This is a genomic window from Thermobrachium celere DSM 8682, from assembly GCF_000430995.1.
GTDB lineage: Bacteria > Bacillota > Clostridia > Clostridiales > Caloramatoraceae > Thermobrachium > Thermobrachium celere.
Genome location: NZ_HF952039.1, coordinates 1 through 115,343 on the forward strand (window position 1 = coordinate 1; position 115,343 = coordinate 115,343).

At 31.8% G+C, this 115,343-nt stretch carries 100 protein-coding genes, 3 tRNA genes, 1 rRNA gene, 1 other RNA gene, 2 pseudogenes, 1 CRISPR repeat array and 2 riboswitches (1 of these 110 running past the window's edge); of the genes and pseudogenes, 19 read left to right on the plus strand and 88 right to left on the minus strand.

Annotated features, from left to right (window positions below; all coding sequences use genetic code 11):
• The 10 genes and pseudogenes from TCEL_RS11575 to TCEL_RS11620 all read right to left on the minus strand — a co-directional run.
• Positions 1 to 254: ribosomal RNA gene (locus TCEL_RS11575) — 16S ribosomal RNA — on the minus strand; the annotation flags it as partial.
• 495 nt (positions 255 to 749) lie between these two features.
• On the minus strand, positions 750 to 1,694 hold the full coding sequence (locus TCEL_RS11580) for a thiamine pyrophosphate-dependent enzyme (RefSeq protein ID WP_018666305.1): 945 nt from the start codon (positions 1,692 to 1,694) through the stop codon (positions 750 to 752).
• Positions 1,695 to 1,705: 11 nt separating this feature from the next.
• Positions 1,706 to 2,836 (minus strand): pyruvate ferredoxin oxidoreductase, encoded by a 1,131-nt coding sequence (gene porA / locus TCEL_RS11585; protein WP_051150586.1) that lies wholly within the window; start codon positions 2,834 to 2,836, stop codon positions 1,706 to 1,708.
• Positions 2,837 to 2,879: 43 nt separating this feature from the next.
• Positions 2,880 to 3,152 (minus strand): annotated as a pseudogene (gene porA, locus TCEL_RS11590) (pyruvate ferredoxin oxidoreductase); the annotation flags it as partial.
• 19 nt (positions 3,153 to 3,171) lie between these two features.
• Positions 3,172 to 3,477, minus strand: coding sequence for a 4Fe-4S binding protein (locus TCEL_RS11595; protein WP_018666310.1), 306 nt, complete (start codon positions 3,475 to 3,477; stop codon positions 3,172 to 3,174).
• A complete protein-coding gene (locus TCEL_RS11600; protein ID WP_018666313.1) occupies positions 3,470 to 4,048 on the minus strand; it encodes a 2-oxoacid:acceptor oxidoreductase family protein in 579 nt (192 codons plus the stop codon). Before TCEL_RS11600 ends, TCEL_RS11595 begins: the two co-directional genes overlap by 8 nt.
• A 268-nt stretch (positions 4,049 to 4,316) precedes the next feature.
• Entirely contained in the window at positions 4,317 to 4,589 is a 273-nt protein-coding gene (locus TCEL_RS11605; RefSeq protein ID WP_018666315.1) for a pro-sigmaK processing inhibitor BofA family protein, read from the minus strand.
• A gap of 40 nt (positions 4,590 to 4,629) precedes the next feature.
• Positions 4,630 to 5,007 (minus strand): DUF2508 family protein, encoded by a 378-nt coding sequence (locus TCEL_RS11610; protein WP_040684096.1) that lies wholly within the window; start codon positions 5,005 to 5,007, stop codon positions 4,630 to 4,632.
• A gap of 47 nt (positions 5,008 to 5,054) precedes the next feature.
• Positions 5,055 to 7,154 carry an HD domain-containing phosphohydrolase gene (locus tag TCEL_RS12925; protein WP_018666320.1) on the minus strand — a complete coding sequence of 700 codons (2,100 nt, stop codon included), beginning with the start codon at positions 7,152 to 7,154 and terminating at the stop codon, positions 5,055 to 5,057.
• Positions 7,155 to 7,379: 225 nt separating this feature from the next.
• On the minus strand, positions 7,380 to 8,282 hold the full coding sequence (locus TCEL_RS11620; protein WP_018666322.1) for a LysR family transcriptional regulator: 903 nt from the start codon (positions 8,280 to 8,282) through the stop codon (positions 7,380 to 7,382).
• Between the two features lie 144 nt (positions 8,283 to 8,426).
• On the opposite strand from TCEL_RS11620, the gene TCEL_RS11625 reads away from it, so the two are divergent.
• Positions 8,427 to 9,422 carry a YeiH family protein gene (locus TCEL_RS11625; RefSeq protein WP_018666324.1) on the plus strand — a complete coding sequence of 332 codons (996 nt, stop codon included), beginning with the start codon at positions 8,427 to 8,429 and terminating at the stop codon, positions 9,420 to 9,422.
• Positions 9,423 to 9,534: 112 nt separating this feature from the next.
• On the opposite strand, the gene TCEL_RS11630 is transcribed toward TCEL_RS11625, so the two are convergent.
• From TCEL_RS11630 to TCEL_RS11670, 10 genes are all read right to left on the minus strand, one after another.
• A complete protein-coding gene (locus TCEL_RS11630) occupies positions 9,535 to 10,038 on the minus strand; it encodes a GNAT family N-acetyltransferase (protein ID WP_018666326.1) in 504 nt (167 codons plus the stop codon).
• A 30-nt stretch (positions 10,039 to 10,068) separates the two neighbouring features.
• Complete coding sequence (locus TCEL_RS11635) at positions 10,069 to 10,563, minus strand: GRAM domain-containing protein (protein ID WP_018666328.1); 495 nt, start codon at positions 10,561 to 10,563, stop codon at positions 10,069 to 10,071.
• 838 nt (positions 10,564 to 11,401) lie between these two features.
• Positions 11,402 to 11,995 carry a recombination mediator RecR gene (gene recR, locus TCEL_RS11640; protein WP_018666332.1) on the minus strand — a complete coding sequence of 198 codons (594 nt, stop codon included), beginning with the start codon at positions 11,993 to 11,995 and terminating at the stop codon, positions 11,402 to 11,404.
• A gap of 12 nt (positions 11,996 to 12,007) precedes the next feature.
• Positions 12,008 to 12,346: a YbaB/EbfC family nucleoid-associated protein gene (locus TCEL_RS11645; protein ID WP_018666334.1), complete on the minus strand. Its 339-nt coding sequence runs from the start codon at positions 12,344 to 12,346 to the stop codon at positions 12,008 to 12,010.
• An 82-nt stretch (positions 12,347 to 12,428) separates the two neighbouring features.
• Positions 12,429 to 12,851: a type VII toxin-antitoxin system HepT family RNase toxin gene (gene hepT / locus TCEL_RS11650; protein ID WP_018666336.1), complete on the minus strand. Its 423-nt coding sequence runs from the start codon at positions 12,849 to 12,851 to the stop codon at positions 12,429 to 12,431.
• Between the two features lie 12 nt (positions 12,852 to 12,863).
• Positions 12,864 to 13,262 (minus strand): type VII toxin-antitoxin system MntA family adenylyltransferase antitoxin, encoded by a 399-nt coding sequence (gene mntA / locus TCEL_RS11655; RefSeq protein WP_018666337.1) that lies wholly within the window; start codon positions 13,260 to 13,262, stop codon positions 12,864 to 12,866.
• Between the two features lie 8 nt (positions 13,263 to 13,270).
• On the minus strand, positions 13,271 to 14,875 hold the full coding sequence (gene dnaX, locus TCEL_RS11660) for a DNA polymerase III subunit gamma/tau (protein WP_018666339.1): 1,605 nt from the start codon (positions 14,873 to 14,875) through the stop codon (positions 13,271 to 13,273).
• An 83-nt stretch (positions 14,876 to 14,958) separates the two neighbouring features.
• Positions 14,959 to 15,223: signal recognition particle sRNA large type (ffs, locus tag TCEL_RS13275), an RNA gene on the minus strand.
• 3 nt (positions 15,224 to 15,226) lie between these two features.
• Positions 15,227 to 15,320: transfer RNA gene (locus TCEL_RS11665), tRNA-Ser, on the minus strand.
• Positions 15,321 to 15,415: 95 nt separating this feature from the next.
• The gene (locus tag TCEL_RS11670; protein WP_018666341.1) at positions 15,416 to 15,718 is read right to left on the minus strand and encodes an ArsR/SmtB family transcription factor; all 303 of its coding nucleotides are present in this window, start codon (positions 15,716 to 15,718) and stop codon (positions 15,416 to 15,418) included.
• Between the two features lie 167 nt (positions 15,719 to 15,885).
• Between TCEL_RS11670 and TCEL_RS11675 the strand changes: the two genes are divergently transcribed.
• Positions 15,886 to 17,322: an amino acid permease gene (locus tag TCEL_RS11675; protein ID WP_018666343.1), complete on the plus strand. Its 1,437-nt coding sequence runs from the start codon at positions 15,886 to 15,888 to the stop codon at positions 17,320 to 17,322.
• 22 nt (positions 17,323 to 17,344) lie between these two features.
• Here TCEL_RS11675 and TCEL_RS11680 read toward each other — a convergent pair whose 3' ends face one another.
• Complete coding sequence (locus TCEL_RS11680; protein ID WP_018666345.1) at positions 17,345 to 18,055, minus strand: metallophosphoesterase family protein; 711 nt, start codon at positions 18,053 to 18,055, stop codon at positions 17,345 to 17,347.
• Between the two features lie 169 nt (positions 18,056 to 18,224).
• Between TCEL_RS11680 and TCEL_RS11685 the strand changes: the two genes are divergently transcribed.
• The gene (locus TCEL_RS11685; protein WP_018666349.1) at positions 18,225 to 19,406 is read left to right on the plus strand and encodes an MFS transporter; all 1,182 of its coding nucleotides are present in this window, start codon (positions 18,225 to 18,227) and stop codon (positions 19,404 to 19,406) included.
• A gap of 52 nt (positions 19,407 to 19,458) precedes the next feature.
• Here the strand turns inward: TCEL_RS11685 and TCEL_RS11690 are convergent, their stop codons facing one another.
• From TCEL_RS11690 to TCEL_RS11705, 4 genes are read right to left on the minus strand one after another with little or no spacing between them, the layout of a single operon-like run.
• The gene (locus TCEL_RS11690) at positions 19,459 to 20,688 is read right to left on the minus strand and encodes an FAD-dependent oxidoreductase (RefSeq protein WP_018666351.1); all 1,230 of its coding nucleotides are present in this window, start codon (positions 20,686 to 20,688) and stop codon (positions 19,459 to 19,461) included.
• Positions 20,689 to 20,732: 44 nt separating this feature from the next.
• On the minus strand, positions 20,733 to 21,266 hold the full coding sequence (locus TCEL_RS11695) for a YeeE/YedE thiosulfate transporter family protein (protein WP_018666353.1): 534 nt from the start codon (positions 21,264 to 21,266) through the stop codon (positions 20,733 to 20,735).
• Positions 21,267 to 21,300: 34 nt separating this feature from the next.
• A complete protein-coding gene (locus TCEL_RS11700; RefSeq protein ID WP_018666356.1) occupies positions 21,301 to 21,528 on the minus strand; it encodes a sulfurtransferase TusA family protein in 228 nt (75 codons plus the stop codon).
• 15 nt (positions 21,529 to 21,543) lie between these two features.
• Entirely contained in the window at positions 21,544 to 22,215 is a 672-nt protein-coding gene (locus tag TCEL_RS11705) for a YeeE/YedE thiosulfate transporter family protein (protein ID WP_018666359.1), read from the minus strand.
• Positions 22,216 to 22,428: 213 nt separating this feature from the next.
• On the opposite strand from TCEL_RS11705, the gene TCEL_RS11710 reads away from it, so the two are divergent.
• The gene (locus TCEL_RS11710) at positions 22,429 to 23,319 is read left to right on the plus strand and encodes a LysR family transcriptional regulator (RefSeq protein ID WP_018666361.1); all 891 of its coding nucleotides are present in this window, start codon (positions 22,429 to 22,431) and stop codon (positions 23,317 to 23,319) included.
• On the opposite strand, the gene TCEL_RS11715 is transcribed toward TCEL_RS11710, so the two are convergent.
• A complete protein-coding gene (locus TCEL_RS11715; protein WP_018666363.1) occupies positions 23,316 to 23,534 on the minus strand; it encodes a sulfurtransferase TusA family protein in 219 nt (72 codons plus the stop codon). The two genes, TCEL_RS11710 and TCEL_RS11715, sit on opposite strands and share 4 nt — an antisense overlap.
• Before the next feature lie 70 nt (positions 23,535 to 23,604).
• Between TCEL_RS11715 and TCEL_RS11720 the strand changes: the two genes are divergently transcribed.
• Positions 23,605 to 24,171 carry a class I SAM-dependent DNA methyltransferase gene (locus TCEL_RS11720; RefSeq protein WP_018666365.1) on the plus strand — a complete coding sequence of 189 codons (567 nt, stop codon included), beginning with the start codon at positions 23,605 to 23,607 and terminating at the stop codon, positions 24,169 to 24,171.
• Positions 24,172 to 24,221: 50 nt separating this feature from the next.
• On the opposite strand, the gene TCEL_RS11725 is transcribed toward TCEL_RS11720, so the two are convergent.
• The 15 genes from TCEL_RS11725 to TCEL_RS11795 all read right to left on the minus strand — a co-directional run bounded on the left by TCEL_RS11725 (position 24,222) and on the right by TCEL_RS11795 (position 45,880).
• On the minus strand, positions 24,222 to 26,630 hold the full coding sequence (locus tag TCEL_RS11725; RefSeq protein WP_018666367.1) for a glycogen/starch/alpha-glucan phosphorylase: 2,409 nt from the start codon (positions 26,628 to 26,630) through the stop codon (positions 24,222 to 24,224).
• Between the two features lie 11 nt (positions 26,631 to 26,641).
• Entirely contained in the window at positions 26,642 to 28,069 is a 1,428-nt protein-coding gene (glgA, locus tag TCEL_RS11730; RefSeq protein WP_018666369.1) for a glycogen synthase GlgA, read from the minus strand.
• A 14-nt stretch (positions 28,070 to 28,083) separates the two neighbouring features.
• Positions 28,084 to 29,199 (minus strand): glucose-1-phosphate adenylyltransferase subunit GlgD, encoded by a 1,116-nt coding sequence (gene glgD / locus TCEL_RS11735; RefSeq protein WP_018666371.1) that lies wholly within the window; start codon positions 29,197 to 29,199, stop codon positions 28,084 to 28,086.
• Between the two features lie 14 nt (positions 29,200 to 29,213).
• Complete coding sequence (locus TCEL_RS11740; RefSeq protein ID WP_018666374.1) at positions 29,214 to 30,359, minus strand: glucose-1-phosphate adenylyltransferase; 1,146 nt, start codon at positions 30,357 to 30,359, stop codon at positions 29,214 to 29,216.
• A gap of 11 nt (positions 30,360 to 30,370) precedes the next feature.
• Entirely contained in the window at positions 30,371 to 32,272 is a 1,902-nt protein-coding gene (gene glgB, locus TCEL_RS11745) for a 1,4-alpha-glucan branching protein GlgB (protein WP_018666376.1), read from the minus strand.
• A 260-nt stretch (positions 32,273 to 32,532) separates the two neighbouring features.
• Positions 32,533 to 33,879 carry a GH1 family beta-glucosidase gene (locus TCEL_RS11750; RefSeq protein WP_018666378.1) on the minus strand — a complete coding sequence of 449 codons (1,347 nt, stop codon included), beginning with the start codon at positions 33,877 to 33,879 and terminating at the stop codon, positions 32,533 to 32,535.
• A 16-nt stretch (positions 33,880 to 33,895) separates the two neighbouring features.
• Positions 33,896 to 35,233 (minus strand): glycoside hydrolase family 30 protein, encoded by a 1,338-nt coding sequence (locus TCEL_RS11755; protein ID WP_018666380.1) that lies wholly within the window; start codon positions 35,231 to 35,233, stop codon positions 33,896 to 33,898.
• Positions 35,234 to 35,253: 20 nt separating this feature from the next.
• Positions 35,254 to 38,472 (minus strand): hypothetical protein, encoded by a 3,219-nt coding sequence (locus TCEL_RS11760; RefSeq protein WP_018666383.1) that lies wholly within the window; start codon positions 38,470 to 38,472, stop codon positions 35,254 to 35,256.
• A gap of 92 nt (positions 38,473 to 38,564) precedes the next feature.
• Positions 38,565 to 39,416: a carbohydrate ABC transporter permease gene (locus TCEL_RS11765; RefSeq protein ID WP_018666384.1), complete on the minus strand. Its 852-nt coding sequence runs from the start codon at positions 39,414 to 39,416 to the stop codon at positions 38,565 to 38,567.
• Positions 39,417 to 39,428: 12 nt separating this feature from the next.
• The gene (locus TCEL_RS11770; RefSeq protein ID WP_018666387.1) at positions 39,429 to 40,322 is read right to left on the minus strand and encodes a carbohydrate ABC transporter permease; all 894 of its coding nucleotides are present in this window, start codon (positions 40,320 to 40,322) and stop codon (positions 39,429 to 39,431) included.
• A 76-nt stretch (positions 40,323 to 40,398) separates the two neighbouring features.
• The gene (locus TCEL_RS11775) at positions 40,399 to 41,751 is read right to left on the minus strand and encodes an ABC transporter substrate-binding protein (RefSeq protein WP_018666389.1); all 1,353 of its coding nucleotides are present in this window, start codon (positions 41,749 to 41,751) and stop codon (positions 40,399 to 40,401) included.
• 119 nt (positions 41,752 to 41,870) lie between these two features.
• Positions 41,871 to 42,878: a LacI family DNA-binding transcriptional regulator gene (locus TCEL_RS11780; RefSeq protein ID WP_018666390.1), complete on the minus strand. Its 1,008-nt coding sequence runs from the start codon at positions 42,876 to 42,878 to the stop codon at positions 41,871 to 41,873.
• 192 nt (positions 42,879 to 43,070) lie between these two features.
• Positions 43,071 to 43,919: a bifunctional 5,10-methylenetetrahydrofolate dehydrogenase/5,10-methenyltetrahydrofolate cyclohydrolase gene (locus TCEL_RS11785; protein ID WP_018666392.1), complete on the minus strand. Its 849-nt coding sequence runs from the start codon at positions 43,917 to 43,919 to the stop codon at positions 43,071 to 43,073.
• Positions 43,920 to 43,929: 10 nt separating this feature from the next.
• Positions 43,930 to 45,606: a formate--tetrahydrofolate ligase gene (locus TCEL_RS11790; protein WP_040684099.1), complete on the minus strand. Its 1,677-nt coding sequence runs from the start codon at positions 45,604 to 45,606 to the stop codon at positions 43,930 to 43,932.
• Positions 45,607 to 45,790: 184 nt separating this feature from the next.
• Positions 45,791 to 45,880, minus strand: a tRNA-Ser gene (locus tag TCEL_RS11795).
• Positions 45,881 to 46,012: 132 nt separating this feature from the next.
• Here TCEL_RS11795 and TCEL_RS11800 point away from each other — a divergent pair.
• Genes TCEL_RS11800 through TCEL_RS11810 form a run of 3 tightly spaced genes read left to right on the plus strand, consistent with a single transcriptional unit; the run spans position 46,013 to position 47,735 of the window.
• Positions 46,013 to 46,321: a PadR family transcriptional regulator gene (locus TCEL_RS11800; RefSeq protein WP_018666397.1), complete on the plus strand. Its 309-nt coding sequence runs from the start codon at positions 46,013 to 46,015 to the stop codon at positions 46,319 to 46,321.
• A gap of 3 nt (positions 46,322 to 46,324) precedes the next feature.
• Positions 46,325 to 46,942, plus strand: coding sequence for an ABC transporter ATP-binding protein (locus tag TCEL_RS11805; RefSeq protein WP_018666399.1), 618 nt, complete (start codon positions 46,325 to 46,327; stop codon positions 46,940 to 46,942).
• A 4-nt stretch (positions 46,943 to 46,946) separates the two neighbouring features.
• Positions 46,947 to 47,735: an ABC transporter permease gene (locus tag TCEL_RS11810; protein ID WP_018666400.1), complete on the plus strand. Its 789-nt coding sequence runs from the start codon at positions 46,947 to 46,949 to the stop codon at positions 47,733 to 47,735.
• Here TCEL_RS11810 and tadA read toward each other — a convergent pair.
• On the minus strand, positions 47,730 to 48,164 hold the full coding sequence (tadA, locus tag TCEL_RS11815) for a tRNA adenosine(34) deaminase TadA (RefSeq protein ID WP_242823467.1): 435 nt from the start codon (positions 48,162 to 48,164) through the stop codon (positions 47,730 to 47,732). The genes TCEL_RS11810 and tadA overlap by 6 nt on opposite strands.
• Before the next feature lie 137 nt (positions 48,165 to 48,301).
• On the opposite strand from tadA, the gene TCEL_RS11820 reads away from it, so the two are divergent.
• A complete protein-coding gene (locus tag TCEL_RS11820; RefSeq protein ID WP_018666404.1) occupies positions 48,302 to 48,703 on the plus strand; it encodes a hypothetical protein in 402 nt (133 codons plus the stop codon).
• Between the two features lie 8 nt (positions 48,704 to 48,711).
• On the opposite strand, the gene TCEL_RS11825 is transcribed toward TCEL_RS11820, so the two are convergent.
• From TCEL_RS11825 to TCEL_RS13290, 12 genes and pseudogenes are all read right to left on the minus strand, one after another.
• Positions 48,712 to 49,089, minus strand: coding sequence for a DUF948 domain-containing protein (locus TCEL_RS11825; protein WP_018666406.1), 378 nt, complete (start codon positions 49,087 to 49,089; stop codon positions 48,712 to 48,714).
• A gap of 15 nt (positions 49,090 to 49,104) precedes the next feature.
• Positions 49,105 to 49,494 carry a YtxH domain-containing protein gene (locus TCEL_RS13280; protein ID WP_018666408.1) on the minus strand — a complete coding sequence of 130 codons (390 nt, stop codon included), beginning with the start codon at positions 49,492 to 49,494 and terminating at the stop codon, positions 49,105 to 49,107.
• Between the two features lie 104 nt (positions 49,495 to 49,598).
• Positions 49,599 to 50,387, minus strand: a complete 789-nt coding sequence (locus TCEL_RS12930; RefSeq protein WP_018666410.1) for a sugar phosphate nucleotidyltransferase — start codon at positions 50,385 to 50,387, stop codon at positions 49,599 to 49,601.
• Positions 50,388 to 50,566: 179 nt separating this feature from the next.
• Positions 50,567 to 51,775, minus strand: a complete 1,209-nt coding sequence (locus TCEL_RS13285) for a TerB N-terminal domain-containing protein (protein WP_018666412.1) — start codon at positions 51,773 to 51,775, stop codon at positions 50,567 to 50,569.
• Positions 51,776 to 52,080: 305 nt separating this feature from the next.
• A pseudogene (locus TCEL_RS14460) lies at positions 52,081 to 55,121 on the minus strand (DUF1156 domain-containing protein); the annotation flags it as partial.
• Positions 55,122 to 55,266: 145 nt separating this feature from the next.
• Positions 55,267 to 57,987: a phospholipase D-like domain-containing anti-phage protein gene (locus tag TCEL_RS11855; protein WP_018666421.1), complete on the minus strand. Its 2,721-nt coding sequence runs from the start codon at positions 57,985 to 57,987 to the stop codon at positions 55,267 to 55,269.
• Positions 57,988 to 57,999: 12 nt separating this feature from the next.
• Positions 58,000 to 60,210 (minus strand): anti-phage-associated DUF1156 domain-containing protein, encoded by a 2,211-nt coding sequence (locus TCEL_RS14305; protein WP_018666424.1) that lies wholly within the window; start codon positions 60,208 to 60,210, stop codon positions 58,000 to 58,002.
• Positions 60,191 to 61,171, minus strand: a complete 981-nt coding sequence (locus TCEL_RS11865) for a DUF1156 domain-containing protein (RefSeq protein WP_018666425.1) — start codon at positions 61,169 to 61,171, stop codon at positions 60,191 to 60,193. The genes TCEL_RS14305 and TCEL_RS11865 overlap by 20 nt, the downstream gene beginning before the upstream one ends.
• Before the next feature lie 12 nt (positions 61,172 to 61,183).
• The gene (locus TCEL_RS11870; RefSeq protein ID WP_018666426.1) at positions 61,184 to 61,747 is read right to left on the minus strand and encodes a DUF3780 domain-containing protein; all 564 of its coding nucleotides are present in this window, start codon (positions 61,745 to 61,747) and stop codon (positions 61,184 to 61,186) included.
• A complete protein-coding gene (locus tag TCEL_RS11875; RefSeq protein ID WP_018666427.1) occupies positions 61,747 to 64,854 on the minus strand; it encodes a DUF499 domain-containing protein in 3,108 nt (1,035 codons plus the stop codon). Before TCEL_RS11875 ends, TCEL_RS11870 begins: the two co-directional genes overlap by 1 nt.
• A 279-nt stretch (positions 64,855 to 65,133) precedes the next feature.
• Positions 65,134 to 65,210 (minus strand) — tRNA-Arg (locus tag TCEL_RS11880).
• Between the two features lie 66 nt (positions 65,211 to 65,276).
• Positions 65,277 to 65,399 (minus strand): Spo0E family sporulation regulatory protein-aspartic acid phosphatase, encoded by a 123-nt coding sequence (locus TCEL_RS13290; protein ID WP_018666429.1) that lies wholly within the window; start codon positions 65,397 to 65,399, stop codon positions 65,277 to 65,279.
• A gap of 256 nt (positions 65,400 to 65,655) precedes the next feature.
• Between TCEL_RS13290 and TCEL_RS11885 the strand changes: the two genes are divergently transcribed.
• Positions 65,656 to 67,038, plus strand: a complete 1,383-nt coding sequence (locus tag TCEL_RS11885) for an oxaloacetate decarboxylase subunit alpha (protein WP_018666432.1) — start codon at positions 65,656 to 65,658, stop codon at positions 67,036 to 67,038.
• Positions 67,039 to 67,130: 92 nt separating this feature from the next.
• On the opposite strand, the gene TCEL_RS11890 is transcribed toward TCEL_RS11885, so the two are convergent.
• Together TCEL_RS11890 and TCEL_RS11895 are read right to left on the minus strand one after the other, a co-directional pair.
• Positions 67,131 to 67,871: an N-acetylmuramoyl-L-alanine amidase gene (locus tag TCEL_RS11890; RefSeq protein WP_018666435.1), complete on the minus strand. Its 741-nt coding sequence runs from the start codon at positions 67,869 to 67,871 to the stop codon at positions 67,131 to 67,133.
• A gap of 123 nt (positions 67,872 to 67,994) precedes the next feature.
• Positions 67,995 to 68,207, minus strand: coding sequence for an alpha/beta-type small acid-soluble spore protein (locus TCEL_RS11895; RefSeq protein ID WP_018666436.1), 213 nt, complete (start codon positions 68,205 to 68,207; stop codon positions 67,995 to 67,997).
• A 224-nt stretch (positions 68,208 to 68,431) separates the two neighbouring features.
• Here TCEL_RS11895 and TCEL_RS11900 point away from each other — a divergent pair, with 224 nt between their 5' ends.
• Positions 68,432 to 69,523, plus strand: coding sequence for a 6-phosphofructokinase (locus tag TCEL_RS11900; protein ID WP_018666438.1), 1,092 nt, complete (start codon positions 68,432 to 68,434; stop codon positions 69,521 to 69,523).
• A 15-nt stretch (positions 69,524 to 69,538) separates the two neighbouring features.
• Here TCEL_RS11900 and mgtE read toward each other — a convergent pair whose 3' ends face one another.
• From mgtE to TCEL_RS11940, 8 genes are all read right to left on the minus strand, one after another.
• Positions 69,539 to 70,873, minus strand: coding sequence for a magnesium transporter (mgtE, locus tag TCEL_RS11905; protein ID WP_018666440.1), 1,335 nt, complete (start codon positions 70,871 to 70,873; stop codon positions 69,539 to 69,541).
• A gap of 158 nt (positions 70,874 to 71,031) precedes the next feature.
• Positions 71,032 to 71,194: riboswitch (M-box (ykoK) riboswitch) on the minus strand.
• A 114-nt stretch (positions 71,195 to 71,308) separates the two neighbouring features.
• Positions 71,309 to 72,946 (minus strand): Na+/H+ antiporter NhaC family protein, encoded by a 1,638-nt coding sequence (locus TCEL_RS11910; RefSeq protein WP_018666444.1) that lies wholly within the window; start codon positions 72,944 to 72,946, stop codon positions 71,309 to 71,311.
• An 87-nt stretch (positions 72,947 to 73,033) separates the two neighbouring features.
• Positions 73,034 to 73,211: riboswitch (Lysine riboswitch) on the minus strand.
• A gap of 63 nt (positions 73,212 to 73,274) precedes the next feature.
• Complete coding sequence (locus tag TCEL_RS11915) at positions 73,275 to 74,183, minus strand: pseudouridine-5'-phosphate glycosidase (RefSeq protein ID WP_018666445.1); 909 nt, start codon at positions 74,181 to 74,183, stop codon at positions 73,275 to 73,277.
• Positions 74,177 to 75,268, minus strand: coding sequence for a PfkB family carbohydrate kinase (locus TCEL_RS11920; protein WP_018666446.1), 1,092 nt, complete (start codon positions 75,266 to 75,268; stop codon positions 74,177 to 74,179). The genes TCEL_RS11915 and TCEL_RS11920 overlap by 7 nt, the downstream gene beginning before the upstream one ends.
• Positions 75,269 to 75,315: 47 nt before the next feature.
• A complete protein-coding gene (locus tag TCEL_RS11925) occupies positions 75,316 to 77,241 on the minus strand; it encodes a cellulose biosynthesis cyclic di-GMP-binding regulatory protein BcsB (RefSeq protein ID WP_018666448.1) in 1,926 nt (641 codons plus the stop codon).
• 10 nt (positions 77,242 to 77,251) lie between these two features.
• Positions 77,252 to 78,490 (minus strand): glycosyltransferase family 2 protein, encoded by a 1,239-nt coding sequence (locus tag TCEL_RS11930; RefSeq protein WP_018666450.1) that lies wholly within the window; start codon positions 78,488 to 78,490, stop codon positions 77,252 to 77,254.
• A complete protein-coding gene (locus TCEL_RS11935; RefSeq protein ID WP_018666451.1) occupies positions 78,487 to 80,067 on the minus strand; it encodes a polysaccharide deacetylase family protein in 1,581 nt (526 codons plus the stop codon). Before TCEL_RS11935 ends, TCEL_RS11930 begins: the two co-directional genes overlap by 4 nt.
• Positions 80,045 to 81,088: a hypothetical protein gene (locus TCEL_RS11940; RefSeq protein ID WP_018666453.1), complete on the minus strand. Its 1,044-nt coding sequence runs from the start codon at positions 81,086 to 81,088 to the stop codon at positions 80,045 to 80,047. Before TCEL_RS11940 ends, TCEL_RS11935 begins: the two co-directional genes overlap by 23 nt.
• A 239-nt stretch (positions 81,089 to 81,327) precedes the next feature.
• Between TCEL_RS11940 and TCEL_RS11945 the strand changes: the two genes are divergently transcribed.
• The 4 genes from TCEL_RS11945 (at position 81,328) to TCEL_RS11960 (ending at position 85,992) form a co-directional block, all read left to right on the plus strand.
• Complete coding sequence (locus TCEL_RS11945) at positions 81,328 to 81,612, plus strand: hypothetical protein (protein WP_018666455.1); 285 nt, start codon at positions 81,328 to 81,330, stop codon at positions 81,610 to 81,612.
• A 154-nt stretch (positions 81,613 to 81,766) separates the two neighbouring features.
• Entirely contained in the window at positions 81,767 to 83,413 is a 1,647-nt protein-coding gene (locus TCEL_RS11950; protein WP_018666457.1) for a PTS transporter subunit IIBC, read from the plus strand.
• 2 nt (positions 83,414 to 83,415) lie between these two features.
• On the plus strand, positions 83,416 to 84,201 hold the full coding sequence (locus TCEL_RS11955) for an endonuclease/exonuclease/phosphatase family protein (protein ID WP_018666459.1): 786 nt from the start codon (positions 83,416 to 83,418) through the stop codon (positions 84,199 to 84,201).
• Between the two features lie 108 nt (positions 84,202 to 84,309).
• Positions 84,310 to 85,992, plus strand: coding sequence for a glycoside hydrolase family 13 protein (locus tag TCEL_RS11960; RefSeq protein WP_018666461.1), 1,683 nt, complete (start codon positions 84,310 to 84,312; stop codon positions 85,990 to 85,992).
• Between the two features lie 314 nt (positions 85,993 to 86,306).
• On the opposite strand, the gene TCEL_RS14250 is transcribed toward TCEL_RS11960, so the two are convergent.
• From TCEL_RS14250 to TCEL_RS11970, 4 genes are all read right to left on the minus strand, one after another.
• A complete protein-coding gene (locus TCEL_RS14250; protein WP_278199864.1) occupies positions 86,307 to 86,396 on the minus strand; it encodes a group II intron maturase-specific domain-containing protein in 90 nt (29 codons plus the stop codon).
• Positions 86,397 to 86,613: 217 nt separating this feature from the next.
• Positions 86,614 to 86,799, minus strand: a complete 186-nt coding sequence (locus TCEL_RS14135; RefSeq protein ID WP_018666463.1) for a reverse transcriptase/maturase family protein — start codon at positions 86,797 to 86,799, stop codon at positions 86,614 to 86,616.
• A 311-nt stretch (positions 86,800 to 87,110) separates the two neighbouring features.
• Positions 87,111 to 87,338, minus strand: coding sequence for a hypothetical protein (locus tag TCEL_RS14140; protein WP_018666465.1), 228 nt, complete (start codon positions 87,336 to 87,338; stop codon positions 87,111 to 87,113).
• A 454-nt stretch (positions 87,339 to 87,792) separates the two neighbouring features.
• Positions 87,793 to 87,969 carry an H-type small acid-soluble spore protein gene (locus TCEL_RS11970; RefSeq protein WP_018666467.1) on the minus strand — a complete coding sequence of 59 codons (177 nt, stop codon included), beginning with the start codon at positions 87,967 to 87,969 and terminating at the stop codon, positions 87,793 to 87,795.
• 351 nt (positions 87,970 to 88,320) lie between these two features.
• Here TCEL_RS11970 and TCEL_RS11975 point away from each other — a divergent pair, with 351 nt between their 5' ends.
• From TCEL_RS11975 to TCEL_RS11985, 3 genes are read left to right on the plus strand one after another with little or no spacing between them, the layout of a single operon-like run.
• Complete coding sequence (locus tag TCEL_RS11975; protein ID WP_018666470.1) at positions 88,321 to 88,689, plus strand: DUF2089 domain-containing protein; 369 nt, start codon at positions 88,321 to 88,323, stop codon at positions 88,687 to 88,689.
• 11 nt (positions 88,690 to 88,700) lie between these two features.
• Positions 88,701 to 89,066, plus strand: coding sequence for an SHOCT-like domain-containing protein (locus TCEL_RS11980; protein ID WP_018666472.1), 366 nt, complete (start codon positions 88,701 to 88,703; stop codon positions 89,064 to 89,066).
• Between the two features lie 11 nt (positions 89,067 to 89,077).
• Positions 89,078 to 89,338: a hypothetical protein gene (locus tag TCEL_RS11985; RefSeq protein WP_018666473.1), complete on the plus strand. Its 261-nt coding sequence runs from the start codon at positions 89,078 to 89,080 to the stop codon at positions 89,336 to 89,338.
• Positions 89,339 to 89,347: 9 nt separating this feature from the next.
• On the opposite strand, the gene TCEL_RS11990 is transcribed toward TCEL_RS11985, so the two are convergent.
• The 15 genes from TCEL_RS11990 to TCEL_RS12060 all read right to left on the minus strand — a co-directional run bounded on the left by TCEL_RS11990 (position 89,348) and on the right by TCEL_RS12060 (position 108,647).
• Positions 89,348 to 89,833: a hypothetical protein gene (locus TCEL_RS11990; RefSeq protein ID WP_018666474.1), complete on the minus strand. Its 486-nt coding sequence runs from the start codon at positions 89,831 to 89,833 to the stop codon at positions 89,348 to 89,350.
• A 13-nt stretch (positions 89,834 to 89,846) separates the two neighbouring features.
• On the minus strand, positions 89,847 to 90,461 hold the full coding sequence (locus TCEL_RS11995; protein ID WP_040684100.1) for a J domain-containing protein: 615 nt from the start codon (positions 90,459 to 90,461) through the stop codon (positions 89,847 to 89,849).
• On the minus strand, positions 90,391 to 91,380 hold the full coding sequence (locus tag TCEL_RS12000; RefSeq protein WP_341348983.1) for a DUF5685 family protein: 990 nt from the start codon (positions 91,378 to 91,380) through the stop codon (positions 90,391 to 90,393). Before TCEL_RS12000 ends, TCEL_RS11995 begins: the two co-directional genes overlap by 71 nt.
• Positions 91,381 to 91,399: 19 nt before the next feature.
• Entirely contained in the window at positions 91,400 to 91,738 is a 339-nt protein-coding gene (locus TCEL_RS12005) for a hypothetical protein (RefSeq protein ID WP_040684101.1), read from the minus strand.
• A 319-nt stretch (positions 91,739 to 92,057) separates the two neighbouring features.
• Positions 92,058 to 97,320: direct repeats of the CRISPR family, unit length 35 nt; unit sequence GTTTTAATCCCTTTCTAGGGAAATAGAATTCTAAC.
• Between the two features lie 232 nt (positions 97,321 to 97,552).
• Positions 97,553 to 97,840 (minus strand): CRISPR-associated endonuclease Cas2, encoded by a 288-nt coding sequence (gene cas2 / locus TCEL_RS12010; RefSeq protein WP_018666481.1) that lies wholly within the window; start codon positions 97,838 to 97,840, stop codon positions 97,553 to 97,555.
• A gap of 11 nt (positions 97,841 to 97,851) precedes the next feature.
• Positions 97,852 to 98,826 carry a CRISPR-associated endonuclease Cas1 gene (cas1, locus tag TCEL_RS12015; protein ID WP_018666483.1) on the minus strand — a complete coding sequence of 325 codons (975 nt, stop codon included), beginning with the start codon at positions 98,824 to 98,826 and terminating at the stop codon, positions 97,852 to 97,854.
• 1 nt (position 98,827) lies between these two features.
• Positions 98,828 to 99,400, minus strand: a complete 573-nt coding sequence (gene cas4, locus TCEL_RS12020; RefSeq protein ID WP_084739383.1) for a CRISPR-associated protein Cas4 — start codon at positions 99,398 to 99,400, stop codon at positions 98,828 to 98,830.
• The gene (cas6, locus tag TCEL_RS12025; protein WP_018666487.1) at positions 99,397 to 100,182 is read right to left on the minus strand and encodes a CRISPR system precrRNA processing endoribonuclease RAMP protein Cas6; all 786 of its coding nucleotides are present in this window, start codon (positions 100,180 to 100,182) and stop codon (positions 99,397 to 99,399) included. The genes cas4 and cas6 overlap by 4 nt, the downstream gene beginning before the upstream one ends.
• A complete protein-coding gene (cas3, locus tag TCEL_RS12030; protein WP_040684103.1) occupies positions 100,182 to 102,176 on the minus strand; it encodes a type I-D CRISPR-associated helicase Cas3' in 1,995 nt (664 codons plus the stop codon). The genes cas6 and cas3 overlap by 1 nt, the downstream gene beginning before the upstream one ends.
• A complete protein-coding gene (gene cas5d, locus TCEL_RS12035) occupies positions 102,124 to 102,828 on the minus strand; it encodes a type I-D CRISPR-associated protein Cas5/Csc1 (RefSeq protein WP_018666491.1) in 705 nt (234 codons plus the stop codon). Before cas5d ends, cas3 begins: the two co-directional genes overlap by 53 nt.
• Before the next feature lie 5 nt (positions 102,829 to 102,833).
• Positions 102,834 to 103,841 carry a type I-D CRISPR-associated protein Cas7/Csc2 gene (cas7d, locus tag TCEL_RS12040; RefSeq protein WP_018666493.1) on the minus strand — a complete coding sequence of 336 codons (1,008 nt, stop codon included), beginning with the start codon at positions 103,839 to 103,841 and terminating at the stop codon, positions 102,834 to 102,836.
• Positions 103,834 to 106,647, minus strand: coding sequence for a hypothetical protein (locus tag TCEL_RS12045; protein WP_018666495.1), 2,814 nt, complete (start codon positions 106,645 to 106,647; stop codon positions 103,834 to 103,836). Before TCEL_RS12045 ends, cas7d begins: the two co-directional genes overlap by 8 nt.
• Before the next feature lie 103 nt (positions 106,648 to 106,750).
• On the minus strand, positions 106,751 to 107,686 hold the full coding sequence (locus TCEL_RS12050) for a WYL domain-containing protein (RefSeq protein WP_018666497.1): 936 nt from the start codon (positions 107,684 to 107,686) through the stop codon (positions 106,751 to 106,753).
• A 29-nt stretch (positions 107,687 to 107,715) separates the two neighbouring features.
• Positions 107,716 to 108,084, minus strand: a complete 369-nt coding sequence (gene mgsA / locus TCEL_RS12055) for a methylglyoxal synthase (protein WP_018666499.1) — start codon at positions 108,082 to 108,084, stop codon at positions 107,716 to 107,718.
• Positions 108,085 to 108,134: 50 nt separating this feature from the next.
• Complete coding sequence (locus TCEL_RS12060) at positions 108,135 to 108,647, minus strand: L,D-transpeptidase (RefSeq protein WP_018666500.1); 513 nt, start codon at positions 108,645 to 108,647, stop codon at positions 108,135 to 108,137.
• 141 nt (positions 108,648 to 108,788) lie between these two features.
• Between TCEL_RS12060 and TCEL_RS12065 the strand changes: the two genes are divergently transcribed.
• Complete coding sequence (locus tag TCEL_RS12065; protein ID WP_018666502.1) at positions 108,789 to 109,889, plus strand: SLC13 family permease; 1,101 nt, start codon at positions 108,789 to 108,791, stop codon at positions 109,887 to 109,889.
• A gap of 50 nt (positions 109,890 to 109,939) precedes the next feature.
• On the opposite strand, the gene TCEL_RS12070 is transcribed toward TCEL_RS12065, so the two are convergent.
• From TCEL_RS12070 to TCEL_RS12090, 5 genes are all read right to left on the minus strand, one after another.
• Positions 109,940 to 110,863 carry a P1 family peptidase gene (locus TCEL_RS12070; protein ID WP_018666504.1) on the minus strand — a complete coding sequence of 308 codons (924 nt, stop codon included), beginning with the start codon at positions 110,861 to 110,863 and terminating at the stop codon, positions 109,940 to 109,942.
• 62 nt (positions 110,864 to 110,925) lie between these two features.
• Complete coding sequence (locus TCEL_RS12075; protein WP_018666505.1) at positions 110,926 to 111,513, minus strand: ECF transporter S component; 588 nt, start codon at positions 111,511 to 111,513, stop codon at positions 110,926 to 110,928.
• Positions 111,514 to 111,669: 156 nt separating this feature from the next.
• The gene (locus tag TCEL_RS12080; RefSeq protein ID WP_018666507.1) at positions 111,670 to 112,938 is read right to left on the minus strand and encodes a sugar ABC transporter substrate-binding protein; all 1,269 of its coding nucleotides are present in this window, start codon (positions 112,936 to 112,938) and stop codon (positions 111,670 to 111,672) included.
• A gap of 188 nt (positions 112,939 to 113,126) precedes the next feature.
• Positions 113,127 to 113,939 carry an alpha/beta hydrolase gene (locus tag TCEL_RS12085; RefSeq protein ID WP_018666510.1) on the minus strand — a complete coding sequence of 271 codons (813 nt, stop codon included), beginning with the start codon at positions 113,937 to 113,939 and terminating at the stop codon, positions 113,127 to 113,129.
• Between the two features lie 13 nt (positions 113,940 to 113,952).
• A protein-coding gene (locus TCEL_RS12090) for a glycoside hydrolase family 13 protein (RefSeq protein WP_018666511.1) crosses the window boundary here: on the minus strand, positions 113,953 to 115,343 show its 3' portion. Its footprint extends 292 nt past the window's final position; the window shows 1,391 of its 1,683 coding nt (coding positions 293-1,683); the start codon falls outside the window, past its right edge — the gene reads right to left on this strand; the stop codon is at positions 113,953 to 113,955.

Consider the following 115,343-nt stretch of genomic DNA (forward strand, 5'->3'; position numbering starts at 1 on the left):
CTAGCTAATGGGCCGCGGGCCCATCCTTGAGCGGAATTAACCTTTGGCTAAGACGCCATGCGGCATCTTAGCGTTATGCGGTATTAGCAGGCCTTTCGACCTGTTATCCCCCTCTCAAGGGCAGGTTACCCACGTGTTACTCACCCGTCCGCCGCTAAGGTTCAAGGAGCAAGCTCCTATCCCCTCCGCTCGACTTGCATGTGTTAGGCACGCCGCCAGCGTTCGTCCTGAGCCAGGATCAAACTCTCATGTTCTAACCTGAGCTTCAAAGTACGTTCGCTCTCGCTGTTCAGTTTTCAAGGACCGTCGACGCTTATTTATGTTATCACGTCTTTTTCATTTTGTCAACATCTTTTTTTCTTTTGTTTTGTCGTCCTCGCGACGACTCTTATATATTATCAAGTTACATATCTGATAACATAAGCATTAGAAATGATTAAGCTAAATTATATTATGATTTTTAATGTTTTCTCTTTATTACACTAAATTATATATACTGACATTCCCGGTTATGTTGACTGCATTATTATTATTTTCAATTCTTATATTTTATATTCATATTTTTAAAAATTGATTTCATACAAACAACCTTATAATTTAATTAATTTAATTCCTAAATCCATTAAAGGCTTTAACTTAAACCTTAATTTATTCATTTTATCTTAAATCTTTTAAAATTTTAACTTAAGGGGTAATCCCCTATATAAAAAGCTCAGCTTTGGTAAAACCCAAAGCTGAGCTTAGTACAATTACTTTTCTCCACAAAGTTCAAGAAGTCTTTCCCATCTTCTGTCTACTTCTTCTTGGATCTTAGCAATTATATGTTCATTTTCTGGCTTAAATAGATGCTTAAATCTTCCTTGAAGCTTTAACCATTCAGTTATTGGCTTCTTTTCAGCTGGCTTGTAGTTTAGCTTATAAACTCCATTTTCAACTTCATATAATGGCCAGAAGCAAGTTTCTACAGCAGCCTTAATAACATCAAGTTCAGTTGCTGTATCACATCTCCAACCTCTTGGACATGGAGTTAATACATTCATGAACTTAGCACCCTTTATGCTGAATGCCTTTTCTGCCTTATTGTATAGGTCAAACATGTACTTAGTTCCTGGAATTACAGGTACTGACTGAGCAACATATGGAATATTATGTCCTACCATTATTTCAGTTAGGTCTTTTCTAAATTGTTGCTTTCCTGGTATTACCTTACCAGCTGGTGAAGTTGTTGTATCTGCACCATATGGAGTAGCTGATGATCTTTGGATACCTGTGTTCATGTATGCACCGTTATCGTAGCATACATAAAGCATATCATGTCCTCTTTCCATAGCACCTGATAATGATTGAAGACCGATATCATATGTTCCACCGTCTCCACCAAATGCTATGAATTTATATGTATCATTAACCTTTCCTTTTCTTTGGAATGCTCTATAGCAAGCTTCTGCACCACTTACTGTTGCAGCAGCATTTTCAAATGCTGTGTGTATCCATGAATCCTTCCATGCTGTATATGGATATAGACAAGTTGAAACTTCAAGACATCCTGTAGCATTTGAAATAACTGCCTTCTCATCATCCTTAAGTGCCTTAAGTATCCAATTTACTACCATTGGGGCACCGCAACCTGCACACATTCTATGTCCACCAGTTAATCTAACCTTCTTTGCTGAAAGTTCCTTTAAATTTGGCATGATGGCACCTCCTATTCTCTTACACCAATGTAGTTGTAAACTTCATACTTGCCAGTTTCAATAGCATTAAATAGATTGTTGAATACAGTTTCAAAATTGTAAGTTGTAACGTCTCTTCCACCAAGACCATAGATGTAGTTTTGTACTATCTTACCGTCTGCTTTTCCATACATAGCACTTACTACTTCATTAAATAGTGGTCCACCTGCAGCGTTGAATCCGTCAACCTTATCCATTATAGCAACAGCCTTAACATTCTTAAGAGCCTCTACAATTTCTTCTGCTGGGAATGGTCTAAATACTCTAATCTTAATTAAACCAACCTTCTTACCTTGAGCTCTTAAAGCATCAACAACAGTCTTTGCTGTACCTGCTGATGAGTTGATTAGCACTATTGCAGCTTCTGCATCATCCATCTTGTATTCTTCAAAGAATCCATATTTTCTTCCTGTTAACTTTTCATATTCAGCAGCAACTTCAAGAATTACTCTCTTAGCATTTCTCATAGCTTCTGCTTGAAGTCTCTTATGTTCAAAGTAGTGGTTTGGAAGATCAAGTGGTCCCATTGATATTGGATCTTGACCAATTAAAGCAAATGGAGCCTTTCTTTCTTCTCCAACAAACGCCTTAACTTCTGCATCTTCAAGCATTTCAAGATTTTCTACAGCATGGCTTGTTATAAATCCGTCGTAGCAAACCATAACTGGTAGTTGTACATCAGGATGTTCTCCTATTTTTACTGCTTGAATTAAGTTATCATATGCTTCTTGAGCATTTTCACCATATAATTGTATCCAACCTGAATCTCTAGCACCCATTGAGTCTGAGTGGTCGTTATGTATGTTAATTGGTCCTGAAAGCGCTCTGTTTGTAACAGCTAGAACCATTGGTAGTCTCATTGATGCGCCAACATAAAGCATTTCCCACATAAGTGCAAGACCTGCTGATGCTGTAGCAGTCATAACTCTACCACCTGCAGCTGCAGCACCAATACATGCTGACATTGCACTGTGTTCTGATTCTACTGCTACGAATTCTGTATCAACTTCACCATTTGCAACGAATTGTGAGAAATATTGTGGAACTTCTGTTGATGGTGTTATAGGGAAAGCAGCAACAACATCTGGATTAATTTGTTTCATACCAAATGCAACTGCTTCATTACCACTTAAAGATACTCTCTNGCATTTCCCACATAAGTGCAAGACCTGCTGATGCTGTAGCAGTCATAACTCTACCACCTGCAGCTGCAGCACCAATACATGCTGACATTGCACTGTGTTCTGATTCTACTGCTACGAATTCTGTATCAACTTCACCATTTGCAACGAATTGTGAGAAATATTGTGGAACTTCTGTTGATGGTGTTATAGGGAAAGCAGCAACAACATCTGGATTAATTTGTTTCATACCAAATGCAACTGCTTCATTACCACTTAAAGATACTCTCTTTGCCATTGCCTAATTCCTCCCCTCATTATTCTTCTGGTACAAAGTCAAGGGCACCGAACTTACATTGTTTTGTACATACTCCACATCCCTTGCAGTGGTCATAATCAAATCCTGCAAGTTTGCCGTTTTCAACCTTTATTGAGTTGTCTGGACAAACAACCCAGCAAAGTAGGCAATGCTTACATTTATCTTCATACCAAACTGGTCTCATTGCTCTCCAGTCACCAGTCTTGAAGTCTTCTGCATTACCTGCATCTAAAATAACTCCACCTGGTGTAGTTTCTCTCCAAGTTGTTTCATTTGTAATGTTAACCTTTCTTTCTTTATTCATTTCCCTTCACCTCCTCAAGTGCTCTTTTAACAGCTTCCATGTTCTTTGGAACAACGTGAGGCTTGTTAGCAAACTTATGCTTGAATGAAGCTTCTATGCTGTTTAGGAATGTTTCAACTGGAACTACTCCTGTAATCTTTACAACTGCTGCAAGCATAGGAGTATTTGGGAAGTATGCTCCTAATGTTTCTTCTGAAATTTTTCTTGCATCTATTGTATAAACCTTTCCGTCGAAGTTTAATTCCTTCTTGATTTCTTCAGGTGATTTTGCAGTATTTACTATTACTGCACCATCCTTCTTTAATCCTGCTGTAACAGGTACAGACTTAATTAAAGTTTCATCTACAACTACTACATAATCTGGTTCATAAATATTGCTATGTATTGTTATAGGTTCGTCACTTATTCTGTTGTATGCAGTAATTGGAGCACCCATTCTTTCTGGTCCGTATTCTGGGAAACCTTGAATGTACTTTCCAGTATTAAAAGCTACTTCTGCAAGTAAAAGTGAAGCAGTCTTTGCACCTTGGCCTCCACGACCATGCCAACGAATTTCAACTAGCTTTGCCATTAATTTTATCCTCCCTTCACACTCTTTTATATAACAGAAAATTCTGAACAAACCTGTTATAATATAATTACCCTCAATTGTATTATAACAGGATGTACATGCCTTATAACACAAGGCCTGTCATTACAACAGATTTACAATTAAAATTGTAACAGACTAGCAAAAACCTGTCAATAAACTTACCTAAAAAATTAGACTTGTCTAAAAATTTGTTAGTTCTTTAACATTTATTAAGCAAAAATAAAAGAACAAGCTTAAACTTGTCCTTTTAAAATATAGCCCACTTCATCAATGCCAACACCAAAATACCAGGTATTCCAAGCATTCCAACACATGCAGAAGTCCAAATATTAAGTGGGATTGATATGTTAAATTTTTGTCCTATAAAATTTATTAAAAATATTATTACTGCACCAAGCACTGTTTTAAAAATTATCTTTAATAATAACAACCCTCTTTCCTTTAAAGCCATTACAAATATAAACAGAAGAAATATTATCAAAACATATATAACAACATTAAAATCAACATTTAAAGGCATATATTCCTCCCTATAAACTTATTTGTTATATGTATATGCCTTAAAAATTAACTATATTATTAATTCTTCTTGCAACTTTAAACAAATAACACAACCTTGCAAATTCAGCCTTCTCTTTAAATATTGCATAGTCAATTATATCTGGATCAGTTGAATATTTAAATATTTCTTGTGCGTTTTTTATTTCTAAAAGTGTCCTTTCTATTTCGTTTTTTACCTCCATTAGTTCCTTATTTTCTTCAACCTTTGGTGAACTTATAACCTTTATTGCTCTTTCTATTAAGTCTATAGTTGAAACATGTCCATCCATTATAACCCCTCCTCCAAATTCTTTATTTAGATTATTAACATTTTTAGGAGAAGTTATACAAACAAATGAAAAATAACCAATTTTTAAATTGATATAAATTAATCTCAAATAAATTTAACCCCATGCAAAAACTTTTTTGCATGGGGAAAAGGATCTTACTTTTGAATAATGTTTAAAAAAGCTTCAACGACATCTGGATCAAACTGAGTTCCGCTACATCGTTTTATTTCTTCTATTGCCTCTTCATGAGTTTTTACTTTGTTATAACCTCTTGAATTTGTCATTGCATCATATGAATCAGCAACTGCTAAAATTCTGCACTCTATTGGTATTTCATCTCCCTTTAAACCAAGAGGGTACCCCTTACCATCCCATCTTTCATGATGTTTTAAAATCAAATCTGCAATACTTGATAGCTCATTTGAATTTAGTGCAATTCTATATCCCTTCTCAGTATGTGCCTTCATTATTTCCCATTCTTCATCCGTCAATTTACCCTTTTTATTTAATATATCATCAGGTATGGCAACCTTTCCTAAGTCGTGTACATCTGCAAGAAGAAGTAAATTGTTCTTTTTAGCATCAGATAAATTCATTCTGTCTGCAATCTTTTCACAAATTTTCCTTACCCTTTCTGTATGACCATGTGTAATAAAGTCTTTTTCCGCCAACGTTGCCATTAATACATTCATTATTTGATTTTTACTACTTGCCTTATTTAAAAGTTTATCTTTATACATCATATCATCTGCTTCTTTTATGGCATCTTTTATTGTTTTATTCCTCTTTGCTGTTGAATAACCCATCGCTACACTCAATGTCAATATTTTCTCATCAAGAGTTTCATTGAACTTTTCAATCTCACTCTTTATTTTCTTAACAAGGTTTTCAGCATCTTCCTCATTATAATTTGGCATTATAATAACAAATTCGTCTCCACCAATTCTTGCACAAATTTCTCCATTCTTTATACATCTTTTAACTACCACTGCAAACATCTTTAGAAGCTTATCTCCATATTGATGTCCCATTGTATCGTTAATCAATTTTAACCCATTAACATCTGCCAATATTACACTTACAACACTACCCTTTTTGCCTTCAAATGCATCTACAACCTTGTTATAATAATTTAGGTTGTAAAAACCGGTTAAGCTATCATGAAGACTTAAATACCTAAGCTGTTTCTCATAATCCTTTATTTCTGTTATATCAGTGTATATTGCATATCCACCTACTACTTTACCATTTATTCTTATTGATACACTTCTTAATAATACATTTATCGGGTTATTATATTTACCATAACGTACAGTTTCAATATTAACCATGCCTTCTCTAATGGCTATATCTGTACATTCCCTTGCCTCTTTATACCTTTCCTTTGGAACCACCAAAGTGTCTATATCCTTACCTATACACTCTTCCCTTGTATAACTAAACATTTTAAGAAAGGCATCATTAACATTAACAACATACCCTTCTCTATCAAACTCTGCTATTCCATCTTGAGAGTTACAAAAAAGAGCCTGCAAATATTCCCTCTGCTTAGTTTCCCTTTCTTTTTCTTCTACCAATCTCTCTTCTGTTTCTTTTCTCCTTTCTACTTCTCTTTTTAACATCTTATTCAACTTAGAAAGCTTTATTAAATAAACAATAAATAAAAGCATACCCATTAGGGACGTTAAAGTAAAGAGAATCCTCTGCTGTTTTAAGATTATATTCATATTTTTAAATGCACTATTTACATATACCCCTGTTCCAATATATGCATTGATCTCTGGAATTCCTTTAACATATGAAAGTTTTTCTTCATATTCATTAGAATTAGGTAGAAATGCCTGATACTTAACATATGCTCCATCCTTTGATGATTTTGCAGCCCTTGTTAGCTCCTGTATTACATACTTTCCTGTTGGATCTTTGTAATTCCATTGATTTGTGCCTTCTTTTTCTGGCTGAAATGGTTGAACTAGATAAATTCCATTGTATGTGCTCATGAATATATAGTTGTAGGAATATTCATCTTTATAAATCATTCTTCTTACTACATTTGCAACTTCTCTTCTAGCTTCTTCCTCTGTAATTTTCCCCTGCCTTTTTTGTTCTAATATAGGCTCAATTGCGTTGTATGCTATTTCTACCTTCTGCTTCAGCTCTAATCTTCTCTGTTTCTCAACCTCATTTAAAAACCTTTTAGATAGATTATCTGTAAAATAAAGCTGAAGAAAAACTAACACAAAAACTAAAAACATAATCACCTGTCGGTTAATTATACTATTTATAAATGCTTTAATCTTCTGTCGAAACATACCCTCACCAAACCTCTTGATAATTTATGACAATATTATACATTAATGAAAATATAAAATAAACACCAATATATAAAATAAATTGTTACAAGCGATAAAGCAAATAAATCACTTTTAAGCATAATTTAAGGAAGGTATAGTACCTCCCTTTATGGTTTTAATATCAAATTATTTTTTATAATCATTTAGACTTATATTCATTATACAAAAGTCTATAAAATTGCCTATAAATTCATCTTTAGCCTCTTCTAAATATATAAAGTTAAATTCCCTATATATACGAATATCTTTAATTGGAACTTCCTTTAAAGTTCCAATGCTTAATTCCTTTTTTATGGCCTCTTTTGATATTATAGTGTATCCTAAGTTAGCCTCTACCAAGGATATAATTGCATTGATACTTCCTATCTCCATATATGGTTTTATATCATTTATGTTATATCCTATTTCCTCTAATTTTTGCTCAAATATCTTTCTTGTACCTGAACCCTTTTCTCTAAGTATTAAATTCCCTTTTAAAACTTCTTCAATATCAACCTCTTTTTGTGTTGCAAAATAATGTTCAGGTGATACAGCTAAAACCAATTCATCATCTTTAAATTTATTATAACAGAACTTATTTCTATCAAATGGTCCTTCAACAACTGCAAAATCAAGTTCTCTTTTCAGTAGCTTATCTTCAATATCTTCTGTATTATATACTTCAAGTAATATTTTTATATTTTCATTTATCTTTTGAAATTCTGCTATAATCTTTGGTAAAACATATCCACCAATAGTCATACTTGCACCAACATTATATGTTTTTTGTATACCAGTCTTGTTTTTTATTTCATCAAAGGCTTTTCTATATAATATTTCTATATTCTGTGCATATTTAAATAAAATTTTTCCTTCATCTGTAAGTTCAATATTTCTGCCCTTTTTTCTAAAAAGTTTAACCCCATAATAATCCTCAAGGGATTTAATATGTTGAGATACAGCGGGTTGTGTTAAATTAAGATACTCTGCTGCATTTGTATAATTTTTAAATTTTGCAAGTGCTATAAATGAAGTTAATTTAGCATCCATCAAATCTATCATCCCCAGAATAAATATAAAATGCAATTCTAATTATAACATATTGTTATAATCTTATCATAAATTCTTTATTGTTCATTTAAATGCTTATATTTATATTATTAGTATAAAATTACTTATAAAGGAGTTGACATTATGAAGTGGATAAAGGAAAACTTAAGTGGTATAACTTTATGTTTTATTTTAGCTACTATATCATATAAACTTGGGAAAGTGTTCCCTATAGTAGGTGGACCTGTATTTGGCATTATTTTAGGTATAATAATTAACAATACAATAGGAAAACCTAAAAACACTCAAGAAGGAATAAAATTTACTTCTAAAAAAATTCTTCAATGGGCAATCATTGTTTTAGGTGCAGGTTTAAATATAAAACAGATTTATCAAACAGGATTAGAATCTTTATCTGTTACTATTGTTACACTTATTGTAGCGTTTGCTACAGCATTTATTTTCGGAAAACTTCTTAACATCCCATATAAATTAAAATCCCTCATAGGAGTTGGAACTGCAATTTGTGGTGGCTCTGCGATTGCTGCAATATCTCCAATAATAGAGGCAGATGAAATGGAGGTGGCCTACTCAATATCTACAATATTTTTATTCAATGTAATTGCTGTACTTATATTCCCACCACTTGGTCATATACTTGGCTTTGATGATAAGGCCTTTGGACTTTGGGCTGGAACTGCAATAAACGATACGTCATCTGTTGTTGCTGCAGGATATATATACAGCAATACTGCTGGTGCCTATGCTACAATTGTTAAATTAACTAGAACTACTATGATTATTCCTATCTCACTTATCTTTGCAATAATTACATCATTACAAAAGAAAAAAGACTCAAAACAAAATAACTCTGTAAATTACAGCTTCAATAAAATATTCCCTTGGTTTATCATTTGGTTTTTAGTCGCTTCTATTTTAAATACAATAGGTTTATTCCCTAAGGAAACTATTTCATATATAAATTCAGTAGGTAAATTTATGATTATTATGGCACTTTCTGCTGTTGGACTTTCAACAGACTTTAAAAAGATACTCAAAACTGGTATAAAACCACTATTATTAGGCCTAATTGTTTGGTTTGCAGTTGCAGTATCAAGCATAATAGTTCAAGCTCTATAAGAAATATTAATCATATACTTATCTAAAAAATCAAACCTTTAAATAAAAAAGAGCAAGGTGAAAAACCTTACTCTTTTATTTTATATAATATTTTTTAAGTTATTTTTCTACATTATATATTATATCTTGCCATTAAATACTCATCTACATATTTTCCATTTTTTATAGCAGCATATTTTTTTGTTCCTTCTATTTGAAAACCTAGAGATTCATATAGATTTATCGCCCTATCATTATCAACGAAAACACAAAGCTCAACCCTTACAAGCTTTAGCCAATTATCCGCAAGGTCTAATACTTCTTCAAGTAGTGCCTTGCCTATCCCCATACCTTGATAGTCTTTATGTACCATTATCCCTATACTTGCTGAATGTCTACACCTTGGATTTGAATTAACATGAAGTCCTACAACTCCAACAACTTTTCTCACGCCATTATTATTAACCTCTGCAACAAACACATAATCATTAGGTCCTAAATTTTTGATAAAATCCTCTGTTTTATTTATTCTTTCACTTTTAATTCCTAATATTGTTTCCCTAACCCCATCCATTCTTCTCATTTCATTAACATCCTCTGCATCTTCAAACCTTATCGGTCTTATTATATAGTTCATATAACCCCTCCTATTTAATATTAAACTAATTCATATTTTTACATCTTCAATTACCCTAATCCACTCATCCAAATTGTTAACAACAAAAACTTCTTCCCTGCCATCTATGGTTTCAATTTCAAGTCCTTTCCTTATTAATTTAGCAATTAGTTTCTTTTTTAATTCTTTTATATCTGATAACTTAATTATTGTTTGATGAGGCCTAAGATTATATTTATGTGATTGGAAAATAAGTTCATCTTTAGTTAAAAACAGCCATCCACCTGCTGCTTCAAATTTAGTAAAATGATTAGCAGGACCGTTATAAATTATTTCTTTTCCATTTGTTATCTCTAATCCAAGCCTTTTAAACTTTTTATTTTGAAAGTACATAAAAATACCAATAAATATTCCAAAAAAAATTCCTGCTAATATTCCTTTAATAATTCCCTTAAATAATGATAAGGTTATTAGAGAAAAAAATATACTCATAAAAAAAGCAAAAAGTAAAGTTGCATAGACTGTAGTTTTAATAGCACTTTTCATTTTATCCACTCCTAATTTGTAAATATATTTCCATTTGTAAACTTTCTACACAAACAATATAATTCCTTTTTATAGATGTGATTTTTTAAAAAATACCATATTATAACAAAAAGGAAGAGCCTTAATTTACTCTTCCTTTTTTGAGCAAGTTTATTTTATTTTGAAGAAGTTTAATTGGAATTGAAGGAGTTTTTTTGGGAAAAATAAGTAAGGCAAAAACCTTACTCTTTTTTATTGTACATAATTTCAAAACTTCACCTTCAAATTTTGGAAAATGTCACATTTCACCTGTTATCGTCAAAAAAACTCCTTCAAAACCACCCCTTTAAAACCCTTGAAAAATCTACCTCCCATATAATACCAGTAAAAAAACTCCTTCAAAATTCTCAAAAAAATTTCCAATTTTTATCCTTTATTTTCCAAATTAATATATCGAAAAAGAAAATAAAGTTGTTCAAAATTTAGGGTGGGTAAGGGATTAGTTTTTTAGGGTTATAGGATTTATAAGGGAATAGGATTTTAATAAGATAGGGGTATATCTTTTTCTGATATTTAATCATATTTTTTCTCTATCAAATCCCTATTTCCTTAACACTTGATTTCCCTCATTTCTAATTCCAAATCAATCCTCTTTATCAACTATAATCCTATATAACTTAAACCCTAAAAAACTCCATACCCTAACACCCTATCTTCCTATTCTCCTGAAATCCTAAAATTATACTAAAAGGAAGAGCCTTAAATTTACTCTTCCCTTTTGAACGACTTTATTTTCTTTTGAAGGAATTTAATTGGAATTGAAGGAGTTTTTTTGAGGAAGACATCACCTGGGTGGCACTTATATTTCTCTTCTTCCCTCTAATGCCTTAAGTAGTGTTACTTCATCTGCATATTCTATGTCTCCACCTACTGGAATTCCATGGGCTATTCTTGAAACCTTAATACCAAGAGGCTTAATAAGTCTTGCTATATACATTGCTGTAGCCTCGCCCTCAACATTTGGGTTTGTTGCAATGATAACTTCCTTAACCTCGTCATTCATTCTTGATAAAAGTTCTTTAATCTTTATATCATCTGGCCCAATACCTAGCATTGGAGATATTGCACCATGAAGAACATGGTATAAACCCTTGTATTCCTTTGTCCTCTCCATTGCAATAACATCCTTGGGCTCCTGAACGACACAAATTGTACTTCTATCCCTTGCTGTATTTGAACATATTACGCATGGATCTGTATCTGTTAAATTACCACATACAGAGCAATATTTTATTGATGCCTTTGCTTCTATTATGGCATCAGCAAGAGATTCAACATCTCTTTTGTCCATATTTATGATATAAAAAGCAAGCCTCTGGGCTGTTTTTGTTCCAACGCCCGGAAGCTTTGATAGTTCTTCAATTAATTTCGCAACTTTAGTAGGATAAAACAACTAACTCACTCCTTAGAAAAGACCAGGCATGTTTAGGCCACCAGTTAGTTTAGCCATTTCATTTGCCATCATTTCTTCTGCCTTCTTTAGAGCTTCATTTACTGCAGCTAAAACAAGGTCTTGTAGCATTTCAACATCATCTGGATCCACAACTTCTCTATCAATAACTATATCAACTATTTCCTTCTTACCATTTGCAACTGCCTTAACCTTTCCACCACCAACAGTTGCTTCAACAGTTTGTTGTTCAAGCTTTGCTCTCATTTCTTCTATTTGTTTTTGAAGTTTTTGAGCCTGCTTTAAAAGATTATTCATATTTCCACCCATTGGGGGCATTCCACCTTTAAACATATAAAAACCTCCCTTTATTCACTATCATTTTATTATATTCATTTTACCCTCTTATTGTACCAGTTAGTTTTTGTAAATTCAATCACATATTCTGTACTATACAATCAATAAACACTTTTAAATCCTCTATGTTATTTTTCAAAATACTATATATTACCTTATCGTCAATATCGATATACATATGAACTATTCTATTTCTAAATTTAGCCATCATAAAAAATTTATCTATATATTCTTCTGGGATTATACCATTTTTATATAATGCCTCAAAACTATCTTTGTTACTCTCTATCTTTGCCCACTTATTTCTTGCAACTATATGATTTGATATATCAAGCATTGCTTCAATTGATGTTTGAAGTAAATACTTTGCACTATATACATTTCTAAAATCACTTAAAAATTCTTCTTCAGTTAAAGCACTCAACTTAACTAATTTATTTATGTTATCCTGTAAAAAAGACAATTTCACCAAAATCTTGTCTCTATCAATGTTAAAAATCATTTCTTAATCACCTTAACCTCTATAAAAATAATCTTTATAAAAATTGTTTATAAAATATATTTCATCTCTAAATCTTTTATAAACATATTCTATATAATCACAAAACCGATTAAAATCCCTTACATATATTTCTCTTCCCTCATTTATTGTCTTCTTCTGTAATGTAATTGGTGCTTTTTTTAAGTTTACTAAATCAATGTTATCAAATTTCAATATGTCTGAAATATTTGCTTCTATCTCAAGTTCAGTTAAAATATCTACTTCTCTATTAAATAATATTGCAAAATCTATGTCACTATCCTCCATTTGAAATTCTGTACCATAGGAACCAATTATAAAAACAGCCTCAATTTCATCTCTATTTTTAAAAAAATCTATAAGATTTTGTATCTTTGATTCTATACTGATCATATAACCACCTACTCTATAACCTCTACTAAATCCTCTCCAAATGTATTTTTTAATCTATCTATTTCATCATCCATTGGATCTCCTAAAACTCTAAACTCTAACTTTACATCCTTCTTTAATACCTTTGAAAAATACTCTTCGGCTATCTTTTTATTTTCTGCCTTATCTAAATTATCTTTACTAAAGGAGTATCTTTTATCAAACCCAATAACCACTTTATTCCCTTTAGTTTCAATAACATCTCCTGGCTCTAGATAAGCATATACTATCATCTTTTTATTTGCCTTAAGTAAATTTAATATATCATGCCAGCTTGCTCTTACTTCATTTATAGTAACATCTAATGCAGGTAATTCTCCTAATTCTTCTTCCTTCTTTACTGAAACTTCTTCAACTTTTTTAGGCTGAACTACTTTAGGCTTAATAGGTTGAGGTTTTGCTTCTACATTGCTTACTATAAAAGCCCCTTCCTTAATCTTTTCCTCCAATGTATTAAGCCTTGCCATTATCGTTTCAACGGATATGTCATATTCCCTTTTACAGTACCTTATAACAGTCATTTCAAGAAGTATTCTCCATTGATTTGTAATCTTAGTTGAGTTTTCTGCCTCAACAAACAGATTAACTGCCCTCATTATTTCTTCACTTCTTAACTTTCTTGACTGTTCTACTAGCATATTTATAGTATCCTTGCTTAAATCCAATATCTCCTCTGGGTTTTTACTTACCTTTGCAAGAAGCAAGTTTCTAAAGTGCCTTGTCATATCTTTTATAAACTGCGAAACATCTTTACCACTTAATATAACTTCATCAATTGTCCTTATTGCTCCCTCTATGTTTCTTTCTATCATAAAATCTACTAATTTAAATATATGTTCATTTGACGTAAGACCAAGCATTTCTGACACCCTTTGATATTCAACCTTACCATCTGACATCGCTATTGCTTGGTCTAATATAGAAAGAGCATCACGCATAGCTCCATCTGATACGCGTGATATTAATTCAAGTGTATCATCATCACATAAAGCACCTACTTGATTTACAACCTCACGAAGCCTCAAAACCATATCCCTTGTTGTAATTCTCTTAAAATCAAACCTTTGACATCTAGATAATATAGTAGGGGGAACCTTCTGTGGATCTGTTGTAGCAAGTATGAATATTACATGTCTTGGAGGTTCCTCTAAGGTTTTTAATAGTGCATTAAATGCACTTTGAGATAGCATATGAACTTCATCTATTATATATACTTTGTACTTTGCTCTATGAGGTGGGTACTTTACGTCTTCTATTAGTTCTCTAACATTTTCAACTCTATTATTTGAAGCAGCATCTATTTCAAACACATCAATTAGCGTTCCTGCATTTATCTCCCTACATATTTCACATTCATTACATGGCTCTGCATCTTTAGGATTTAAGCAGTTTACAGCCTTTGAAAGTATCTTTGCAGTAGAAGTCTTTCCTGTTCCGCGTGTTCCACAAAAAAGATATGCATGAGGTATTTTATTCTGTAATATCTGGTTTTTTAGTGTTCTTACTATATTTTCTTGCCCTACAAGTTGGCTAAAATTTTGCGGTCTAAACTCTCTATAAAGGGCTTTGTACATATTATCACCCCTTAAATAATTATAACCAATTATAGTAATTTAAAAAAGTATAAAAAAAAAGCCCTAAAGGCTTATTTTTAGGACCGTGCACCTTACTTCGATGTAAGCCTACAAGCGTTACCTGGGCAGTAAGCTCCAATCAGGCTTACCCACGGCACACGGAAGTGTTCACTTACCGTTGCTTCCTTCCGGACCTGGCGGGGTTCATGAATTTCCGTTGCGCAGGACCCAATCTTCAACACCACTTACCCAGGTCAGTCCCTACATGCTTACACCTAGGTAAGGAATTCAACCCTGCTATAGCGGATTGCAGGTTACAGGGCACCGCTACCTCCCCGTCTAGCACGGTCATGGCGGAGAGAGGGGGATTCGAACCCCCGATACGGATTTTGTCCGTATACGCGATTTCCAGTCGCGCGCCTTCGACCAGCTCAGCCATCTCTCCATGTGCTGACTTTTATATTATATATATTTTATTAAACTATGTCAAGGTGAGATTTGTCAGAAATATTTGTCATAAGTTAACAAGGATTGTTATACTTAGATTTCTTTCTCAAGCATTTTTAATCTAGCCTTAATCACACCATCTGCAGCTTCAAACAGTTTTTTTATCTCATCTGAAGTTAGACTATAATGAATATTAAGTCCTATCTTGTCTCCCTTAACAATTCCTGCATCCTTTAGTATCCTTAAATGTTGTGAAAGATTTGATTGACTAAACTCTATATTCTCATTTAATTTACAAACGCATTGTGGTCCATCTAGTAAGAACTTTACTATCTTATACCTTATTGGATGCCCTAAAGCCTTAAACATTTTTACTACTAATTCTTCCTGTGTCAACTTTAACACCCCTTTGTATTTAGTTAATAATATTATAATTCCCTTAATAAATACCTGCAATATGAAACCTATCTTAAATATAATTTAAAATTATTGACAATCTTATTCATATAAAAGATAATAAATTTAAAGCAATTATAAATTTTATATTAAAGGGGGACACCATCATGAGTAACTCAAAAAAGCTTGGTCTTTGGACCCTTGTTATGCTTACCTTTGTTCCAACTTTTGGATTTGGTAACATAACATCAAATGCAGTAGTATTAGGACCTGCTGCAATTCCTTCATGGTTTATTGTTTCGGTCTTATTCTTCTTCCCATTATCAATCATGATAGCAGAGATTTCATCTGCAAACCAAGACAAAGAAGGCGGACTTTATGCTTGGATTGAATCTTCTTTAGGACCAAAATGGGCCTTCATTGGAACATGGTCATATTTTATAGCAAACCTATTCTATTTACAAATGGTTTTTGCTAGAATTCCAGTTTCAACATCTTGGGCACTATTTGGTGAAAACAGATTTACAGACCAAAATGCATATCTACTTCCATATTTAAGCGTTGTACTTGCTATACTACTAACTTTTATTGCAACAAGAGGAGTTAAGCGCTTTGCAAAGCTTAGCGACTTTGGTGGAAAGTTCACACTAGCTGCAACAGTTATATTTATAGTTTTTGCTATAGTAGGCTATCTAACTGGAACACCATCAGCAACTCAATTTACAGCTGAAAATACAATTCCAAAGTTTGATGTATCATATTTTGCTACATTCTCATGGTTACTATTTGCAGTTGCTGGTGCAGAGGTTGCAGGAACTTATATAAAAGAAGTGGACAATCCTGAAAAGACTTTCCCAAAGGCTGTAATAATAGCTACTATATTTATTGCACTTGCTTATATTATAGGTTCTGTTGCAGTATGCCTTGTTGCATCTCCAGAAGTACTTGAGAGTGCAAACCTAAAGGACGCAGGATATATAGTTTACAAAATACTAGCTGAAAATTGGGGAATAAATGGTAAAATAGTTGTACAGCTATATGCATTTATATTTACAATTACATCTATTGCTGCATACATCGTATGGATTGAATCACCAATTAGAGCTATGTTTGCTGAAGTTCCAGAAGGAACATTCCCAAGATTTTTAACAGCAAAGAGTGAAGATGGCACTCTTAAAAATGCTCTATGGGTACAATGTGCAATTGTTATCATATTGATTTTAGTACCACTACTTGGAATTGAATCAATTGACGCATTCTTTAAATTATTATATGATCTATCAGCTTTATCACTTGTTGTACCTTATATAATCCTAATCGTTGCTTATATATCATTTAGAAAGAAAAATATGGATGCACCATTTAAATTCTTTAAAACTAATTCTTCAGCTATGGTATTCTCATGGATAGCTCTTATACTAAGTGTAGCTGGTTTTATAGGTGCTGGATTTGACTATGTACTTGGTTCTGAATCAACATCTGAGGCAATTAAACTAGTATTTAAAACATATGGAGGACCAATTATATTAATCTTATTTGGATATTTAATTGCCTTTGGTGGTAAGAAAAATATAGCTTCAAAATCACAAGATCAATCAATATAAAAAGGGGCTTATTTCAAGCCCCTTATACTTTTCCTGTTCTTATATTCTTTATAAAACTCTCAGGCATTCCTGCCTCCTCCATGTCCTGTGCAGCCCTCTCATAATCATAAGGTACATACATAATTTCAACCTTAAGCTCATCATCCGCATCTATAATTATATAATTTGCATCTGGTCTACCGTTTTTGGGTTTACCAACACTACCTGAGTTTATTAACATCTTGTTATAGTATCTTTTAAAATATGGTACATGTGTATGTCCACATACTAAAATATCGTGGCTTATTTCCCCCATAACCTCTTCTGCTTCCTTTGAATTTTCCTTTAAATATTCATTTATCTTTCTTGGACTTCCATGAACAAATATAAACGTTCTATCTTCAAAGGTTAAAACTGCTTCTTTGGGTAGAGCTCTTAAAAATCTTTTATTTTCTTCTTTTGTATTTTCTATTGTCCAATTTAATGAAATTGCAGCATTTTCAGCATCCTTTGGATCTGGATAATCACATCCACAAACCATTCTTTCAAATCCAACCGCATCGTCATAGTTTCCCATTATCGTTAGTATGTTCTTCTTTCTAATAAGTTCGATTACTTCGTTTGGATGGGTTCCATATCCAACAAGGTCTCCTAAACATACTGTCAAATCAACATTTCTCTTTTCTATATCCTCAAGTACCTTTTCAAGAGCATATATATTGCTGTGAATATCTGATATAACTGCTATTCTCATATTATCACCCCACAGAATTATTTAATCATATAATAATATATAAATATATTGCTTGTAAAGTTAATTTAGTGTTAAAAAATTCTTATTTTACATATATTATTTCCATAAGCTATTGTACTAATAAGTATAAAATATTATAATATTCATAGCAAGTAAAGGAGGGATTAAATTGAAGGACAAGAAAAAAATTGCTATTGAGTTTATCATCCTATTTGGAATAATTAGTGCTTTAGGTGATGTTACCTATGAAGGTGCAAGAAGCGTATATGGAACATATCTTGCATCCTTAGGAGCAACTGCAACTATAATAGGACTTATTACTGGACTTGGGGAATTTTTAGGGTATACTTTTAGGCTTATTTCAGGCTACTTTGTTGATAAAACTGGCCTTGACTGGCCAATTACTATTCTTGGATATGCTCTTTTACTATCAGTTCCACTACTAGGTTTCTCAAGCACTTGGAAGGTTGCTGCTATATTTGTACTATGTGAAAGACTTGGAAAAGCAATACGAAGTCCAGGAAAAAGTTCAATGCTATCCCATGCAACTAAACACGTTGGAACTGGTTTTGGTTTTGGAATTTTAGAGGCTGTTGACCAACTTGGTGCTCTAGTTGGTCCACTTGTATTTACTTTCGCCCTAACACTTACAGGAACATATAAAGCAGGCTTTAAATTTATGTTAATACCAGCACTTTTAACTATTGCCTTTGTTATATTTGCAAGAATTAGAGTTCCTAATCCAAAAGAACTTGAAGAAGATGTTAAATCAGAAATAAAAACTGAACTTAAAAACAATAAGGCTGTTTACACTAAAAAGTTTATAAACTACTCTCTATTTATCTTCTTTAGTATAGTAGGTTTTGTAAACTTCCCTATATTGTCTTACCACTTCTTGAATAAAAAGATAATATTAGAAGGGATAATCCCTACACTGTATGCAGTTGCAATGGCACTTGATGGATTGTTTGCCCTTATAATAGGAAAGTATTACGATAAAAAAGGATTTAGAGCGCTTATATTTGTACCAATTCTTTCAATAGGGCTTGTAATTTTAGGATTTTCTAAAAATACTTATCTTGCAGTTGTATCAGTTATGCTTTGGGGAATTATAATGAGCATTCACGAAACTATACTAAAGGCTGCAATAGCTGATATAACAACAAAGGATATAAGAGGAAGAGCCTATGGAATTTTCTACACTATATATGGAATATCAATGTTAGTAGGAAGTGTTGCTATGGGATATTTATATGAAATATCCACATTATTAACAATTGTATTTGCAACAATATGCCAGATTATCGCTTTTGTATTCTATTTTAGATTTAAACAAAGTTTACAGAAATGATAAATTAGGCACCCCATGAAGAATATAAAATACTTCATGGGGTGCCTAAATATTATGCTAATGCCTTTATATTTTCAATTATTGAAGCCTTTTCAATATTGTTGTCCTTCTTTACAACCTTACCATCCTTTGTGTAATATATTGTAAGTGCTTCAACATCTCCTAGTCTTGCAGCAAGTGTAGCATTCTTATAAACATCTATCTTAAATACCTTTAATATATCCCTATATTCCCTTTCAATGTCTTCAATAATCTTTAAGTTTTCTCTACTCTTTTCATCTATTGGAGACCAGAGATATATAAGTCCTATTTTATCCTTCTGCATTATTTCCTTTTCAAAAAGCTCAGATTCTGCAACATACTTCTCTGCCATAATTCCAGCAATTGCACCATCCCCAACTGCTGTTGCAACCTGCTTTATAGCCTTTGCTCTAACATCCCCTGCTGCAAAAACTCCATCTATATTTGTCTGCATATTTTCATCAGTTATGATATAACCATTCTTATTCATATTAATTTGCCCTTTAAAAATCTCTGTGTTTGGTTCATATCCAATAAATAAGAAGCATCCATCTACAGGTACTTCAATTAACTCACCTGTCTTGACATTCTTTAGCACAACCTTGTTTAACCTTTCTTCTCCTTCAAAGGAGTGAACCATTGTATTCCATATAAATTCCATCTTAGGATTATTCATAGCCTGTTCTTGTGCTATCTTATTGGCATCCATAATACCAACATCATGAATAACAGATACTATAACCTTTTTAGCAAACTTTGTTAAGAATATTCCCTCCTCTATAGCAGCATCTCCACTTCCTATAACCATTACTGTTTTATCCGTATAATATGCAGCATCACAGGTTGCACAGAAGGAAATTCCCTTATCATATAAAAATTTTTCTTCATTTAAAGCCTTTGTTAGTCTTGGCTTTCCTCCTGTTGCTATTATAACTGCCTTTGCATGATATATTACTCTAAATGTCTCTAGTATTTTATCCTTCCCTTCTAAATTAACAGATTTTACATCTGTCTGCTTAATAGTTACTCCGAACTTCTTAGCCTGCTTTGTAAAAAGGTTCATTAATCCTGTTCCTGTCTCTCCATCTGGGAAGCCTGGATAGTTTTCTATTTCACTTGTATAGGTAGCTAGTCCACCTAAAAGCGATTTTTCAAATAATATTGTCTTAAGTCTTGCACGTCCACAGTATATTGCAGCTGTTAACCCAGCTGCTCCTCCCCCTATTATAGCAACATCATAGTATTCATGTTTCTTTTCCATATTTCACCCTCCTAAAACTTAGGCTCGGTTTCCCGAGCCGCTTTTTACATAAAATATTTAACTAAAAGCTTGCTTCCTATAAAAGCTCCAACAAATATAAATATCATAAATACCCATCCATGTAATGACATTGATGCTACACCACTAAATAGAGCTCCTATATTACATCCAAAGGAAATTCTTGCACCATATCCCATTAAAAGTCCACCAAGGATGGCAGCTACAACCTGTTTCCATGATTTAATCTTTTTAATCTTAAATTGTGAAGCAAGAAGTGTAGCTAAAAACGCTCCAAATATAATACCTAAATTTGATACGCTATGTCCGTCCATCCAAAAACCTGCTTTAATTGCCTCTGCATGTGCTTTTTGTTGGAAATAGAACCAACTTTCTGGGTTTCCTCCTAGCGCCTTATATATCCAAGCACCCCAGTATGAAAATGGTGTTGTTACACCCCATGGCTTACCTGTTGATGCAAATAATCCTATATTTAAAAGTGCTAATATTACTGCACCTGCTGTATAGCTCCATGGATCCTTTAATAATTTCTTGTAATATGGATTATCTTGAAGTTTCATTTACATCCCCCCTCCTTCAATCTAATAAAGGGTATTATTTTGTTTTTTCAATATATATTTCCCATTGACCATCATCTACTTCTTCTATTTCCACATTATATCCTTCTTTTCTTGCCCACTCTGGAACATTCTTTACAGCACAACTGTGGTCAATCTCAACTATTAATATGTCTCCAACCTTTAAAGTCTCCATCTTCTTTTGAGTCTTAAGTAGTGGTACTGGACAAGCTTCTCCTAAACAATCTAATCTGTATTCTGCCATAGTAAATTCCCCCTTCTATTCATTTACATTTTTATTTCCATACCAATCTGCAACAATATATATTACAAGTAGCAATCCAAATTGAACTAAAAGTGCAAGAGGCCAACCTAATACATTTGGTAAAAATACTGGCTTTGTCTTTGAGATTAAATTCTTTGACCACCATCCAAAATCATGTGCTCCCCAAAGTGATCCTATTATAAAGAACACTAAGGATAGCCATTGCATCATAAATCCTTCTCCTACTCTCATAAGTGTACCTGATGCACATCCACCAGCTATAACCATTCCTATACCAAACAATATTGCTCCAATTGCAGTATGAAGTCCAACAGGTGAGATATTGCCTGGTATCTTTGATGGATCCTTTAAAAACGCAGCATATTGAATTGATGAAAATCCAACTGTTGCAGCAGCAATTGCAATAACAACAGCCTTAGTAAGAGAAGTACTTCCAGTTAAAACTGGGTCTCTCATTGAAGCTGTAAAACAAAATCTTGATCTTTGTAGAGTGTAACCTAGAGCGACACCAAAAATCCACATGAGTGCTGATTTAGGTGACTTGTTTGCTGCAAAAAAGCCCACACCTATAATTGCAATTAAAAGTGCCACTCCAAAAGGAATCTGGTTTACCTTTTTCTTTTTTGTCTTTGCCCTAGTTGAAACTTCAATTCTTGTTTCTCCCACACAAATCCCCCCTTATTTGTTAATTGATTAACTGTTTAATTTGTATTATTTTTCTTACAATTTAATTTTAACATAGTTTGTTAACTTTTTATCATTAGTCTTTTTAATACTACATAAGAAATTCTTATGAATATATAAATACATAAGAATAATTGAAAATGTTTATAAATTAATTATATAATAGAGGTATAAATTAATAAGGGGTTGTTGCCAGTGAATATACAAAGCTTAATTTCCTTTAGAGAAGCTGTAAGACAAAATAGTATATCTAAAGCATCATCAAAACTTCATATGACTCAATCTGCCCTAAGCCAGCAACTTCAAAACCTTGAGAAAACAGTTGGATGTTCACTTTTGATAAGAAGTAATAAGGGAGTTGAATTGACAAAAGAAGGTGAAATACTTCTTGAATATGCTGAGTCAATAATTAATCTATATGAAAATATGCTTTCCGATATAAATGAGTCTCTACATAATAAAATTAGTGAAATTAAAATATCAAGCTGCAATATAGTAGGTGAATATCTTCTACCATGTTCAGTTTATATATATAAATCAAAGCATTCCAACATAAAATTTGATATAAAGATTGAAAGTACTAAAAGAGTAATAGAAAATGTTCAAAATAAAATAGCCGATATGGGCTTTATAGATAAACCACTATTAAACAGCAGCTTAGAAGTTAAAAAAATATGTGCCAATGACTTAGTATTTGTTTATAACCCTAAAAAACATAATTTTAAAGAAAACAAGATAAATATTAATAATTTATCTAAAATACCTTTAATCCTTCTATCTAAAGAAAACGGTATAAGATATATTATTGACTCAACTTTTAATCAAGAAAATATAAAAGTCGAAATGGAACTTAATACAATAGAATCTATAAAGGCCTCTATCATAGCTGGAATGGGAGCTTCAATACTTCCTTATACATCTATTAAATCTGAAGTACATGCAGGAATTTTATCTGCAGTTCCAATAGAAGGAATGTCATGTCTATGTAATATATATTTAATATATAATAAAGAAGCTTTAAGCAAAGATTACTTATGTGAATTTATAGAATTCATACTTAAACACGGAAAGGAAACCTTCTGCTAAAGCTTAGTTATCTTTATATACCATATACCTCCTTCATCTTCAACTTCTATCCTACAGTTATAATTCTTAAAGGCTTCTAATATACCCTGTTGCGTACAGCTGTGATCTGTAACAATTGTTACAGTTTCATGGCTTTTTATATTTTTATATGCTATTTTGGCCTTAATTACAGGAATAGGACAAAATAATCCCACACAATCAATTTCACTATTCATTTTGACCACCCTTTAAATAATCTACTAATTTGATATAATATTATTGTACCAAAATATTAGGAGGTAACAAATGAACCAAAGGGAATTTTTTAATAGGTTAGCACCTATTTGGGATCAAATAACAAAGCATGATGAGGGTAAAATAAATAAAATACTTAACCTTATTGATATTAAAGAAAATTTAAATATACTAGATGTTGGATGTGGAACAGGCATACTTGAATCATTTCTTTTAAAATATAACCCAAAATCAATAACTGCAGTTGATATTTCAGAAAAAATGATAGAGGTTGCAAAGTCAAAATATCAAAATCCTAAAATTATTTTCTTAGCACAGGATATAATGGAACACAAAGGAATATATGATTTAATTATTATTTATTCAGCCTACCCACACTTTTATGATAAAGAAGCTCTAATTAAGCATCTTTCAAATATGCTAACAAATGGAGGAAAACTAGTTGTTGCACATTCTGATTCAAGAGAGAAAATAAATAGTGTTCATAGTCGCCATGAGGAAGTTAAAGAGGATAGACTTCCACCTGCAATAGAAACAGCAAATTTATTTTCTAAATACCTATATGTAGACCTACTTGTTGATAATGAAGAAATATACATTGTTAGTGGAAGAAAATAAAATTTTTTTGCCCCATGTTGTGATTACATGGGGCATATATTTTTACCATATCATTTAAACCAAATATCCTTTGCATACTCAAGTATAGTATTGTCACTTGAAAATCTACCTGAATGTGCAATGTTTATTAAAGACATTCTATTCCATCTAAATCTATCCTTATAAAGTTCATTAATTTTTTTATGGGCATCACAATATGAAGCAAAATCCTTTAATACAAAGAATTCATCATTATAAGTTAATAGGTGATTAAATATCTCTTTGAACTCTCCCCTTGGTGCAAAATAGCCATCGTCTAGCTCATTTAATATTCTTGTTAATCGCCTGTCTTGATAGTATAAATCCCAAGAATGATATCCTCCATTTTTATAATAATTTATAACCTCTTCGGATGTCATACCAAATATTATTATATTTTCATCCCCAACCTCTTCATATATTTCTACATTTGCACCATCTAGTGTTCCTAAAGTAATTGCCCCATTCATCATAAACTTCATATTACCAGTACCTGATGCTTCCTTTGAAGCTGTTGAAATTTGTTCACTAACCTCTGCACTTGGAATAAGCTTTTCTGCAAGCGAAACATTATAGTTTTCAGCAAAAACAACCTTTATTCTGTCGTTTACTCTTATGTCATTATTTATCTTTTCACCTACACTATTTATTAGCTTTATTATCTTCTTAGCTAAATAATATCCTGGAGCAGCCTTTGCACTAAATATAAATGTATGAGGAAGTAGATCCATATTAGGATTATCTAAAAACTCATTGTAGAGATTTATAACATGTAATATATTAAGAAGCTGTCTTTTATATGCATGCAATCTTTTGGCCTGCACATCAAAAATTGAATTAGGATCAATCTTTATGCCCTGTGTCTTTTTCATATAGTCTGCAAATTTAAGCTTATTATTATATTTTACCTTTTCAAGCCTATCTAAAAATGACTTATCATCCTTATATTTTTCAAGATTTATTAATTCCCTTGGATTTTTTAGAAAATCACATCCTATTGCTTCTGAAATTAAATTTGTTAGTTCAGGATTTGCTTTAATAAGCCATCTTCTATGGGTAATTCCATTTGTTTTATTATTAAATTTTCCAGGGTAATATTCATGGAAATCTTTAAGTTCCTGATACTTTAGTATGTCTGTATGAAGCTTAGATACGCCATTTACACTATGACTTCCCACAATAGCAAGATTAGCCATCTTTACCCATCCACCACTTATAATTGCCATTCTGTCAACCTTGTTCCAGTCGTTATTATATCTATCCATTAGTTCTTGGCAGAACCTTCTATTTATCTCCTCAATTATAGTATAAATTCTAGGTAAAAGCTTCTTCATCATATCAACAGGCCACTTTTCTAATGCCTCAGACATGATCGTATGATTTGTATAGGCCATGGTTTTGGTTGTTATCTCCCAAGCATCCTCCCATGAAAGATACTCCTCATCAACAAGAATTCTCATAAGCTCAGCAACTGCAAGTGCTGGATGTGTATCATTAATGTGAATTGCTACATACTTATGAAAATCGTATATCGATCGACCACTCTTTTTAAATGTCCTCATTATACTCTGAACGCCAGCACTAACAAAGAAGTATTCCTGCTTTAGTCTTAATAGTTTTCCCTTTTCTGTTGTATCATCTGGATATAAAACCTGCGAAATTGATTCAACGGAATATTTATGTTCAACAGCCTTAGTGTACTCTCCTGCACTAAAGCTTTCAAAGTCAAAATCCCTACTCTTTACCTCTGCACTCCAAAGCCTTAAAGTATTAACAGTTTCTGTTCCATAACCTATTATTGGAACATCATAGGGAACTGCAAGTACCTCCTCATATCCCTCATGTTTTGCTGTAAATCTACCATTTTCGTTTGTAAAATATACATAACCTCCAAATTTTACAATTACAGATTTATCTATCCTTCTTATCTCCCATGGATATCCGTGCCTTAACCAGTCATCAGGCATTTCAACTTGATATCCATCTCTAATTTTCTGTTTAAAAAGACCATATTTATATCTAATTCCATTTCCATGCCCTGCAATAGATAGAGCTGCCATTGAATCTAAAAAACAAGCTGCAAGCCTTCCAAGTCCTCCATTACCAAGCCCAGCTTCTCTTTCAACATTTTCAAGTTCCTCAAGCCTTATTCCTAAATCATCTAAGGCCTCTCTTACCACTTCTTTTATACCTAAATTTATAAGGTTGTTCTCCAATAACTTACCTAATAAGAATTCCATTGAAAAATAATATATCTGCTTTGTACCTTCCTTTTTATACCTCTTATTAGTCTTCATCCATCTTTCAAAGCTATACTCTTTAACAAGCTCTGCAAGAGCAATATATTGATGTAATACAGAGGACTCTTCCAAGTCCTCTGCAAATAAACTTATTAATTTTTTCTGATAATCACTTTTTATTTGTTCCTTAGTTAAATTCATATAACCACCACCTAAATTCCTTCATACAGGGCTTTGTACAATCTTGCAGAATTGTTCCAACTATTATCCCTTTCCATACCATGTTTTATTAAATGATACCATGCGTTTTTATTATTTCTATAAACGCTTACTGCATACTTTATAATATTCAACATCTCATGTGAATTGTAATTTCTGAAGGAGAATCCCCAACCTTCTCCAGTAAATTCGTTATAGGGCATAACTGTATCCTTAAGTCCACCTGTTTCTCTAACTATAGGTACTGAACCATATCTTAAAGCTAAAAGTTGACCTATTCCACAGGGTTCAAACAATGACGGCATTAGGAACATATCGCTTGCTGCATATATTTTTCTTGCAAGTGAATCATTAAAGCATATATTTGCAGATACCTTTGAAGGATAAATAGATGCATAATATTTAAATAGGTCCTCATAAACATATTGGCCTGTTCCAAGTACAACAAGTTGAACATCCTGCCTTAATATTTCTTCTATAACATTAGCAACCAAATCAAAACCCTTTTGGTCTGTTAATCTAGAAACTATTCCTATCATAGGGATATTTTCATTTACCTCAAGATTTAGTTCTCTTTGAAGAGCCAGTTTATTTTTCTTTTTGTTTTCAATAGAATGAATATCGTATTTTACATATATATTATCATCTGTTTTAGGATTATATACATCATAATCTACTCCATTTAATATACCTGTAAATTTATATGATATACCCGCTAAAAGTCCGTGCAATCCTTCACCATAAAATGGAGTTTTAACCTCTTCAGTATAAGTTGGGCTAACAGTTGTTACTTTATCTGAATAGATTATTCCACCCTTCATAAATGAAACAGCGTCATAATACTTCATCTTATCTTCTACAAAATAACCATCATCTAGACCTAGTAAATCTCCTAAAACTTCCCTTCCAAATACACCTTGGAATTTAAGATTGTGTATTGTTAGCACAGTTTTAATATTTTTATGATAATCGCTGTGCCAATAATGATGCTTCAACAAAACTGCAGAAACTGATGTATGCCAGTCATTTAAATGAAGTATATCAGGCTTAAAGTCTAAATGATATATTGCCTCAAGAATTGCTCTACTAAAGTATGCAAATCTTTCTCCATCATCATAGTATCCATATGCACCTGGTCTTTTAAAATAGTATTCATTATCTATAAAGTAAAATGGTACTCCATCATATTCAAGATACTCTATGCCACAGTACTGTCTTCTCCAACCAACCCATACATCAAAATGAGTAATGTGCCTCATCTTGCTTTTAAAATCATAGTTTATATCTGAATACTTTGGCATTATAACTCTAACATCTACACCTATTTTTCTTAACGCCTTAGGAAGTGCATAGGCAACATCCCCAAGCCCTCCAGTTTTTAGGAAAGGATAACATTCAGCTGCTGCAAACAATACCTTCATATAAATCACCCCTCTTATATTCCAACATAGCTACCCTTTTCAATAACAACAGGATAATTTTTATCTCCAATTAGAACCTTATCCATTTCAATTTCAACATTCTTGTCTAAAATAACATTCTTTAACTTTACATTCTTATTTATTACACACTTAGGAAATACAATTGAATTTATAACCTCAGCGCCTTCCTCAATAACAACTCCACGTGATATTATGCTATTTTTTACTGTTCCCTTTATTATACATCCGTTAGCAACAAGTGAGTTTACTACCTCTGATCCATTTAAGTATTTTGTTGGAGGAGAATCATTGGATTTAGTATATATTCTTCTTGGAGAATTTAAAAGCTCATTCATAACTTCTGAGTCTAATATATCCATAGATACTCTATAATAGGAGTTAACTGAATTTATACATCCTACATAACCTGTATATTCATATGCTCTTACATCAAACTTTTTAAGATTTGCAAATATGAACTGCTTTAATGTATCACATCCACCCTCCTGTATGCATCTCAAAATGCAGTCAATAAAGAATTCTTTGTTCATTATAAATATATCCATGCTGACATTGGCTGTATCTGTTAAACATAAATTTCTTCCTACACTTGAAATTCTTCCATCATCTTCAATTTTTAATGTGTCACAGTTTAAGAACATATTATCTCCATTTTCAACCTTTTTATACACAACAGTTACATCTGCATCGCTCTTTTCATGTGCATATGCTATCTCCTCTAGATCAATATTGCATATCATATATGAAGATGTCATAATCACTTTATTTTTTCTACTTCTATATAAAAACTCTAGATTGTTCTTTAAAAGCTTTATATCACTATTTATTGCTGAACTTAAATATCTGTTGAATATAAACAGACCATCATTTTTTCTATTCATATCCCAAGGTTTTCCTGTACCTATATGGTCTATAAGTGACCTTGATGCAGTCTTTGTAAATATACCAACATTAGTAATTCCTGCATTTTTCATATTTGACAACATAAAATCTATAACTCTATATCTTGCAAATATAGGAATTGAAGCTATTGGCCTGTGTACAGTCAAGCTTCTTATATTGCTTTCATCTTCACTTAATGAAATTATACCCATATAATCCTTTAGCATATTTTACCCCCCAGTCATGAATTCTTTGTGTTTTCTTTAATATCCTTAAAATCACCTACAAGAACAATTTCCTGACAGTTACCAACTTGTATACCTGCTCTTACTTTACAGCCTTTACCTATTATAGCTCTGCATACAACTGCTCCATCTTCTATCTCTGTATGGTTCATGATAATTGAATCTATAACTTTAGCATTTTTTCCAACCTTTACTCCATAGGATAGCACTGAATTTCTTACTTCTCCCTCTATTATGCAGCCCTCTACAACCAAAGAATTTTTAACCTCAGCATCTGCCCCAATATATTGTGGGGGGTAGGAGTAGTCCGAAGTATATATCTTCCAGTATGGGTCGTTTAAATTAATTCCACTTCTTTCATCTAACAAATCCATATGAGCTTCCCAATAGCTCTCTACTGTTCCAACATCCTTCCAATATCCATCAAATTTATAAGCATAAAGCTTACATCCTCCATTTAACATCTTTGGAATGATATTTTTTCCAAAATCCCTCTGTGATTCAGGGTCCTTTTCATCTTCCTTTAAATAGTTCTTTAGCTTTTGCCAGTTGAAAATATATATTCCCATTGAAGCTAGTGTACTCTTTGGCTTTTTAGGTTTCTCCTCAAATTCATATATCCTACCATCATCATGTGTATTCATAATACCAAATCTTGATGCTTCCTTAAGTGGTACCTCTATTACTGCTATTGTTGCATCTGCCTTCTTTTCCTTATGATAATCAAGCATCCTTGAATAATCCATCTTGTATATATGGTCTCCAGATAAAATAAGCACATATTCTGGCTCATAGTAATCTATAAAGTTTATATTTTGAAATATAGCATCAGCTGTACCCTTGTACCAATTACCACCTGTTTCTCCCTCGTATGGTGGAAGAAGTGTTACTCCCCCAAATTTTCTATCTAAATCCCAAGCAGAACCTATTCCAATATGAGTATGAAGTATTAAAGGCTGGTACTGTGTAAGTACCCCTACTGTGTCTATACCTGAGTTTGCACAGTTGCTTAGAGTAAAATCAATTATTCTATACTTTCCTCCAAATGGAACTGCTGGCTTTGCATTGTTGCGTGTTAGTGTTTTTAATCTACTACCTTGACCACCTGCTAGTATCATTGCTATTATTTCTTTTTTAGGCATGTGTTACCCCCCTATACTTTTTTTACTGGTTTTAGAGCTATAAATGACAGCGGTGCAACCTTTATATTTATATGCTGCTTCCTTCCGTGCCATTCCTCTTTTTTAGCCTTTATTAAGCCTTCATTAACAAAATTGTTTCCTCCGTAAACACTTCTATCGCTATTGAATATCTCTATGTAATCACAAAATTCAGGTACACCTATTTTAAATTCCTCATATTTACCCTTATTGAAATTACATACTATAACCAAAAAGTCTCCCTTCTTATTTCTTCTTATAAATGAAAAAACTGATTGATGTGCATTTGATGCATCTATCCACTCAAAACCTTCCATCCTATGATCCAATTCATATAGTTCCGAGTTATCTTTATAAAATATATTTAAATCCTTAACATATCTTTTTAGGGCATCATGCATTGGATATTTTAATAAAAACCACTCCAATGATTCGTAAAATCTCCATTCAATAAACTGTCCAAACTCTCCACCCATAAACAGAAGCTTTTTGCCTGGGTGAGTCATCATATAGCCATATAACGCCCTAAGGTTTGCAAACTTCTCTTCGTAAGTACCAGGCATTTTATCAATTAATGATCTCTTACCATGTACAACTTCATCGTGGGAAAATGGAAGAACAAAGTTCTCTGAGAAGGCATACATAATCGAAAAAGTAACTAGATTATGATTATCTTTTCTATATGGAAAATCTGTTTGCATATAACGAAGTATATCATTCATCCAACCCATATTCCATTTATAATTAAATCCTAATCCTCCATCATGTACTGGATAAGTAACAAGTGGCCAAGCTGTTGATTCCTCTGCTATCATTAACGGATTTTTAACCCTTTCAAATATAACCTTATTCAACTTCTTTAAAAATTCAACAGCATCTAAATTTTCTATACCACCATATTTATTTCTGATATCCATATGCTGTTTTCCATAATTTAAATAAAGCATTGCAGCTACTGCATCAACCCTCAGCCCATCAACATGAAACTCATTAAACCAATACAATGCATTTGAAATTAAGAAGCTTTGAACTATTTTTTTACCATAATCAAAATTTGCTGTTCCCCAATCCCAATTATCTGCAAGTAGAGGATTGTCAGACTCAAACACATGTCCTCCATCAAAACAATAAAGTCCGTGCTCATCTCTGCAGAAATGTCCTGGCACCCAATCCAATATTACCCCTATATTATTTTGATGTAATTTATCTATCAAATATTTGAAATCCTCAGGTCTTCCATATCTACTAGTTACTGAGTAGTAACCAGTTGGTTGATATCCCCATGATTCATCAAGAGGATATTCTGATACTGGCATAATTTCAACGTGAGTATACCCCATATCTAAAACATATTCACATAGCTTATCTGCTATTTCTCTATATGTTAAAAATCTATTGTTTTCTCCCCTCATCCATGAACCTAAATGAACCTCATATATGTTTACAGGTGATTCATAAATATTTGTTTTTTCTCTCTGTTCAAGCCATTTACTATCATTCCATTTATACTCTTTAAATTCAGTTACTATTGATGCTGTATTTGGCCTAAGTTCAGAATATATTGCATAAGGATCAGCCTTTAAAACAACACTTCCATCTCTTCTATGTATTTCATATTTGTATAGTTCTCCATCCTTTATCCCTTCAATAAACAGCCACCATAAACCTGTATTTAATACCCTATACATTTTATGTTTTTCACCATTCCAGCCGTTAAAGTTACCTACAACCCTAACCTCTCTTGCATTTGGTGCATAAACGCAAAAGCTTGCACCTTCCTTCCCTCTATAATTAATAAGCTTACTCCCCATAAACTTATAACTTTCAAAGTGTTCCCCCGATATAAATTTATTTACATCGCTTTCAAACAAAAATGCATTTACACGCTTTGGCAACTACTTCACCCCCCAGTACAAATTTTCACTAAAATTTTCACAATAACTGGCAAATTAAATTTAAGTTTAATTATACATGATTTATGTTAAAAATCTATAGTTTCTGTGTAAAAATATAAAATATTATAAATTTTTATTAATTTCAACATTTGTCGACAACGTTATTCCCTATAAATCTTAAAATTTCTTATTGCTTAATTTGTTTAAATGTAAACAAAATTTAACTTATAAAAAATTATGAGATGGGGGTATTTCCCATCTCATTCACAAAGGCTATTATTCTTAATTACATTGCTATACCAATATGCGCTCTCCTTGACTATTCTTTGCTGCGTCTTATAATCTACGAATACAATACCAAACCTTTTTGCATACCCTTCTGCCCATTCAAAATTATCTAAAAATGACCATAAATAATAGCCCCTCAAATTAACCCCTTCAGAAATTGCTCTATGAGCTTCTCTTAAATGCCTATATAAGTAGTCTATTCTATAATCATCTACTACTTTTCCCTTATAATTTACTATGTCATTAAATGCTGCTCCGTTTTCTGTAATTAAAATATCAACTCCACCATAGTTATGGTGTATATTAGTAAGAAGTTCGTATAGACCTTGAGGATATATTTCCCATCCCATATCAGTTTTTGGGTTTTCTAAATCCACTAAAGAAGCCTTTAATGGATAAGCATTTTCATCATATTTCAACACACTTCTTGTATAGTAGTTTATTCCCAAGAAGTCTATTTTTTCACTTATAATACTCATGTCTTCATCTGTATACTCTGGAAGAATATTTTGTTCCCTATATAGTTTCACCATATCTTCTGGATATGTTCCCTTTAATACTGCATCTAAGAACCACCTATTTAAAAATCCATCATAAACCTCTGCTGCACGTACATCCTTTTCATCATCAGTTAATGGATGTGTGCTTGATAGATTTAGCGTAATTCCTATTTTACCCTTTAAGTTCATGCTTCTATATAACTTAACTACTTTTCCATGGGATAAAAGAATATTGTGTGCTACTTGTAGTGCAGTTTTATAATCCTTAATTCCTGGTGCATGAACACCCCAAGCATGACCTAATATTGAAACAACCCATGGCTCATTATGTGTAATCCATATAGGAACTACATCACCAAATTCTTTAAACATAAGCTCTGCATATTCTACAAAATAATCTATTACCTTTCTATTTGCCCATCCTCCCATATCTTGAAGGTGCTGAGGCAAATCCCAGTGATATAGTGTTACAGCTGGCTTAATTCCTTTGCTTATTAATGTATTAATTAACCTCTTATAATAATCAAGGCCCTTTTGGTTTATCTCACCATATCCCTTTGGAAATATTCTAGCCCAAGATATAGAAAGCCTATAATTCTTTATTCCAAGCTCTTCCATTATCTCGATATCTTTTTCATAAAGATTATAATGATTGCAGGCTACATTACCATTATGATTTTTGTATATATTTCCAGGAATAGAAGTAAATCTATCCCAAATATTTTCTCCTTTTCCGTCTACATTATGTGCACCTTCAATTTGATAAGCTGCCGTTGCAACACCCCAAATGAAATCCTTTGGGAAAGTGTATTTTTGCATATCTACTACCACCTTTTCATTTTATTAATATTGTCATTATTGAGTGTTTTAAACTATTAAAATCTGCTACTCCATCTTCAGATTTTAATTTAAAATAAATATCCTTATCTGTCTTATTCATAACAACAACTACCACAGTTCCATCAATATTTTTAAATGCTGTTACCTCAAGATCCTCATAAGGATTTTTAAACCCTATTCTCTTGGCTCCTCTTTTTATAAATCTACTAAAGTGACCTATATAATAATAGGAACTTTGGTAATATACTCTATCATTTTCTGTATCAACAATAATTGGGGCATCGCAGTAATTACCAACATGGTTGGGTCCTCCCATTGTGTCTAATATTAAGTTCCAGTCCACCCAACCAACAGTATAATTGTTTAAATCACCAATTATGTTGTGTCCGTATCTTTCCCCTACATTCCAATCTCCAAGCTTTACTCCACCTTCTTGGCATCCCTCTGTAAATAGAAGCTTTTTATCTGGGAACTCTTCATGAGTCTTTTTTAGGTTTTCAAATTGATCTCCTGAATACCAGTGAAAACCTACACCCCAAACATATTTTGCAGCCTCTTTATCAGATAAAATTACCTTTGCTCTTTCATATAGTAGGTCTCTGTTGTGGTCCCAAACTATAATATTAATATCTTGTAAACCTTCCTTATATAATGTAGGACCTAAATGGTATTTTACAAAATCTCTTTCTTCTTCTGCTGTATACCTACATGAATCCCATACTTGAGTTGCCTCTGGCTCATTTTGAACAGTAATCCCCCAAATATCTATTCCTTCTTCCTTCATTGCCTTAATATATTTGGCAAAATATAGAGCCCATGCATCCTTATACTCATCCTTTAATTTTCCACCGTTATTCATTTCCCCATTTGTCTTCATCCAAGCAGGTGGGCTCCAAGGAGAAGAAAAAATCTTTATCTCCTCCTTAGAAACCTCCTTTGCTTCTTTTATAAAAGGAATAACATATCGTCTTTCTCTTTCAATATTAAATGTCTTCAATTCAACATCGTATTCATCAACATAATCGTAGTTTCCTAGTGAAAAATCACAGCTGTTTATGTGAGTTCTACAGAGGTTATACCCATTCCCTTCTTCACTGTCAAAATAAGCCTTTAGTATTTTTCTCCTATTTTCCTCTCCTAACTTATAAAAGTTATATGATGCTGCTTCAGTAAAAGCTCCACCGAACCCTTCTATAGTTTGATAAGTTTCTTCTTCAATAATCTCAATTCCATTATCATAATTTTTTTCTGACTCTAACAACCTACTACCTTTAAACGTTAATCTATCTTGAGTATCTCTTGCTGTTAAATAAACTTTAACTTCTCTTTTCATGTCTACCTCCAAAAGAGATCTTATTCAAAATAAATATCTATCTTATCAACCTTTCCTTCTCTAACTAGCTTTGCATATTCCTCTTCTATTACATTTCCTAATATTTCTACACAAGTTCCATTTGATAGATAGATAATTATCCTTTGTATTGATGCATCTAAATCATAAGTATTTTTTCTAGAAGGATTATAGTAAGTTACCCTACATCTTCCTAAGAAATTAAAGCTTACTTTATTATCCTCATCAAACAACCAATCTGGAAGAATAGGATTAAAGCTTAAAGCTAATCTTCCATTTCTCATTGTAAATGGATTCTTTCCAACAAACATTAATCTCCACATGCTTAAAAATTCAGCTGTAGCTCCACTTAATCTAGCTACAAATCCTGTACCATGAATTGACTCGTCAACATTTGCACTGCTTGCAATAAATGATGAATTTTCTAGTGGACTTCTACCATATACACTTGGATCCATAAAAGCTATTATTACATTCTTAAAATCACTATAAAATTCTTTGTATAGACCACTCTTTATAAGCTCAAGCATATACTTATATTCCATATGAAGCCAAATTGATTCATTTTCTAGCCATCCTGGTGTAAATGCCCTAGCTCTACCTATTTCAATTGTTTCATCATTTAATGATGCGTTTACCTTATACATATTAAGTTTTCTATCAAACAGATCACTTTCTTTTACCCTGTTATAAATGTCACTTAAGAACTGTTTATCCTTGTATATTTTAAACCCTCTAACAACACCCTCTAAGAAAAGAGGCATTTTATTTTTTTTAAACTTTAATACTTTTACATACTTTTGCTCGTTTTCATCCTTTGATTCTTTATGATTATCTTCAATAACCTCGTATTCTTCAGCTCCATAATAGAAATAAGTAGGCATTATGCCATTGTTTTCTGAAATAGCTCTATTTAGACCTTCTTGAAGCTTATCCTTAAACTTAATTAATTTTTCTGCTAATTCTCCAGAAGTTACTGCAACTTCTCTTCCTTCAAAACCAAACTTAACTTCCTCTCTATACTTTTCACGTAAGTCTGACATTAGGTTCCAAAGTTCATAGTCTTTATTATCATTATTTGATTTGTTGTATGCTTCTACAAACTCTACTTCCTTTTCAATTAAATTTATAACTTCATAAGGAATTTTAATTTGTTCATCTTTATATTCATTTAAAACATCAACTATAAAGTTGAATAACCTTACAAGTTCATAAGCCTCTGCAACAGATGATCCAAATAATCCTGGCAGACCATTTAATGCATCATACCAACCTGGTTTTCCTGCCTCCATCTCAATTCCCATACCTTGAGGATCTATTGTTGCAAACTTAACAGCTGCAAGATTTATAAGCTTAACAATAAGATTTGTTCTATATACTTCACCTAAACCTTTATTTATTCTCATTAAATTTTTATATGTTTTTCTCTCTTCAATAAGCTTTTTCTTATCCTTATCTTCTACTAGAGAGTTATACTGTCTTACTTTTCCATTAGTTAACACATATCTCTTTTCTCTTGGAAGTACAACTTCGCTGTTATCAAAATATGTGTAATCATATTCATTAAATAGTAAATCCTTCTTTTTATCTGGATATACTTCTAAATAGTTTTCGATTAAATCCAAATTATACGTCCAATGGTCAGTCCAGAAACCTTCTCCATGAACTGCATCAACTTCTTCTTCACAGTTTTCTATTATTCTTGTTAAAAATTCTTCTTCTGAAACCTTTAGCTTAATATTCTTATTCTCTATAAAAGTAAATAGTTTACCAGGTGTAAATGGGTTAGCTAAAAACTCCCTTAATGCATTACCTTCTTCTACTAATTCGTCAATGAAGCCTAAATCATTTGAGTTTACTCTATATTTAACCCCATTTATAACAAGAGGGTTGTATCCATCTGCTTGAATTAAATTCATAAATGTCTTTATGTTATAGCTCTTTACATCTGGGTTAAAGAAAACGTCATTTCTTCTATTTTGATTAACATCTCTATAGTTTCCATTGCCGCTAGAATAGTATTCTGGTTGTAGAGTGAAATAGTTGTAATCCCTCTCTAAATCTCCATGCTTTCTTGAATACATATAATATACAAGCGGCTTATCTCCTTTATTTAATACTATAGGATATCCACCTCTTAAGATATTATCTAGATAACTTTGTTTACAGTATTCATCAAAAAGCTTAGATGATGTTTTTGTATATATATCTTCTGTTATATTCTCTATAATCTCTTTTCCTTCAATATATTTACTGTTTATATATTCTTCACTGCTAAATTTATCCTTATATCCTTCTAAAACTGAAACCTCTGGTGTGTGTCCAATTACTGAGTATATATCTATAGAATCATTTGAATTCAACTCAACATAAACTGCTGAAAAACTGCATGGTATTTTATTTGAAGTTATTTGTTTTCTCTTTAAAATATCCTCTAACGAATTATTAGCAAATATATCAGGATAACTTAAGGATGTATTCATTCCAAAAACTAAATCTGCATCTACTATAGGTTTTATTAATTCCTTATTTCCATTTATATTTTTAAATGAAATGTAAAAATTGCCTTCTTTAAACTCAGTTACATTGACACTATCTTCTGATGATGATCTCATTCTAAAAATTGGAGTTCCCTCTTCGTGATTATATACTTCCATCCAAGCCTTTAGCGTATTTCCTACCTGCTTTAATCCTCCATCACTAATACCATAAGGAAGTAGTGCAGGCATTCCATCTAAAATTTCTAATTCTTTTCTATCACTTGATATATTCTTAATTGTTACTTTTCTAACTAACGCAGCTATTTTTTCCTGTGGAAGCATATAATAAAGAACATTTATTTTTATTCCTTTTTCTTCACTTATTTCTTCTATCTCTAATTCATTCATTCCTATATACATCTTTTGTGAAACTTTATAATTATTCCTTGGATTTAAAAATGGTTCATATACTTCATTACTACTTACAAATTTTATAAATGTTCTAAACCCTAAACTCTGTACATTTTGATAACACTTATATGCAGGATAAAACTCCATTATAGGATTGTCTTTATTCTTTATTCCAAAGGATGAAATACACTGTCCCCTATTTACATAAAAAATCCACATTGGAATACCTTTCTTACCAGCAATTCCTGGTAAGAAGCTCGAAAATGGCTTTGCGTTATTATAATTTTCTATAACAAATCTATTTTTTTCATCAAAATAATAATTTTTCATATTTATCCTCCCTTAATCTCCAGTTCCTTAAAGCACTGTTTTTGTTTCTTCCTCTTATCCAACTTTTAGAAGATTAGAGGATAAACTAATACCTACTCCTTTACTGAACCTGCAGAAATACTACTAATTATATATTTTGATAGGAACATAAACGCTATTATGATAGGTGCAACTGACATTGAAATTGCAAGATACATTGAACCTAGGTTTTCTGCAACCTTACCACCCTTTAAGTATCCCATAAGTACTGGTAGAGGATACTTTTCTGGAGAGAATATTACAACTAATGGAACTAGGTAGTTATTCCATGCTCCGATAAATGTAAATATTGACATTGTTGCAATTGCTGGCATCATTATAGGTAAAATTATCTTATGGAAAATAGCTATTTCACCAGCTCCATCTATTCTTGCTGCTTCTATTAAAGCAGGATGCATTGTAGATACTAAGTATTGTCGCATAAAGAAAACTGTAAAAGGTGTTGCTATTGATGGAATTATAAGCGGAATATAAGTATCTAAAGTTTTTAGTGCCTTGTTTAATTCAAAGAATCCAAGTAGTCCTAATTGGCTTGGAACCATCATCATAAGTAAGATCAAAATAAATAGAACTTTTTTGCCCTTAAATTCATATGCAAAGAAACCATAGGCTGTTAATGCTGAAAAATATCCACTTAATACTGTTACAGAAACAGCTATTATAAAGCTGTTTTTATATCCTAGCCATATACCTTTAAATACACCATCACTAACATCCATGTGATACATCATGTTTTTATAATTTTCTATCAAGCTTTTTCCAGGAATTATTGAGAAACCTCTAACTATTTCTGTATTTGAACGTGTTGAATTTATTATCATCATCGCAAAAGGTATTAAACATGTTATTGCAAGTAGAGTTAAAAAAGCATATAAAATACCTCGGATAAAATTTCTTTTATTCAAAAAGCACACCTCCTAAACCTCTTCCTTGAACATGCCCTTGAAGACAATTACAGAGAATACTAATATTATCAAGAACAATCCATATGCAACTGCTGCGGCATATCCAAAGTTTCGGTATTTAAATGCTTGATTAAATAGGTATAGTACCATTGTTACTAATGAGCCTTCTGGACCTCCAAGTCCGTTTTGAGATATTAAGAAAGGTATTTCAAAGAGCTGTAATCCACCAATAAGTGATGTTATAACTACATAAATCATAATAGGTTTTAATAAAGGTAGAGTTACTTTAAAGAATGTTTGAACTCTGTTTGCTCCATCTATCATAGCAGCTTCAAAGTAGTCCTTTGAAATTCCCTCAATACCTGCAAAGATTATGATAAATGTATGTCCAAACCACAACCATGTCTGTATAAGTGACACAGCAAGTTGTGCTGTATGAGGCTGGCCTAACCAGTTAACAGGTTTTGATATAAGTCCTGCTCTAAGTAGAAGTCCATTTAGAGCACCATGATGCCAGTCTAAAATATATAGGAATAATAGCGCAACAGATGAAACTGTCATTAAATTAGGTAGATAAAATATTGCTCTAAATAAACTTACACCCTTAAGTTTTAATCTCATATCTGAGAATATAACTGCTAGTATCAAAGCTAATGCTAACTGAAGAATAATGTTTACTCCCCAAATTTTCCATGTATTTATAAATGCTTGTAGGAAATATGCGTCTTTAATTAATCTTGCATATTGTTGTAATCCTACCCAGTTTGCACTGTATGGTGAACCAATTCCTTTATAGTCCGTAAAACTCATATATAGAGAAAGAAGTATTGGATATACACCAAATATACTAAATACTATAAAGAAGGGAGATATAAATAAATATCCGTATTTGTTTTTTGAATTCATAGTACACCCTCTTTCTATTTATTTAGTATAATAGGTGAACTTTCGTCCACCTATTATACTTTTTTTATTTATTTTATTATTTCTTATCTAGTGGAGTTATAATTTCAGGATATGCATTTTTCACTTGCTTGTAGAATTCGTTGATTGCTTCTTCCTTAGTCTTCTTACCATTTACATACTCTGAAACTACATTACCCCAGATATTATCTATTCCTTGGTCATACTTAGTTACTATATTTGGATTAATCTTGTCAGCTTCTTTTAAGAAGAATTGATAGTGGTTTTGTCCCTTTAGGAATGAATCTGAAGCTGAATCCTTTACCTTATCTGTTACAGGCTTGTATGATAATAGGTCCCCAGTTTCTTTGTACCACCAATTTAAGAACTCTTCATCATGAGTCATCATCTTAACAAATTCCCAAGCAGCACCTTTATTGTCTGAACCTGAATATATTCCTATCCATGTACCACCCCAGAAATATGGTGATGGACCATTAGTTAATCCCCAATCTCCTGCTGTATTCTTTGCATTTGGCTTAATTACATAATGTAGTCCCCATGTTGGCATTACATAACCAAATACTTCAGTCTTATTTCCCTTAACCTTGTTTATATCCTTTTCCCATCCTGCATTAACTGGTACTGGACCTTGCATTGATGCAAACCATGCTGGTGACCATTCTGGAGCCATTGCTGTATATTCATTATCACGTAGTTTCTTTTGGTAATCCATAAAATCTATTTGTGCTTGAGTAAGTTGTAATTCATTCTTTTCATTTACCCATGGCTTAGGATCTGATCCCTTAGCAAACCAACGAAGAGCACCTTCATCAGGTAGGATCTTGTATCCTGCCTTCTTTAATTCTTCTGCAGCCTTTAAAAAGTTTTCCATAGTTGATAGCTTTTCTGCTACAAAAGCAGGATCATCATTTCCCCAAACTTTTCTTGCAATCCATCTCTTATATATAAATCCACCTGGAGTTGCTTGCCATGATAGAGCCTTTACATTACCCTTGCTGTCCTTACCTAAATTGAATACGTATGGAACATAATCCTTTTCCCACTCATCAGCGTTGTATGGATCTTCTGATAGATTTTCCCAATATGGTAGATCTGTCCATTGCTTTAACCAAGCAATTTCTGCAGTAAATACGTCTGGAGCTCCAACTCCACTTTCTAATACTGGTTGAATTTTTGACGCATAGTTTTCTGTTGGAATAATAGTAAGTTCTGTTTTGATACCATATTTCTTTTCAAAGTACTCTAATGGTTTCTTTAATTCGTCAGTGAAGGACCAAACTCTTAACACTTTGTCCTTTTTCACTTCTAATGTTTTGCTCTTTTCCCCAGTCTTTGGCCCGCATCCAACTAGTGATGTAGCAACAACCACTGTGGATAGCAGGATGCTTAAATACTTTTTCATTTTCATTTAATTTACCCCCTCATTAATTTCTTTATTTATATGTGTTCCTCACACATATGTAACATTGGAATGTTTATATTATTTTGCATTTCGAAACCGGTTTCGAATTCGTTAAAAAAAGAAGGTTATTTTAAAGATTTACAAGAATCTCTAATAACTAATTCAACAGGAACTATAACTGATGTTCTAGTATTCTTCTTATCAATTGCATTTATAAGAATATCTGCAGCATTCTCTCCTATCAAATCTGTATTTTGCTTTATTGTTGTAAGTTTAGGAGTTATATATCTACAAATATCCAAATCATCATATCCAATTATTGATATATCTTCAGGAACTCTTAAGCCCTTTTCTTTAATTGCACTTATTGCTCCAACAGCCATAAGATCTCCTGCTGCAAATACTGCTGTTGGCAAATCCTCTAATTCCAATAACTTGCTCATGGCACTAAAGCCACCTTCATAGGTGAAATATCCTCCATCAACAAGGTAGTCATCTCTTATTTCTAAGTTTAACTCCTTTAGAGCTTCTAAAAATGCGATGTATCTTAAATCACCTGCAAAGGTATCTCTACTTCCATATATGTGAGCTATTTTTCTATGACCTAATGAGTATAGATGCTTAACTGCTAAATAACATCCCATAGTGTCATCAGAATGAACACTGCTTGCTTTTCTGCTCTCATTATCAACTAATACACATGGGAAATCACTATTTATAAGTTCTTGTATTTGTTCATTGTTTGGGTCTGAAGTTATTATTAATACTCCATCCACTCCTCTTATTTTGCAATGGTCAAGATAAGTTATCTTATCCCCACCTATATCTTTTGATATAAACAGCAAATCATATCCCTTCATCTCAACATTTTTCTTAAAACTTTCTAAAATAGCACTAAAGAATGGATGTTTAATACCAACGTTTAGCTTTTCATCAAATAAAACTCCTATTGTCCATGACTTTTTTGTAGTTAAAATTCTAGCATGTGAGTTTGGTATATATCCCATTTCATTTGCTTTTTTTAGTATAATCTGCTTTGTCTTTTCGCTTACGTCTGGGTAATTATTTAAAGCCTTTGAAACTGTTGTTGGTGAAAAGCCTGTAGCTTTTGATATATCATAAATTGTTGTCAAAGCACTACACCTCTTAAATTATTTTTCGAAACCCATTTCGTAATCTATTTTCATTATAACAGTGTTAAATATATTACGTCAATACACAATTTAAAAATATTTCAGTAAATTTATAATTATATTTTATTTTGTTTTATTTTTATTTTATTTTAATTTCTAAAATTATAGGGCTGTTTTAAACAGCCCTTAAAATCAATAACCCATTTGCATCTTACATGCCTTAACCAAATTTTTAAATAAGACTGTGTTTGTTACAGCACCAACTCCTCCTGGCACTGGAGTTATATCTTTTACTAACTCTTTTACATCATCAAAATCAACATCACCGCAGAGATTACCCACACTATCCACATTAATACCTACATCTATCACAGTTGTTTTATTGCTAACATATTCCCTATTTATAAATTTTGCCCTTCCTATTGCTACAATAAGTATATCCGCATTTTTTGTTACTTCCTTAAGATTTTGAGTTTTAGAATGGCATATTGTAACTGTTGCATCTTCATTTAATAGAAGCATAGATAGAGGCTTACCCACTACCATCGATCTTCCTATTACCACAACATTTTTACCTTTTATATCTATGTTGTAATGCTTTAATATTTCAACTACTGCAGAAGGTGTACATGGGGCAAAGCCTGTTTTATCCCCCTCCATAACCTTTGCTACATTTATAGGATTTATGCAGTCTATATCCTTTATAGGGTTTATGGCGTTTTTTATATGGTTCTCATCAATATGCTTTGGAAGAGGTCTAAACAAAAGAATTCCATGTATTAGTTTATCATTGTTTATTCTTTCTATACATCCTACTAAATCATCTGTTTTTATATCTTCTTGTAGTTCAAAAACTTCAACCTTAATACCCAGCTTTTCAGCTCTTTTTATTGCGCCTCTCTCATAGGATAGGTCGCTTTCATTTCTACCTACCCTTACAATTGCAAGCTTAGGCTCTATTCCCTTATCCTTCAACTCTTTTACTTCGTTTAGTATTTCTTCTGACATCTTATCTGCTACTTCTCTACCATATAATATCAAGGTATCCCTCCTAGAAAAGTCCTGTTATTCTACCATTTTCATCAACATCTATCTTTTCTGCTGCAGGAACCTTTGGAAGTCCAGGCATCTTCATTATGCTTCCTGTAATTGCTACAACAAAACCGGCACCTGCTGATACATATACTTCCCTTACAGTTATCTTAAATCCTTCTGGCCTTCCAAGTTTAGTTGGGTCATCACTTAATGAATATTGAGTTTTAGCCATACATATTGGAAGGTTACCAAATCCAAGCTTTTCAAGTTCTGCAATCTGCTTTTCTGCATCTTGTGTAAATACTGCATCCTCTGCACCGTAGATCTTTCTTGCTATTGTTTTAATTTTATCCTTAATTGGCATTTCTAAGTCATAGCAGAACTGCATATTTCTATCCTTTTGCTCTATTAATCTTAAAACTTCTTGAGCAACCTCTATTCCACCTTCTCCACCTTTTGCCCAAACTTCTGATACCTTTACACTAACTCCAAGTTCAGCACATTTTTGCTTTATAAGTTCTATTTCTTCTTCTGTATCTGTTGGGAACTTGTTAAGTGCAACCACTGCTGGAAGGTTAAATACCCTTGTAATATTTTCAACATGCTTTAATAAATTTGGAAGTCCCTTTTCAAGAGCCTCTAAATTCTTTTCTCCTAATTTATCCTTTGGTACACCACCATTATATTTCAAGGCCCTTACTGTTGCAACAATAACAACAGCACTTGGCTCAATACCTGCCATTCTACACTTTATATCTATGAATTTTTCAGCACCTAAATCCGCACCAAATCCAGCTTCAGTTACAACATAATCTGCAAGATGAAGTGCCATCTTTGTAGCCATTATTGAGTTACATCCATGGGCAATATTTGCAAATGGTCCGCCATGAACAAATGCAGGGGTTTTGCCTAATGTTTGAACTAAATTAGGCTTTAAAGCATCCTTTAGAAGCGCTGCCATTGCACCTTGTGCCTTTAAATCTCCTGCTGTTACTGGTTTTCCGTCCCTTGTATATCCTACAACTATCCTTGATAATCTTTCCTTTAGGTCTGCTATATCCTTTGATAAACAGAAAATAGCCATAACTTCAGACGCAACAGTAATATCAAAGCCATCTTCTCTTGGAACTCCATTTACCTTTCCACCAAGTCCGCTCACAATAAATCTAAGTTGTCTATCGTTCATATCAACACATCTTCTCCAAGTTATTCTTCTTGGATCGATGTTTAATTCGTTTCCTTGATAAATATGGTTATCAATCATAGCTGCAAGTAAATTATTTGCTGAACCTATTGCGTGAAAATCGCCAGTAAAGTGAAGATTTATATCCTCCATTGGAACAACTTGTGAATAGCCGCCGCCTGCTGCTCCTCCTTTAATTCCAAAGACAGGTCCAAGAGATGGTTCGCGAAGTGCCACTGCAGTTCTTTTACCAAGTAGAGTTAATGCATCTGCAAGTCCAATTGAGTTTGTAGTTTTTCCTTCTCCTGCTGGAGTTGGGTTGATTGCCGTAACTAATATTAGTTTTCCATTTCTACTTGGCTTATTCTTTAATATGTTATAATCCACCTTTGCCTTGTATTTTCCATAAAGTTCAATCTCATCCTCTGTAATATCAAGCTTTCTAGCAATCTCTCTTATGTCTGAGAGCTTTGCCTCCTGTGCAATTTCAATATCTGTTTTAAACATTATGTACCCTCCTTTTTTAGTAATACATAAATAAAGATACCGCCTACTCTCTATAAAATATATTCTACACTATTTACTTGTATCCTTCTATAAGAACTTTTTTGAATATTTAAAAAATCATTTAAAAAATAAATCCCAGGTGCATGGGACATTATGGAAAATGTCACATTTCACCTGGGTGGCACTTTGGCGGAGAGAGTGGGATTTGAACCCACGGTACGGTTACCCGTACGCACGATTTCGAGTCGTGTGCAATAGACCACTCTGCCATCTCTCCATCTAAATAATATGATAAATGTATTACATTTTAATGTCAACATTTTATATTTAGTTAACTTGTATTGTTTTCTCAATGGTGATATAATTTTTATATCGTATTTCGATAACGCGTTTCGAAAGGAGTATTTTTATGGACAATAAAATACTAAGAAAGCTGTTTTTAGGGTTTATTGAAATACATATACTTCATCATGCTAAAAAAGAGCCCTTCTATGGCTCTTGGATGATAGAGGAACTTAGACACCATGGTTACGATATAAGTCCTGGTACATTATATCCTATACTCCATACCCTCTATAAAGAAGGCCTTTTAAACGTAGAGGAGCAAAATGTTAATGGGAAGATTAGAAAATACTACTCTATCACTAAAGACGGAGAAACTGTGCTTAAAATGGCAAAAGAGAAGGCTCTTGAACTTATCAATGAAATAGGAGGTTAAAGAATGTTTGAAATAAAAAATCTTAAATTTAAAGATATTTTAGATATTGAACATCTTATTATAAATAAAAACTCTGTTACAAGCATAGTAGGGGAAAGTGGCAGTGGTAAAACGACTCTACTTAAAATGCTAAATAATATAATTAGCCCAGATGAAGGGGAAATTTATTATGAAGGAATAGAAATAAACAATTACAACCCAATTGATTTAAGAAGAAAGGTTGTTATGCTTCCTCAAACTCCTGTTATATATAAAGGAAGTATACTAGATAATATTTTAATAGGTAAAAGGTTTGCTAAGTCTTTCAATTATAATCTTGAGGAAATAAAAACTCTTTTAGAAAAGTTTAATGTAAATAAAAACTTAAGTGAATCTGCTGAAAATCTATCAGGTGGAGAAAAACAGAGAATATGCTTAATTAGGGTGCTTATAATGAACCCAGAAGTTATACTTTTAGACGAACCAACTTCTGCCCTTGATGAAAACACTGAAGATATAGTTATAAATTATATAGTAGAATATACAAAGAAAAACAATAAGACTCTTGTTATGGTAACACATGCCAAAGACATAGCAAAAAAATATTCCGACTTCATTATTGAAATTAATAAAAGGAGATGATTTAATGAATGGAGCTGTTAGGCTTTCTATTCTGCAGGTGATATCTGCATATTTATTTATCATAATTCTTCTTTTAATCGTTAGAAAAAGAGGATTAAATAGAGAAAAGGAAATTATAATCTCTACTACAAGAATGACTCTACAACTAATATTAACAGGATACATTCTAACATATATATTTAAAACTCCAAACCCAATTATAACTGTACTTGTTATATCAATTATGGAAGTATTCGCAATACAAAACATTATAAAGCGTTCAAAAAACAGACTTTCAAAGGAACTTAAAAAGGTTGTTATTTTTTCTATGCTCACTGGGACTTTGTTTACATTAATTTATTTCATTTTTATAGTAATAAACATAAAACCATGGTATAATCCACAGTATTTTATCCCTCTGGCAGGTATGGTAATTGGCAATTCTATGACAGGAATAAGTCTTGGAATAAATAAATTAGTTGAAGGGTTTAAAAATCAAGTTGATATGATCGAATGCTCACTTATGCTTGGTGCATCTCCTAAGGATGCCAGCAAATCAATATTAGACAATGCCTTTGACTCTGCAATACTGCCTACTATAAACTCAATGGTTGGTATGGGAATTGTATTTTTACCTGGAATGATGACTGGACAAATACTATCTGGCTCATCCCCTTTAGTTGCAATAGAGTACCAAATTGCTATTATGCTAGGTATTTTAGGTAGTGTATCTATAAGTGTAATTATATTCTTATTATTAGGATATAAAACCTTCTTTAATAATAGAATGCAAATAAAAAGAGAGGAACTATAATCCTCTCTTTTTTTTAAAAAAATCACTTAAAAGGGTTGCACACTCCTTTTCAAGCACTCCCCCAACAACCTCTATCCTATGATTTAACCTTTCATCATAGGCTATGTTATAAAGAGTCCCACAGGCACCAAACCTTTTATCATAGGCCCCAAAAACCAGCCTTTTTATTCTACTGTTTACAAGTGCCCCAGCACACATTACACAAGGTTCTAAGGTTACATATATTTCACAATCTATTAACCTCCAACCACCTAAATTTCTACATGCCTCCTGTATGGCTAAAATCTCCGCATGTGCTGTTGCATCCTTTAAAGTCTCCCTCAAATTATGTCCTCTTCCAACTATCTTTCCATCTTTAACAACCACGGCACCAACTGGTACTTCATCAATAAAAAGGCACTTTTTTGCTTCCTTTATAGCTTCCCTCATAAAATATTCCATAATATCACCCACAGATATTATAAATTATGTTTTTTATAAAATAAATATGGTTATAAAGATAATCTCTTTGCTTTGATAATAATTTTCTGTTAATATAATATTAATACAAGAAAAGGGGTGGTTATATGTGTTATTTTATGTTTGTTGAAACAAACAGCAGTATTAATGAAGATGTTATTCTAAGAAACGAAAAAAGTAGCCTATACGTACAAAACTTATCTAATATAGTAAAAACTAAATATGATAAATTGTATCACATAAGCAATGGACACTGTGCCTGTGACATAGTTGTAAGCCCACATAGATTAACCGAAAATGTTCTTGATATAATAAAAAATATAGATGGAGAATTTAAATTTATTATCATTGACAGCAACAAAGAGGATGTAGAACCCCTACTTGAAGAAAATAATGATTTTGACATGTTCCTTTCAAAATTTAAATCAGAAGAAATTAGTTTAGATGAATTTATAAAAAAATACCCAAAGGAAATACAGTTTGATGTGTTGTATAAAATAAAGAGGTAAGCAAAACCTTACCTCTTTATTTTATACCTCTTTTTTGAAAATAAACTTTTAAATTGAGAAAACGCAGATATCACATCTGAAATAGTTGAAACTATATCATCTATGGTTGCAGCCACCTCATCTGCACTTGATACTATATTTGATATTTCACTTCCCTTTGCTTCAATATTTGATGCAATTTTATTAACATTTTCCACAAGTTTTGGTAGGATATCTAATGTATTGTTTATGTTTTCCTTGTTCCTATTTACTAAAACCTGTAGGCTATCCAATACTGAATATAATTTCTTTAATATCTTAATTAGATAATATGTAACAAATGCTACTGCAAAAATACCTACTATAAAAAACAGATCCTTTAAAGATAATGTAAATGTAAATTCCACCCCATTCACCTCTTACTATTCTTCTTTTTTAGCATCTTTATCTTCTTCGCTCTCCTCATTACAGCAACAGTTTGAATCTTGGCATTCTTCATCCTCTTCACAGCAACATTCTATATTATCTCCACAGCAGCAGTCAAAATCCTCAATGCATTCTTCTCCTTCACAGCAGTAGTTTGTCTTTACAACCTTTGATTTTACCTTTTCTGCAACTTCTTTAGCTTTGTCTACTGCTTCCTTTGCACCCTCCTTTAAATCCTCTCTTGTTTCTTTACCTGACTTTGGTGCAAATAATATACCTGAAATTGCCCCAAGTGCTGCGCCTATTGCTACACCTGTCGCAAGACCTTTTCTTAAGCTTCTTTTTGCTCTCTTTTCTCCAATAAAATCAAAACTAAACTTTTTCATGGTACCAACCTCCTTTTGTCATATTATACCACAAAGTATAAAAAAGTAAACTATTTCGACAAATTATATTTAATTAAAAAAGCCTATTTTAAGGGCTTTTTTAATTACACTGTTATCTCATCTCTTATAGAAATAATATTTAATATATCCTCACGGGTATCAGCATCAATAATTTTAGAATCTATAATCATAGTTACTAATCTTCCATCGCTTTCTAATAATCTCTCAGTCATGCTTATTGGTCTTATATGTCTATAGTATTCATCCAGTCTATCTTCTTTTATTGCCTTTTTCATCTCCTGCAGTTCCTTATAATTGAAGTGCTCTAAAAATGTATCAATGTACGCCATATAAATGCCTGTATCCTTTACTTCACTTACCTTTTTACTTATACTGCTTACATATATTTGTTTTTCCTTAATATCACCTATTTTTATGTCCAATAGTAAATTGCTCAACTTACCATATCTACTTCCAAAAACAAGTATTTTATCTAAATTACCTAATACAAAATTATATCCCATAGTAATTGCCCTTAAAACATCAAGCTCATTATCTAATAGTAGATCTGTTGGTAAAAATAAAAGAACTGCATTGGGCTGTATTTCTTTTATCTTTAAAGTTGCATACATTATTGCCGCATAGGTATCTCTACACATTGGCTCAAGTATTATATTTCTATCGTCTATATCAATAAGTTCCCTAATTCTATCCCTATATTCTTTTAAACCAACAACAAAAATCTTCTCTTTAGGTGAAATCTTCTTTGCAAGTTCATAGGTTTCCTCAAGCATAGTCTTACTATTTTGTAGAGCTACAAACTGTTTTGGTACCTCAGAATTAATGCTAAATCTTTTACCTTGTCCACCAGCTAGAATTACTGTATATAGCATAAAAATGCCCCCTTATATTTCTTTATATATTTATCGACCAAAACTTTAAAATGTTTAATTTTTCTGAAAATATTTTTTTTAAAATAAAAAGAGTCGGTAAAACACCGACTCTTTTTACCTGGTGCACCTGAGAGGATTCGAACCTCCGACACACGGTTTAGGAAACCGTTGAAAACGTTTCATTTCTTTGCAGGCCTTTTATCAACTTTACTTTTACAATTTGGACAAATTCCCTCATCATAATACCTTACATTTTCGTCAAACATTTTAACATCTATTTCATTAAATATAGGTGATTTTTTATAAACATCATCAGGCTTTTTCTGAGGCGTGTTGTCTATTTTCTGTACAATAAAGTTGGTTTCCTTATTTTTTCTTAAATATTTCAAAATCGTTTTGACATTTTCATGTGCCGCTTCTAACAACATCTTTACTGTTTCAGCAAATATGTTATTTTGAGTCAACGATGGTATTTCAGGCATTCGTTGGTTATCATCTAAAGAATAGTTTGCTAAAATAACTTTTTGCTCTCTTGGAGAATCTGTTATTTTAAATCTATCTAAAGGCATTTCTTCACAGGAGTACGTATCTATTAATATTTTTCTTAATTCCTGTTCAAACAAATCTTTCTCATCCTTTATATATCTTTGATTATTAAAACCAACCATTTTTGATATTTTCATTATCTCTTTGGCTGTTAAACCTTTCTTGAGTACATATTTTGCTAATAAATACATATCATTCACTTCAACATCTTCTATATCTGTTATAGTATTAAAAAACTTTAAAAACCAATCTTCCCTCTTATGAAAAATACTCGCAGCTATTAAAGCATTTGTTGTATAATATGTAAAAGACTTATTCTTATGAAATTTCCTTAATCTCAAAATCATTTCAAATGCTGAATCTGCATCTCCTAAAAATAAATGTCTTTCTAAACCATAATAAAATAAAAATACATAGCCTATATCTATTTCTTGCTCAATGTTTTGTAACCAATCTAAATATACCCATCTTTGAGAAGGTGTCAAACCCGTTGATAAAAAATTTGGTCCATATGATGGATAATATCCTAGTTTTTCTACATTGTTTTTATTCTTTACTTCTCTAATCGGTAATTTAATACTTATAGCACTGGGTTCTACTGTTTTAGGTGAAGAAAAGCTTATTATTATTCCTTCAACTTCAAAAGTTTTTCCCTGGGCTGGATTATAATTTTTTAGTGGACCATCAACAAACCATAGTAATTTTAAAACATCATATGGTATGTGAAATTTTTTATTATTAATAACAATATCATCCTTATTAAAATTATCTAATTCTATAATTTCTTTAGAATTAGATAATTTTAAGTTCTTCTCATTTTTAAACAAATCTAAAAAGCCCATTTTAATACCCCCAGTATATCTATAATTAATATTTAATAAAATTTATCAAATATAAAATCAATATTTTAATTTATTCGTTTTTTCCACTTTTAATATTTCTTAACAAATACTTTTTATCTACAATTTGCGACAATGCTTTAGATAATTTATAGTGTTTTATTCAATAGGTTAAATCTTTTATACTGCTATTTTATAAAAAAATGAGGCATTATGTGCCTCATAAATTGATATTTTTAGTCTATATAATCTCTTTTTACTATTTTTTATCTCATTGACAAGTACCTATTAATCAAAATACCACCCCATTATACCCCATCATGCCTTATTAGTTCTATTAAAAGCTTTGCATACTTTGCTTCTTCATGCCAGTGCTTCATATTTTCTATGTGTTCAAATGTGGCAATAAATTCAAGTATACTTATTATTGTATTTCTTTGACTCCAATAGTTTGGAAGCTCATTCTTCAACCAATTTCTACCCTGCATTGTGTTTTCCTCTTTTATTGATTGATGAAGTGCAGCAAAAACATTCCTTAAAAGTGAATTACTAAAGTTATCGCTTGTTCCTATGTTTTTCATTCCAAATTCCTTTGCTGTTTTAAGTCTTGCATTATTTGCCTTCGTACTTTGTAGAAGTTCCTTATATTCCTTAACACCAAAGCCCCTTGCAATTTCTTGATAAGCTGAAAGCTGATTTACTCCACTCTTTTCTAAGTCAAGCCCCTTTATATAGAATCTTTCTTCTGATGTTAAGGTCTTCCATGTAAACATATCAAATCCTGTTGGTGTCAAATAGTCATAAGCAATCTTTACAGCCTCTTGTATTATATTTTCAACAGGTGATACATATCCTCTTTGTCCTTTTTTGGATAGTTCATATTGTATATCTATATCTTCTATTCGTTTATAGGAGGTCAATACTCTAAGTGCTGCAGCATAAGCTGCTAAAATGTAATCTGCATCATTAAAATTAGGGTCTTCTTTATCATCAAGTTCCCTCATGCTATCGATTTGTCTTTTTACTTCAAATTCTATTTCTGGATATAGCTCATCTAAAAAGGCTGTTGTATCTGAAAGTTGTTTTCTTAAAACAAGAAGAACGGTTCCTTTTACATAATTTCCATCCTTAAGTCCACCTGATTCTGTTTCTGTTGCAATTGTCCATGCTGCTGTTACCCTAAGCCCTGCTGCCCAAAGTATTAATGTTAAATCTGCCCATACGCTTACTGCTTGGTGGGTAAACATAACAACCTGCATACCATCATCAGGCATATGTTCTGCTAAGTTTCTGTATATATCTATCATGCTTTGATTGAAATCTTCCCCTGTTCCTTTGACAGCCAATGCCCTTTTGGAGTCTGCATACCATTCTGGAAATATATCAAGTAGCATCTTCTTGTCCCACGCAAGGAAAAATTCAGATAGCTCATGGTAGTTAACAGCATCTGCATAGGGTGGGTCAGTAAGCCAAAACAAATTATAATCTCTAATAACTCGCGCATCTATCGGTTTTAGATTTTCACCTTTACTTATCTTAAAATAATTAATATTTAAAAACCAACTACTTCCTAAATGCTTTAAACTCCTAGTTCCATAATTAAACAATGTATTTAATGCCTGATTAGAAAATGTATTTTGCGTTGTTTCTACACCAATACCTGTATTCCAAATACTAAGTTTCGAATTCCAATCACAACACTTATTGCTTCCTAAAAGCCCAACAACCTTCTCCTTCTTTGTTTTAGCTTCTTTATCAATAAGCTCCATTAAAAGCCCGTGTACAAGTAGTTGCCTTGGATTAAATAGCTGATGCCAATATGCCCATCCTCTTTCTCGAATAACTTGGCTCGTATTATATCCCTCTTCTATAATACTACTTGGAATATACCCCTTCTCCTGCCATCTTTCAAATCTTTCCTTTAAAAGCTCTATTACCTTCTCTTCCCTTTTTAAATCTTCCTTTGTTGGTGCTGTATAGTACCTGTTGCCATTTTGGTCTTCATATCTTATGCAATATAATCTCTCTTGAAATACATCCTCTTCCCTTGGCATAAATTCATGCTTTTCCCATCTTCTTAATCCATATACTATTGTTCCATCATCAAGCCTTCTATCCTTCCTTATGGCTGTAATAGGTGTTTCCATATTACAATGTGGACATATAAGCTTACTATCCCTTACAGTCCCTTTTTCAGCCTTCTTCATCTCTTCACTTGTTGCATCCATCTTTATCTCAATATCAAATCCACCATGTCCATTATCCTTTAAAATTGCTACTGTCTTTGTCCCTTTACCTATAACCCAAGATGGTGCAAGTGGAACCTTATATCCNTACTATCCCTTACAGTCCCTTTTTCAGCCTTCTTCATCTCTTCACTTGTTGCATCCATCTTTATCTCAATATCAAATCCACCATGTCCATTATCCTTTAAAATTGCTACTGTCTTTGTCCCTTTACCTATAACCCAAGATGGTGCAAGTGGAACCTTATATCCACACTCTGGGCATATTGTTTCATTGCAATATAAATATGCATTTGCCCTATGTCCTTCTTCATTATGTTCTATACCCCATTCAGTTATAATCGCATCCGCCTTGTTATATACCCTCTCTTGAAACTTTTTAAGCTCCTCAATTTCTTCTTTACTACTTCCAAGTATATTAAGTGCAGACCATGTTAAAAGCATTGCAATAGGGTTTAAATCTGATGCATATACATCAAATCCCATCCTTGCTGCCTCAAATGGAATACTTCCTCCCCCTGCAAAGCAGTCTCCAACAGTTGGTACCTTTCCAAATCTTTTTTCACCAAGCTGTCTTACAAGCTCCTGAAGGCTGTAGGCATTAGTTCCAAGGTGGTCATTTATTTTATCCCATTCGTTTTTATCCTTAAGCTCAACTTCCTCTGGCCTTTTGCAGTATTTTAGCTTTTCGTCATAACTCATCCTTTTAAAGGCAATCATTTGAGCATTTTGTTTTTCTTCTTTAGAAAGTCCTGAAATATATTGAACCTTCCCAGAAGATTCAACAAAATATCTACTTCTTTCACTTGGTGTTAAGTAGTTATATACTTCTGATGCTGGTATAGCTTTATCCTTTCTTAATTCTAATCCCTTTTCATCCATTGTTAATATTTTTAAAAATATCTCTCTATCCTTCTTTGGATTATCTGATGCTGGCATTAAAAGTCCAAGTAGTGTTGCTCTAACAAGTATGAGGGGCTTTCTGCCCCACCATTTACCAAGTCCTGTTAATGTCTGTCCTAAGTTTGCCTTTCTTTCCTTATAGCTTTCCTTTGAAACCTTTGATACTGGAAACTGCTTTTCTATGAATGATAAATTCTCCATTTAGCTTCACCTCTATTTATCTATCTCCCTTTGTATAGCATAATCAAGTAAATTTAATTGTTTTACTGACTCCTCAATAGGATTTTCTTTTAAGGCGTATATTATTAAATTTTTACAATCCAAGATTAAATTTAAAATTGAATCATCATTTCCACCCACTCATTAAACACTTTTTCTTCTCTTTACTATCTAATACTGTTGAACAGCTTTCCCAATCAATTCTTTTTACTTGATTATATCTTAGTTCAAATGGATGCTGTTTAGGAACAGCATCAATTATATGTTTTGCTTCTTCTATTTCATTTAATGCAACCTTAACCCAAACATCCTCTAAAATATCTGGAATTTGTCCAAATAAATTGTGTATATTTTCAAGTCTTGATGATAATAGTTCATGTACTCTATCTTCAACCGAATCCTTGTATCTCATGTTATAAATATATACCTCATCATATATCTGTCCTATTCTTTGTATACGCCCTTTTCGTTGCTCAAGTCTTGTTGGATTCCAAGGTAGGTCAAGGTTTATAAGGCTTCCTAACGTTTGCAGATTTAATCCTTCGCTTGCCGCATCTGTTCCAACTAATACTCTTAATTCATGTCGTCTAACCATCTGTTTTAATTCTTCCTTTGTTCTTCTTTCAAATACTCCATCAACAAATATTCCTGACTTATCTCCACCTGCATAAAGTCCTATCTTCTCAAACTTTAAATCCTTTGATAAATTTTCAGCCACAAAGTATGCTGAATCGTAGTATTGTGAGAATATTATACAACCTCTATCTATCCATTTGTCATTAATTAATAATTTTAATACAAGTTCATACTTTGGGTCCTTTGCTTGGTTGTTTTCTAAGCATTCAATAAACTTTCTTAAACAATCTTGTTCTTCTGCTGTTAAGTTTTTAATTTCTTCCTTTTCCTCATTTATCTTATCTACATCTTCATCTTCGTAGTCATCATCAGTTTGAAGCATATTCCAGTTAGATAACATCTTTTCTGCTGTATTCTTACCAGCAATTATAGTACTTCCAACTCTTTTTAAAAGTAATGTCTTTAAAAAGCCTCCACCCTTTACACGCTTTTGTAAAAGTGCACTAAACTCTTCTGCATATCCATAGGCCTTTTTTAGATATGGTGGTAATACTATAGCTTCATCATCTCTTTCTCCAAACAGTTTAACTTCTACCTTCTTTAAATATGGTTCATTTGTCTCTGGGTTTATTGTATTTTCAAGAAAATCTCTTGTTCTTCTAACAATATGCCTTATAAATGGATTATGAAATTCAATAAAATTATTTTCTATTATTCTTCCTAACCTTCTATAATCAGGTGTTGTTTTTAAACCTTCTATTGCTTCATGGCTTAAAACAAATTCATCATCCTTCATATCAGCACGTCTTCTTACAAGCGAAAAATTAATATCTTCGTTGGCTGGTGGGAAAGGATCTCTTACCCAATCAATTATACTCATATCAAATTCATTAAACTTTTCCTTACCTAAAAGTAAATTTAGTGCCTTCTCTGGTTGTGTTCTCCATTTACTAAACTTACTTCCTAAAACACTGTCATTTTTTTGCGATAAAATCTCCAACAAATCCCAAGCCTCAATTGGATGTAACTGTACTGGTGTTGCAGTTGCTAAAAGCATACTTTTTGTTCTCTTTGAAATATCCATCAAGAACCTCATTAAATTGTTTTGATTCGATTCGTGTGCTACTGTTTTATCATTTCCTTGATTATATTTTTTTCTTCTTGCCCTATGTGCTTCATCCACAATTACACATTCATATTCCATTGACAATAAATAATCTACAATAGGTGAATTAGATGTAATAAGCCCTTGCGATACAATTCCTATCCTTCTTGGACATTTCTTAATACTTATATCTCCATTTGAAGGATACTTTAATCCATTCTCATCAACCCATTCTCTTCCTGTCCAAACAGCTGACGGCATATCAAGCAGGTTATATAATTCATCCTGCCATTGCCAAAGCAATGTTTTAGGAACAATTATAAGTATTGGATTATCACCATATAAAGCCATAAGTTGTGCTGCCATAGCAAGCTGAACAGTTTTACCAAGCCCTACCATGTCAGCAAGAACATATCTTGCACCATAGGATTTTTTATGGTCTTCAAAGGCAAGATTTATAAAATACTTTTGATGTTCCCAAAGCCCAAGTTCCTTACGATAAACTGGCGATTCTATTACTGTTGAAGCTGGCTCTGCATTTTTTCTCCATTCTTCAATAGAATATATAACTTTTCTCTGTGCCAACCTCTTTATATCTTCAATTATAAAATCAGACAATGGAATAGCATATTGACTATTCCAAAAGAAATCAAATTCCTCTTGTACCCAGTCTACAGCCTCCTTGGAATCATCTTCCCAAAGAATTTCATAATTTAATTTCCATGCTGAAGCTGTTTCATTTACACTACCTATAAACGATGTTTTTCTACCATCCTTTAGTGTGATTACTCCTGCCTTACCATGTATTAGTCCAAATACATCATTTGGAATAACCTTAATTTGCAGTTTTCCTGACTTTAATAGATTATAAAGCTTTTCAAGTCTCAAACCTGCTCCTATTAACTTCTTTTCAGGCTCTGATTCACACCACTCTCTTCTTTGGGCCTCCTTTGCTGCCTTTGCTGTTTTTACATCTTCTATTGATAGCTCTGAATTACAAACAACACGAACTATACCTTCTACAGATTCTATGGCTTCACCTGCTATCTCAAGAATAGAGGAGCTAAAATAGCCTGCTATTCTATCGTAGGCCAATGCTCCTCTTAATTTTTCATCTAAAAATGTTTTATCTAATTTTTGTCTCCTTGATGAATACCTGTAAATCAAAATACCACCCCATTATACCCCATCATGCTTTATTAATTCTATTAAAAGCTTTGCATACTTTGCTTCTTCATGCCAGTGATTCATATTTTCTATGTGTTCAAATGTGGCAATAAATTCAAGTATGCTTATTATTGTATTTCTTTGACTCCAATAGTTTGGAAGCTCATTCTTTAACCAATTTCTACCCTGCATTGTGTTTTCCTCTTTTATTGATTGATGAAGTGCTGCAAAAACATTCCTTAAAAGTGAATTACTAAAGTTATCGCTTGTTCCTATGTTTTTCATGCCAAATTCCTTTGCTGTTTTAAGTCTTGCATTATTTGCCTTCGTACTTTGTAGAAGTTCCTTATATTCCTTAACACCAAAACCCCTTGCAATTTCTTGATAAGCTGAAAGTTGATTTACTCCACTCTTTTCTAAGTCAAGCCCCTTTATATAGAATCTTTCTTCTGAAGTTAAGGTCTTCCATGTAAACATATCAAATCCTGTTGGTGTCAAATAGTCATAAGCAATCTTTACAGCCTCTTGTATTATATTTTCAACAGGTGATACATATCCTCTTTGTCCTTTTTTGGATAGTTCATATTGTATATCTATATCTTCTATTCGTTTATAGGAGGTCAATACCCTAAGTGCTGCAGCATAAGCTGCTAAAATGTAATCTGCATCATTAAAATTAGGGTCTTCTTTATCATCTAGTTCCCTCATGCTATCTATTTGTCTTTTTACTTCAAACTCTATTTCTGGATATAGCTCATCTAAAAAGGCTGTTGTATCTGAAAGTTGTTTTCTTAAAACAAGAAGAACTGTTCCTTTTACATAGTTTCCATCCTTAAGTCCACCTGATTCTGTTTCTGTTGCAATTGTCCATGCTGCTGTTACCCTAAGCCCTGCTGCCCAAAGTATTAATGTTAAATCTGCCCATACGCTTACTGCTTGGTGGGTAAACATAACTACCTGCATACCATCATCTGGCATATGTTCTGCTAAGTTTCTGTATATATCTATCATGCTTTGATTGAAATCTTCTCCTGTTCCTTTTACAGCCAATGCCCTTTTAGAGTCTGCATACCATTCTGGAAATATATCAAGTAGCATCTTCTTATCCCACGCAAGGAAAAATTCAGATAGTTCATGGTAGTTAACAGCATCTGCATAGGGTGGGTCAGTAAGCCAAAACAAATTATAATCTTTAATAACTCGTGCATCTAATGGTTTTAGATTTTCTATATTACTTTTATTGAAACAATTTAAATTTAAAAACCAGCTACTTTCTAAATGTTTTAAACTTCTTGCTCCATAATTAAACAATGTATTTAATGCCTGATTAGAAAATGTATTTTGTGTTTTTTCTGTTCCCACACCTGTATTCCAAATACTAAGTTTTGAATTCCAATCACAACACTTATTGCTTCCTAAAAGCCCAACAACCTTCTCCTTCTTTGTCTTTGCCTCTTTGTCAATAAGCTCCATTAAAAGCCCGTGTACAAGTAGTTGCCTTGGATTAAATAGCTGATGCCAATATGCCCATCCTCTTTCTCTTAATAATCTTGAAGTTTCATCTCCTTCTTCTATAACACTACTTGGAATATACCCCTTCTCCTGCCATCTTTCAAATCTTTCCTTTAAAAGCTCTATTACCTTCTCTTCCCTTTTTAAATCTTCCTTTGTTGGTGCTGTATAGTATCTGTTGCCATTTTGGTCTTCATATCTTATACAATATAATCTCTCTTGAAATACATCCTCTTCCCTTGGCATAAATTCATGCTTTTCCCATCTTCTTAATCCATATACTATTGTTCCATCATCAAGCCTTCTATCCTTCCTTATGGCTGTAATAGGTGTTTCCATATTACAATGTGGACATATAAGCTTACTATCCCTTACAGTCCCTTTTTCAGCCTTCTTCATCTCTTCACTTGTTGCATCCATCTTTATCTCAATATCAAATCCACCATGTCCATTATCCTTTAAAATTGCTACTGTCTTTGTCCCTTTACCTATAACCCAAGATGGTGCAAGTGGAACCTTATATCCACACTCTGGGCATATTGTTTCATTGCAATATAAATATGCATTTGCCCTATGTCCTTCTTCATTATGTTCTATACCCCATTCAGTTATAATCGCATCCGCCTTGTTATATACCCTCTCTTGAAACTTTTTAAGCTCCTCAATTTCTTCTTTACTACTTCCAAGTATATTAAGTGCAGACCANTGCATCCATCTTTATCTCAATATCAAATCCACCATGTCCATTATCCTTTAAAATTGCTACTGTCTTTGTCCCTTTACCTATAACCCAAGATGGTGCAAGTGGAACCTTATATCCACACTCTGGGCATATTGTTTCATTGCAATATAAATATGCATTTGCCCTATGTCCTTCTTCATTATGTTCTATACCCCATTCAGTTATAATCGCATCCGCCTTGTTATATACCCTCTCTTGAAACTTTTTAAGCTCCTCAATTTCTTCTTTACTACTTCCAAGTATATTAAGTGCAGACCATGTTAAAAGCATTGCAATAGGGTTTAAATCTGATGCATATACATCAAATCCCATCCTTGCTGCCTCAAATGGAATACTTCCTCCCCCTGCAAAGCAGTCTCCAACAGTTGGTACCTTTCCAAATCTTTTTTCACCAAGCTGTCTTACAAGCTCCTGAAGGTTGTAGGCATTAGTTCCAAGGTGTTCATTTATCTTATCCCATTCATTTTTATCCTTAAGCTCAACTTCCTCTGGCCTTTTGCAGTATTTTAACTTTTCGTCATAACTCATCCTTTTAAAGGCAATCATTTGAGCATTTTGTTTTTCTTCTTTAGAAAGTCCTGAAATATATTGAACCTTCCCAGAAGATTCAACAAAATATCTACTTCTTTCACTTGGTGTTAAGTAGTTATATACTTCTGATGCTGGTATAGACTTATCCTTTCTTAATTCCAATCCCTTTTCATCCATTGTTAGTATTTTTAAAAATATCTCTCTATCCTTCTTTGGATTATCTGATGTTGGCATTAAAAGTCCAAGTAGTGTTGCTCTAACAAGTATGAGGGGCTTTCTGCCCCACCATTTACCAAGTCCTGTTAATGTCTGTCCTAAGTTTGCCTTTCTTTCCTTATAACTTTCCTTTGAAACCTTTGATACTGGAAACTGCTTTTCTATGAATGATAAATTCTCCATTTAGCTTCACCTCTATTTATCTATCTCCCTTTGTATAGCATAATCAAGTAAGTTTAATTGTTTTACTGCCTCCTCAACAGGATTTTCTGTTAAGGCATATCTTATTGCCTTTCTCCAACCTCGTTTATCGTTTGCATGGCCTGTTGCAGCGTTTGTCATTGTAAAGAGCCACCATCTCTCTTCTTTAGATAGGCCAAGCCAGTTCTTTATTGCAGTAGGTATAACACTTGGGTCACAATCCTCTATTGCCCATGCAAGTAATACAAGTTCTTTACCAAATAATCTGTGAACTGGTGTTTGTCCTATCTGCCATTTACCAACAGGTAGCTTATCCTTTTTAAGCCTTTCATTAAATTCTGTCCTAAGTGTATCCTCTATCATTTTCCATTTATGTTTTGAAAGTTCAACTTTAGGTATATCTCTTTTTATATCTAAAACCTGTGTATCTTTATCATGTTGCCACGCAAATCTCTCATAGACAACCACTTTAGCATTTGGACTTCTTGGAATTATAACCAGAAAATGGTGTTCTGATTCTTCTGGGTTAAACCCAAATCCTATTGTATCTTTTGCCATTATTGAATTATCTCCCTTTCTTCAAATTCAGTTAGTGTCTTCTTTTTATCTGCGATGTAATCTAAGAAGTTTTGTCCTGTCTCAAAAATAGCCTTACTATATTCAAACGAAATATTTACACTTCCACTTTGAACTAGAGTATTTCTTATGTTATCAAGAACCGTCTCTATTGCATCAGGTTTACATACAATATCATTTCCCATTGAAAGATCTATCCATCCACCACTTGATGATATATCATTTCTAAATAGAATTATATTTACATCTGAAACTGATACATTATGCTTCTTTAACATATTCAATTCTTCATAGGTTGATTTAGTATCTTGGAATTTTAATCTTTTAACAAGTGTTAGCTTTCTTGATTTATCTATTTCTCTTGCGTTTACTTGTCCCTTTTCTACTTTAATTTGTATTTGTTCTGAATAAATACCCTTTTCTTCAGCCACTGCCAATATTATTGTAGTATTATCTGGTATTTCCACTTCTCCTTCATATATTCCACCATTTTCCTTTGGATTCGAACCATCTGTAGTATATTTTATCTTTACATTTGGATTAGCCTTTAGTTCCAATACTTTCTTACCATTTTTGTCATATACTCTACCCTTTATCGTTATTTTATTTGTCCAATATACTGGATCACCTGTTTCATGTTCACCATTTGAATCTATACAAACAAATGATAACTTTAATTCTTTAGTTTTAAATTCATTTGGATTTTCTACTAAATTTGATGCACTTGTTGCTGGTCCATCTATTTCATAATAAATCTTATTACCATATTGTGGAGTTAGCCTTAAAACAGCCTCTCCTGTTTCTTCATCATATCTTATTTGTTGTATTAATACATTTGTCTTTTCTTTTGGGAATGGCCCTTTATCAACATATCCACCATTTTGTCTCCATATATCTTTTCTTAACATATTTTCAAGCAAATTATCTAATGCACTTGGTTCATGCCATTGCCATTCTGGATTTATTGCTGCCCTTTCCTTAATATCTTGCCATCTCATTTCCTTTTGAGTAAATAATCTTGCTTCACATTTTTGTCTTAACTTATCATCATCCAAATCGGTTGTAAACTTTTGTCTTTGAATTAGTACTTCTTTTATTTGCTTTTCACCATTATATTCATTTCCCACAAACTGCATAATAAAGTCTACTTTTAACAGACCATATTTAGAAGGATAGTATAGGCACTGGAAGGTCTCTCTTGCTGTTTGAAGTAATTCTAATTTTATCTTATCAAGCTTATCCTGTGCCTTTTGGAATTGTGGATCACTATCCTTTATCCTTTCTTCCTTCATCCTTTTAATTATTGCATTTATAGCCTTGTGTTCTTTAGCCTTTGTATACAGGTTTTCCATTGTTCTTCGTTGACCTGTTAAAAACATAACTCTATTTTTAAATCTTTGATATTCATAAAACTTTTGAACTTCTGGATTTAAATCGTTTGATAACTCATATGGTTCAACTATTATAAGAGATATCTTGTCTTGTTCAAGTTGTACTTCATCTAATGCTGGAAATACATATAGCTTTTGATAGCAATCTGCTAAACTTGGCTTAAACTTTTCTTCTAAGAATGTTCTAAGTTCCTTTTTAGCACTTTCATTGTCATAGGAATCTATTAATGAATTCATTTCAGCAATTATATTTTTTATATTTTGGAAGAATATTCTTCCATCTCTATCTGTATTTAAATACCATGCCCTCATTGCAAGTTCCTGCAATGCTCTTTTAATTCTTGTTATATCTTTATTTGGCTCACATAGATAACCTATTATCTCATGTTCTGAAAGTCCAAGCAATGCATGTGGGACATCCGCAAGTGAAGCTACCAATATTATTTTGCTGATCTCCTGCATTGATGTTTCATTTAAAGATCTATCATAAATTTCTGCTACTGCCTTTCCATTTGATGCAATGTCATGGGATATTGCATTTGATAATGATGGCTTAATTTGTGTTATTGCCGTAAACATCTCATGGTCATTTAAGTCAAAATCATATACATTTACTAAATATTTCTTTGCTGCAAGTGGCTCTTCTCCTCTATATAGCTGATTTATTATTATTCTCATCAACCTAATAAGGCCTCTTGTTTGCTGGAATCCTGGATTCTCTTTGAATCTCGCATACAGATCTTTAATTACAGGATGGAATGGATAGGAATCCTTTATTCCAATATATACTTGGTCTGCTGATATACTTGTATATCCCATTTGCCTTGCTTCATTTACTGCTGACTTATATGCATTTGCAACTTCATTTATTTCTTCCATACTTGGAAGTTCTTTAAATAATCTTTTTCTCAATATATGATATACTTCATCTGATGCTTGTTGAACTGGCTCTATATTTAATGCAAAACGATTTATTTCACCTTCTAATTCTTTAAAAGATGATTGTAAAAGTTCGCTTCCACTTTCATAGCTTGCCTTAAGGTCTGATACTACTAAACAAACATTTGATAGTTCTTCCTTTGCTATAGCATTAAAAAGATTTGCAAGTGCTGTTGTTGTAATAACAGCAAGGTTAGTGTCTCCAATAACCTTTGATTTTGCATTTTCAAGATATGGTGGTAGCTCATCAAGTAAAATAAGCAATGGTTCACCCTTTAACAAATTAACCCAAGCTGTTTGACCTGGGGCTTGAAGTGGTGAATAATAATCTTTAAAATATTCCTTCTTGCCTAATTGCTCTGCAATTGAGCCCCATATTCCAAATGGTGCATCTGACTCACGTCCAGTAAATGCAACAACCTTTATTTCACCTAAATGGCTATTTCTATACTTTTCACCAAGTATTTTTTCCCTTATTCTTGGATATTTAGCTAACAATCCAAGTGCAATCATGTTATGGGTTTTACCACCACCCATTGATTGAGTAAGCTTAATTATTCCTGTTTGCCCTTGTCTATGAAATCTTTTAAAAGCTGTATCAAATAATATACTCATCCCTTGTGTTATATAGTTTTCTTCAAAGAATTGCTCTGGATTTATCCTGTTTTCTATTAAGTCTGTTAAGTCAAGCACATCATCTCTTTTTGTTTCATCAAATACACTTTCTCTTGGCCTACATAATTCAAATAGAGTTTTCAATGGAACCCCACCCTTTCGCTATTATTGTTACATATTTATTATATATCATATTAGTTAATTTTTAAATTTTAAAAAGCCACCAATTTATAAAATCAGTGGCTTTTTAAAATATGGTCATAAAATTTGTGTTAACTACATTATGCCGTTTAAAATTTGTCATATTGATTTTAAAACGCTTCATTTTAAACATCCTTGAATTAATCGGAGAATTTTAAACAAAAAACGCCTACAAACACATTTATATATGTGTTTATAAGCGTTTAAGCGTTTTAATACCTGTGGTGCACCTGAGAGGATTCGAACCTCCGACACACGGTTTAGGAAACCGTTGCTCTATCCTGCTGAGCTACAGGTGCAGGTTCTATCTTGATTATATTACCATGAATTTTTTTTGTCAACTGCAAAAAAATAGGGGAAATCCCCTATACTACCTTCTTATTTTGATATTTTTTCTGAAATATTACTATATATTCATCTAATTCTTGACTTATTTTAACTATTTCATCATTAGTTACGTAGTTATTTTCTCTTAGTTTTTCATCCAACAACCCYTTAGTTTTTCTATTTTTTTGCGCAAGTTTCCCATCCCGACTCATCCCCTTTTTTTTTAGGAGTCGGTTCCTAAAAAGTAAAATTATTATTATAAACAATTATATTGCCTTTAGTAAAGATTTGCAATACATAATGAATTATTTTAATTAGTAAATTTATTTCATGATGTTTGAAATTTATCCTTCATTTTTTTGATATTATCGATAATTTATTGTATAATATTCTTAACAAACGAAAAGGAGTGGGGATATGAGAGTTAACATTACAGAAACTATATTAAGAGATGCAAACCAATCTTTAATTGCGACAAGACTTCCTTACAAAGAATTTGAGGCTGTACTTGAACTTTTAGATTCTGCAGGATATCATTCTTTAGAAGCATGGGGTGGTGCAACATTTGACTCATGCCTTAGATTTTTAAACGAAGACCCATGGGAAAGACTGAGAAACATAAGAAAAAGAGTTAAAAACACAAAACTTCAAATGCTTCTTAGAGGACAAAATCTGTTAGGTTATAAACATTATCCAGATGATGTTGTTAGAGAATTTGTAAAAAAGGCTATACATAATGGTATAGATATTATAAGAATATTTGATGCACTAAATGATTTTAGAAATATTGAAGTTTGTGTAGATGAAGTAATAAAGCAAGGGGGACATGCCCAAGGAACCATAGCCTACACAATAAGTCCAATTCACAATATAGAAAGCTACATTAAACTTGCCAAGGAATTAGAATCAATGGGAGTTCATTCAATATGTATTAAAGACATGGCAGGAATAATGGGGCCAAAGGATGCCTATGAGCTTGTTTCTGCCTTAAAAAAGACTGTTAAACTACCAATTGTACTTCATACACACAGTACAACAGGCCTTGCACCAATGACTTATCTTAAGGCCGTTGAAGCTGGTGTTGACTGCATAGATACTGCAATTAGCTCCTTCTCAGGTGGAACAAGCCAACCAGCTACCGAATCAATGCACTATGCCCTAAAGGAGCTTGGATACGAAACAGGTCTAAATGAAAAAATATTAAAGGAAATAAATGACCACTTTAAAAAGGTTAAAGATAAATATGTAGAATCAGGACAACTTAACCCATTTGTACTTGGAACTGATACAGATGCATTAGTTTACCAAGTACCTGGGGGAATGCTTTCTAATCTTATATCTCAATTAAAGGAACAGAAGGCTCTCCACAGACTAGAAGAGGTTTTAGCTGAAGTTCCAAGAGTACGTGAAGATTTAGGTTATCCACCACTTGTTACTCCAATGAGCCAAATGGTTGGAACTCAAGCTGCTCTTAATGTGCTTCAAGGTGAAAGATACAAAATAGTATTAAAGGAAGTTAAGGCCTACATAAAGGGTGAATATGGAAAAGCACCTGGTAAGATAAGTGAAGAATTGATAAAGAAGATATTAGGAGATGAAAAACCTCTTGAAATTAGATTTGCAGATATGTTAGAACCTGTATTTGAAAAAACAAAGGAACAAATAAAGGATTTTGCAAAGACAGATGAGGATGTTTTATCATACCTTCTATTCCCTCAAGTTGCAGAAAAATTTTTAAAGGAAAAGTATTCTGATAAACCAAAGGAAAAGACAATTACATTTAAAATAGAAGCTGTATAATGTATTGTTTAAAAAGCCTCATGTAAGGATTTAAAATTAATAATCCTTTCATGAGGCAATATTATAAATAACATTTAAAATTAAACACCCTATTAAATAAATTCAATATACCTTCCAAATACCCATCCACCATCTACCCTATACCAGCCATCTATAATCTCATATACCTTAACCACTTCTCCATATTTTAAAACTTGAACTATAGGTGATTGTAGTGTTGGACCCTTTCTTACATTGAGTCCAGATTTTGCAATAACCTTTCCCTGTTTTATATCATATATTGTTATTCCTAATGCATTTCCAATTCCCCTTGCAATACAAAGGGCAATCTTTTTCTGCATATTTTCGTTCTTTAGTATAGCTTCTTCCTTTATATTGCTTATAAATGCCACTTCAACAAGGCATGCTGGCATCTTTGTGTGTTTCAAAACATAAAAATTTCTAGTTTTAACCCCTCTATTTCTAAATCCCATCTTATCCACAAGTTCCTTTAATATTTGTTCTGCAATACTTTTAGCAGGACTCCTTAAGCTATAACAATATACTTCACTCCCACTAGCATTTTTATCTGCAGCACTATTACAATGTATACTTATAAAATAATCAGCACCTATAGAATTTGCAAAATCCACCCTATTTTTCAAACTCTCTCTTGAATTCCTGGCAGGGTTTTCATCCTTTTCTCTTGTTAAGACTACATCAATTCCATTAAATTTTAGTATCTCTGCTAACTTTAATGAAATTGATAAATTTACATCCTTTTCCATTAACAAAGTTGGTCCAACAGCACCTGAATCAAATCCTCCATGACCAGGGTCTATACATATCTTCATTTCTATCCCCCCTTATACAGTATATTCACTTATTAAATTGTTGTTAAATAAAAAAATTACAATTGCAAACAATAAAAAAGGGAGCATCCGAAGATACTCCCTTTTTTTTGTTAGGTTTTTAGGTTATTGCTTACCAGCTAGATTTCTTTCGTAAGCTTCAACCATCTTCTTAACCATGTAGCCACCTACTGTTCCACATTCCTTAGAAGTCATATTTCCCCAGTAACCTCCATCTGGAACCTTAACACCTACTTCATTAGCTACTTCATATTTGAATTGGTTAAGAGCTTTCTTTGCTTCTGGAACAACCTTTTGGTTCTTTCCTGTTGTATTCATTCTGTTCACCTCCTGTTTTGTTCTGTTATTATTAATTTAACCAAATCAACTTTTTATATTCAGGGAATTAGGTGTAATGCTACATGTATCTATTTAAAAATACTTTTTTTGTTAAATAAAAATAACTTTAGAAATTATGTAATATTATTTATTTTAATTTATTTTTAATACTATAATTTTAATAATAGGGTCTTGATTTAATTAATTAAATTGGAGGGGTTTATATGGCAGTTAAAAAGATTGCTATTTTAACTGGTGGTGGGGATTGTCCAGGTCTTAACGCTGTCATTCGTGCAGTTACACGAACAGCAATTTTAAAATATGGCTATGAAGTAATAGGCTACAGATATGGATATAGGGGTCTTTATAAAAACGACTTTATTCCTTTAACTCTTGATACTGTTTCAGGAATACTACACAAGGGCGGAACGATACTTTACAGTTCAAATAAGGACAATTTGTTTGACTATCCAATTGAGGAAAATGGAAAAATAGTAAAGAAGGATGTTTCAGATGTTGCAATAGAAAATTTAAAAAAAGAAAATGTAGATGTACTTGTTGTAATAGGTGGAGATGGAACTTTAACAAGTGCACGCGACTTTGCAAGAAAGGGAGTTAAAGTTATAGGTATCCCAAAAACAATAGATAATGATTTATATTCAACAGATTTAACCTTTGGTTTTTATTCAGCCATAGATGTTGCAACAGATGCACTTGACAGGCTCCATACAACAGCAGAATCACACCACAGAATTATGATACTTGAGGTTATGGGAAGAAATGCTGGTTGGATTGCTCTGTACTCTGGCATTGCAGGTTCTGCTGATGTAATTTTAATACCTGAAATTCCATATAGAATTGAAAAGATTGTAGAAAAGATTGAACAAAGAAAAGCACAAGGTAAACCATTTAGTATAATAGTAATTGCAGAGGGTGCAAAACCAAAGGATGGTAATGTAGTAATTAGTAAAATTGTTGAAGACAGTCCAGATCCAATAAGACTTGGAGGAATAGGTAATAAACTTGCAAGTGACTTAGAAAAATTAATAAAGAGCAATGAAATTAGATGTGCTGTGCTTGGACATATACAAAGGGGAGGAAACACTTCAACCTTTGATAGAATTCTTTCAACAAGATATGGAGTAGCTGCAGTTGAGCTTATACATCAAGAAAAGTTTGGAAATATGGTATGTCTTAAAGGAGATACTATAACCTATGATTCGCTTGAAAATGTTATAGGTAAAACTAAAAATGTTGATCCAGAAAGTGAGCTTGTACAAGTTGCCCGTTCAATAGGAATAAGCTTTGGAGATTAAACTCCAAAGCTTATTTTATATACCCAATATCATTGTAGCACAAGTGAAATATACTATTAATGCAACTGCATCCACTATTGTTGTAATAAGTGGACTTGCCATGATTGCTGGATCAAGCTTTAGTTTTCTTGCAATTATAGGAAGAACTCCTCCTACAATCTTTGCAAGCATAATTGTAATAAATAGTGTTATCGTTACTGTAAGAGATACTTTGAAATTTATCTTTTCTATATAATAAATTCTTAAAAAGTTTATTAATGATAATACAACTCCTACTATGAAAGAAACCTTTAATTCTTTAAAAACAACTTTAAAGAAATCCTTTGTTTTAATCTCCTCAAGTGCAAGTCCTCTTATTACAAGTGTAGATGATTGAGAACCTGCATTACCACCCGTGTCCATAAGCATTGGTATAAAGGCTGCTAAAATTGCAACCGATTGGAGAACCTCTTCGTATCTTTGAATTATTCTTCCTGTAAATGTTGCAGAAATCATAAGAATTAAAAGCCATGCTATTCTATTTTTAGCTAAGGTGAACACACTTGCATCAAGATACTCTATATCAGATGGTTCCATACCTGCCATCCTTTGAAAGTCCTCTGTATTCTCCTGTTCAATAACGTCTACAATATCGTCAATTGTAATAATTCCAACAAGTCTTTCCTCTTTATCTAAAACAGGAATAGCAATTAAGTCATACTTTTTAAATAAACTTGCTACTACCTCTTGATCATCGTGAGTATGAACGTATATTACGTCTGTATTCATTATATCTTCAATCTTTCTATTTTCATCACATATAACAAGCTTTCTTAATGATATAATTCCCTCAAGCTTCCTACAGCTATCTATTACATAGCATGTATATATAGTTTCCTTTTCAATGCCCGTCTCTTTTATATGCTTAATTGCTTCGCCAACAGTCATATCCTTTCTTAAATCAACATACTCTATTGTCATAAGGCTTCCTGCTGAGTTTTCTGGATAGTTTAAAAACTGATTAATTAAGGCTCTCTCTTCTTCCCTTGTGTTCTTTAATATTTTCTTTACAACATGTGCAGGCATCTCTTCAATAAAATCTATCATATCGTCAAAATACATTTCGTTCATTATATGCTCTATTTCTTTATCTGTAATTGAATCAATTATATTTTTCTGTGCCTCATTTGAAAGATAAGCAAAAACATCAACAGCTAAATCCTTGGGTAGAAGTCTAAATAATATAACTGCTTCACTTGTATCTACTTCTTCAATTATATCTGCTATATTTACTTCATTTAACTCTATAAGCTCACTTCTTAATTCTTTATAATTTTTGCTTTTCAAAAGCTCTAGAATTCTTTCATTCATCCTTGACCCCTCCTTTTTAGAAGAGCCAATATCCTAAGTGACGGATATGGCTCTTTTTTATTAAGTTTTTATTTTCAGGAAAAGGACTACTAGAATCCATATCCATCACTCCCTTCATTAATAAAATAAAAAAATCTCTACTCAACAGTAGAGAAATATACATTTCTTTATTGTTGAGCTTTAGCACTACAAAGCGTAGACTCTTCGTCAGCTACATTAGAAATAACCTTCACGATTATTTCTGTTAACCCATTGGAATCTCTCGATTTTTCTGGGCAGTAGCATATATCTTTGTAGGAGCCTCACCTAACAATCGTATTTAATTTTATCCATGTTATATTATATTAGATTTATTTCAATAATTCTAGTGTTTTATTAAAAAATTAACATTAAAAAAGTAAACTTAAGGCTGTATGCCTTAAGTTTACTTTTTTATCACTCCTCTAAACTTACTTCAGCCTCTAATTCAATCTCTTCAACAGGTCTTCCAACAAACCTTACAAGCATAAAACAAGCAAATACACCAAGTAGAAGTGAAACTACAACTGGTATTCCTATTGCAACTGGTAGATATCCACAAACAACTGTTACAACACCTACTACAACTGCATAATAGAGCTGTGTTTTAACATGGTGTAGGTGGTCACACATTGAACCCATTGATGATAGAATAGTTGTATCTGATATCGGTGAGCAGTGGTCACCAAAAATGGCTCCTGTAAGTACTGCTCCTATACTCATTGTCATAAAGTTTACATCAGGTGACATTGAGTGCGCAAGTGGAATAACAAGAGGCATAAGTATTCCCATAGTACCATAGGATGTACCTGTTGCAAAGGATATTACTGCACCTAATATAAATACTATACTTGGAAGTAAGAACTTAGGTAGCGTTCCTGATAAAACACCTGCTAAATATTTTGCTGTTCCAAGCTCTTTAATTGTTCCAGATAAGGACCAAGCAAGAAGTAAAATTGCACCTGTTATTACCAAGGACTTTACTCCCTCAAGCCATGTATCTATTGCCTCTCCTATTGTCATTATTCTTTGTGAAACAGCCATAACTATCGCTATAATACTTGATAAAAGGGCTGATTGGAAAAGAACAACACTGGCATCTGATGCACCAAATATTTCTCTAATTGAATTAAATGAAAATGGTGCATTTTTTATAGCCTCAATTAACTCCTTATTATCTCCTGACATTATACTTGTATATCCACTATAGTAAAATCCTAAAAATGCAAACAATATTAGTGATCCTATCGGAACTACTGCGTTCCATATGCTTAATTTAATTCCCTCTTTAGGTTCTATATTTGAAGCCTCATTTGACACCATTGGTTTTGCATCATCTGCAATAACCTTTCCAAGTATTCTGGCTCTCCTTTCGGCCTCAAGCATTGGACCAAATTCACGTGCTAAAACTGCTGTTAGCACTATAAATGTGAGTATAAATATGTTGTAGAACCTATATGGTATAGTTGATACAAACATTCCATATGCATTGATATCTTGTCCAATTTGAGCATATCCATCCTTTATTAAGCTTATCTCATATCCAACCCAAGTTGATATAAGTGCAATTCCTGCAATAGGGGCTGCTGTTGCATCTATTATAAATGATAATTTTTCCCTTGATATCTTCATCTTATCTGAAACAGGTCTCATTATTGGTCCTACAATTAATGAATTTGCATAGTCATCAAAGAAAACAAGTATCCCAAGAAGCCAAGTTATAAGCTGTGCACTCTTTGCTGATTTTGCCCTCTTTGACAGTGATTCTGCTATTGCCTTTGCACCACCCATTTTAGATACAACTGCAATCAAGCCTCCAATTGCAAGGCATTGAAGTATTACACCTGCGTTCCAAGTATCTGCAAGGGATGAAAGTATCTTGTCCACTAATCCTAAAAACGCATAGAAAAAGCTTAAAAGGAAACCATGGGAACTTAAACTTAAAAGAAATGTACCTGTGAACACCCCTACAAATAGGGATAAAAGAACATTTTTAGTTATAAATGCCAATACGATGGCGACAATTGGTGGTAGAAGTGTTAGAATTTCTGGCATAAAAAAACTCCTCCTTTGTAATTATTTTTTCGGAGGAGAGTCCATCAAAGCAAAAGACACCAAAGGTACAAAATAAGTACCCTGCCTTTGCATGATAGCTCTCCACAAACTATGCGTTTGTGACAGTGCTGTATATATTCTATACAGCCCCAGCCATAGAGCCTTAAAGCATCAGCTCTACGCTTCGGCGGTGGCTCCTTTCCTATACCCTCATCGTGCTTGCCTCAGATATAGTACTCTTAGACACCGCGCCTCTATCATGTCTAACGCATATTCAATTTTTATTAATATGCATTTTACAGGATACTTGCCAAACTGTCAACATCTTTTATAAATTTTTTGCAATTTGTGCAGCAAGTTTTACATTGTTAAATACAAGTTGGATATTAGACTCAAGGCTCTTTCCACCTGTAATATCCTTAACCTTTGCAAGTAAAAATGGAGTTGATTCTTTTCCCTTTATTCCCTTCTCTTCTGCTTCCTTTAATGCATCCTCTATAGCTCTATTTATAGTATCATAATCCATTTCATATTCCTCAGGAATTGGATTTGCAACAACGACTCCACCTTTTAAATTAAGTTCCCATTTAACCTTAAGCATTTTTGCTATCTCCTCTGGTGTATCTAGTCTGTAATCAACCTTAAATCCACTTCTTCTTGTATAGAAGGCTGGAAGCTCATCTGTTCTATATCCTACAACTGGAACTCCAAAAGTTTCAAGGTATTCAAGAGTAAGACCTAAATCAAGTATTGATTTAGCACCTGCGCAAACCACTGCAACATTTGTATTTGCAAGCTCTTGAAGATCTGCTGAAATATCAAAGGTCTCTTGTGCACCTCTGTGTACTCCACCTATTCCACCAGTTGCAAACACCTTAATTCCTGCAAGTGCTGCTATAATCATAGTTGATGCAACAGTTGTTGCTCCATCTAATCCCTTTGCAACTATATATGGGATGTCTCTTCTACTTACCTTTACTATTTCTCTTCCCTTTTTACCTAGGTATTCTATCTCTTCCTTGGTTAAACCTGCCTTTAGCTTTCCACCTATGATTGCTATTGTTGCTGGAACTGCTCCATTTTGTCTTACTATCTCCTCAACCTTAAGTGCTGTTTCAACATTTTGTGGATATGGCATACCATGAGATATTATTGTAGATTCAAGTGCTACAACAGGCTTTCCATTTTCAAGTGCCTCTTTTACTTCATTTGAAAGAACCAAATAATCCTTTAACATAATCCCAACTCCTTTTGTTTATCTTTAACATTTTGTACTGTTAACCTATCTGAAATAGTATCCTTTGAAGAAAGCGTTATTGCTGCTGCCGACATAGCAAATTTAACTGTTTCTTCAATTGTAAATTCATTTAAATATCCATATACTAACCCAGCCAAAAAGGCATCTCCTGCACCAGTTGCATTAACTACCTCAACCTTTGGCATTTTTATTATGTGTATTCCTTTTTTGCTTCCATAAATCACACCTTTTTCTCCAAGGCTTATAAATACATTTCTAACTCCCTTATTTAAAAGGACTTCGCAGGCCTTTTTACCTTTATCCACACTATCAACACAAATTCCTGTTAAAACTTCTGCTTCATAAATATTTGGTTTTACTGTGTGAAAATTACCTATAATGTCCCTTACCTTCTCTGCCTTTGCTGTTGATACAGTATCTAAAAACAAAATCAAATCATCAAATTCAGTTAAAACTTCAATTGCTTCCTTTGGAATATTAGTATCTACAACACAAAGCCTTGAGCCCTCTATTATCTTCCTTTTAGCCTTAATGTAATCAACATTGATTTTTTCACATATGTCCATACAGGATAGAGCAACTTCCATATCTCCCTTTTCATTTAAAATTGAAAGATATGTGGATGTATATTCTCCTGATAATACTAAACTGTGGGACATATCAATTCCTATATTTTTAGAATGCTCAAGTATTTTCTGACCATACACATCTTCTCCTACGGCTGTTATCAACTTAACATTAACATTAAGCCTTGCTAAATTTTCTGCAACATTTCTTCCAACGCCACCTAAGGACATGTTCAATTGACCTGGGTTTGAATCTTTAAACTTAAGCTTTGATTTTGGGAACCCCTGTATGTCTACATTTGCCCCACCTATAACCAAAACATATTCGTCCTCATTTACAATATATCCTTTACCTAAAATATATCCCTTTTTCATTAGATTTGTTATGTGAACTGCCACTGAAGCCCTTGCTATATTGAGCTTTGATGCTATTTCTTCTTGAGTTATAAATGGATTTTTCTTAATAAGTTCAAGTATTTCTCTCTCTCTATTCGTCATAAAATCACCTAAACATTTGTTTATTTTATAATCACATGTTTATTTTATCATTTATTCTGTTTGATTTCAATAAAAATTAATAAAATTAAGTCAATTAATGATAAAATAAAAAATATTTTAGCTAAACTCTCTCTGTCTAAGCTTTTTTTAGCTTCACTAAAACTATCCTTAACCTCATAATATCTTAATCTTCCATTTTCATCTACTATACAAATTTGCCCCTTTAGTCTTGGTGTAAAGTCAAAATTACTTAAATATATGCCGATATTTTTTATGTTTTCACTCTTTACGGTTTTTAATACTGCTAAAAAAGAACCCCTATTATCAAATAGAGAAAATGCTGACTCATTTTGCTTTAAACCCATCAACATCTCATAAACCTCTTTGTTTAAACTAGATAATTTAATATTTTCATCTGAATTTATATACATAAAATTATTTCTATTTTCATCCAATTGACTTGATACAGTTAAATTGTCTATTACTTTAATGCTATGGCCAAGATAAGAAAATATATTACACAGATACTTTAACTCCCTTGATGTAATGTTTTTTGGCAGAACTAGGTTTAAATTATTTAAACTATATCCTTCAACAAATGGAGCAGGATAATATATTAAATCTCTTCTAGTTTTATATTCTTTAGGTATATAAAATATTGAACTATTTAAAAGAACTGCAAATAGCCTATTGTTATAGTAATCTATGCAATTTTTTTCCCTTGGATAAAGATTATATTTAACTTTAACTTCTATATATGAGTTGTTTTTAAATTCCTTTAGAGAAATTTTTAGGCTATCTCCTAAACTCTTTTCTGTAGATAGGGGTTTATCTAGATATGGTCTTCCATTTATAAACACAGTTAAATACGAACTTTTAAAATCCAACATATTAGAGTATCTATATTTTAACTCTAAATATGCATCATCCTTTAATTCATATTCTTTAGGAATACCTATCGAAAAAACAGCCTCATTTTGATTATTTAATACAAAATCATCATACCCTAAATCCATCAATGTTAAAGTATCACTTAAAGTTGTATTGTAATCCATCTTATAACCTTCAAATAATGTTGAAGTTCCTTTTAATCCCTCTAAATATTCCTCATATCCTAACACTTTAACTGCCTCTATAATTTTTTTAGAGCTTATGGAGGTTATTAATAAAATATATTTCCCATTAGGAGAAGGAATTAGTTTTATTAATGCTTTATTATTTAATTCTTTTTTTTCGTATTCTGTTATGTATGCCTTAAAGCGATCATTTAATTTATTGTAATCTGAAATAACTATTATATTTTTATCTTCATTGTTAAACTCATCTATAAATTTTATATTTATATCCAAATTAGAGTAAGGCTCATATTTACCAAATATAGATGATAAATACAAAACTGCATTTATATCATCTAAACTTCTTGAAGTTAAAATCAATGCATCAACAGGAATATCTTGTCCCTTTTTTAAAAATGGATATGGGAAATCCCTAAGGGTAATATTTTTATTTTCATCTAAATACTCCAAATGTATATACGAATCCTCCAAAAACTCAACCCAATTTGCAGGATTTATAAAGTCCAAACAGTCCTCTTTATTTATTACTTTAAAGACCTTAAAACTTAATGTATTAAACCCCTTTTTTACCTTTTTACTAGGAATAGGAACTGCAGTCTGTATATTTTTTGTTCCAAACAAATTAATAGTTCCAATAGGTGAATTATTTAAATAGATAGTTAGGGAGGATGATGGATATTTTATCATTTCACTTATATTTATGTTCATATAAACATAGCTGTTATCACTTACAATCCAATGGTCATTTACATAAAAATTCATATTAAATTCATTATACACGCCCTTTATTTCCATGTTTTCTTGTAACTTGTAATTTATAACCTTAACATCTTCACAATGACATTCTGGAGTAAAAATAAAAAACAGTAATATGAAAAAGTAAATAATTTTTTTCATAAAATCCCCCCTAAAACCTCTCTGTTTTATACCATTTGTGCTCTCTATTTAAAACCCTATCCTTTATAAAGGAATATAATCCTTGAGCTGAAACAATTCCCCAAAGCTTGCAGTAGGTAAAATACATTAGAAATATAAGCATTATATTGTTAAATGTAAATTCTTCCTTCTCAAGCGACAGAGAAATTGAAACCTCAAGAACAAACATTATGTATGCCAAAAACCAAATTAAAAGAAGATTACCTGTAGTATATACTTTAATATCAGTTAGGATACCTAATATAAAAACAAGATCGGATATAAAAATTGCAGCTAAAAAAATTACATAGACTAAAAAAAAGTATAAAACATCAGCATAAGCTCTATTTTTCCTCATATCTTTGCTTAATAAATATTTATAAACAACATAAATATTTCCCTTAACCCATCTTTTCCTCTGCTTAAACCAAACCCTTAAATTCTCTGGTTCCTGCTCATAAGTTACAGCCTGAGGGACAAATTTAATTTTAAACCCCATACTATATATCCTAATACTTATTTCTGTATCCTCAGCTATAGCTTTTTCATCCCATCCTCCTATTTTATCAAGTATGCATCTTCTCACTAAAAAATTAGTACCTGGAATTGTACACAGGTTAAATATTCTCCATCTTCCTCCCTGTGCCATCCACTGAAAGCTTAATCCTTCGATGTTTATAAACCTAGTCAATAAATTTTTATTCTTATTTATAGTTCTAAACTTTCCTATAACAGCACCTAATGTATCATCTTTGTTTATCTCTGCCACTAAATACATTAGTGCTCTTTTATCTGGCCTGTTATCAGCATCATATACTGCAATAAGTTCTCCAACTGCATGTTTTAACCCTACATTTAATGCATTTGCCTTTCCTCTTCCACCATTTTCTTTATTTGTCCTTACAACCTTCATCCTTCCAGCGAATTCATCCTCAAGCTTACCTAAAATAAAGGAGGTGTTATCCATAGATAAATCATCTATTACAATAAGCTCAAATCTATCAATAGGGTAGTTAAGCTCCATTATACTCCTCACAGTCTCCTCTATTACCTTTTCTTCATTATGCGCTGGAACTAATATAGATACAAAGGGAAACTGGTCTATTTTAAACTTTTTTCTCCTAACCTCTAAATAATACTTATATCCAAAGAATGTTAATATACCCCCATAAAAAAGCATTATCCATATAGAATAAAGGGAGAATAAAAAAAACCTATCGTAAAAAATCATACATTCTCCCTCCTTATAGTTATGGAATGAATTAAAATAACCACCATACCTAAACTTAAACTTAAAAATATAATGGAGACTGCCTTTTGAATATGGTTGAAGCTAAAATAAAAACTGTTTATTTTTCTATAATTACATTCAACATTACCACCTTTACTTTGTATTGTTATATCCTTTATATTTACATAGTTATCCTCCATTTTTAAATCATAAAACTCAAAACCCTTATCCTCTATCTTTTTAACTATTTTCTTTAGATAATTAATATCCATGAATGTATGAAAATAAAAACCTCCATAGTAATCTCTAACTATAGATGCTCTATCTAAATTTTTAAAAATATCATTTATATTATCGCTATATACATATCCTAAATTTTCTGGTATAAGCCTGTTTATAAATTCTATATTTTGGATTTTAAAGGGATATGCTGTTGTACAAAAAGAATAGTTTGATGTTTGAATGTGTCCAACGTATGTTGAAAAATGTTTCTTTAAAAAATCATATCCTTCTTTATTTATTGCATAATGTGGTGCTTCAAATGCAAGAGGATATATTCCATTTTTGACACACTCTAAAACTGCGCTGTATATTCTATCCTGCATATACTTTTCCATATCATCTGAAGGTGGCCTATTATTTTTTATATCCCAAAACTCATATCCTTCCCCTGTCCTTTCATCTCTTATTTGATGAGTATAACCATGTAGTACTATACTTGCCCCATTACTTTGAAGATATCTTATTGTTTCAACAAATTCCCTATTATCAGACATTTTATATATTCTTCCATTCTCCTTATAGGCTGGAATTAGGGCTATCATATATGGAATTCCTTCACTTTTTAGATAATCTCCAATTCTTCGTAATCTCTTTATATCAACCCTTGCATGAACATCCTCTATTCTAACAAACACCTTTTTTTCTTCCCTATGAGGAATTTTTAAAATCTCATGGAGTACATCACAGAGTATGTAAAATACAGGACCTTCAGAATCATATCTTGTAACAACCCAAATATTGTTATAATTAAATATATAAGGTATTTCCCTTTTTCCATCATTAAAATAAGCTATAACTTGTCCATTTCTTACATCATAAAAATCAACAGAATTCCTATCCCCTATTCCATACTTACTTCTACTAAAAGGTAACATGCTGTTTTTATAAATTACCTCAACAGCATTAAAATTTTTACCTAAAAATTTAAAGTTTCCAAACTCATCAAGGCTTAATACATCTTCAAATCCACTTCCTATAAAAGTAACTATCCCCTTATATCTTATTAAATCTTCTTTTAATCTTTCACTCACTTTTTCATCATCAAGCCCCATTACAAAAACATAATCAAACCTATTAACCAACCCTAATGAATAGTCCCTTTCACTTACCTCATAAACATCTAAATCAAAGTGACCTAAAGCCAATTTAAATGTTAAAACCTCATCATTGTCATAACCAAATTTATGTCTTACATCATATACAATTAAAACCTTGTCCTTAACCTTATCTGCAAAAGCTCTCCCCATCATAAAGCTGAGTATTATAATTAAACTAATCAGTATTTTCTTTAACATAACACCCTCCAACCCTTAAGGCCAAAAGAGCATTTAAGTTATCAAAGGAATGGGCATAGTTTGTTCTTACATCTCCAAAGGCTCCATATATTTTTGATGATTTGTCTTTAACCTGAAATGCCATCATCCTACGCAATAGCATATTAAATAGATCAATATCTTTATAATAAAGTGCTATCCTTGCCAAAGTTGCATAAACTGCGGTAGATTCCATAGTGGAGGTTGGCTTTCTAGTTTTTATATCATATTGACTATAAATTGCCCCTTTAGTATTCATTTCATTTTTTATAAACTCAATAAAATCAAGGTAGAATATATTGTCCTCTGCTAAATGTTCTACAACTATTGCATTTTGAAGCATGTCTGCCTTTAAATCATTTGAATACCTCCTGCTTGTAAAATTATATTTATACGCAAAAAATGGAGTTCCATCAATCTTACCATTTTCAAGTATCCACCTAGAGTTCTCATATATACTTTTAAATCTTAAATCATAGTTTCCCATTAAATTGAGGGTATATAAATCTATGTATGAAAGTGTTATAGTATTTGACTTGTTATATCCATCATAATAATCAACTAAAAAACCTTTCTTGCATTCATATCTATATACTGCAGTAGATATCTTTTTTGCCAAGTTTATATAATCTTTATTGTCAAATACGCTATAACCGATTATAAGTGCCCTTATAATCCTTAAATCATCTATACTAGCTGAAGCTGAATACTTATAATCCTCACCAACCCTCCAAGATACCAAGTTATTTCTTAAAAGCATTCTATTACTAACAAAATCATAATGTTCTCTAAACTTTTCTTCATTTTTAGTGTAAGCATAATAGATCATAGCAAGCCCCTCAGATTCAGATAAAACATCCTTTGACCCCTGCTCTAATTTATAATTTGTATAAATTCCCCCTAGGCTGTTTGTTAATTTATTTTCTAAAAAGCTTCTAACAAGCCTCTCCTGCTCTGTTTCACATGAATATTCAAAGTTAAAAACAAGCTTTTCCTCCTTCATATTTACCCCCCATAGTATAAAAAGTATTGCAATTATAACCAAAATATACCTTTTTATATATACCACTCCCCCATATCTTATAGAAATTATATTTAGTAAACCAAAATATTAGAACATAATGGTAACACCATAAAAAATATAATTATAAAAAAACTAGTTAAATCATTGACAAATTTCGATATTTGCTTTATACTTAATTTTGGAATTATCTGAATATTCTTGTATTGGAGGCGACTTCTATGAGCTTATACCACATCGACGCAAACTTAAAAAACTCAATCGATGAAATAGTACAAGAAATAATTGAAAATAACTACGATGTAATTGAAATAGATAATGCCTGTGAAGGCTGTGATAGTGATATAGTATTTAGTTGCTTTGACAACCACCCAGCATTTACACTTTTAAAACAACTTCAACTTCAAGGAATAAGAGGATATAGATTTGACTGCAATGTATTAAATCTTGATAGAGAAAAAACAATAATTAGAAAATATGATATGACTAACATTAATGACATATAATTTTAAATATTATGATTAATTGTTTATTTCTTGACATCAGACTTTTTATACTATATACTACAATTGTTAATTGTCTGAAATATTTGATGGTTTACCATCAAATATTTTTTTACACTTTATGCAATCGTTTGCTCATTTAGAAGGAGGTTTTACTATGTCTAAAAAAATATTCACCTTTGATTTTTGGCAAAAGTTCGGGAAAGCACTTATGGTAGTAGTTGCAGTAATGCCTGCTGCAGGACTTATGATTTCACTTGGAAAGCTTATTGGAATTTTATTTGGGGACATAACACTTGCACAGACGATTGCAAGAATAGTTGAAGACTTAGGTTGGGGTATAATAGTAAATCTTCACATATTATTTGCAGTTGCAATAGGTGGTTCTTGGGCAAAGGAAAGAGCAGGTGGAGCATTTGCATCGCTTATAGCCTTCATATTAATAAACCGCGTAACAGGAGCAATATTTGGTATAAATAGCGCAATGCTACAAGATCCAAACGCAACAGTTAAAACTATATTTGGTTCAAACTTGGTTGTTAAAGACTACTTTACTTCTGTACTTGGTGCCCCTGCACTTAACATGGGAGTATTCGTTGGTATAATATCTGGTTTTTTAGGTGCTACACTTTATAATAAATATTACAACTACAACAAACTTCCAAATGCACTTTCCTTCTTTAATGGAAAAAGATTTGTTCCTTTTGTTGTTATATTAGGTTCAGTAATTACAGCAACCATACTTTCAATATTTTGGCCAATTGTACAAACAGGTATTAATACATTTGGTAAGTGGATTGCAACATCAAGAGACAACGCTCCATTTATATCAACATTTATATATGGAACACTTGAGAGAATTCTTCTTCCTTTTGGTCTTCACCATATGATTACAATTCCTATGAACTATACAGAACTTGGTGGGGTTTACAACATACTTACTGGTGATAAAATTGGACAGGTAGTTTATGGACAAGATCCACTATGGCTTGCATGGATTACAGACCTTAACAACCTAAAGGCTGCTGGAGATATGGCTACATATAACAAACTTTTATCTACTGTACATCCAGCAAGATTTAAGGTAGGACAAGTTATTACTTCTACTGCATCTCTAATAGGTATTGCACTTGCGATGTATGTAAGTGTTGATAAAGAAAAAAGACCACAGTATAAGTCAATGTTCCTATCTGCTGCACTTGCAGTGTTCTTAACTGGTGTTACAGAACCTATTGAATTTATGTTCATGTTTACATCACCAATACTATACTTTGGATATGCAGTTTTTACAGGACTTGCCTTTGCAATGGCAGACCTTATAAACTTAAGAATACATGCCTTTGGTTTTATTGAGCTTTTAACTCGTACTCCGATGATAATAAATGCAGGACTTACAAAAGACCTATTGAACTTCATATTTTCATGCGTACTATTCTTTGCAGTAAACTTCTTTGGATTTAAATTTGCAATAAAGAAATTCAACATATTAACTCCTGGACGTGGAGAAAACACAATTGATACATCCGAAGAGGAGGCTGCTGCAACAACTACAGGAATAAGCAACAGAGAACTTGCTCTAAAGGTAATTGAACTACTTGGAGGACGCGAAAATATAGTTGATGTAGATGCCTGCATGACAAGACTTAGAGTTACAGTAAATGACATTTCAAAGGTTGCAGAACAAAGCAAGTGGAAGGAAAACGGTGCTGTTGGACTAATCATAAAGGACAAGGGCGTTCAAGCTATATATGGACCTAAGGCAGATATATTAAAATCAGATATAAACGATATATTGGGGGCATAATAATGAAGCTTTTAACACTAAACTGCCACTCTTGGATTGAAGAAAACCAACTAGAAAAGCTTGAAATAATTGCAAAGGACATAGCTGAAAAAGAATATGATGTTGTAGCTTTACAGGAAGTAAACCAACTAATAGAAGGCAAGATTGTGGAAGGCATTGTTAAAGAAGACAACTTTGCCTTCCTTCTCATGAATAGAGTAAATGAACTTTCAAAGGTAAAGTATACGATGCTTTATGAAAAGAGTCATGTAGGATATGGAAAATATGAAGAGGGCGTTGCATTGTTGACTAAGCATAAAGTATTAAATACTAACTCCCTCCTTATAACAAACTCAAACAACTTTAGTTTTTGGAAGACAAGAAAGATATTAAAAGCTACTCTACTTGTAAATAACAATGAAATAGACTTCTACTCATGCCACCTTGGATGGTGGAATGATGAAGAAGAACCATTTAAACAGCAGTTCGATAGATTATATAATACAATTGATAATAATAAGCTTACATTCCTTATGGGAGACTTTAACAATAACGCATTTATACGAAACGAAGGATATGACTATATGCTTAAAAAAGGACTATTTGACACATATAACCTTGCTTTAGTAAAGGATGATGGCGTTACAGTTAAGGGTAAAATAGCCGGTTGGGATAAAAATAAAAATGATTTAAGGCTTGATTTAATTCTAGTAAATAGGCCTATCACTGTTAAATCTTCTTTTGTTATATTTAATGGAAAAAACAAAGAGGTAGTATCAGACCACTTTGGAGTATGTGTTGAAATATAAATATACAGGCTGTCTTAAAAATAAATTCAATAAGGCAGCCTTTAATTTAAAGGTGATATTTTCTTAATATTTTAAAATTTATAAATTATTGTAAAGGATGGTGTTTTTATGAATAGAGTTTGGTGGAAGGAAGGAATTGCTTATCAAATATATGTTAGAAGCTTTAAGGACACAAATGGAGATGGAATAGGAGATTTAAAGGGAATAATAGAAAAGCTTGACTATCTTAAATACTTAGGAGTTAACATCATATACTTAAACCCTATAAACAAATCTCCAAACGACGACAATGGATATGATATAAGTGACTACTACGATATAATGGATGAGTTTGGAACTATTGATGATTTTAAACTATTAATTGAAGAAATGCACAAAAGAGACATGAAACTTATTATGGACTTAGTTATAAACCACACATCCGATGAACATCCTTGGTTTGTTGAAAGCAGAAAATCAAAGGACAATCCTTATAGAGACTACTATATATGGCATCCTGGTAAAGATGGAAATCCTCCAAACAACTGGGGTTCCTTCTTTGGAGGAAGTGCTTGGGAATATGATGAACAAACTGGCGAATACTATCTACACCTCTTCTCAAAAAAGATGCCAGATTTAAATTGGAGAAATGAAAATGTTAGAAATGAAATAATTAAAATGATTCAGTTCTGGATAGACATGGGGGTTGATGGATTTAGATTTGATGCTATAAACCACTTAGAAAAGGACTTTAACTTCCCCGATGCTGAGGTTAAGGAAGGTCAAATATATGGAGACTTTATAAAATACGTTCAAAATCTTCCAAAGGTGCATGATTATATAAAGGAAATAAGAAGGAGAGCCTTTAACACAGGACACCATGTTTTAATTGGGGAAACAGGTGGAATAAGCTACCACAACGCATACCTATACACAGGCGTTGACAGAGAGGAACTTGACATGACCTTCCATTTTGACATGCATTCTGTAGGTAAAGGAGAAAAGGACTGGGAGAGGAGAAAGATAGATTTAGTTAAAGAGATAAAGGAAAAGATGAGTGGATGGCAGATGAGGGATGAGAAGGAAGGCTGGTGCCCAATATTTTTCTCAAACCACGACTCAACAAGAACAGTTTCAAGACTTGGAAATGATGAAAAATACCATAGAGAGTCTGCAAAGATGCTTGCAACACTACAGCTTACCCAAAAGGGAACGCCATTTATTTACTATGGCGATGAAATAGGTATGACAAACGCTTGGGACTTTGAACTTGAGGATTATAGAGATGTTGCTGTTTTTAATAAATATAGGGATTTTGTTGAATCTGGACTTGTGAGCCACGAAAACTATATAAAGGGACTTCACTTAACATCAAGGGACAATGCAAGAACTCCAATGCAGTGGGACGACAGTAAAAACGCTGGATTTAGCGAAGCTACTCCTTGGATTAGGGTAAACTCAAATTATAAAGATATAAACGTTAAGGCTCAAATGCAGGATGAAAACTCCATATTAAATTACTATAGAAGGCTTATTGAACTTAGAAAAAATAATTTAACTCTTGTTTATGGAGACTTTATTGAAATAAATAGGGAACATGAAGAGATATATTCATATATTAGAAAAGGTGAAGACGATGCCTTCCTTGTAATTGTAAACTTCTTTGATGGAACACCTACGTTTAATCTTCCTGAAGATGTGAAAATTAAAGAGGCTGAGCTTGTTTTATCAAACTATAAGTGCGATGATAAAAATGTAGATGGCATAACTTTAAAGCCTTATGAAGCTAGAATTTATAAGTGTAAATTGTAATCAAGTAGGAGCTTAATATATTTTATCCAGCAACCTCTCACACCATCGTACGTACCGGTCTGGTACACGGCAGTTCATTAGTTTACATACATTTTAGAATACTGTGAAATTAGGCTTTTATATCCTTACTTATTAAAATATTCGTTAATTAGAGTTGTTGATAGAATGTAACTATTTGCTATATGTCAATATCCTTTTCGGGTATTGGCATATATTTTTGCAAAATATGGTTTCATTCCTAATCTTATCAGATTCCTATCCCTTTTTCTGAACTTTTTCCATAGTTTCCATTCACACATTCTTTATATTCTTATCTATTGCTCTAATTCTTTCATATGGGTCTTTGCTTTCGCAAGTCCGAAGTAATTCACCCATCCAATTATTATTTGATTAAATTTATTTATTCTCTCTTATATGCTTATCGGTTTCCTTCGGCTAGTTATATCTCTTATCTTGTTTTTAAATTCTTTTGTTTTCCTCTACTATTCTTATGTTTAGTTCTCCTTGGACTATATTATAAGAAAATCCAAGAAATTTTCTTTTCCATAGTCTATCAACTACACTTTTCTCTTTGTTTACCTTTAATTTGAGATTCTTTTCTATGTAATCAGTTACACTCTCTTAAACTCTAAGTCCTGCCCTTTCACTTTTAACAAATATATTGCAGTCATCCGAATATCTGCAGAACTTATGTCCTCTCTTTTCTAACTCTTTGTCTAAATCGTCTAGGATTATATTTACTAAACTCATCAGGATATCGTAATTTACTTTGTCAAAGAATTTCTCTAGGTCTAATCTACCACCCATATATATCCTTCATTTATGTACTCATTTGCTTTCTTTACAGCATCTTTTGCACTCCTATTTGGTCTGAAACCATAACTGTTTTCTGAAAAGCCTTTATCAAATATTAATGTTAATTCTTAAGCTATCGCTTGTTGAATTAACCTATCAAGAACAGTTGGTATCCCAAGTAGTCAAACTCCACTATTGTGTTTTGGTATCTCAACTCTTATAACTGGCTGTAGTTTGTATTTACCTTGCAATATTGCTAATTTTATTTCTGGCCACTCTTGTATTAGAAATCCCCGACGTTCATAGGTTGTCATTCTATCTATTCAATGGCTACCTTTATTAGCAATTACCCTCTTGTACGCTCTTTGTATATTTTCTCTTGAGAGTAGTCTTTCTAAGGTTCCATATTCCTCTGCACAGGTTTCTCCTTCTAAGACTGCCGGAGATACTCTATACACTCCTTGTTTATCTTCATGTTCCACATTATTCTCAGCAAGATAACCTGTATATTCAGTTTTCTGCAATCTTTGCATATCTCTCGAAGTCTTCAAAATTTAAAACCTCCTAATATTCAGTCCTTCCTATGATAAAGCGTATCTCATGGTACTATGACCTCTGCTGACTTCTAATAGTTCAACTGTCCAACATTTAATAGGTTACCACTTTGAAAGTTCATTCTTTTAGTGATGTATCTGTTAGACCTCCCCAGGTAAGAGCAACCACCTTCGTCCAATATACTCGCCACATTTACTGCATGAAGTTCGGGTAATATTGGACTTTGTTTTGTAAACTCATCCACCTCAAAACAGTCTCGTATGTAGTTCTTGTTCATCGAGCCGGGACTTTGCCTCCGGCTTCCTTCAGATTCCACCTTACGATAGGCACCCTTGCCATTTAACTAGTAGTTACCACACCAAACCTATAGGGGGCTTTCACCGCCAAGCTGTCGACCATGCCGGGCACACATAAAAATACTCTAGGTGCTAGGCACCTAAAGTATTTTTATTATCCTTCCTGTAATTTTGATACTGGTACTTCAAACACCTTGTTGGTTTCAAGATCCTTTACTACTGCTGATTTAGTAGATTTATGTACCTCCTCAATCCAAACGCTGTGTCCGTTATACTTTACATCAATTACTCCAAGTGAATCTTGGATTTCCAGAGCCCTTTCAAGTCTCATATCTTCACCCCTTTTTTATTATGTTGTGTAAAATTAAAAATATTATTCACAATTTTTTACATATTATTTTTTAGACTTTTTGCCCTACCTACAGTTCCACCTAATTTTCTCCAAACATAATAAAAGCACTTAAAAATAAAACAAAAAGTATAATTACAGTTCTCCTATTCGGTGTCAAATTAAAACCTTTTTTATTAATAAATTATTTAAGAAAACAAATACATCTATTTAAAATTTTAATTTTTTTATTAAATATTTTTATATTTCATGTGTTATATATTAATATTTTTAATTTTTATATTTACATTTTTAATATTAGAGTTATAATATAATTAAGAGAGGTGAAAAAGTATGACATTTAAAATTATATCCAAATGTCCTGTGTGCAATTCAAAATTAATTGCAACTAAACTTAAATGCAAAAAATGTGAAACTGTTATTGAAAATGAATTTGAGCTTTCAAGATTTTCAAATTTAACAACAGAACAACTAAACTTCATTGAAGTTTTTATAAAATGCAGGGGAAATATAAAGGACGTTGAAAAGGAACTTGGAGTATCCTACCCTACAGTAAGAAGCAAACTTGATGATGTAATATCTGCACTTGGTTACATACCAACAAAAACAAAAGATGAAAATAATACTCTTGATATACTAACAAAGCTTGAAAATGGTGAAATAACAGCCGATGATGCAATTAATTTATTAAAAAATAAATAAGGGGGATTAAAATGAACGAAGAAGTAATGAAGGTATTAAAAATGGTTGAGGAGGGCAAAATTGACTCACAAAAAGCAGCTGAACTCATTTCACTTTTTAATTCAAAAGAACAAGAAAAAATAAATGAAACTAAAGAAAAAATGTTTAAAATTATAGTAAAGTCATCAAAGGGAGACAATGTAAACATTAATGTTCCTGTTAAATTTATTAGTACACTTGGTACAGCTATTAAAAAGCTACCAAAAGTCGAAGGCGTTGAGGGACTCGAAGAAATTGATATGCAGGCTATTTTAAAGGCAGTAAGTGAAGGCCTCGAAGGTAAAATAGTAGATATAAAGAGCGAAAACGGTGACATTGTTGAAGTTGTAGTTGAATAATGGTGAGAAAGATGAGAATATACATCAAGCAAAATAATGGTAAAAAAATAGATATATTCATCCCAAATTTTCTATTAAATACTGCAATTAATATATTTAATGCTACTATTTTTTTCGGAAAGCCTTGGCTTCATAAGGAGTTTAAAGAAACTATAGATTGCATAGATTTAAGAGCTTTAAAGAAATGTTTTAAGGAATTAAGAAAATATAAGGGATTAAAATTAGTATCTGTAAGATCACAAAATGGTGAGGAAGTTGAAATAATAGTATAGGGCTGTGTTTTACAGCCCTAATTTATTTATCACCCATCCTATGAATTTTGTAAATACAACATCATATATATAGAAAAATAGTTGTGCTGCTATTAAGAATAAATAATAATAACCTATTACAATGTCCTTTGAAATAAAAAACTTATACACATTATACACAGCTATTATAGAAAGGTTAAAATAAATGTACTTAAACACCCAATTGAATTTTATTCTGCTCTCTAAATATGCCTTAACAGAAGGATAAAAGGACATAGGGATAAAAACTAACACATACACCTTATTTGGTATTAAATAAAAGGCTAATATATCTGAGGCTAATGCCACCAAAAGCCCAGTGTATATATTAGAAACAATAATTGGTATTGCAAGGATATAGCTTGAAAGGGATAAAAAAGTTATCTTACCCTTGACACTTATAAGCCCTAAATAAAGCGATATTATAGTAAGTGCTGCGGCTATGCCACTGTAGGCAATCCTTTTGGATTTATCCACATTATCCCCCCTCTTAACAGCAGGAAATCAAATCTCCTCCTAAACATTCACAACAGCAATCTGCACAGTATAAATATGTACATATAGTACAGCAGTCATCGTTTGATCTTCTTGGGGTGTTATAGTAATGAGTATTGTAACTTCTATAGCTGTTATTCATCCTATAAAGTGCATCCCTATACTCCGTATTATATGGGTTCATTTCTGATGCTCTTTTTATGTAGTCATACCCAACAGAATAATTACCTCTGTTTATATATATAAGCCCCATAAGATAGAACCATTCATCATTTCTAATATTTATTCTATTCAACTCTCTTTCTGCACTAAAATAGTCTCCTCTATTTATATACTCCCTAACCCTTTGAAAATCTGAGAAACTATTTTGGCCATAGTAACCACCTGATGAATAGCTACTTGAGTAACCTCCTTGTTGTTTTTCATGGTTATTTAAAAGATATTCATAGGCCTCATTTATTTCTCTCAGCTTTTCCTCTGCAAGTTCCTTTAAAGGATTGTCATGATATCTATCTGGATGATATTTCTTCACAAGCTCCCTATAGGCTCTCTTTATATCCTCCATTGAAGCGTTCTTGTCTACACCTAATAGCTCGTATGGATTTTTCATTTATCTTTTCCCCCTTTAGTATTCTTTCTGTCTTGTCTGCAAGGGATAGATAAATTATATTATCTAGTATCCCCTTATTCTTTTTTATATCAATAAGTTCATATGCCTTAGTTATGTTTTCAAGGTAGCTATATAAAACAAACCTCATATTTTCAACTACCCTTTCTCTAAAGTTTTCTTCTTCATTGTAGTTAAAGGCATAAATCAATGGATTGTACTTCTTTTCCTTTATGTCCCTTTCTAAATCATCTAAAGCATCTATTACATATATCCATCTTCCAAGATTATACCCAAAATACTTTAAAACTTCACCTACTTTACCCTCTAAAACATCAAATATTTCCTTTGTTATTTCTCCAAATAGGTGGCTTAATCTGTCTATATCAGGTGAGTTTTGCTTTTCTAAATAGGACATCTCATTAAGATTTTTGTCTATCACTTCAATTTTATCCCTAAACTTTTCATTATTTTTCACATTAAAAATCTTTGAAAGTAAAAATGAAATATAGTTTTTGTCGTCATTGTAATCATCCAAAAGTTTTCTATTGGTTAAAATTATATTCATCATAGCTGCATAATCTATATATTCATTGGTAAAATAGTTTACTTTATTTACCTTATACCCACAAAACCTTCTCTTTGGCCTATCCATATCATACTTTATAGAGGATAAAAATAGAGCGAGGAAGGTCATATCGTAATTTAAAATGTACTTTGTTGGGTAGTTTATCTTTCCAAGGGATGTGCAAACTCCACAATAGTAACCCTTGAAAACATCAAGCTCCCTAACCTTAAGCTCTGACTTTAACGGTGTAACATAACCGAATATACCACCACATCCTTCTTTATAAGTATATTTTAATTTTACTGCAAATATATTAAAAATTCCAGATATGGTTAATTTAAAAAGAAAAAGAATTCATCCGAAGATGAATTCTTTATAAGTTATAAGTTATATTGTTGCCATTTAAAAACTGTTCAAGTATCAAATGCTTATTTTGTCGTGTCAATAAAACTACTTCATAGTTTTGTTTTACAAAGTCTATAAAACACTTTATTATCTTATATTCTTCTCTATTTATAACTTCTATGTATGCCTTGGCTAATTCACCCTTTAACTCCCTATCTCTCAAAAGTAAATCCCTAAGTGTCCTTATAAGCTCAAATCCCAAAGCAAGTTCTTGTAGAGAGTAATCCTTAAAACCTCCCCCCACTTCCTCAAAAGGATTAAACATAATATTTTCTAAAATACCAACAGCCCGATTAAAATCCCCCATAAATATCCTCCCTGTTTAATAAAAAAATACTATTTTTAGAAATAGTATGTTTACAAAAACAAAATTATTACTAAAAAAGAGTGCTATAAAAATTACTCTATAGCACCTATTTTAAAAACAATTAAAAAGCAAATTACACACATATTAAAACTCAATTAAAAATATATTAAACAAAAATAATATCATTTTAAAACCCTTTTTAGGGAAATTAATTATTACACAGTTTTAGCTTACCTTTAAGGAATTGACTTTTAATCCCTCTTTAGGGAAGTAGAATTGCATATCATACCTTAGCATTAATGAATGATGGAACTGTTAACTTTTAATCCCTTTCTAGGGAAATAGAATTCTAACTTCAAGTGTTGTAAAGCAACTTTTAGATATACTACCTTTTAATCCCTTTCTAGGGAAATAGAATTCTAACGCCTAGGCGAAATGTTCGCCCTCAGCCTAACCTCAAACCTCTTTTAATCCCTTTCTAGGGAAATAGAATTCTAACAGATAAAGGTTTCAACTCCCTTTGCCTTCTCTGGGTTTTAATCCCTTTCTAGGGAAATAGAATTCTAACTAAAGGTTCAACAAGGAAAATTGACATTAAAAATAGGTTTTAATCCCTTTCTAGGGAAATAGAATTCTAACTAGGTGAATTACAAAGGTTTCATCAACCATTATAGATTGTTTTAATCCCTTTCTAGGGAAATAGAATTCTAACGAAAAGAATATTCTTTTTGCATATCTAAACCCTAAAAAAATTGTTTTAATCCCTTTCTAGGGAAATAGAATTCTAACTTTTTTATTAAATTTCATTTTATCCCCTCCCCTCTATTAGTTTTAATCCCTTTCTAGGGAAATAGAATTCTAACATATATGCAATTTGTTTGTTATAAGCCATATCTTTAGTTTTAATCCCTTTCTAGGGAAATAGAATTCTAACAGGTCGACAGCAAAAATGATGTGTAATACATATAGCAAGTTTTAATCCCTTTCTAGGGAAATAGAATTCTAACTTATTGCTGTCGCATAAATCCTTAAATAATTGCGAGTTTTAATCCCTTTCTAGGGAAATAGAATTCTAACCCATATTGACTTTGTGTCGCCTTCCATAAGATTTTTGTTTTAATCCCTTTCTAGGGAAATAGAATTCTAACCTCTCCAGTCCAATCTCCTGTTTGTTTGCTTTATGAGTTTTAATCCCTTTCTAGGGAAATAGAATTCTAACATCCTGGCTACTACAATGCATCCGTTGAATTCATAGATGTTTTAATCCCTTTCTAGGGAAATAGAATTCTAACTAAAATATGATACCTCTAATACAATGAAAGCAGATATGTTTTAATCCCTTTCTAGGGAAATAGAATTCTAACCCTGCCCCTTAATTTTCTTCTTGACATTTTAAATAATTGGTGTTTTAATCCCTTTCTAGGGAAATAGAATTCTAACTCAATTACATGATAAAGACTCTATAACAGGTTTATTGTTTTAATCCCTTTCTAGGGAAATAGAATTCTAACCTTTATAAAGCCCCAACGCATGTGTTTTTGTGAATTTTGGTTTTAATCCCTTTCTAGGGAAATAGAATTCTAACGGATAAGGCTAATTTCCAAACTGCAAAGATTCAAGGGTTTTAATCCCTTTCTAGGGAAATAGAATTCTAACGGATAGAGAGCTTGCCGGAGAAGTTAAAAAAGCAATGGGTTTTAATCCCTTTCTAGGGAAATAGAATTCTAACCTGCTTCTTCTATTGCTTTGATTATTACTTCATATTCGTTTTAATCCCTTTCTAGGGAAATAGAATTCTAACACCACCCTGTTGCAGTAAATCCTGATTCGTCTTCATCTCCGTTTTAATCCCTTTCTAGGGAAATAGAATTCTAACATTTTAGCTTTTAGCGTCTTAATTTCTTCTGTTTTTGGTTTTAATCCCTTTCTAGGGAAATAGAATTCTAACTAAAATTTATCAAGAAAACGAAGGAATAAGAAAAGCAAAGGTTTTAATCCCTTTCTAGGGAAATAGAATTCTAACTAGATATAGCATTTGAGCTTCCTGCTGTTGTATTATCAGTTTTAATCCCTTTCTAGGGAAATAGAATTCTAACGGTGAATGGGAGTTGGGAACTCCCTTCACCCTCATTATGTTTTAATCCCTTTCTAGGGAAATAGAATTCTAACATCGGATAATCTTGTTGCCCCCTCCACCCTGAGTCGGGTGTTTTAATCCCTTTCTAGGGAAATAGAATTCTAACTTTGCAGTCATTCATGTTGCACCTCCGGTTATAAGTTTTAATCCCTTTCTAGGGAAATAGAATTCTAACAAATAGCAGATACATTCAAATTTCAAGAACAGGAACATAGTTTTAATCCCTTTCTAGGGAAATAGAATTCTAACAATCTAACAAATATACCATTCCGATTTTCAAGTAATTCGTTTTAATCCCTTTCTAGGGAAATAGAATTCTAACCTTTAACATACCTGTTCCCCCTTTTGTTTTTCTATGTGTTTTAATCCCTTTCTAGGGAAATAGAATTCTAACGCATACCAATTAACGTCTAATGTCGGCACCCTCGGAGGGTTTTAATCCCTTTCTAGGGAAATAGAATTCTAACGTAGTCTTTGTTTTTGCCATTTTTCAAGTTCTTTGTTGTTTTAATCCCTTTCTAGGGAAATAGAATTCTAACATAATAACATAAAGGAGTGATATTATGTTACCAATGTTTTAATCCCTTTCTAGGGAAATAGAATTCTAACTTTTTTCGGAGTAAAGAAGGTAATTACATCTATGGGTTTTAATCCCTTTCTAGGGAAATAGAATTCTAACGAATAACCATAATCTACTTGTCCACCTGGAGTATACATGTTTTAATCCCTTTCTAGGGAAATAGAATTCTAACTTAAACCTAACACTAAATATTGTTATAGTTTTTATGCAAAGTTTTAATCCCTTTCTAGGGAAATAGAATTCTAACCATTTTCTTTCCTTCTTTGAGCAATCTTGTTCAAGTCCCGTTTTAATCCCTTTCTAGGGAAATAGAATTCTAACCTCTTTAGTAACGGCTAAAGCCTCCTGCATTTTCTTTCTGTTTTAATCCCTTTCTAGGGAAATAGAATTCTAACATATGTCAACGGGATTCCTGTAAAGTATCCGTTACGAATATCGTTTTAATCCCTTTCTAGGGAAATAGAATTCTAACAGTATATGGGGATGCAAAAGAATGATTTATTTTATGTTTTAATCCCTTTCTAGGGAAATAGAATTCTAACTTATTATACATTTTGTTTCAAGTCCAAACAATTTAGTTTTAATCCCTTTCTAGGGAAATAGAATTCTAACAGCACCATATAATGGAGAATTCACATACAAAATAACTCGTTTTAATCCCTTTCTAGGGAAATAGAATTCTAACATCTTTTCCTTTATTTCATCCCATTTTTTATTGACTTGTTTTAATCCCTTTCTAGGGAAATAGAATTCTAACATATACCTTGTGGACGAGCAGAAATATATTGAGTTTGTTTTAATCCCTTTCTAGGGAAATAGAATTCTAACAAGATAAAGAATGGACTTTATATTTCAAAGTTGAGGAGTTTTAATCCCTTTCTAGGGAAATAGAATTCTAACGAAATAAAACAGAGGGATTTATTCCACATACCTAATGTTTTAATCCCTTTCTAGGGAAATAGAATTCTAACATAGGTTGGCAAGAAAGGTTAAAATCCGCTTTGGAAGAGTTTTAATCCCTTTCTAGGGAAATAGAATTCTAACATCCAAAGGCAACCTAACATCCCATGCACATGATGTTGGTTTTAATCCCTTTCTAGGGAAATAGAATTCTAACAAAAGGGGTAGTTGCGTAATTGTTAAAACAAGAATTTATGTTTTAATCCCTTTCTAGGGAAATAGAATTCTAACGTTTTGCTTCCTCTAAGCTCACTATCATCAAATCACGTTTTAATCCCTTTCTAGGGAAATAGAATTCTAACCAGCAGTATAGTCAGTTGATTCGTCGTCAAGAACATAGTTTTAATCCCTTTCTAGGGAAATAGAATTCTAACTGATATAAAGGTGCTTGATGAATATACAAAGAAAAGTTTTAATCCCTTTCTAGGGAAATAGAATTCTAACCTCTTGTGTTGCAAGCTCCTAAACCTTCTGTGATAAGGTTTTAATCCCTTTCTAGGGAAATAGAATTCTAACACCTGCTTCGTTTACGATATAAGCCTGTTGTTTTCTCCCTAGTTTTAATCCCTTTCTAGGGAAATAGAATTCTAACCTATATCACGAGATGACCACGAACTAAAACCAATTAACTATGTTTTAATCCCTTTCTAGGGAAATAGAATTCTAACCATGTTGTCATTCATGAGCTTTATAAACCTTGAAGTGTTTTAATCCCTTTCTAGGGAAATAGAATTCTAACAAATTTGTGGGGGCTAAGGGAATACCTCCTAATTTAGACGTTTTAATCCCTTTCTAGGGAAATAGAATTCTAACGATAATAGCATGAGAATTAAATTTAGAGACAAGCTCTATGTTTTAATCCCTTTCTAGGGAAATAGAATTCTAACCTATGTGTAATTTTTACACATACCTATGTGTAATTTTTAGTTTTAATCCCTTTCTAGGGAAATAGAATTCTAACTCATAGTACACCTCACCCTTTAGAATTTATAATTTATGTTTTAATCCCTTTCTAGGGAAATAGAATTCTAACAGAATATTGCTGCTAATACTCACAAACCTTATAAGTTTTAATCCCTTTCTAGGGAAATAGAATTCTAACCGCTGGTATAAAAGCCGATGTATCGTCTGTTATACAGTTTTAATCCCTTTCTAGGGAAATAGAATTCTAACATAGACACTGACAAGCCTGGTATAACTTTATTTTGTTTTAATCCCTTTCTAGGGAAATAGAATTCTAACATTATATTCATTTCATCAAAACCTTCACTTATTTTAGTTTTAATCCCTTTCTAGGGAAATAGAATTCTAACAGGTAATGTAATTTTTAAATCAAAAGTGGAAATTGGGTTTTAATCCCTTTCTAGGGAAATAGAATTCTAACAAAGAAATTGCGGATAAAGAAGGTTTAGAATTTAGTTTTAATCCCTTTCTAGGGAAATAGAATTCTAACAGCATAAATTTCATTTAATTCACCACTTCGAACACTCATGTTTTAATCCCTTTCTAGGGAAATAGAATTCTAACTCATTCCAACTCAATCATGGCAAAGATTAGTTGTTACTGGGTTTTAATCCCTTTCTAGGGAAATAGAATTCTAACTTTTGAATGTCAGAATACCTTTCCCCATCAATTGCCCTGGTTTTAATCCCTTTCTAGGGAAATAGAATTCTAACATGGATTCCATAGACATAGGGTAGGAAAAGAATATCAAGATATGTTTTAATCCCTTTCTAGGGAAATAGAATTCTAACGAGAGTATGCATCACAATAAGTCGCAAGCATATCAATATCGTTTTAATCCCTTTCTAGGGAAATAGAATTCTAACTCCAATTCTTGCCCTCTTCCCAGCATATCCATTCTGGTTCAGTTTTAATCCCTTTCTAGGGAAATAGAATTCTAACTCTGTCTTCAAGACGTCTTGAAATTAAAGGATTCTTTATATATTTTACGAATACATTGAAAATTAAAGTAATATTTCTACAAAATTATCTCAAAAATTCTTTTATAAAATCTGAAAATACTCATGCGAATAATATTTCTAAGGTTTAACATCATAGAACAATTATAAATACTTAATTCATATAAATTTAATTTTGATTTATTTTTCAGTTGAAAATCTTTTCGCAACCTATGTTATACGTAAAAAATATCTTCATCAAAATGTTTCTTTAAACCAATATATTCAACAAATCTTTGTGCCTCTGGAGTTAATCTGTAAATTATTATACTATCTTCATTATTATTTATCAATTTCATTAACTTCACTTTCAACATCTGTAGTTGGGTATTATTTAATCTGCACTCAAATAAAGAATACTGTACTCTTTGACCAAACCCCTCTAAAACCTTTGAGACCCTATTCCTTGTTCTATCTTTTGGAATATCGTAACTTATCACATATAAATTTTTATACTCATTCAATAACATCCCTCCTACTTAAAAGTATAAGGTATATACTCATCAAAATCACCAATTAAATATTTAACAAGCATCCTTGATTGTAATAAAATAACTTTTTGAAAAGGTATTTTTTCTTTTGCTAATACATGTGATGTTTGCCTTTCAAATCTTTCTTTTATTCTTTTAAAATATTTTAATCTTGCATCACTATTTAAGTAATAAGCTCCTAACTTTTCTTCAAAATCACCCTTTTCTATTTCACCATTTCTAATTAAATTCAATACAAAAGCATCAGCAATGGGTCTTATTTCCTCAAGCATATCTAAAGCAAGTGCAGGTCTTCCATATACACAGGAATGTAAAAAACCTAAATAAGGGTCTAACCCTGCCGTAATTAAACTACTTATACATTTTGTAAGAAATATTGTATATGTATAAGATAACAATGCATTTATCTCATCTTTTGGAGGTCTTCTACTTCTCGAATTAAAAGTAAATTCCTCTGGAATAACCTTTCTAAATGCTTCAAAATATATTCTACTAATTATCCCTTCATATCCCATAAGTTCTTCTATATTATCTGCCTCTAAAATTTTTGCCTTAATTGACTTTATCTCATCTATTTCAGTTTGCAAAAACTTATTATATATCTTCTGCCATCTATATAGCATAGTAATTTGATTTTTAACTTTACCAAAAATAAACCTCTTAGCTAAATATAATCTGTTACTATCATATGCTTTATATTGTATAACTCGTAGATTTATGTTTTTGCCTAAAGGTGGTATTATACTACCTTTATACTTGGCATCTTGTGTTAAAAAATGTACATATATTTTTTTATCCATAAGAAAATGTACTGCAGGAGTTGTTAAAGTGGCTCTACTTAAAATAACGATATCATCTACATCTAATAATTTTATTTCAGTATTAATATCTTTTAAAAACAAAACTTCTCCACTTTTTGATATTTGGCCATTATATTGGTCTATAAATAAAGTATTCAACTCAATCCTCCTCTTTAATCAATGTAAATTCAGGTAAACATACTTCTTTTTCAGAACAACCTTCACATCTATTTGTATATTCAAACTTAGGTACTAAACCAGATGTTATTATGCTTTTCATATTTTCTATAATCTCTTTTAATTTTTTAATTTCATCTTCAGTTTTTTCTATATATCTTCTTCTATTTGAGAATTCATAATAGATACTTATCTCATCAACTTTTTTATTATATGTCTCCTCAAAAGCTATAGCTTGTGCCAATACTTGAAATTTATCATTTTCCCATTCTGCCCTTCTCCCCCTCTTTTCTTCAATAATAGTTATCTTTCCGTCTTTAATTAAAACAATATCAATTATCCCTTCAACACCTAAATTTTCACTGTATACATATATATTTTTGTAATATTTTCCACCATCCGTCCAATGTTCCAAATCAGAATGTTTCTCTTTGCCTTCTAATGTATAAAAATTGTCTGTTCTAAACCCCAAAAAATACTCTAAATAAAATCTTCTTTTACAATATACAAAAGTATTTATAGAAGAAATTGGTATATAATTTTCCAATATAATCATCCCCTTGTGATTTCACGTACACTCTTCCCATCTATTTTTATATTAATATTTCCAAAGCCATGAGCATTTTTAGCTCCAATTCCTATATATGTTGAATACACAAGTTGTTTTATAAATACCTCTCTATCTTTTAAAGATAATCCAGTTATATCGATTTTTATATAACCTACACAACCATACATATCTAATCCACAATACCTAACCTTTATGTTTTTAAAATAAAAACTTGTTGGAAATAAATTTTTTATGTCTATTTCATCAGAGTTACCCTCTATTTTAAATTGATTTTTCTTTAAACAATTACAAATTATATCGATATCTGGATAACAATAATTTTTGTTCACAAGCTTTATAAAAAAAGGTGTATTTATAAATAATTCAACATCTTTAATTTCTGAAAAAGGAATATTATTTATATCTTTCATTCTTAATCCAAAACAATCATTACTGCATTCTTGATATGAATTAAATTTAAATTCTATACATTCACCATTTAAATCAAAATTAAATACCATATTTTCAAAAACCAATCTATCTCTTATATCATTTAAAAGTTTTATCCCTTCCTCATTCCAAGTAGCAACATACATCTCTGCTCGATTTTCATTAAAATTTAAATATAAAGGCGATAATGAAAAAATACTACTTCCATGTATTTTTTCCGCTTCTTCTCTATCAAGTAGTTTATCAAGCAAAATATTATAGCTTGCACCATATAAAATTAACTTTTTCTCACAGTTATTATGATGTAAGCTAAATTTAAATTTTACTTTTTTAAGCACTAATATATCCCCCTTCTTTTCTGAAGTATGCTCCACATCAAAAGTGCATTTCTTCCAATAAATATTTTTTTATTATCTTGAAAATCAAATGTTTTAAATAAAGGTGGTAAATTCATTTGAATACCATCTTGAATAACAACTGGATAAATTATATTTTCAAGTTTATCATTAATATGATTTAATGCATTCTTATTTATATCACTCTTATATCTCACCTCAAGTACAGCAAACTTTAAACCATTATAGGTAAGCTCATCAAAATCTAAATCATCATCCTCTTCGTAAAGTGCAAAATAAAATCCACCTTGTTTTTTTTCACTTTGTTTTCCTACCAAGACTGCTATAGAACTTCTATCCTTTCTTATCTTTTTCCTCAAACCATTTGCTTTTTCTTTATCTAAATACTTATTAATTTCCTCTTCTTCCTTAATCACTTCTAAATCTGTAAATCTACTTAATGCGGTAATTATATCTACATTTACATAATCATTTCTTTTTTTATCTACTATATAACACGTGGGTACAAAATCTCTAAAACTAAATAGCACTTGACTAAATGTATCTTCATATTTATGTTTAAACTTATCAATTAAATTATTGATTTCATCTAATTCCTTTTTTACTTTAAATATATTTTTATAAGTTATTTTATAAAAATCATCTTCAAGCTCCTTCAAACTACAGCCAAGTATTCTCGAAACTTTTGAAAATGCATTATATATAGTAAGTGGTGCTACAACCCTAGAAGCTTCTTCAAAATCTTCAAGTTGATAATATATTTTCTCTAATTGCTCAAATAATTCCTTTCTATTTACTTCATTTCCATCATATTTCTTTAATCTATCAAACACATATTGAGGTATGAACATAATCGCTTCAGAAATCCTATCTAATCTTTTTCCTCTTGCAATTCTTCCTATTCTTTGAATAAATTGTGCACTGCTTCTTGCCTCTGCTATTAATACATCTTTATATGTTCCATCTGCATCATTAGGGTCAACTCCAACTTCAATTGCCGCTGTTCCTATCGTTATTTTTGACTTCAAAGGTTCATTATCTTTTTTTATTCCATGAACTTCTGCAATATCTAACCCTTTTGATTTTAATTTTTCTGATAATATATTTGCTTGGAACACAGAATCCATTATTATTAAAATTGATTTATTTTCCTTCATATAATTATCTATATTTTTTTCTAAATATTCTTCAATATCTTCATTGCCTTTCCACAACCATAAATTAGAAGGATATAGCTTTAGCTTTACTTTTTCTTGTATAATTTCATCTCCATCCTCTGCATGTACATTAACAACCTTAATTCCTATATTTCTTATTGAATCAAGCATTTTTTCCTGTGGTGTTGCAGTTAGTATAATAAATATAACTGGTTTAGATATCTTTTCCCTTAACTTATATGACTCATAAATTATAGATGTTATTTCGGCCTTTTGTTTTTCGTCATATAGGTGGAATTCATCAAATACCCAAATCATATATCTTCCTAAAAGATGTGCTAAACTATAGTTTTCTGTAATACCTTTATAAAAATCAGTAAAGGTTAAACAATATAATATATCAGGGTTAGTTAAAACAACATCTCTGCTAAATAATATTTCTATTGCTTTCAATCTATTATCTATATCATTTTCTAACATAAATTCATCTATTTTATCACTAAAAACCAACTCCACCTTTGAATCATCAAATCCACTTAAAGCCCTATACTGATCCTTTATAAGTTCATTTGTAGAATACACTCCTATTGTTTTATACCCATATTTTAAATATGCTGAATATGCCGATAGGGTTTTCCCTGCCCCTGTCGGTGAAGTATTAAATATAACAAGCTGTTCTTTATTTTTAACTGCCTCTTCGATTGCCTTTAATGTATCTTCTTGATGTTGATAAAACTTTATATTTCTTCCCTTTATTAATTCTTCTCTACTTCCTTTTTTTATTCTTCTTTCCTTCAACATAATTTCTATACAATTCATCAACATCACTCCCAAAATATTTACAAATTGGCAACACAACTCCATTTTCAGACTTTATACATTCTATCTCCTCTTCATAATAAGCATTTTGTATAAGCCTATTTGGAATTGAAAGTTCTGTAATGTCAAATTCCTGTGGTTTTTGTAATAAATCCATATAATTATATACTCCTTCAAACATTCCATTTGCCTTAATAACTTTAGCTTGTTGCCAGTTATAACTTATTCTACATGCAGTATCCCATTTACCTAATCTAATAATATTCTTGATTTCTATTTTTTCATTACTTAAAATGTATGTTGTTAAAACTGCTTCTGGTTCTATTGCCGATATTACTCCATTCACAGGAAATGGTGTGTTTTTTTCCATACTAAGTGCATAACCATCCTTCATACTATTAAATCTTAAATCTACTAAATTACCATCCCATTTAGAAGGATATATATAAATACCTACTTTATTCAAATTATTTAAATCTTCTAAGTAATATACCTTGTCATAATACACTTCATATCTATTAGGGCAAAAACCAAATGCATAGCTCAAACTGTAATTATGTTGATATTTAGATGTTATATAGTAGTCACTAATCTCCTTTGAGGCATAGAAAAGATAATCTTGAAGCTCTATTTTAACTTCTGCTAAATACATCTATATCACTTCTTTCTTGATTTACTTTTTTCACCTTTTTCTTCAACTTTTCTTATACTATATTCCTCTATTTGTTTTTCAATATTTTGATAAATTTCCATTAGATTTGTATCATCTTTTATATAATTTCTAAATTCTTCAATAAAAGTATTTATATTGTCTACCTTTTTAACACTGGAAAAAGCATTTTTTATAATTTCATCCTCTACTCTATTGAAAGCCTCTTTAACTAAATTAAGATCTATGTCGTCGAGTTTATCTTTAAGTTCATCATATAAATGTTTTGTTAGTTCAAGATTTGTAAATACCTCTTGATTTGATATATATATTCCAACAATATGGTTTTTAATAAGCCCTCCTCTATTTGCTTCAGCTCCATATCTTGTAGTTAGAAGTATATTAGCTAACACATACAAAAATTCATCCTCTGTAACATCAACTAATGTTTCAACACAAGGGAATATAACCCCAGGTTTTATATGTTCCTTGGATGATAGTGCTGTTCCTGTTGAATGTGTTTCTTCATCTACTGCATTTAATGTTATTTCTTCAACTGTTTTTTCACCATAATCTCTAATTGAAAATGCTGTATCTGTTATTACTCTTGTTTTTCTCGACTGATTTGTATCTGCATTATCTCCACCCTGTGCTGCATACCCATACAACATACAATCTGGACATTTCCCGCAAAGATGTTGAATAAGTGAACAATCTTCTCTTCCGCATATAGTCAACCCTTTTTCAATTAACTTTCTCCTAAGTGCCTTTCCTGTTCTTCTCTCACTTGCAACTTGCTTTCTCTTTATCATCAATACTCTTGTTACTTTTGAATTATCCTTAACCCCTGCTGTTGTTTCTGCCACATTCAATATTCTTCCTTCTGTTGTAAATATTCCATAGGATTGAAGTTCACGTAGTATTACTATTTGAATATATTTATTTTTCTTTACATCTGTTATCATTTCAGCAAAAGCATTATTTTCTCTTAATACATTTAAAAAATCTTTACTCATTTTTTATTTCCTCCTCTTTCTTTGTATCATTTTCATATAGTTTTTTTATTATCAAAAACTCTATTGCAGAAGCAAAATAATTTTCATTTTTAGATAATTCTCCTTTTTTACATTTGCAAACCCCTTCATAATAACCATATATAAATACATCTACAAACTGTTCTATAGCATTAATCCTGTCTACTCCATATGTCGGTGAATATACTGTATTATGTCTTTCTACTAAATCTCTTACCGAACCACACACAATCTCTTTTATCTCTTGGATATTATTTGTCTTAACTTCTTTAATCGTTTTTACAGAACGTCTAAAAGGAAGAGTAATAATATAACTTGAGTCACTCTTATTAGGTTTCCAAAATTTTAACATTTTTTCTGCAATTTCACTACATACAGTCATCTGTACACCTCCATTCAAATTTGCTATTTTGAATAAAGAATTGATAAATGGACCATTTAATTTGTTTTCATAAATAGCTTTGAAAAAAGCAGCTCTCTCACTAGAATCTTTAAACCTTAAATAATTAAATATTCCTAAAGGATGAACTGACATCTTTGTTATTAGTGGTATTAATTCCCTACTTCTTTGTCCTTTAAATCCGTTATACACATCTTCTATCAAAAATACACTATTTAATACATAGAAAGACTCTTCTAACCCTTTATAATCTTCAATTTTCGTTAAATTATTAACCTTAACTTTATTTAAATAAATATTTTTGTAATTACCATTAAATAAAATATCATTATTATCAAAATTTAATGTTTTAGACGAAGTAATAACAGTGTTTAAACCATAATAATAAGAAAGTACAAGAGCTTGATAATACATTTTTAGAACATTTTCTGCATCTGATGAAGTAGCTACAAAAATATTAAATCTATATTCAGGTTTTAAAAAATCCTCGGCCAATTCTCTTTTATTTATTTCTATTTGCAATTCTTTTTCTTCAACCTTTATGAATAAAGATTTATTATTAAATTTTGTTTTATATAAAGTTTTTTCATCAATTTTATCTTTGATTTCTCGTTTTATTTTTTTAAAAGAGTCTATACTTATTGGAAAATCTATATTTTTATAAGTATAAACATATATATCAGGATTTAAATAAGTATCTGACAAATCAAAATTTATTTTTTGTAACAACATATCATAAGCACATATTTTGCATAAATACGGTTGCTGTTTTATTTCTTTAGTAAGTCTTCCATTTTTTTGATTAATAACTATTTCTTCTGGCTTTGATTTAAATGAATATTTAGTAGTTAAAAACCCCTTTTGAAATCCTAACCCTTCTGGTATTTTTCTCCCACATATTAAACAAGTAGACTTTATTTTATCGTTACTTGTTATATAATCAGTGTCATTTACTTTATTACCATATACTTCATAAAAATAATCCTTTAAATCTTGCCTTAACAAACTTACATTATTGTTATTTATACAAAATTTCTGTATGCTCTTTTCAAAACTTTCTTTGAACCTTTCTTTCATTTTATTAATAATCTCTTTGTAATCATCTCTTTGTAATATTAAGTCTGCAATGTAGGTTGATATTAAAATATAATAAATTTTATTTCCACCATCATCTAAAACCTTTTTAAAATTTCTCATAAAATTAATATTAGAACTTATTTTTTTATCCATTTCATTTAAATTCAATATATCTTGGTTAAATATATTCCATACTTCCTCATATACATCTTCAACTTTTTCATTTAACAAGAATGTATGATATGAATTTAAAGATATAAATATTTGTCTTACTAAATCTATAAATATATCATCTTCTTTTCTATTTAAAATGTTATTTATTATTTCAAATCTTGTATCTTCCATTAAATCCTTGTCTAAATTATTTTTGACCTTTTCAAATCTGTTTTTTAAAGCTCTAAACAAAATATCATCATTTTTTGAAGTTAATGCTTTTCTTAAAATTTCTAATTGATTATCTGTATCTAATATCAAAAACATATCAAAAAAATTAAAATTATATTTATTATCCCTGATATTACTTGCAACAGCATCTAAGTATTTAGTTTCTTTAGTTGGAATCAATAAAGTTTTGTTTACTATTTCATCTATTTCTTTTTCTAAATCAATTTTTTCACCTAAATAAATAATATAATTTTTAAAATAACAAAACATTCTTCTATTCGTATCATAAATATGCTGTTCCAATGCTTTTAGCATTATATTTGTTATGGCTGGACGAATTTCTTTTATTTTTAAATAGTTTATTTTATAATTTAAATTAAGAAATAAAAACAGTTCTTTTAATTTTTTTATTACATCATCAATTTCATCCATAATTACAAGTTTATCTGCACATCTAATTATTTCCATTTCCTCTTCATTTTCATCTAATGCATATCCTATTTTATAAGTATTTTGTTGCCTACCTTTGTGTATTGATGACGATAAAATAAATTCTGCACAATCTTTAAATTCTGAATATAACCCTAAATCACTGAGTATATATTCAATATCTTCTAATTCAAAATCTGTTTCTTTTTCTTTTTTATACTTTGGTATTTTATTTATATCGTGAAACAAAGCTCCTGCTACTATCTTTTTTATATTATCATCTGTATTTTTCTCTGGGTGTTTTTGATAATATAAATTCGATATACACAATGCAAAATTTAGAGTTTTTATGGCGTGTTCAGTAAATCTTTCATTCCTTTTACAACCATAGTTTTCTTTATCTTTTGCTAATTCCATATGAAATCCATTGATGTAAAATACATCTAATATTTTTTTTGCTATGTAACTTGCTTTTTCAAAATTTATTTCATTTTTCACTTTTTTCACCTCAACTTTCTTTAATTACTATTCATAATATAATTTTATATTTATTAAAAATATTCTGTCAACTATAATTGGAGCTAAAATAAAAACAGCGACATTATGTGTCACTGTTTATCATTATTGCATTATTTAATATATTTAAGTATTCTTGTTTTAACTCTATTGGTTCCAATATTTCAATTCCTTCTGCATATTGTAATATGAATGGTAACATTTCTTGTGGCTTTGCTACTGAAAATTCTATTACTCTATTTTTATTATCATTTATTTGAGACCTATGCCAATCAACTTCAGTTAAATAAGTCCATATTTCTTCTTTATGAACCTTTAATCTCACTTTTTTTATCTCTTCACCACCATAAAACTCCCAAGCATTTTTAAATAAGTCCTTTACATTATCCTTGTACACATTATAGTCAATTGTACAATTTTGTTTTCTTAAATCCAATATTCTATTTACTCTAAATATTTTAGCTTTATAATTTTCAATACAATCCAGAGCTAGTACATACCAAGCTCTTCTTTTAAATACTATTTTATAAGGAACTATACAATACTCTTTTTCTTCACCATTTGGAAGTAAGTATTTCATATTATAAATAAAATAATCCTTATCCTCTAATAAACTATCATAAAGCTTTGTCATAAAATATTTTTGCTTACTATTTAACCTACAGATAGGTTGTTTATGTATTTCTATGTAATTATCTTTAAACTTTAAATTAAATTTAGCCTTTATCAATTCTGGTGAGTTTAAAAAAAAGTCAATATAAGATTCAGCAGCTTCAACAGACAAATTAATAAGTTGTTTTAGATCTTTAGTAATAGAAATGCTGTCCTCACTTTGTTTTTCAATATAAACTTTATTTTTATTTGATTTAATATCAATGTTTTTTACCTTCTTAGCTTTATTAACATATCTATAAAACGTCCTTACATCTATATTTAATATCTCACATATTTGATTTTTTGTATAATTACCCGATTCAACAAGCACTAAAAAATTTTCAAACCTTTCTATACTTCCCTTCAATAACACTCCTCCCTTTTAAGACAACATTACTACTTCTTTCTTAATAGGTTTATAAATATCTCTGCAGTACCAAGGTTTGTTGCAAGAGGTACGTTGTGTACGTCGCATATTCTTAAAAGTGCTGTAACATCTGGTTCATGGGGCTGTGCTGTAAGTGGGTCCCTTAAAAAAATAACCATATCTATGTCACCTTGAGCTACCATACCGCCTATCTGCTGATCACCACCATATGGACCTGACAAAAATCTATGAACCTTAAGCCCTGTTGCCTCTTGAATTAACCTTCCTGTTGTACCTGTTGCATAAAGTTCATCGTCCTTAAATACATCCCTATACTTTTTTACAAACTCAACCATATCATCCTTTTTCTTATCATGGGCTATGAATGCTACTCTCATCTTTTATCCCCCTTTAATCTTTAGCACTTAAAAATATTTTGTTCAAAAAACTACTTTATATATACCGTTGTCTTATTTGGAATGTTTTCATACATCCACTTAGCATCCTCAACACTCAATCTTACACATCCATGGGAACTTGGTTTGCCTAATGTATAGTCAACTATCTGCCTTTTAGTATTCATAGGTAGTGAATGAAATAGATATTTGCCTTTAAACCTTATCCAATATACTCCACCCTGCTTATACTTTTTTGAATAAAACCAAGGTCCTCTTGCAGTTATTGTAAATATCCCCTTTGGAGTGCTTTTACCCTTTACTCCTGTAGAACATACAAGCGTTTTAGCCAAATTCCATTGGTTGTTTTCCTTCTTGTAAATTAAGGTATTTTGTGTTTTTGTATCCACAACTACAATGTAATCTGTTTTGCTTTTTATTTTCCCACTTGCTATTTCTGGAAGCACAATATTATTTGCCTGATTGCTAACTTCTGCTAAAGCTAAACTTGATTTTAATAAAAACAATACCACAATAAGTCCAAAAATCTTTTTAAATTTCTTCATCTGCACTCTCCTTTCCAGTTAAATTATACATTAAAGTTTTTAAAAGTACATTAGAAAATTTTTATAAAACATTTTGGTATTTATATATTCTAAAGAATTATATATAATTTACTTGTAACTTTTTATAAAGGAGGTTTTTATTTGATTAATCAGTTTGTAAATAAAGCAAAGGAAGACGTTGTTCTGTTTTTATCCTTTTTACTTGCCGTTTTAACTTCTTTTATTTCATTCCCTAAAATCGAATATATAGATCTTAAAGTGTTAATATCTTTATTCAACCTAATGATTGTTGTTGAAGCCTTTGAAGAATACAAACTTCTAGAGGTAATATCGATACGAATATTAGATAAGTTTAGTAATGAAAGAAAAGTTTCTCTTGTACTTATAGTTATCACATTCATTTTTTCAATGTTTGTTACAAACGACGTTGCACTTATAACCTTTGTGCCTCTTGCTCTTATTATTGCAAAAAAGACAAATATAAACCCTGCTGAAATAATAATATTTCAAACTTTAGCTGCAAACATTGGAAGCAGTTTAACACCAATGGGAAACCCTCAAAATCTATTTTTATATTCAAAATTTAATATCAACACATTAGAATTTTTCTATATAATGCTTCCCTTTGTTGTTCTTGGACTTGTTTTCTTGTTTATCTTAAACTTTAAAATTCCTAATAAAGATATAGTTTTTCATATAGAAGAAATAGAGATAAAGGACACAAAAAAGACATCTATATTTTTAGGTCTGTTTATTTTAATAATTCTATCTATATTTAATATAATTAATTACTATATTGCCTTTGTAATAACCATTTTAGTAACCTTTATATTAGAAAGAAAACTTTTTAAAGAAGTTGACTTTGCTCTTTTACTAACCTTTGTGTTCTTTTTTATATTTATAGGAAACCTTTCAAACGTTGAAAGCATAAAAATCATATTTGATAAAATGTTAAATAAACCAAAGGCAACATATGTGTCTGCTATTATATTAAGTCAATTTATAAGCAATGTACCATGTGCTATTTTACTATCAGGATTTACCAAAAACTATAGAGAGCTTCTTTTGGGAGTTGATGTTGGAGGCATGGGTACACTCATAGCTTCCCTTGCAAGTGTCATATCTTATAAATTCTATGCAAACGAGTACAAAAAACTTAAGAAAAAGTATCTTTTTACATTTACAATATATAACTTCTTTGCTCTTCTTGTATTTGCTCTATTGTTTTTATATTTGATTTAAATAAAGGCCAATGGAATAATTTAACCATTGGCCTTTTTAATTCAATATATCTATCTTCTAACCGCCCTAATTATTGCCTCCTCTAGCACAGATGTTGCAATCATTCCTAAGGTGCTTATATCCACCTCAACCTCTCCTGTTGCCATAGTAAAAATTGTATCTCCATCAAACATTGTATGGGCTGGTCTCATTGTTCTTGCAAAGGCATCATGGGTCATTGAAGAAACCTTAGTAGCCTCTGCCTTAGTCAACCTTGCATTTGTAACAACAACTGCAATTGTAGTATTACCACTAAATAAATTTGTTCTATCATTATATCTTGAAAGCATAACCTTTGTGCTATCTATAAAAGCTGTTTTATCTTCATTTAAAGCACCTGCTATAATCTCTCCTGTCCTTGGATCTACAACATCCCCAAGACAATTTACTGCAACCACTGCACCAACTTCAAGCTCTCCCACCTTAACAGCATAAAATCCAAGTCCACCATCTACTGCATATTCTGGCCCTAATATTTTTCCAACTGTTGCACCTGTACCTGCTCCAAATTTTCCATTTTCTATTCTTTTTATTTCATATGCATTTACACAAGCCTCATATCCCATTTTTTTATCTGGCCTTACCCTATAGTCTCCAACCATAAGATCAAATAAAACAGCACTACATACTATAGGAACCTTTGTAACTCCTACATCAAACCCAATATTTCTCTCCTCTAGAAACTGCATAACTCCACAAGAGGCATCAAGTCCAAAGGCACTTCCTCCAGATAATACAACTGCATGAACCTTGTCAACCAAATTAACAGGATTTAAAAGATCTGTCTCCCTAGTCCCTGGTGCTCCACCTCTTACATCAACACCACAGGTTGCTCCTTCTTCACATATAACTACTGTACACCCTGTCCTTGCCTCAAAGTTTTGTGCATTCCCGATTTTTATTCCCTTAATATCTGTAATATTTATCTCCTTCATAAATTACCCTCCAATGCTTAAATAACTCAACTTTAGGCAAATTGCCTAAAGTTGAGTTACTACTACTTTCTAATCTTATTTACTCCTATTACAACAGGTACAACAATAGCTATTGAAACTAAAACCTCTGGTATTCCATTTGTAATGCCAATACCAACTATTGTTGCCCTTGCCTTTGCTATATCAACACCTAACACCTTTGCAAACCTTTCAAGATAGATTAAGTAAATTAGTCCTAATACAAGTATTGTGTTAGTTAATGTTCCAACTGCTGCAGCAAATGCATACTTTATGCTATTTAATTTTCCTGGAATTAATTTGTATGCATAATATGAAGTTATACCAATTAGTATTCTTGGTAGAACTGCAATAATTGGGTTTAAAAATAAAAAGGATGTTGGTGTTGGATTAGTTGCTGCTTGGAACATACTAAATAATCCAAAGAATAATCCTGTTATTGCTCCAACCACAGGCCCTTCAATTATTGCACCAATTATTACAGGAAGGTGCATAATCGTTGCCTTAACTGGTGGAATAGGAATAAACCCTAAACCTGTAACTCCAAGTACGATGATTATAGCAGATAGCATTCCTACAGTTGCAATCTGCCTTACCCCAAACTTTTGGGATGACATTGTTTGTGTTTGCATAATACTACCTCCTCGTTCTCACTCCAAAAGGATGCAAGACGATATCCTTATGAAGTTTTTATTTTTTGTTCGGTCAAAGGTACCGACAGTTTAATTTTAACAGTTTTTAGCATTAAGTTCAATAGAAAAGCCACCCAATAGGGTGGCTCTTTTTTATTACTTTTGAGCTGCTATAGCATCCTTAACAGTTTGTACGCACTTGTCAAGTGCTGCCTTTGGTTCCATTTGTCCGTCCCAAATAGCTGAGAATGTTGTCTTTAGTGGTTCCCATACAAGTTGCATTTGTGGAATTGATGGCATTGGTTCTGCATTCTTAATTTGTGCTATAAATCCTGCAACTATTTCATCACCGCTTATTTCTGGCTTATCCATTAGAGCTTTAACTGGTGGAATTTGATGTGTCATTTCATATCTCTTCATTAACATTTCATCTGATGTTGCAAATTCAGCAAATAGTTTTGCAGCATTTGGATACTTAGTGAATGAGCTTACATATAATCCTCTAATTCCTGAGAAGCTCTTTGGTTGCTTTCCATTGAATGTTGGAAGTGGTGCTACACCAAAGTTTACTCCTGCCTTCTTGTATCCTTCTACTGCCCATGGTCCATTTATAATCATAGCTGCCTTCTTAGCTGAGAATGAACCATCCATGAATGAATAATCAGCATCCTTTGCCTTTAATGGAATAATTGAATTTAGGCTCTTATAGTACTTAGCACCTTCAACAGCACCATCGTTGTTTAATCCTATATCATCCTTATCTGTACCAGCCTTACCAAATACATATCCACCATTGGCACTTAAGAAACAATATGAGAAATATGGCTCTGCTACATTCCAAAGTAAAGCATATTTCTTTTCTTTTGTATTGTTATACTTTTTTGCAAATTCAACTATTTCTTCAAATGTTTTTGGTGCTTCCTTTACTAAATCCTTATTATAGAATAATGCATATGTTTCAATTGCTGTTGGGTAACCATAAACTGTTCCGTCCATGCTTACACCATCTACAGCTGCTTGTACAAAATCATTCTTTATTCTATCTGGCTTATGGTTTGGTTGAATTAATCCTGCAGCAACCATCTTACCTACATGGTCATGTGGTGCTGAAATTACATCTGCCCCAACGCCAGCTGGTCCATCTTGTTGTAGTTTTCCTGATGTTGCAGTATGATCTACTGGTTCATACTTAACAGGAACGCCATACTTCTTTTCAAACTCAGCAGCAACATACTTTATGTATTCTCCTTCTGGTCCTTCGCTTTCCCAAACTACAAGCTTTGCACCTTCTTCTGGTTTTAATTCTGTTACAGCTGGCTTGTCATTATTATTGTTATTATTATTTTCTGCAGGCTTCTTTGAGCATCCAGCAAGTAGTGATGCTACTAAAAGCCCTGAAAGAATTAGAGCAAGTGGCCTTTTCATAAAAATCCCCCTTCTTTTTATTTTTTAGGCAAGCGTTTGTACTTGCCCACATCCGCCCCCTACAATAAATATGTATTAATGCATTTGAAATTTTATTACAATTTTATTTATTAAATAAAAGAAAAAATCACCCATGCAATGCATAGGTGAAATATAAATAAATTTAAGTTTGAAGGGGGATAGTATAGCTACTTAATGAAGTTTATAAACTCTGGAAATCTTTTTGCCCAATATATTTCGCTATGTTTTGCTCCTTCGTCTATAATTAACTTTATTCTCTCCTTGGGCATAAATTCACTTAGTGTTTCATAGATCCTAATTGTTCCATTTATATAATAGTCCTTAAAGTTTGGATCATCATCATTGCTTGTTTCCTCTGTTCCAATATCAAGGTATACCCTCATTGGAATTCTTTCTCCCTCATCTCTTAAAAACTCAATAAGCTCTCCCTCTTTAAACCAAGCTGCAGTTGAAAAGGCTCCTATTTTAGAGAATATTTCTTGATATTTAAAGCCTATATATAGGGATATAAATGCTCCCATTGAGCTTCCTGCAACTATTGTATTATCTCTATCCTGTAGAGTTCTATAGTGTTCATCTATATATGGTTTTAGTGTATTTACAATAAACTGTGCATATTTATCTCCTTCTCCACCTGCACCATCCTTTATTCCTCTTTTTAGAAGACTTTCTATCTCTTCGTTTTTCCAAGGTGAGTATTCATCAAGCCTTTTAAATCCTTCTTGATTGTTATCTATTCCAACTACTATAAAGCCTTCTATCTTGCCATCTTGCTGCATCCTATCTAATGTTTCTTTTACTTCCCACGAATGTCCTGAATAGGATAATTTGTGATCAAATAAGTTTTGTCCATCATGCATATATATAACTGGGTATCTTTTGTTTTTGTTATCATAGTAATCTATAGGAAGGTACACCCTTATATTTCTTTTTCTATCAAGCTCCTTCATATATATTTCTCTAATTTCAATTCGCTCCATATTCCCACCTACCCTATTTTATTTTTAAAACCATCTTCGCATGTGGAACAAGTTCTATCTTTTTATTTATTTTAACTATTTTATTAGATAATATATCCATATATTCTCCATCCAAGTAGGCAGGTATTTCCCTTACTTTATCTGAAAGATTTAAAATACATAAAACTTCTTCATCGTCTGTAAATCTTCTAAAGGCATAAACTTCATCATCTACAAAATACTTTGCATATTCTCCTATCTTTAGGGCCTTTGATGATCTTCTTATTCTTGTTAGATTTTTATAGAAGGTAAACAGTTCATTGTCTATGTTATCAAAGTCCATAGTTATTCTACAGTGTGGATCTGTTGCACCAGATAAACCTGCTTCGTCTCCATAGAAAATCATAGGAATACCTATTGTAGTAAACATATAGAAGGCAGCAGACTTTAATTTTTCTTTATCATTAGAACATTCATATAAAAATCTAGCAGTATCGTGGCTATCTAGTAGGTTTAATAGGTTATATCTAATATCCCTCCTATATCTTGCATATAGGTTTTGCATGTATGAATCAAGTTCTTTTAGGTTCATTGTTCCCTTCGCAAAAACCTCAAGAGCCACATGCATAAATGGATAGTTCATGGATGAATCATATTGGTCTCCTCTTAGGTAACTCTCAGCACCATCCCATACTTCACCTATTATCATTGCATCTTCCTTTGCTGCCTTTACAGTTTCTCTAAACTCCCTCCAGAACTTATGATCAATTTCATTTGCAACATCAAGTCTCCAACCATCTATGTCAAACTCCTCTATCCAATACTTTGCTATATTAAGTAGATATTTTTTAACTTCCTTATTTGTTGTATTTAGCTTTGGCATGTTTTTAGAGTGCCCAAACATCTCATAAGTACCATCTTCGTTTATAAAGTACCAGTCAAAGTATTTTGATTTTCTCCCCTTCTTCATGGCATCCTTAAATGCAAAAAATTCTGAACTTGTATGATTAAATACCGCATCAAGTATAACCTTTATTCCTCTTTTGTGGCACTCTTCAACTAGTTCTTTAAAGATCTTCTTATTTCCAAAGGACTTATCTATATCATAGTAGTCTATTGTATCGTATTTATGGCAGCTTGGAGATTCAAATATAGGGGTAAGGTAGATTGCATTTATCCCAAGCTCCTCTAAATAATCAAGCTTGTTTATAATTCCCTTTAGGTTCCCTCCAAACATCCTTTCATTTGTAGGCTTATCAAACCAAGCTTCATCAAGTTCTTCCTTGTTAAACCTATCAACAAATATCTGATAAAATATTGAATCCCTCCACCAATCATATGCCTTATATAAATCACCTTTACATATGTAGGAGAAAAGAAAATATCTATTTCTATCCTCTGGAGGTTCTCTATAGAACCTCTGCT

Excerpts from the sequence above, each read along its gene's own strand:
- glgA (WP_018666369.1), bottom strand. The coding sequence starts at position 28,069 with ATGAAGGTATTGTTTGCAGCAGCTGAATGTTATCCTTTCCTAAAAACT.
- TCEL_RS11625 (WP_018666324.1), top strand. The coding sequence starts at position 8,427 with ATGAAGTGGATAAAGGAAAACTTAAGTGGTATAACTTTATGTTTTATT.
- TCEL_RS11600 (WP_018666313.1), bottom strand. The coding sequence starts at position 4,048 with ATGGCAAAGCTAGTTGAAATTCGTTGGCATGGTCGTGGAGGCCAAGGT.
- TCEL_RS12075 (WP_018666505.1), bottom strand. The coding sequence starts at position 111,513 with ATGCAAACACAAACAATGTCATCCCAAAAGTTTGGGGTAAGGCAGATT.
- cas4 (WP_084739383.1), bottom strand. The coding sequence starts at position 99,400 with ATGATTATATTGGAAAATTATATACCAATTTCTTCTATAAATACTTTT.
- TCEL_RS11935 (WP_018666451.1), bottom strand. The coding sequence starts at position 80,067 with ATGTTAAAGAAAATACTGATTAGTTTAATTATAATACTCAGCTTTATG.
- TCEL_RS12930 (WP_018666410.1), bottom strand. The coding sequence starts at position 50,387 with ATGCTATATACAGTAATTCTAGCTGGTGGACAAGGTAAAAGATTTAGC.
- TCEL_RS11895 (WP_018666436.1), bottom strand. The coding sequence starts at position 68,207 with ATGAATACAACAGGAAAGAACCAAAAGGTTGTTCCAGAAGCAAAGAAA.
- TCEL_RS11680 (WP_018666345.1), bottom strand. The coding sequence starts at position 18,055 with ATGAGAATAGCAGTTATATCAGATATTCACAGCAATATATATGCTCTT.
- TCEL_RS11925 (WP_018666448.1), bottom strand. The coding sequence starts at position 77,241 with ATGAAAAAAATTATTTACTTTTTCATATTACTGTTTTTTATTTTTACT.
- TCEL_RS11740 (WP_018666374.1), bottom strand. The coding sequence starts at position 30,359 with ATGCCTAAAAAAGAAATAATAGCAATGATACTAGCAGGTGGTCAAGGT.
- cas5d (WP_018666491.1), bottom strand. The coding sequence starts at position 102,828 with ATGTATTTAGCAGAAGTTAAAATAGAGCTTCAAGATTATCTTTTCTAT.
- porA (WP_051150586.1), bottom strand. The coding sequence starts at position 2,836 with ATGAAACAAATTAATCCAGATGTTGTTGCTGCTTTCCCTATAACACCA.
- TCEL_RS11960 (WP_018666461.1), top strand. The coding sequence starts at position 84,310 with ATGAATAGAGTTTGGTGGAAGGAAGGAATTGCTTATCAAATATATGTT.
- TCEL_RS11910 (WP_018666444.1), bottom strand. The coding sequence starts at position 72,946 with ATGCCAGAAATTCTAACACTTCTACCACCAATTGTCGCCATCGTATTG.
- mntA (WP_018666337.1), bottom strand. The coding sequence starts at position 13,262 with ATGATCAGTATAGAATCAAAGATACAAAATCTTATAGATTTTTTTAAA.
- cas7d (WP_018666493.1), bottom strand. The coding sequence starts at position 103,841 with ATGAGTAAAGATTTTTTAAATGTATTAAGAGAAAATAATGCTTTTGCT.
- TCEL_RS11770 (WP_018666387.1), bottom strand. The coding sequence starts at position 40,322 with ATGAATTCAAAAAACAAATACGGATATTTATTTATATCTCCCTTCTTT.
- TCEL_RS11890 (WP_018666435.1), bottom strand. The coding sequence starts at position 67,871 with ATGAAGATATGTATAGACCCTGGTCATGGAGGATTTGATTCAGGTGCT.
- TCEL_RS11595 (WP_018666310.1), bottom strand. The coding sequence starts at position 3,477 with ATGAATAAAGAAAGAAAGGTTAACATTACAAATGAAACAACTTGGAGA.
- dnaX (WP_018666339.1), bottom strand. The coding sequence starts at position 14,875 with ATGTACAAAGCCCTTTATAGAGAGTTTAGACCGCAAAATTTTAGCCAA.
- tadA (WP_242823467.1), bottom strand. The coding sequence starts at position 48,164 with ATGAGGGAAGCTATAAAGGAAGCAAAAAAGTGCCTTTTTATTGATGAA.
- TCEL_RS13285 (WP_018666412.1), bottom strand. The coding sequence starts at position 51,775 with ATGGGCTTTTTAGATTTGTTTAAAAATGAGAAGAACTTAAAATTATCT.
- TCEL_RS14135 (WP_018666463.1), bottom strand. The coding sequence starts at position 86,799 with ATGGGTGGTAGATTAGACCTAGAGAAATTCTTTGACAAAGTAAATTAC.
- TCEL_RS11920 (WP_018666446.1), bottom strand. The coding sequence starts at position 75,268 with ATGACGAATAGAGAGAGAGAAATACTTGAACTTATTAAGAAAAATCCA.
- TCEL_RS11700 (WP_018666356.1), bottom strand. The coding sequence starts at position 21,528 with ATGGCAGAATACAGATTAGATTGTTTAGGAGAAGCTTGTCCAGTACCA.
- glgD (WP_018666371.1), bottom strand. The coding sequence starts at position 29,199 with ATGCTAAAGGATTATATGGGTATAATTTCATTAAGTGAAGATGAAAGC.
- TCEL_RS11970 (WP_018666467.1), bottom strand. The coding sequence starts at position 87,969 with ATGAGACTTGAAAGGGCTCTGGAAATCCAAGATTCACTTGGAGTAATT.
- TCEL_RS11690 (WP_018666351.1), bottom strand. The coding sequence starts at position 20,688 with ATGGAAAAGAAACATGAATACTATGATGTTGCTATAATAGGGGGAGGA.
- TCEL_RS11820 (WP_018666404.1), top strand. The coding sequence starts at position 48,302 with ATGTGTTATTTTATGTTTGTTGAAACAAACAGCAGTATTAATGAAGAT.
- TCEL_RS11980 (WP_018666472.1), top strand. The coding sequence starts at position 88,701 with ATGAACGAAGAAGTAATGAAGGTATTAAAAATGGTTGAGGAGGGCAAA.
- TCEL_RS11915 (WP_018666445.1), bottom strand. The coding sequence starts at position 74,183 with ATGTTAAAGGATTATTTGGTTCTTTCAAATGAAGTAAAAGAGGCACTT.
- TCEL_RS12085 (WP_018666510.1), bottom strand. The coding sequence starts at position 113,939 with ATGGAGCGAATTGAAATTAGAGAAATATATATGAAGGAGCTTGATAGA.
- TCEL_RS11930 (WP_018666450.1), bottom strand. The coding sequence starts at position 78,490 with ATGATTTTTTACGATAGGTTTTTTTTATTCTCCCTTTATTCTATATGG.
- TCEL_RS12070 (WP_018666504.1), bottom strand. The coding sequence starts at position 110,863 with ATGAAGGAGATAAATATTACAGATATTAAGGGAATAAAAATCGGGAAT.
- TCEL_RS11985 (WP_018666473.1), top strand. The coding sequence starts at position 89,078 with ATGAGAATATACATCAAGCAAAATAATGGTAAAAAAATAGATATATTC.
- TCEL_RS11900 (WP_018666438.1), top strand. The coding sequence starts at position 68,432 with ATGGCAGTTAAAAAGATTGCTATTTTAACTGGTGGTGGGGATTGTCCA.
- TCEL_RS11870 (WP_018666426.1), bottom strand. The coding sequence starts at position 61,747 with ATGGCAAAAGATACAATAGGATTTGGGTTTAACCCAGAAGAATCAGAA.
- TCEL_RS11620 (WP_018666322.1), bottom strand. The coding sequence starts at position 8,282 with ATGGATGCTAAATTAACTTCATTTATAGCACTTGCAAAATTTAAAAAT.
- TCEL_RS11760 (WP_018666383.1), bottom strand. The coding sequence starts at position 38,472 with ATGAAAAATTATTATTTTGATGAAAAAAATAGATTTGTTATAGAAAAT.
- TCEL_RS11940 (WP_018666453.1), bottom strand. The coding sequence starts at position 81,088 with ATGAAGGAGGAAAAGCTTGTTTTTAACTTTGAATATTCATGTGAAACA.
- TCEL_RS11605 (WP_018666315.1), bottom strand. The coding sequence starts at position 4,589 with ATGCCTTTAAATGTTGATTTTAATGTTGTTATATATGTTTTGATAATA.
- TCEL_RS11945 (WP_018666455.1), top strand. The coding sequence starts at position 81,328 with ATGAGCTTATACCACATCGACGCAAACTTAAAAAACTCAATCGATGAA.
- TCEL_RS11805 (WP_018666399.1), top strand. The coding sequence starts at position 46,325 with ATGTTTGAAATAAAAAATCTTAAATTTAAAGATATTTTAGATATTGAA.
- TCEL_RS12060 (WP_018666500.1), bottom strand. The coding sequence starts at position 108,647 with ATGAAGAAATTTAAAAAGATTTTTGGACTTATTGTGGTATTGTTTTTA.
- TCEL_RS11800 (WP_018666397.1), top strand. The coding sequence starts at position 46,013 with ATGGACAATAAAATACTAAGAAAGCTGTTTTTAGGGTTTATTGAAATA.
- TCEL_RS11810 (WP_018666400.1), top strand. The coding sequence starts at position 46,947 with ATGAATGGAGCTGTTAGGCTTTCTATTCTGCAGGTGATATCTGCATAT.
- TCEL_RS12005 (WP_040684101.1), bottom strand. The coding sequence starts at position 91,738 with ATGGGGGATTTTAATCGGGCTGTTGGTATTTTAGAAAATATTATGTTT.
- TCEL_RS11755 (WP_018666380.1), bottom strand. The coding sequence starts at position 35,233 with ATGAAAAGAGAAGTTAAAGTTTATTTAACAGCAAGAGATACTCAAGAT.
- TCEL_RS11645 (WP_018666334.1), bottom strand. The coding sequence starts at position 12,346 with ATGTTTAAAGGTGGAATGCCCCCAATGGGTGGAAATATGAATAATCTT.
- TCEL_RS11995 (WP_040684100.1), bottom strand. The coding sequence starts at position 90,461 with ATGAAAAATCCATACGAGCTATTAGGTGTAGACAAGAACGCTTCAATG.
- TCEL_RS11955 (WP_018666459.1), top strand. The coding sequence starts at position 83,416 with ATGAAGCTTTTAACACTAAACTGCCACTCTTGGATTGAAGAAAACCAA.
- hepT (WP_018666336.1), bottom strand. The coding sequence starts at position 12,851 with ATGATTTTTAACATTGATAGAGACAAGATTTTGGTGAAATTGTCTTTT.
- TCEL_RS11635 (WP_018666328.1), bottom strand. The coding sequence starts at position 10,563 with ATGAAAAGTGCTATTAAAACTACAGTCTATGCAACTTTACTTTTTGCT.
- TCEL_RS11695 (WP_018666353.1), bottom strand. The coding sequence starts at position 21,266 with ATGAAACTTCAAGATAATCCATATTACAAGAAATTATTAAAGGATCCA.
- TCEL_RS11725 (WP_018666367.1), bottom strand. The coding sequence starts at position 26,630 with ATGAATTTAACTAAGGAACAAATAAAAAGTGATTATCAGAAAAAATTA.
- TCEL_RS11580 (WP_018666305.1), bottom strand. The coding sequence starts at position 1,694 with ATGCCAAATTTAAAGGAACTTTCAGCAAAGAAGGTTAGATTAACTGGT.
- TCEL_RS12080 (WP_018666507.1), bottom strand. The coding sequence starts at position 112,938 with ATGAAAAGGCCACTTGCTCTAATTCTTTCAGGGCTTTTAGTAGCATCA.
- TCEL_RS11975 (WP_018666470.1), top strand. The coding sequence starts at position 88,321 with ATGACATTTAAAATTATATCCAAATGTCCTGTGTGCAATTCAAAATTA.
- TCEL_RS12925 (WP_018666320.1), bottom strand. The coding sequence starts at position 7,154 with ATGTTTTTAGTTTTTGTGTTAGTTTTTCTTCAGCTTTATTTTACAGAT.
- mgtE (WP_018666440.1), bottom strand. The coding sequence starts at position 70,873 with ATGAATGAAAGAATTCTAGAGCTTTTGAAAAGCAAAAATTATAAAGAA.
- TCEL_RS11885 (WP_018666432.1), top strand. The coding sequence starts at position 65,656 with ATGAGAGTTAACATTACAGAAACTATATTAAGAGATGCAAACCAATCT.
- TCEL_RS11720 (WP_018666365.1), top strand. The coding sequence starts at position 23,605 with ATGAACCAAAGGGAATTTTTTAATAGGTTAGCACCTATTTGGGATCAA.
- TCEL_RS11675 (WP_018666343.1), top strand. The coding sequence starts at position 15,886 with ATGAGTAACTCAAAAAAGCTTGGTCTTTGGACCCTTGTTATGCTTACC.
- TCEL_RS11750 (WP_018666378.1), bottom strand. The coding sequence starts at position 33,879 with ATGCAAAAATACACTTTCCCAAAGGATTTCATTTGGGGTGTTGCAACG.
- TCEL_RS11715 (WP_018666363.1), bottom strand. The coding sequence starts at position 23,534 with ATGAATAGTGAAATTGATTGTGTGGGATTATTTTGTCCTATTCCTGTA.
- TCEL_RS11630 (WP_018666326.1), bottom strand. The coding sequence starts at position 10,038 with ATGAACTATATAATAAGACCGATAAGGTTTGAAGATGCAGAGGATGTT.
- TCEL_RS11950 (WP_018666457.1), top strand. The coding sequence starts at position 81,767 with ATGTCTAAAAAAATATTCACCTTTGATTTTTGGCAAAAGTTCGGGAAA.
- cas3 (WP_040684103.1), bottom strand. The coding sequence starts at position 102,176 with ATGAATTGTATAGAAATTATGTTGAAGGAAAGAAGAATAAAAAAAGGA.
- TCEL_RS13280 (WP_018666408.1), bottom strand. The coding sequence starts at position 49,494 with ATGAAAAAGTTTAGTTTTGATTTTATTGGAGAAAAGAGAGCAAAAAGA.
- mgsA (WP_018666499.1), bottom strand. The coding sequence starts at position 108,084 with ATGAGAGTAGCATTCATAGCCCATGATAAGAAAAAGGATGATATGGTT.
- TCEL_RS11775 (WP_018666389.1), bottom strand. The coding sequence starts at position 41,751 with ATGAAAATGAAAAAGTATTTAAGCATCCTGCTATCCACAGTGGTTGTT.